The following is a 113,914-nucleotide window of genomic DNA, read 5'->3' as shown; positions in this document are numbered from 1 at the left end:
TGGCCCCGGCACGAACTTCACCTGACCCGGCTCGTACGCGTCGGCCGGCCCCAGATACGCGCCGGCCGCCTCCGCCGCGAGCCGGAAGAACCACCACCGGTCCCGCGCGTCGTACCGGACGCGGGCCGTGAACATCAGCGCGCACGCCTGCATCGACAGGAGCCACTGACCGGTCCACTGGCCCGAGATGGTGCGCTGGTGCAGCCAGCCGTCCGGCGCCCTGCGCACCTCGTCGACGGTCCGTGCGAGGCCCTGCGGGATCAGCAGGCCGGGGGTGTCCCGGCCGACGAGCAGGTCGAGGAGTTCGGCGCGGGCGTCGTCGGACATGTGCGGCAGGAAGTCGGCCACCAGGCAGAGCAGCAGATGCATGGGGTCACGGGCTAGCAGCGCCCGCTCGTCGAAGCGCGACAGGTCGATCAGGACGTAGCGGCCGATGTCCGCGTCGGGCTCCTTGGGCACCATGATGTTGCCCGGGTGCAGATCGCCGTGGGCCCGGCCGCGCATCGGATAGTCGAGGGTGCGCTCCGCGAGCGGGCAACTGCCCGTCAGATGTACGGGGTTGGGCAAGGGGGCGGCGTTCGCGCGGCCCGGTCTGATCCAGGCGGTTTCGAGGTCGAGGCCCAGTTTGTCGCGGACCCAGACGGCCAGTGGTTCCGCCGGTTCGAGGCGCTGGTCGAGGAGCTCGGAGACGAACGCGGCCGCCGTCATCTCCCCGTCCGACTTCTCGTCCGGGTTCCAGTCGGCCAGCAGGGACCGCGTGATCTGCGCCGCGACGCCGGGCAGGCGCCGCTGCCGCAGGATCGTGCTGAGCGTCATCATGGTCTCGTCGTTGCCCGCGAAGCCCTGGAACATCAGCCAGGCGTCGTCCACCGGCATCGGATCGTAGAGCTGCTCCACGAGATGGTCGCGGGCGAACGAGGGATCGCCGTTCGGCAGGGACCGCCTCGCGGCGATGAGCCGTCCCGGTTCCATCGAGGAGTCGCCGTCCGGGGAGCAGAGCTTGATGATCATCCGGCGTGTGGTGCGCCCAGGATCGCTGTCCCGGACGAACACGGAGGCCAGGGACGCGCCGCTGCCCCCGGTGTCGAGCCAGGCCGGGGCGGTCAGCGGGCGGTGGTTCTGCTGCTGCCACTGGTCGAGCAGCGCGGCAGTGCGCGCACCGAACCGGGCGAACTGGGGGGAGCGGTCCATCAATTCAGTATCACCGCAAGGACCGCGCGCGTGTTCGCCCTCGCGTGATATCTCCTGCGAGGAGGACGAGAAGGGGGAGGCGACGATGGCACGTCTCAGGGGGAGCAGGCGCCCGAGGTGGCGCCCGGCGCCGGGTGACACGGTCGACGCGGCACGGCTGCGCGAGGAGATCACCGGGCACGAGGACGGCACCGGCGGCCCGCTCAGATTCGAGGGGCTGCGCGTACGCGGCCGGCTGGACCTGTCCCGCTGCCGCGTCGACTCCGTGCTCGAACTGGTCGACTGCGTCTTCGACGAGCCACTCCGCTTCGCCGAACTCACCGTCGGTGCACTGGACTTGTCGGGGTCGAAAGCGCCTGCCCTGCACGCGAACCGGGTCACCGTCGACGGCGACCTGCGGCTGTCCGGGGCCACGCTCGGCAGCGGAACGCCCGTACCCCGGCCGCTGACCGGCCCGCCCGCGGCCGGAGACGGCCCCCGAGTGCCGCGCCGGCTGCCGGAGGACTCCACCTCGGCCGTGGTCGAACTGGCCGACGCGCGCATAGACGGCAACCTCGTCGTCGAACAGCTCACCGTCGCCGACTCGGGCCCCTGGTCCCTGCTCGCCCCCCGCCTGAACGTGTCGGGCTCGGTCCACGCGCGCGGCCTCACCGCCTCCGGCGCCCTCTATCTGAGGGACGCCCAGATCGCCTACGCCCTCAACCTCAACGGCGCGGACGTCGGCGGCCTGGACGGCACCGGACTCGCCTGCGGTCGCGGCCTGTACGCCGACTGGGGCTTCCGCAGCGCCGGGCAGGTGCTGCTGCGCGCCGCCACGATCGAGGGCGTGGTCACGTTCCACGACAGCGTCATCGACGCGCCCGCGGGCGCGCTGCTCCTGAGCCGGCTCCGGGTGCCGCGGCTCCGCCTCGATCTGCGCGAACCACCGGCGGGCGCGGTGGTCCTCCAGGACGCGGCCGTCGACGTACTCGTGGACTCGGCCGCCACCTGGCCCGCCCCGGGCCGGCTCAACCTCGAGGGCTTCACGTACAAGCGCCTCGAAACCGCCGGCCCCCCCGAAAGCGCTGACGTCCGCACCCGCATCGGCTGGCTGACCCGCGACCCGAACGCGGGTGCGGGATCCTTCGAGCAGCTGGCGATGTCGTACGAGAGCGCGGGCGACGAGCGGTCCGCGCGCATCGTGCGGCACGCCAGGGAGCGCCATGTGCGCCGCCTCGACCGGCTGTCGGGGCGCGCCTGGGGCCTGGTCCAGGACCTGCTGTTCGGATACGGCTACGCCCCGCGCCGGGCGCTCGTCTGGCTGCTCTCCCTGGCCGCCGCGGGTTCCCTGTGGTTCGCGTACCACGAGCCGCGCGCGGTCGGCGGCTCCGGGCAGCGGACCTGGGACCCGGTCCTGTACAGCGTCGACCTGCTCATCCCCGTGGCGAGCCTCGGCTACCGCGGGTCCTGGGATCCGCAGGGCGCGGGCAAGGCCGTCGCCGTCTTCCTCGTGGTCTCCGGCTGGACGCTGGCGACGGCGGTCCTCGCGGGCGCCAGACGCGTCATCGGAAGAGGGTGAGTGATCAGAAGAAGGTGAGTGATCGTCGGGGGGGAGGGGGGAGGTCTCAATGCCCGTACTGCAGGAGCTTTTTGACGGCACGTCCGAACATCATGCGGCCCGCCCTCGCGAGCAGCGGGTCGCACCATCGCGGCAGGGGGCCTACGCGGATCTCCTCGCGCCACGCGACGAGGGACCCGGCGCTGTACGGCGCCACCTCGATCTCGGCCCAGCCCGTGACGAAGGTGCCGCGCTTCTCCAGTCGGCACCGCCCGGCCGAATCGCCGTACGGGGGTGCCCAGTCGACGACCTCCATCGGGTCGTCGAAGGTGAGGCGCCCGACGCCGGTCCGCGGCACGAAGACGGTGCCCTCGCCGGTCGGGGGCGGGGTCGCGAGCCTGACGCGGGTGAGGGGGACGACGTCCCCGTGCCGCTCCCAGTCCGTCATGCGGCGCCACGCCTCGGCGGCGGAAAGCGGCGATTCACGGGTGATTCGGAAGAAGGCCACGCCCGGATCCTAGAACCGCGGGCGCCCTTCCCGGTGGCGCCCGGCGCGCGCCGGATCTCCGTGCTTCCTAACTCCTAAGACCCTACGATCTGTTGTGCCAATTTGATCATGAACTCCCCACACCGGCTGGAGCGCCACATGGCACACGTCCCCCACGTCATCGACCCCGCGGGCCGGGGCCTCCACGCGGAGGCCGACCTGCTGCGCACGCGCGGCACCGCCGCACTCGTCGAACTCCCGGGCGGCATACGGGCCTGGGCCCCGACCCAGTACACGGTCCTCAAGCAGCTCCTCGCCGACGACCGCGTGTCCAAGGACCCCAACCAGCACTGGCCCGCCTGGATGAACGGCGAGTTCCGCGAGACCTGGGTCAACTCCTGGGTGGGCGTGACCAACATGTTCACCGCCTACGGCAGCAACCACCGCCGCCTGCGCAAACTGATCTCGCCCGCGTTCACCAAGCGCCGCACCGACGGCCTGCGCCCCCGCATCGAGGAGCTGACCGCCGGCCTCCTCGACCGGATGGCCGAGTCACCCGACGGCCGCGTCGACCTGCGCGCCGCATACGCGCACCCGCTGCCCATGCAGGTCATCTGCGAGCTGTTCGGGCTGCCCGAGGACCGGCAGGCCGATGCCGCCCGCCTCATCGCCGGCATCATGGACACCACCGTCACACCCGAACAGGCCATGGCCATCTGGCAGGAGGTGCAGGAGCTCCTCGGGGGCCTGGTCGCCCTCAAGCGCGAGACGCCCGCCGACGACCTCACCAGCGTCCTGATCGCCACCCGCGACGAAGAGGACGGCTCGGGCCTGACCGAGCAGGAGCTCATCGACACGCTGCTGCTCGTCATCGGCGCCGGCCACGAGACGACCGTCAACCTCATCGGCAACGCCGTGCAGGCCCTGCTCAGCCACCCCGACCAGCTGGCCCGTGTACTCGCGGGCGAGATCCCGTGGAGCGACGTGATCGAGGAGACCCTGCGCTGGGCCCCCTCGATCGCCAACCTGCCGCTGCGGTACGCCGTCGAGGACATCGAGCTGCCCGACGGCGTCAAGATCCCCCAGGGCGACCCGATCCTCGCGACGTACGCCTCGGCCGGGCGCGACCCGCTCCGCCACGGCGACGACGCGGGATCCTTCGACGTCACGCGCGTGGACAAGGAGCACCTCGCCTTCGGGTACGGCGTTCACTTCTGCGTCGGTGCCCCGCTCGCCCGGCTCGAAGCGGCGATCGCGCTGCCCGCTCTGTTCGAGCGCTTCCCCGGCCTCGCCCTCGACGCGAGTGAGGGCGCGGCCCCGCACGTGGAGTCCTTCATCGGCTACGGCTACAGCGAGTTGAGGGTCATCGTGTAGGGCCCCGTGTGAGGCGGGGGAGGCGGGTCAGGGCCTGTAGATCTTGCCCGGCTCGGCCTCCCCCGGCGCGAAGAGCTGCGGCACGGTCACGAACACGTAGCCCTTCGCCTTGAGTTCGTTGATGACGCCGGGCACCGCGGGCACGGTGCCCTTGTAGATGTCGTGCAGCAGGATGATGCCGTCACGCTTCGTCTGGTCGACGACGCGCTTCCTGATCAGGGCCGAGTCGTTCGTCGTGTAGTCCTTGGCCGTCACGCTCCACAGGATCTGGGCGAGCCCCCCCTTCTCGGCGAGCTCGCTGACGTGGTTGTTCGTGCGTCCCTGCGGCGGCCGCATCAGCGTCGGCCGTTTCCCGGTCAGCTTCTCTATCGCGTCGTCCGGCCGCTCGAACTCCTCCCGTATCTGCGCGTCGCCGATGTCGGTGAGGATCTTGTGGTCCCAGGTGTGGCTCGCGACCTCGTGCCCCTCGCGCTCCATGCGTCTGACCAGCTCCGGGTACTTCGCGATGTGGTTCCTGCCGAGCAGGAAGAACGTCGCCGGGACGTGCTTCTCCTTCAGGATGTCGAGCAGCCGCGCGCTGTTCTCGCTCGGGCCCGCGTCGAACGTGAGCGCTACGCACTTCGCCTTGCGGCAGTCGACGGTCCCCAGCGAGGCCCCCGCGTTCTTGGCGTCCGCGTGGCTCCTGTCGGCCCTGGCCCCGCTCGGGGCGGTCGTGTCGTACGACGTGCAGCCGCTCAGGCCGAAGGTCAGGGCGCCGGCGGTGAAGAGCGCGGCGGCGGCGTGGAACGCGGCCCTGGTTTTCCTCATCTTCTGAATCGCGGTAGGCATGCGAGGACTATACGTAGTGTGTATACGCGAGATGTATAGTCGGGGTGTATAGCCGTCTGGCCTGCGGCGATGCCGTTGGACGGGTATTGATCCGCCCGGTGGTCGCGGCGGGGAGGGCCCGACCGGGGCGTGCGCGCACGATTGACAGCGCGTGCGCCGTTGCGGATGGTGTCCCTCTGGCACGACGCCTGACGGTTGGGGGACCGAGATGGGTGTGGGGGACGGGCACGCGGGGTCGGGATCCGGGTCGGATTCGGAATCGAGGTCAGGGGCGCCCGCCACGACGGGGTCGGCGTCCGGGCCGGCCGCACCCCAACCGCCAAGCCCCTCACCGCCGCAGGGGTACCCCGCCGCACCGCCTCCGCCCACCCATCCGCCGACGTTCGGACCACCACCACCGCCACCACCACCGGTGGCCCCCGCGCCCAAGGCTCCCGTCGATCCCGTGCGGGCCGTGGCCGCCGGCCTGCTCAACCTCACCGGACTCGGGGCCGGTTACTTTCTCCTGCGGCGCTGGGTCCTGGCCGCCGTCTGTCTCGCCGCCACCGCCGCGCTGCTCGTACTCGCGCTGCCCGCCGAACCTGACGGCGTACCGGCCGGACTGCTCGTCGGGTACGGGCTCCTCCTGCTCGTCGCCGCCCTGGACGGCGCGCGGCGGGCCGCAACTACCCCGCTACGCAGTCCAGTTGTGGCGATGGCTCTCGGAATCGTGCTGCTCGCCGTGCCCGCCGGAGGCGTCGTCGCGTACGACGCGGCGCGCGACGACGCCGTGGAGGAGATGCTGCTCGGCCGCCTCGACGACGCCGACGCGCTCGTCGCGAAGGCCGCCGCACGCACCTCGTTCGCCGAGGGCCGCGCCGACTACACCACCGCGCTCGCCCACTACCGCGAACTCGCCCACGACCACGCAGGATCCAAGGCCGCCGGACTCGTCCCCGACCGGCTCGACGCCTACTACAAGGCCGTCGCCAAGCCGTACACGGACAAGAAGGACTGCGAGGCGATCGAGCCGCTCACCTATCTGCGGACCGTGCCCGGCAAGCACATGGACCGCGACGTGCTCGGCTCCCTCGCCACCTGGCCCGACAAACCCCTCGCCGCCTCCCTGTACGCGTGCGGCACCGGCAGACTCGGCACCGAGACTGCCGGGTCCGACGGCGGTGAACTCGGCCAACTCCTGCGTACGTTCCCGAAGTCGGAGCAGGCGGGACAGGTGGGAGGCGCCCTGCGCGAAGCCGTCGCCGCACGCGACCGAAGTCTCGGCGGCGCCGAACCCTGCACCGCCACGGACGAACTGCGCAGCATCGGTCAGACGGCCGACGCGCTCCCGGACGATGCGGGGGCGGGCGTGGCGGCCGATGTCGACAAGGCCGTCGAGAAGGGCGTCTACGCCTGCGGGGTCGACGAGTTCAAGGACAAGAAGTTCGGCGACGCCCGCAAGACTCTGGCCGACTTCGCGGACACGTACAAGAACAGCAAGCGCCGGGCCAGGGCCGAGGACATCGCGATCGCCGCCGAGATCGCCGGGCTGCGGCCCGCCGCCGGCAACCACCTTCCGCCCGCCGGGAGTCCGGGCGGCGCCCGGATGACGCTCGTCGTCAGCAACGACGGCCCCGGCCCCGTCGAGGTCCTCTACACGGGCCCGGTCACCGGCAGCGTCAAGCTGGCCGCCTGCGGCTCCTGCACGATGTACTCGAGCGAGTCGGCGGGCAGGAACAAGGCCTGCAAGGCGAACAGGAAGTACCCGAAGGCCACGATCCGACTGCCCGCCGGGAGCTATCACTTCCTCCACAAGCACAGCGCGGACACGACAGCGGCCATCTCCGACCGCGCCGCCGGGAGCGAGATCAGGCCGGGATACTCGTACACGCAGTGCAGTTACGTCGTGCGCGGCGGTGGTCTGTGATCGGCTGACCCCTCGCCGGGCGGCGCCGCGTGCGGGACGGGGCAGCCGCGCAGGCCCGGCGTCGGGAACGTGCCGAGCTCACTGACGCGGTAGCCCGTCGGATAGCTCTTGATCTCCCAGTTCTGGCGGGCCTGGTGCGGCGCGCGGCGGGGCGGCAGCAGACGTACCGCACGGCCGCGCAGGCGGACGGCGCCCCGGACGAGCGTGCGCGTGAGAGGGCTCGGTGGCTCGTAGTCGAAGGCGCGCAGGAGCGGCTCGTCGAGCAGCGCGACCGTCGCCTTCTTCAAGACCGGTTCCAGGACGCCCGGATACCAGGACGCCATGAGGGTGAGCGTCGCGTCCGACACCCGCCGTCCGGCTTCGTCCCGGCCGAAGTGCTCGGCCTCGTACGTGTCGAGGCAGGTCTCGAACTCCTCGTAGGACTCCGGGATGCCCTGGATTCCCATGTGCCGGCCCAGCGCGCGGTAGTAGTGCGCCGAGGCGATCACCTCGTGGCGCGAGAGGCGGCGCCAGCCGTAGGTGTCGATCCAGCGTTTGGGCACGACGACGAACGTGCACAGGACGTAGCGCATGTCGTCGTTGCTGATGTCGTAGCTTCGGTGCATCTGGTTGATGCGGCGGATCGCCGTGCGCCCCTGGATGCTGTCGAAGCCGTGCTCGACGACGGTGTCGAGCAGCAGCGAGGTGTCGTCGTACCGCTTCTGCGAACGTTCCGTCAGTTCGGCTGTACGGTCGAGCAGTTGGCCGATGCTCGGTACGGCGTAGGTGCGGTAGAGCGCCAGCTCCAGTGCCCGCGTGAGGTCCCACGGGAATTCGTAGGTGGCGGTCAGCCGGTAGATCGTCAGCCAGTCCCGGTCCGGGTCGAGCCGCCGGATCTGCCGGAGCCGTTCGTAGCGCTGCATGCCATCCCCCATCTGTGGCCGGGAGATCAACCCTACGGCGCCGCCGCCGCACCGGGACCGGTTCGGCGCGGTATGAATTCCGCCGGTGAAGTGCGGGGCGGCGCACGGGAGTTCGCGTGCCGTTGAGAGGGGCCGGGTCAGGCCTCGACCGGTACGCGGCCGGCGGCCTCGGCCTCCCGGCTCAGGCCGAGCTGCTCCGCGGGCACCCGGTGCGTCTCGCGCGCGGTGAGGGCCGCGATGACCGGCGGCACGCAGAGCGCCGTGGTGAACAGGGCGACCGCGGACCAGTCGTCGCCGCCGGGACCCGCGATCTGCGCGGCGAACGTCACGGCGAACCCGGCCACCGCGAAGCCGATCTGCGTACCGATCGCCACACCGGAGAGCCGCACGCGGGTCGAGAACATCTCGCCGTAGAAGGACGGCCAGACACCGTTGGCCGCGCTGTACACGACGCCGAAGGTGAGGATGCCGAGGACGAGGACCAGCGGGTACGACCCCGTGCTGATCGCCCACAGGTAGCAGGCCATCAGCACGGCGCTGCCGACGGCGCCCACGAGGTAGACCGGCCTGCGGCCGATACGGTCCGAGAGCTTCGCCCAGAGCGGGATCGCGCCGAGGGCCGCGACGTTGGCGAGAGCGCCCACCCACAGCATCCCGGACCGGTCCATGCCCACCGAGTCGCTCGTCGCGTACGACAGGGCCCACACGGTGAAGATCGTGCTCACGGAGGCGATCAGGGATCCGGCGACTACGCGCAGGACGTCGGCCCAGTGGTCGCGCAGCAGGACGGCCAGCGGCAGCTTCACGACGCCCTCGGTCGCGGCCTGCTTGGCGAAGGCCGGGGTCTCCTCCAGAGAGCGCCGGATCGCGTACCCGGCGACGGCGACGGCGACGCTCAGCCAGAACGGGACGCGCCAGCCCCACGAGAGCAGCTGGTCCTCGGGCAGGGCCGCGACCGGGATGAAGACGAGGGTGGCGATGAGCTGGCCGGCCTGGGTGCCGCTGAGGGTGAAGCTGGTGAAGAAGCCGCGGCGGCCCGGTGGTGCGTGTTCCAGCGTCATCGAGCTCGCGCTCGCCTGCTCGCCCGCGGCGGAGATGCCCTGGAGCACTCGGCACAGCACGAGCAGCACGGGGGCGAGCGAGCCGACCTGCGCGCGGCTCGGGAGACAGCCGATGAGGAACGTCGACAGACCCATGAGGATCAGCGTGAAGACCATGATCTTCTTGCGGCCGAGCCGGTCGCCGATGTGGCCGAGGAAGAGCGCGCCGACCGGGCGGGCAGCGTAGGCGACGCCGAAGGTGGCGAGGGAGAGCAGCGTCGCGTTCGCCGGGTCGGACTCGTCGAAGAAGACCTTGGGGAAGATCAGCGCGGCGGCGCTGCCGTAGATGAAGAAGTCGTAGTACTCCAGGGCGCTGCCGGTCCAGGCCGCGAGCGCTGCCTTGCGAGGCTGGCCCTCGGGGGCCTGTGGCGGCGCGGCGGCGCCGGGGGAGGGGACGGTCACGGCGTACTCCTAGGGGGACACTTCGGCGATGAAGCGAGCGGAGGGGTGCGGGGTGGTGTCGTGGTGTCTTTCGCCGGCCCTGGGGTGGAGGCGATGCGGCTAATTAACCCACTGGGTAGTTAGTAGCGGATGGCTACGGATGTTGCGCTGGCGTTACCCGCGTGTCAAGAGGTGGGCCGCGAAAACTTCCGCACGGGGTGCCCGCCCGGCACCCGGCCTCAGTCCGCGGTGCGGTCCGCCGTCAGATAGGAGATGACCATGTCGCCGAGCATGGTCCGGTAGTGCTCGCGCCGCTCCGCCGCCACCAGGTCACGGCCGAAGAGCGCGCCGAACGTATGCCGGTTCGAGACCCGGAAGAAGCAGAACGAGCTGATCATCGCGTGCAGGTCGACGGCGTCGATCTCGGCCGTGAACAGGCCCGACGCGCGCCCGGCGTCGAGGATGCGCCGGATCACCTCGATCGCGGGCGAATTGAGCGCGCCGAGCTGCTCGGAAGCGGCGATGTGCTCCGCCTCGTGGATGTTCTCGATCGCGACCAGGCGGATGAAGTCGGGGTGCGCCTCATGGTGGTCGAAGGTGAGCTCGGCGAGCCGGCGGATGGCCGCGACCGGGTCCAGGTGGTCTACGTCGACCTCCTGCTCGGCCTGCCGGATCGCCGAGTACGCGTGCTCCAGAACCGCCGTGAACAGCTGTTCCTTGCCGCCGAAGTAGTAGTAGATCATCCGCTTCGTGGTGCGGGTGCGGGCCGCGATCTCGTCGACGCGGGCGCCCGTGTAGCCGGCGCGGGCGAACTCCTGGGTGGCGACGTCGAGGATCTCGGCCCTGGTGCGGGCGGCGTCGCGGATCCGTCCGGCGGGTCGCGTCGGCTCTTCGACTGTGGCCATGCGTTCCTCCGGGTCGGTTCGGTGCTGGTGATTGTAGAAGCAGCGCCCGGGCCGGTGGGCGGCTGCCCTTTCCAGGATGCCGCCTTCCTGGTATTACTAACGAACCAGTTCGTACATTAGGAGAAACGGTGCCTCAGGACTCCTGCCTCGTCGGCCTGATCGGTTCGGGCATCGGCCCCTCGCTGAGCCCCGCGCTCCATGAGCGGGAGGCCGACCGCCAGGGCCTGCGCTATCTCTACCGGCTGATCGACATCGACCCCCTGGGTGTCACCCCCGACCAGGTCGGCGACCTGGTCAGGGCGGCCCGGGTCGTGGGCTACGACGGCCTGAACATCACCCACCCCTGCAAGCAGCTCGTCATCCCGCACCTCGACGAGCTCGCCCCGCAGGCCGAGGCGCTCGGCGCCGTCAACACCGTCGTGTTCGAGGGCGGGCGCGCCGTCGGCCACAACACCGACGTCACCGGATTCGCGGCGTCGTTCGCCCGTGGCCTGCCCGACGCCCCGCTCGACCGCGTCGTGCAGCTCGGCGCGGGCGGCGCGGGCGCGGCCGTCGCGCACGCCGTGCTCACCCTGGGCGGCGGCCACCTCACCGTCGTGGACGCGATGCCCGAACGCGCCGCGGACCTGGCCGCGTCGCTGAACCGGCACTTCGGCGAGGGCCGCGCGTCCGCCGGGACCCCGGACCGCATCGAGGAGCCCCTCGCCCGCGCCGACGGCCTCGTCCACGCCACACCCACCGGCATGGCCGCCCACCCCGGACTTCCGCTCCCCGCCCGGCTCCTGCGCCCGTCCCTGTGGGTCGCGGAAGTCGTCTACCGGCCGCTGGAGACGGAACTGCTGGGCACCGCAAGGGAGTTGGGCTGCGCCACGCTCGACGGCGGAGGTATGGCGGTGTTCCAGGCCGCCGACGCGTTCCGGCTCTTCACGCGCCGCGAGCCGGACAGTACGCGGATGCTCGCGGACATCGCCGAACTGGCGGGCGCGGCGGCCGCACGGGGCTGACCCGAGCCCGTCACTCATAGCCACCCCCGTCCCTCTCCCAAGGAGCACCGCCGTGCGCACCTCGATCGCCACCGTCTCGCTCAGTGGATCCCTGACCGAGAAACTCACCGCCGCCGCCTCGGCCGGATTCGACGGGGTGGAGATCTTCGAGAACGATCTCCTGGCGAGTCCCCTGACCCCCGAGGAGATCAGGGCCCGCACCGCCGACCTCGGCCTGACCATCGACCTCTACCAGCCGATGCGGGACATCGAGGCCGTGCCGCCGAAGGAGTTCGAGCGGAACCTGCGCCGCGCCGAGCACAAGTTCCGGCTGATGAACCGGCTCGGCACGGACACCGTCCTGGTGTGCTCCAGCGTCTCGCCCCTCGCCGTCGACGACGACGCGCTCGCCGCCGAACACCTCCACCGGCTCGCGGAGTCGGCGCAGGAACACGGCGTCCGCGTCGCCTACGAAGCACTCGCCTGGGGCCGCCACGTCAGCACGTACGACCACGCCTGGCGCATCGTCGAGGCGGCTGGGCACCCGGCACTCGGCACCTGTCTGGACAGTTTCCACATCCTCGCCCGCGGCTGTGACCCCAAGGGCATCGAGGACATCCCCGGCGAGAAGATCTTCTTCCTCCAGCTCGCCGACGCCCCGCTGATGGCGATGGACGTGCTCCAGTGGAGTCGCCACTACCGCTGTTTCCCCGGGCAGGGCGGCCTGGACGTGACCGGACTCGTCCGGCACGTGATCAACGCCGGTTACACGGGCCCGCTCTCCCTGGAGGTGTTCAACGACGTCTTCCGGCAGGCCGACGCGGGCCCCACCGCCGTCGACGCCCGGCGCTCCCTGATGCTCCTCCAGGAGGCCGCCGGGATCGCGGCGCCGCCCGCACCGGTCCAGCCCACCGGCTTCGCCTTCGCGGAACTCACCACCCCGGACGCCGGTGCCGTGTCCTCGCTCCTCGGCGCGCTCGGCCTGGCCCGGACGGCCAGGCACCGCAGCAAGCCCGTCGAACTGTGGCAGCGCGGCGACGCCCGCATCCTCGTCACCACGGATCCGGTCCGCCACCGCGACGGGCTCGCCCTCGCCGCGCTCGGCCTGGAATCCCCCGACCCGGTGGGCGCGGCGGCCCGCGCCGAATCGCTCCTCGCCCCCGTACTGCCGCGCTACCGGGCACCGCAGGACGCCCCGCTGGACGCGGTGGCGGCGCCCGACGGCGTGGAGATCTTCTTCTGCGCGACGGACCGGGAGGGCCTGCCGAACTGGCGGGAGGACTTCCCACCCCTGACCGGCGCCGGCGCTGGGGACGGAGACGGAGACGGAGACCGGGACCCGCGGGGCGCCGTCCTGCGCATCGACCACCTCGCCCTGACCCAGCCCTGGCACCAGTTCGACGAGGCCGCGCTCTTCCACCGCACGGTCCTCGGGCTCAGGCCCCAGGAGAGCGTCGACGTCGCCGACCCCTACGGGCTGCTGCGCAGCCGCGCCGTCACGAACGACGACGGCAGGGTGCGGATCGCCCTCGGCATCGGCCCCGGCCCCGCCGACGACGCCGGCCGCGCCCAGCACATCGCCCTGGCGACGGACGACGTGGTCGCCGCCGCGCGCGCCTTCCAGGAGGCGGGCGGCCGCCCGCTGCCCGTACCGCCCAACTACTACGACGACCTGGCGGCGCGCTTCGAGTTCGCCCCGGGCGAGGCGGAGACGTACCGGGAGCTCGGCATCCTCTACGACCGCGACGAGCACGGCACCTTCCGGCACTTCTATACGGAGACGGTCGGCCGGGTCTTCTTCGAAGTGGTCCAGCGCGACGGCGGATACCGCGGATACGGAGCCCAGAACGCCCCCGTCCGCCTCGCCGCCCAGCACGCACTGCGCCCCGGACGCAGGTAAGCCCCGCGCCGTACCGCCGCGACGCCTCAGTCCAGGCAGAACTCGTTCCCCTCCGGGTCGGTCATCACGATGTAGCCCGTGCTCAGCGGGGGAGCGGGCTCATCGCGGCGTACCCGCGCGGCGCCCAGCGCGACGAGCCGGACGCACTCGGCCTCGAGCGCCGTCATCCGCTCCTCTCCCTCAAGACCGGGGGCCGCACGGACGTCGAGGTGGACACGGTTCTTGGCGGCCTTGTCCTCCGGCACCTGCTGGAAGAACAGCCTCGGGCCCCGCCCGTCCGGGTCCTCGATGGCCGACCGCGTGTTGCGCTGCTCCTCCGGTACGCCGATCCGCGCGAGGAAGTCGTCCCACGCGGCAATGGGGTCTCCCCTGCTCGAGCGAAGCCGAGAGCTTGGGGATGGGTCGGCGCCCTCGGGCACGTCGACGCCGGGCGGGCCGGGGTGGACGTAACCCAGTACGTCGCGCCAGAACGACGACAGCGCCCTCGGGTCGTGGGCGTCGAAGGTGACCTGGATGTGGCGGCTCACGGGGGCTCCGTCCGTAGCGGGTTGTGTGGGCAAGCAGGGGTCCGCAGCAGAGTGCGGCTGCGTCCCTGAAGCCACCCTGGCACCCCTCGCGGACAGATCCGGTCCGCGATCCCGGTGTGCCGACGGCAGAAGCTGCTTGGTCGTTCAACCAATGCCTGCGGTGCCGGGGCGCGGTCTTCCGTGTGGTGCACCAGTCGTTTCCGGCCCTGCTCCCGGCTTCACTAGCTGTGAGGCAGCAGCTGAGGGGTGTTGGAGACATGGATGTCAACTACCCGGGATTGAAGTCCCGGGTTTGCTGCTCGGGTTCACCGATGGCTTCGGTACTCCCGGCTGCGTCCAGCTCTCACGCCCTGTGATCTCGCCGGTCAGGCGATGAGGGTGAGGGCAGGGGCCGTTGACTCGGCCCCGCGGACCCACTGGTACCAGCCTCGGTGGCTGATGTTGTGGGACGCGTTGCGGTCGGCGTGCTCAGCGAAGCCGCACGACCGGCAGGTGAAGACGGCCTGGGTGGGCCGGTTGGCCTTCTCGACATGGTGGCAGTGCGAGCATTCCCGGCTGGTGTACGCCGGATCGATATGTACCACCGGGACTCCGGCCCGTTTCGCCTTGTAGGCAATAAAGGTGCCGAGCTGGTGGAAGGACCAGGAGTGCAACGTGGTGCGCTGGGGCTTCCTCAGCCGGACCCGCTCACGAATCCCGCCCAGGTCTTCCAGGGCGATCCCGCGACCGGTGCGTTGAGCCTCCGCCACGATGCGCTTGCTGATCTTGTGGTTGATGTCGCGGGCCCGCCGGGCTTCCTTGCCCGCGTGCTTCTTCGCCCGTCGTTTGGCGGACTTGGTGCCCTTCTTCTGCAGCTTGGAGCGCAGCGTGCGGTCGGCTTCACGGCGCCGGTTGAGGCGGCGTCCGCTGTGCCGCTTCCCAGTGGAGGTGGTGGCGATGTTCACGATCCCCAGGTCCACCCCGACAAACCCCACCGGGTGGGTGTTTGGTGCGGCCTCGGCGATCTCGCAGGTCACCAACAGGTACCACTGCCCGCGCTGGCACAGCAGGTCGGACTCGCCCTGCCGGTGCGCGGCCACCATCTCCAACTGCCCGGCCTCGCCGGTGAACGCGACGTGCTTCATCCGCCCCGATGTCGTCCAGATCGACACCGTCCGGGCATGGTGCTGCCACGACAGCATCCGGTCGTCGTAGGGCTGCGCCGCGTCCGGGCGGAAGGCGACCGGTTTGCCCGCCGTCTTCGCGTACCGCTTGGAGTCGGGCTTGCCGTAGTTCCCGTTCCGGAGGTTGGCGCGCAGCGTGGTGTAGGCGTCGCAGGTCTTCTTGATCGCGTGCTGGGCGGCCTGCGCGCCCAGACCCCACCGGGTCTTGATCTGCTGGTAGGTGTGCTGGCGCAGGGCCAGGGGTTTCATCGCCTTCGTGGTGAAGGCGACATCGGCGGCCCAGGTGGCAGCCTCATTGCAGGCGTGCAGGGTCGCCTCAAGTGCCGCCGCCTGTACGGGCGTCGGCAGGAGCTTGACCCGCACTACCAGCTTCACAGCACCGAACGTACACACCCGTACGATGAGCCACCACGCGTTCCCCTGGCCTCACCCGAATGAGCGACCCTGCCCTGCTGCGCTCTCTCCCACCTTGCGCCCCGCGGTGCGGGACCCGGATCCGCCGGGAAGTCACCAGGCCGCTCCGCGGCCCTTCTCGCCTCCGGCCCGGTACGGCGGTACTCCGCACCGCTGCCACCGGATGCGATTCCTCCCAGGCGTGAACGCCCGGTTCCTCGCAAGATCAGGCTGAACACGGTGAAGGAAGTGCGTGACGGCCGGCCCTGCGCGTGCCCGGCGTGCACGCCGTCCTCACCCACGAGGACGCTCCGAAGAACCTGTACTCCTCGGCCCGTCACGAGCACCCCACCGAGGACCCCGACGACACCCGCGTCCTCGACGACACCGTCCGCTACGTCGGCCAGCGCGTCGCCGCCGTGGTCGCCGACAGCGAACAGGCCGCCGAGGAAGGCTGCCGCCGGGTGGAAGTCGTCTACGAACAACTCCCGTACGTCACCGACCCTGAGAAGGCGATGGCCCCCGGCGCCCCCGTCATCCACGAGGGCAAGGGCCCCGAGGTGCGGATCTCCCGCGTGGAGAACAACGTCGCCGGCGAAGTGCACGGCGAGATCGGCTCCGTCGCGGACGGCTTCGCCGACGCCGACGTCGTCTACGAGGAGACCTTCCGCACGCAGCGCGTCCAGCACGCCAGCCTGGAGACCCACGGCTGCGTCGCCTACTTCGAGCCCAAGGAGGACGGCACCGGCGAACGCCTCACCGTCCGCTCCTCCACCCAGACCCCGTTCCTGACGCGCCGCGCCCTGTGCGCCCTGTACGGGCTGCCCGAGGACGAGGTGCGCGTCGTCGCCGGGCGCGTGGGCGGCGGCTTTGGCGGCAAGCAGGAGATGCTGACGGAGGACATCGTCACGCTGGCGGCGCTGAAACTGCGGCAGCCGGTGAAGCTGGAGTACACACGCGCGGAGCAGTTCTACGGAGCGACCACACGCCACCCCTTCACCATCGGCATCAAGGCCGGCGCCCGCACCGACGGCACTTTGACCGCGATCCAGATGCGCGTCGTCTCCAACACCGGCGCCTACGGCAACCACGGCCCCGCCGTCATGTTCCACAGCGTCGGCGAGTCGTTCGCCGTCTACCGCGCCCCGCACAAGAAGGTCCACGCGTTCTCCGTCTACACGAACGTCGTCCCGGCGGGCGCCTTCCGCGGTTACGGCCTCGGCCAGGTCACCTTCGCCGTCGAATCGGTCATGGACGAGCTGGCTCGCCGTCTCGGCATGGACCCGCTGGTCTTCCGGGAGAAGAACATCATCGGCCCCGGCGAGCACATGCTCAGCCCGATCGGCGAGGAGGAGGACCTCCACATCGCCTCGTACGGCCTCGACCAGTGCCTGGGGGTCGTGCGCAAGGCGATCGCCGAGGACACCAGCGCCGAGCAGGCCCCCGAGGGCTGGCTGGTCGGGCAGGGCACGGCCATGGCGATGATCGCGACCGGCCCGCCCGGCGGGCACTACGCCGACGCCCGCGTGTCCCTCCTGGCCGACGGGACGTACGACATCGCCGTCGGCACCGCGGAGTTCGGCAACGGCACCACCACCGTCCACAAGCAGATCACCGCCGGCGCCCTGAACACCACCGAAGGACCGCCTCACGGTCCGGCAGTCCGACACCGACGTCGTCCGCCACGACACCGGCGCCTTCGGCTCCGCGGGCACGGTGGTGGCCGGCAAGGCCGTCCTCCTCGCCGCCGGCTCGCTCGCCGAACGGCTGCGGACCTTCGCCGCCCGGCACACGGGGGTCGCCCGCCACCTGTGCGTACTCGGGGCCGAGGCCGTCGACTGCGCGGGCCGGGTGGTGACGCTGAAGGAGCTGTACGAGGCGGCCGAGGCGAAGGGCGCGACGGACGAGGTGGCCGCCGACGGCCACTGGGGCGGCTCGCCCCGCTCCGTCGCCTTCAACGCCCAGTGGTTCCGCCTCGCCGTCGACCCCGACACCGGGGAGATTCGCATCCTGCGCAGCGTCCACGCCGCCGACGCGGGCAAGGTCATGAACCCGATGCAGTGCCGCGGCCAGGTCGAGGGAGGCGTCGCGCAGGCGCTGGGCGCGACGCTGTTCGAGACGGTACGCGTCGACGACCGAGGCGAGGTCACGACCGCCGCGTTCCGCCGCTACCGCCTCCCGCAGTACGCCGACGTCCCGCGCACCGAAGTCCACTTCATGGAGACCACCGACGCCATCGGCCCGCTCGGCGCCAAGTCGATGAGCGAGAGCCCTTTCAACCCGGTCGCCCCCGCCTTCGCCAACGCGCTGCGCGACGCCACCGGAATCCGGTTCGCCGAGATGCCGGTCACCCGGGACCGCGTCTGGCTCGCCCTCGACCGGCACCACTCCGCTCGCGCCGGGAAGGGGTCAGAGCCAGTCCCGGCGCTTGAAAATCACGTACAAACCGACACAGACGATGCCCATCAAGCCAATCGTGAAGGGGTAGCCGAACCTCCAGCCCAGCTCCGGCATGTTCTCGAAGTTCATGCCGTAGATGGTTCCCACGAGTGTGGGAGCAAAGAGGATCGCCGCCCATGAGGAGATGCGTTTGAAGTCCTCTACCAGGTGGCCCTGACCTGCGGCAATACGGTTGATCAGGTGCCTGACCTGCGTTGATCCTTCTTTCGCGTTCTTTCAGGATCATGCTCGATTGGGTAGTCGATTCTCCCCACGCGCTCCCCAGAGCTGCTCGTACTCCCCAAATTCTCCCCAGAGATGGCCGGCGCTGGGGCCACTGGCGAGGGGGAAGCCAGCCCAACTGGGGCGCGGCCGTGGGCACGCTGAGTGGCCGCCGCAGGTAGGGCAAGGAGCCTGCTAGTAGGTTCTTCGTCTGCTGGTGGCACATGGCTTTACCTGCTTCTGACCTGTAGTAATGCGCTGAGTCACCCAATGCGAAACCGAGTTGGTCCGTACCTGGTCCGAATCTTGGTGTGCGGCGCCGGCGAGAAGCTTCCCGCTGGCGCCCATGGCGCAGGTCGTAAGAACCGTCCAGGAGCGTCCAGCTGATCGAGGGTGGTGGCGTGGGGCCAGGTCAGGGCCTCGTGATGCAAGGACAGCCGTGCTATTGGCGCGGCGTGTGTGAGAACGCGTGAGAGTTAAGGGACCGTCGGCTGGCAGAGGTTTCTGGCGCCTGGGGTGATGTGTCGCAGCAGTGCGGCGACTGCCGGGGGTGCCTCGCCGGGAGGCCTCACCACCATGATCTTCCAGTTCGGCGCGTGCCGGTCGAACCGGTACTGGGGCAGATCGGGGAAGCGGGCCGCGATCGACTTGGGCATGATGCAGATGCCCAAGTCGTTGCGGACCAGTTCGGCCGCCGCGACGATGTCGTTCACCTCGAATGTCGTGCTGCGGTCGACGCCTGCGGCACGGAAGGCCCGATCGACCGCGTAGCGGATGGCCCAGCCGGGTGTGAAGTCCACGATGGGCAAGCGGGCGACGTCGGCGAGCCGGACCTCGCCGTTCGGTGTCGTCCCGGCGATGACCCGCCGGGACGACACCACCAGCACCATCTCTTCGCGGGACAGCAGCCGGGTCGTCAGTCCTCGCTGCTGTTGGCGGTCGAGTGCCACCACGGCCAGATCCACCGTGCCCTCGCGCAGCGCCTGCCGGATGTCGGCCACCGCCGCCTGCCTCAGTTGGACGACCACACCTGGGTGCTCCGCCCGCAGCGCGGCCAGGGCGTGGTGGAGACCCGCCCAGACCCCCTGCATCGTGCCGACAGTCACCCGCCCACCTAGCTGCCCCTGTACGGCGTCGACCGCCTCCCGGGCCAGTTCGGCGGCGCGGAGCGTCGCGCGTGCGGCGGGGACGAACGCCTCGCCGGCCGGTGTCAGGGCGACGCGGTGCGTCGTGCGGTCGAACAACGGCGTGCCCAGCTCACGTTCGAGACCCCGGACTGTGCTGGACACGGCGGACTGGACCACGTGCAGCCGCCTCGCCGCCGCGGTGAACCCGCCTGCCTCCGCCACCGCGACGACGACCTCCATCTGCCGCAGATCCATCATCCGCTCCCGATCAAACAGCGCGCTCCGTCCCCTACAGAGACGACGATCTTCGATCCTTGCTGCATCGTATGCGGACCGGCGCGATCCTTCAGGCGCGGACGAGGGGGGTGTCGACCAGATGCTCGGCCAGGAACCAGGCCTGCAGTTCCCCGGTCCTGATCACCTGTGAGACCAGGAGATCGTTGGTGCCGTCGTCACCCAGCTCACCGGTCCGGGCGGCGGCATCGTGGGCCTCGACGAGGATGGTCTCGTGGGCTTCAAGGAGCCGTGACAGCATCGCCGGCACTTCCTCCACTCCGTTCGGAGGCCGCGGGATCGACGTGATCTCGGCGACGTGCCGGGGGTCGCCCACCGCGACGCCGCCCAGGGACTGGACGCGTTCGGCGATGGTGTCGACGAGTTCCAGCTGTTCCCCCGCGTGCTTGTCCAGGACCAGGTGCAGTTGGTAGAAGGTCGCGCCGCGCATCAGCCAGTGATGCTTCTTGTACAGGCCGTAGAGGATCTGAGTGTCCGCCAGGACCTTGTTCAGGCGCTGGCAGGAGTACATCCGCGCCTCGTAGGACAGGCCGATCGGGAACTGCTTGACGGTGCCGAACTCCTGGATCACCTTGCCCCTCTGGTGCAGCCACGGCTGGCTGCCGCTCACGGGCTGGGTGGTGGTGGTCATGGTGCGCCTCCTGTGGTGCCGTGCTGTGCGTACCCGGGTGACGCTAGGTGCCCCGACGCAGGGCGCATTGACCGCGAGCGCATGCGCTGGTGCCCGCCAGCGCACAGTGCGCGGTGTCCCGTGCCAGGAGTTCGCTTTCGGGCAAGCGCCCGTGCGCTGGCGGGCCCAGGCCTTCGGCCGGCCGATCTAGCGTCGGCACGGCGGCCCACATCCGTGGAGCCCGAGGCACGAGGAGCGGCAGACATGAGCGTGAATGAGCAGGCGGACGTGGTGGTCGTCGGTCTTGGTCCGGGCGGTGAGTACGTCGCGGGCACGCTGGCCGAAGCCGGCCTTGACGTGGTGGGGGTCGAGGCGGAACTCGTCGGGGGCGAGTGTCCGTACTGGGGGTGCGTGCCCAGCAAGATGATGATCCGGGCAGGGAATCTGCTCGCCGAGGCGGGCCGGGTGCCCGCTCTCGCGGGCGAAGCGGTCGTGACTCCGGACTGGGGCAGGGTCGCCGGGCGTATCCGCGGCGAGGCCACCGACGACTGGAACGACCAGGTCGCCGCCGACCGTCTCGCGGCCAAGGGCGGTCGCCTCGTCCGGGGAAAGGGCCGTCTCTCCGGACCGCGTCAAGTGACGGTCGGCGACCGAACGTTCGAAGCCCGGCGCGGTGTCGTGCTGGCCACCGGCACGCGGCCCCGGATCCCCCCGGTGCCGGGCCTTGAGGGAACGCCGTACTGGACCAACAGGGACGCCATGGCGGCCAAGGAGCTGCCGGAGTCGATGATCGTGCTCGGCGGGGGCGCCATCGGCGTCGAACTCGCCCAGGCCTTCGCCCGCTTCAAGTGCGCCGTCACGGTGATCGAGGGGCAGGGCAGGCTGCTGTCGCAGGAGGAACCGGAAGCCGGCGAGCTGGCCACGGAGGTTCTGCGGGCGGACGGAGTCACCGTACTCACCGGTGCTCGGGCACGGCAGATCAGCCACGACGGCACCGAGTTCACCGTCCGCGTCGAGGGTGACGGGGAGCCGCTTCGTGCCGAACGGCTGCTGGTCGCCACCGGGCGCCACACCGACCTGGCCGCGCTGGCGGTCGACACCGTGGGGCTGGATCCAACGGCGGGAGCCATGCACACGGACGGGCAGATGCGGGCGGGGGAGGGGCTGTGGGCGGTCGGCGACATCACGGGCCGGGGCGCCTTCACCCATGTGTCGATGTATCAGGCGCAGATCGCCGTCAGGGACATCCTCGGACAGCCCGGTCACGACGCCGACTACCGGGCGCTGCCCCGCGTCACATTCACCGATCCGGAGATCGGGGCCGTCGGGTTGACGGAGCGGCAGGCGCGTGAGCGGGGGCTGCGGGTACGCACCAGTGTGGTGCCTGTCGGCTTGTCCACGCGCGGCTGGATCCACGGGCCGGGCAACGGGGGGCTCATCAAGCTTGTCGAGGACGCGGACCGGGGCGTGTTGATCGGCGCGACGTCGGCGGGGCCTGCGGGCGGCGAGGTGCTCTACGGACTGAACGTGGCCGTCCACGCCGAGATACCCGTCGACCGGCTCCAGCACATGATCTACACGTATCCCACCTTCCACCGCACGGTCGAGGCCGCGCTCGGAGCCCTCCGCTGAGCCGCCGCCCCCCGGTCGCCCACGCGGCCCCGGCGCCCAGGCGACGGCGGACCATGCCGGGCCGCGACCCCGGAGAGCCGCGCAGGACCACCACATCGCTGGAGCTCCTCTTCGACCTGTGCTTCGTCGTCGCGGTCGCGCAGGCGTCCGGGAGTCTGCACAAGGCGTTGAGCGACGGGGAGTACGCCACCGGTGTCCTGCGCTTCGCGCTGGTCTTCTTCACCATCTGGTGGGCGTGGATGAACTTCACCTGGTTCGCTTCCGCCTACGACCCGGACGACGTCCCGTACCGGTTGACGGTGTTGGTCCAGATCACCGGGGCGCTCGTGATCGCGGCCGGCGTTCCGCGCGCGTTCGAGGAGGGTGACCTGCGGGTCATCACCGTCGGATACGTCCTGCTGCGCACGGCGTTGACCGTCCTGTGGCTGCGTGCCGCGTGGTCCAACCCCTCCCGGCGTGCGACCACCCTGCGCTTCGCAGCCGGAGTGACAGTGTGTCAGGTCGGCTGGGTCGGGCTGCTCGGTCTCCCGGCCTCGGCACGGCTGCCGGGGATTGTGGTGCTGATCGTTGCCGAGGTGTCCGTCCCGGTGTGGGCCCAGTCCGCCGGGATGACCCCATGGCATCCGCGCCACATTGCCGAGCGCTACGAACTGTTCACCCTCATCGTCCTCGGAGAGTCCATCGCGGCGGCCACCGTCGCGGTCCGGGGCGCCTTCGACCGGCACCACGGCACCGGTTCGCTGTACGCGGTGGCGGCCGGTGGCCTGTTCATGGCCTACGCCATGTGGTGGCTGTACTTCGCCAGATCCGCGCATACCCTGCTTGCCACGACGCACCAGGCCCACCGCAGGAGATTCACCTGGGCCTACGGCCACTACCTGATCTTCGCTTCGGCGACCGCCGAGGGAGCTGGCCTGGCCGCGTACGCCGATCACGTCACGCGTCGCACGGACGACTCTCCGTGGGCCGCGGGCGCGGCGGTCACCGTCCCCGCGGCCGTCTTTCTGATCACCGTCTGGGCTGTGCACCTCCGGCCCCATCAGAGAACCGTGGCCGAGCGGATTCCGTATCCCGCCACCGCGGTCGGCGTCCTGCTGGCCGCTTCCTCCCCCGCACCTGCCCTCACCGCCGGTGCACTACTGGCGGTCCTGGTCGTGGTGGTGACGATGGAACAGCGGTGAGGAAGCCCGTGGTGAGATCTCACCCTGTGCGGGGACCGAAGGGCCGCGCGGCGGCACTCACCGTGTGATGAGTGCCGCCGCGCGGCCGCCCTGTCGCCCGCCGCCTTGTCAGCTCGTCGCGCGTACCGCGTCGCGGATCAGTTCGGCGACCTCCTGGGGCCGGGACACGGCCACGGCATGCGAGGCGCCCTCGATCTCGACGATCGTTGCCCCGGCCCGCTTGGCTCCGAAGCGCTCGACCTCGGGGTTGATCGCCTGGTCCGCGCCGGCCACGAGCGCCCAGGAAGGCTTGGTCTTCCACGCGGCGGCCGAGGCCGTCTCCGTGAAGGCCGAGGCGGCCAGCGGACGCTGCGCCACCGCAAGGACCTTGGTGACGGCGGCCGGGACGTCGGCGGCGAAAATGTCCGGGAACGCCTCGGCCTTGATGGTGACTTCGACGGCAGGCTCCGATCCGTTCGCGGGGTACGTCGCCTCCTTCAGGTTGCTGGCGAGCGGCGAGAGGGGGAATCGGCCCTGCAACTCGCCCAGGCTCTCGCCCTCTTCGGTGACATAGGCCGCTACGTAGACCAGCCCGACGACGTTCTCCGCGGCGCCTGCCACCGAGATGACCGCACCGCCGTAGGAGTGGCCGACGAGCACCACAGGACCGTCGATCTCAGCGGCCACGGACGCGATGTAGGCGGCGTCGGACGCCAGGCCGCGCAGCGGGTTCGACGGTGCGACCACGGGGATGCCGTGGTTCTGCAGTTCCGCGATGACCCCGGTCCAACTGGCGGCGTCCGCGAAGGCTCCGTGCACGAGAACAGCGGTGGGGGTGGGGTTCGTGGTCATGTCAGGTTGTTCTCCCTGTTGTCGGGGGTCTTCAGAGGTCGGCGTGGAGCGGTGTCAGGCGGTGTTCAGTGCGGTGCGCAGGGTGTCGGCCGCCAGCGTGATGGCGGCTTGGGCCGCGTGGGTTTCGCGCAGGGCGTTGAGCATGACGAAGTCGTGGATGATGCCCTGGAAGCGGACGGCGGTGACGGGGACGCCGGCTTCGCGGAGCTTGGCGGCGTAGGCCTCGCCCTCGTCGCGCAGGACATCGGCCTCGCCGGTGATGACGAGGGCGGGGGGCAGGCTGGTGAGCTGTTCGATGGTGGCGCGCAGCGGGGAGGCGGTGATCTGGGCGCGTTCGGACTCGTCGGTCGTGTACTGGTCCCAGAACCACTGCATACCGTCGCGGCGCAGGAAGTAGCCCTCCGCGAACTGGTGGTAGGAGCCGGTGTCGAAGCTCGCGTCGGTCACCGGGTAGAACAGCACCTGCTGCACGAGCGGGACGTCGCCGCGTTCCTTGGCCATCAGGGTCAGGGCGGCACTCATGTTGCCGCCGACGGAGTCGCCGGCGACGGCAAGGCGCGAGCCGTCCAGGTTCTTGGACGCGCCCTGCTGGACGACCCACTTCGCGACCGTGTAGTTCTGCTCGATGGCGACCGGGTAGCGGGCCTCGGGGGAGAGGTCGTACTCGGGGAAGACCACGGCGGCGTTCGCGCCGACGGCGAGTTCGCGTACGAGGCGGTCGTGGGTGTGGGCGTTGCCGAACACCCAGCCCGCGCCGTGGATGTAGAGGATCACCGGCAGGGTCCCTGCCACGCCGGCGGGGCGCACGATGCGTGCGCGGACGCTGCCCGTCGGACCGCCCGAGACGGTGATCCATTCCTCGTCGATCTGCGGCTTGTCGATCTCGCCGGACTGCACCTCGTCGACGGCCTTCCGGCCCTCGGCGGGCGGCAGGTCGAACAGATAGGGCGGATTGGCGGTCGCTTCGGCGAATGCAGCTGCGGCCGGCTCCAGCACCGGCTGTACCGGCTCTACGACGTCGGACATGTGAGTCTCCTCAGTTTCATGTGATGTGCCGGTCCCTCCGGCGGGGTCGTCGATCACCACGCTAAAACCCTGTAGGCGGCGGGGATTGACCGTCAGTGCACCAGAGTTGATCCCACAGCGTATGGAAATGGGAAGCAGTGCGCTGTCGGAACGAATGCTGTGCACTTCCGGGCCATACGGATGCGTCGGCTCGAAATAGCCTGATGCCGAAGCAGTTGCGGACTGCTGGAGTTTGGACCGTGTATCGCACAGAAGGCCCGCCCGGAATTCAGTTCGGTTGCGCGTAGACGCATTGATTCATGCCGCAGGAGGTTGTCGAAAGGTGTCCACGATGCCGGTCGGTGGGCTGGTTCCCAGCGCCACCGACGACGCAGCGGACGTCATTGTCCGTAACGCGAAGATCCACACCGGAGACCCGGGTCGCCCGCAGGCCGAGGCGATCGCCATACGGGACGGCGTCATCACGGTCGTCGGCGACGACAAGGACGTGGCCGGCCATGTCGGACCGGCCACGAAGGTGGTCGACGCTCTCGGCCGCCGGATGATCCCCGGCCTCAACGACTCCCACCTGCACGTCATCCGGGGTGGGCTCAACTACGTCCTTGAGCTGCGCTGGGACGGTGTCCGCACGCTGCGCCAGGGCCTGGCGATGCTGCGTGAACAGGCGGGCCGCACGCCGAAGGGCCAGTGGGTCCGGGTGGTGGGGGGATGGTCGGCCGAGCAGTTCGCCGAGCGGCGGCTGCCGACCGTCGCCGAGTTGAATGCCGCCGCGCCGGACACGCCGGTGTTCGTTCTGCACCTGTACCAGTCGGCGGTGCTCAACCGGGCCGCGCTCAAGGCTGCCGGATACACCCGGAGCACCCCCGATCCGAAGGGCGGTCAGATCGTACGGGGCCGGGACGGTGAGCCCACCGGCATGCTCCTGGCCGCCCCGAGCGCCCTGATCCTCTACTCGACTCTGGCCAAGGCCCCGGTGCTTGAGGGTGAGGACAAGAAGACCTCCACCCGCCATTTCCTGCGGGAACTGAACAGGTTCGGGCTCACGTCGGCGATCGACGCAGCCGGGGGGTTCCAGAATTTCCCCGACAACTACAGCACGGTCGTCGAACTGGCCAAGGCCGGTCAACTGTCGCTACGCATCGCCTATCACCTTTTCCCTCAGACAGCCGGTCAGGAAATAGATGACCTCGCCCGCTGGATCGAAATGGCCCGCCCCGAGGACGGGGACGAATGGCTCCGCCTCAACGGTGCGGGAGAGAACCTCACTTGGGCGGCTGCAGATTTTGAGAACTTTGCCCAGCCGCGCCCGGAACTCGCTCTCGGCTACGAGAAGGAATTTGAGAAGGCCGTACGTCTGCTGATGGAGAACGGCTGGGGATTCCGGCTGCACGCCACCTACGACGACACCATCCGACGCGATCTCGCGACCTTCGAGAAGCTGGCCGCGGAAGGACTCTTCCCGGCCGGAAACCGGTGGCTGTTCGACCATGCGGAGACAGTCTCCGCGGACAGCCTCGACCGCATCGCCGCCCTCGACGGCGCCATGTCCGTGCAGAACCGACTGTCCTTCCAGGGCGAGGCGTTCGTACGCCGCTACGGCCCCGGCGCGGCAGCGGACGCCCCTCCGATCCGGGCCATGCTGGAGCGCGGTCTGACCGTCGGAGCCGGCACTGATGCCACCCGGGTCTCGACCTACAACCCGTGGGTCGCCCTGCACTGGCTGATCACCGGCCGCACCGTCGGCGACCTGGTCATGCGCCCGCCGCACAATCGCGTCGACCGGCAGACAGCACTGTCGATGTTCACCGAAGCAGGGGCGCGGCTGACTGGTGAAGAGGGCGTCAAGGGCGTCCTGCGCCCGGGCTGCCTCGGTGACCTCACGGTCCTGTCCGAGGACTACTTCGCCGTGCCCGAGGCGGACATCTTGCACATCGAGTCCCTGCTGACGGTCGTAGGCGGCCGGATCGTCTACGCCGCCGCCGAGTACGAGGGCCTCGACGAGGAACTGCCGCCGATCAGTCCCGAGTGGAGCCCGGTAGCGCACTTCGGTGGATACCAGCCCACGCCCGGCATCGGCTCATCGGGCGCCCGCCAGGCCGAGTTGCTCGGCCAGGCCGTCGCGGAGTCGGAGCAGCACCGGCAGTGGCGTGCCCGACGAGGTCTCGCCCCGGCCACCGAGAGCACGGTCTTCGACCCCTGCTTCTCGCTCTGATCTCCCGGGAGAGGGCCCGGTCACCAACCGCCCCTCCTGGGACACCCCCCCACCTCTCGCCGTCGTACGGACGGCTTCGCTCAGCGGCGGACGCCTGTCCGCGCTCACATCACTCATGGAAAGGCCCTCTCGTGGTCAACATCTCCGAAGTCACCGCCGCCCCCAGTCCCGACCTGCTGACCCCCGACAACTGCGCCGTGCTGTTCGTGGACCACCAGCCGCAGATGTTCTTCGGTACCGGCAGCGGCGACCGCACCGCCATCATCAACTCGACCTTGGGCCTGGCCAAGGCGGCCAAGACGTTCGACGTCCCGGTGGTCCTGAGCACCGTGGCCGCCGAGTCCTTCTCGGGCCCGATCATGCCCCAGCTGGCAGCCGTCTTCCCTGACCGGAAGATCATCGACCGCACCACGATGAACGCCTGGGAGGACATCGACTTCGTCGAGGCCGTCAAGGCGACGGGACGCAAGAAGCTCGTCATCGCCGGGCTGTGGACCGAGGTCTGCGTCGTACTGCCCGCGCTGTCCGCCATCTCCCAGGGCTATGAGGTCTACGTCGTCACGGACGCGTCCGGCGGCGTCAGCCCGCAGGCGCACGAGCACGCCATCCAGCGCATGGTCCAGGGCGGCGCGATTCCGGTGACCTGGGTGCAGGTGCTTCTCGAGCTCCAGCGCGACTGGGCGCGGACGGAGACGTACGTCCCCGTCACGGAGGTGGTGAAGGAGCACGGCGGGGCCTACGGCCTCGGCCTGGTCTACGCGCAGGCCGTCATCGGCGCCCACGCGGCCGGCTGACCCTTCACCTGAGCATCGACGAAACGTCAGGAACAGGCAGGAACGAATGGACACCGGACTGTTGGTCCTCCGACTCGTGGCGGGGCTCCTCATCGCCGGGCACGGAGTGCAGAAAGTCAGTTTCCGCCTCGGCGGCAACGGCTTGGCGGGCGGAACCGAGGAGTTCCGTCACGACGGCTTCCGCGGCGGCAGGCTCACCGCGCTCGCGGCGGGCGGCAGCCAGATCGGTGCCGGCCTGTTCCTGGCGGCCGGTCTGCTCACTCCCGGGGCGGCGATGGCCGCCATGGGAGTGATGACGGTCGCCGGCACCGTCAAATGGCACAACGGGCTCTGGGTCCAGGACGACGGCTACGAGTACCCCTTGGTCCTCGTCGTGTCCTTTGTGGCCCTGGCCCTCACCGGACCCGGCCGCTGGTCGGTCGACCACGCCCTCGGGCTGACCCCCTGGCCCCTGTGGGTCTCGGTCGTGGTCATCGTGGTCGGCCCGGTGAGCGGACTGCTCACCCGTGCGGTGCTGCATCGTCCCTCGGTCAAGGAAGGATCAACTCGGTATGCGCAAGCTGCTGACTGACGCGGCCCGCACGCTGGCTCCGCCCAAGGGGGACAGGCACGGTCCGTTGCCGCCGCTCATGCTGACGCTGACGGTGGTGACCGGCCTGGTCGACGCCGTCAGCTATCTGGGGCTCGGGCACGTCTTCGTCGCTAACATGACCGGCAACGTGGTGTTCCTCGGGTTCGCCCTGACAGGTGCCGACGGCCTGTCCGTGCTCGCCTCCGTCGTGTCGATGGCCGCGTTCCTCGTCGGCGCGCTGGCGGGAGGCCGGTTCGGCACCCGGTTCGCGGAGCACCGCGGGCGGCTGCTGACCTTCGCCACGGTGCTTCAAGCCTTGCTTGTCGCCGGGGCGGTCATCACGGCCGCGGTCTCGCACGGCAGCGTGACCACCGAGGTCCGTTACGCCCTGATCGTGCTCCTAGGCCTCGCCATGGGGCTGCAGAACGCGGTCGCCAGACGCCTCGGGGTCCCGGACCTGACCACGACCGTGTTGACCCTGACCCTGACGGGACTGGCCGCGGACTCCACCACGGCGGGCGGGTCCGCACCCCGGCCCGGCCGCAGGGTCCTGTCCGTCCTGGCCATATTCCTCGGAGCCGTCGCGGGCGCCGTGTTTCTGGCACACAACGGGCTCGTCCTGGTCCTGGTCCTGACGTTGGTATTGGTCGTGGTGACGTCCGCGGCTGCCCACCGCTTCTCGGCCACCGACGCCCCCTGGGTCAAGCCGCAGGCGTGAACTCGGCGCCGGCCCCGCAGGAGGGGCCGGCGCCCTCCGTGCCCCCTACCGGTAGGGACCGACGTGAACATCGCACTGTCAACGAAAGCCCTCCCGGAGGCCGGTTCGGCCTGGGCGCCGCTCGCGGCCCGTGTCTTCCGGGCGCTGTGGATCGCACAACTGGTCTCCAACATCGGCAGTTGGATGCAGACCGTGGGCGCCCAGTGGCTGCTGATCGGCCATGACGCCGCCCTGGTGACGCTCGTGCAGACCGCGTCCAGTCTCCCCGTCGTGCTGTTGGCTCTGCCTTCAGGCGTGCTGGCCGACCGTTTCGACCGTCGCGCGGTGCTGCTGACCGCTCAGTTCGCCATGCTCGCCGCCTCCACCACGCTGTCGGTCCTTGCGTTCGCGGACGCGCTCACTCCGGCTCTGCTGCTCGGTCTCACCTTCCTGCTGGGATGCGGCACCGCTCTGATGGGCCCGGCCTGGCAGGCCATCCAGCCGGAACTCGTGGAACGCCGCCAGTTGGGACAGGCGGCGGCGCTCGGCGCCGTGAACATGAACCTGGCTCGCGCCCTTGGCCCAGCACTCGGGGGAGCGGTGGTCGCGGCAGCGGGCGCGGGCTGGGTCTTCGCCTTCAACGCGGCCTCCTACCTGGGCACCGCGGCCGTTCTGGCGCTGTGGAGACGGCCCGAGGCGGAACCGCCGACCGTCCAGGGCGAGAAGCTCCTGACGGCTCTGCACGCCGGCCGCCGGTACGTGCGGAACGCGCCCGGCGTCCGCCGAGTCCTGCTGCGCACCGTGCTGTTCATTCCCGGCGCCGCCGCGCTGTGGTCGCTGCTTCCGCTGGTCGCGAGCCGCTCCCTCGGTCTGGGATCGGGCGGGTACGGGGTGCTGCTCGGCGCTGTCGGAGCCGGTGCCGTGGGCGGGGCGTTCGCGCTGCCGGCGCTCCGCCGCGCTCTGGGCGTCAACGGAACTCTGGCCGCGGGGGCCCTCGTTTTCGCCGGAGTCCTGGCGGCATTGGCCGCGATCCGGGTCCCCTGGCTCGCCACGGTCGTGCTGCTGCCCGCCGGTCTGGCCTGGATCGGCGTGTTGTCCACCCTCAACGCGGCCGTCCAGGCGCGGCTTCCCGGCTGGGTCAGGGCCCGGGGACTCGCCGTCTATCTCCTGGTCTTCCAGGGCGGGCAGGCGCTGGCGGCACCCCTGTGGGGTGCGCTGGCCGACAGTTTGGGGCTGACTGTTTCCCTGTTGGCCGGCAGCGCGCTGTTGCTGGTCGGCGCGGCGATTGGCCGTCGTCGGCCGCTGCACGGCACGGACGGTATCGATCCGTCCCCGTCCGATCACTGGCCCGTTCCGCCCCTCGTGTTCGAGCCCGGCCCGGCCGACGGCCCCGTGCTGGTCTCTGTCGTGTACCGGATAGCGGCCGAGAACAGGGCTGCCTTCATCGTCTCCATGGGCCAGGTGGCCCGTTCACGCCGACGCACAGGGGCCCTCACCTGGGGCCTCTACCAGGACGGCGGCGATCCGGGACGGTTCGTCGAGAACTACCTGGTCGCGTCCTGGTCCGAGCATCTCGCCCAGCACCACAGTCGGCTGACGGCCACCGACCGCCGTCAAGAGGAGAGGGCCCGCGGACTGCTCGTCGAGGGCACCGCGCCGGAGGTGACCCACGCCTTCGACGCTGCCGCGGGACCCACCGTGCCCGAAACGGGCGACGCGATGACAGCCCCGGGGCGTCGATGTCCACCGGGGGAACGGCCAGGAACGGGTGCGTCCGAGTCGTCCCACGCCGAAGCCTGCCACTCGCTGGGCGACATGCCGTAGGCAGCCCTGAAGACCCGGCTGAAGTGTGACGCGCTGGCGAAACCCCAACGGTGCGCCACGGCGGCCACTGCGAGCCTGCGATCCGGTGCGCGACTGAGTTCGTATCGGCAGGCCTCGAGCCGACGCAGTCGTATCAACTGACTCACCGTCGTGCCCTCGCTCTGGAAGAGCTTGTGCAGATAGCGGACGGAGATGTGGTGAGCGAGCGCGATCGACTCCGGTGACAGATCCGGATCAGTCAGATGCAGCTCGATGAAGGTCCGGATGCGTGAAAGCGTCTGCGCACCGACGCCTGAAGAGTTGGCCTGCTCCCCCTCGACGAACCCTGTGACGAGTGCGGCGAGGAGATCCACAGCGTTGCGGGCGATCCGGTAGCCGATGTGCGTCTGGTGGAACGCCGTCTCGGAGGCGAGCGCGGACAGGAAACTCGACACCAGTGCCCCCATACCCTCTTCGCAGCGCAGGGGCACGCCCATGACCCGGCGCAGGTCGGACTCGGCGACCTCGAGGCGGCGTCGCGGCACACGGAAGACCGTCATCCGGAACTGGTCGCCGAAGCGCGGGGAGTCACGCAGACCCGCATCGCAGAAGACCATGTCGCCCGGCTTGAGGAAGACCTCGCTTCCGTCGTGCCGGACCGCGACCGAACCGTGGACATGCAGGGCGATGTACAGGGCCTTCTCATCGCCGACGCCCGAAAGCCAGGGCAGGACGGGGGCCGGCTCCTCGTCGGAACGCAGGACAAAGGTCCGCAGCGAGCCGAGACCGTCCGTGCCGGTCACTTCTCGTCGATGCCCGTGGGGTCCGGTACTCCGGCGGCCGTTTCCGCCGCGGGGCTCGGAGCTTCGTGGCGGCGTCCTATATGTCGTGCGTGCCATTTGGGCAGAACTCGTGGACAGCAGCACCTCCCCGCGTCGCCTTGCGGTGAAGTCTCGGCCGGGGCCGCCGTTCTCCGGGAAAGAACCAAAGATTGCTGACATGCCTGCAAGCGTGGCTTTTGCACGGGGGCAGACGCATCAGTCGGCCGACTGGTCCGCGTACTTTTGAGCGGCGGGCTGACTGCCACCCAGTTCAGCACCCAGCGCAGGAAGCACCGCGCTGCCGTACCAATGCGTCCGCGTCGAGGCCGAGTTCGCAGGCATGCCGGATCACTGCTGGGGGATCCCACGCACGGGGTGTTTACTCATGATGGAGACGCGGTTGAACGCGTTGATGGCGATCGCCACCCAGATCACCGCGGAGATCTCGTCGTCGGTGAGGGCTTGGCGGGCTGCGTCGTAGGCGCTCTCCTGTGCGACAGCGTTCGCGGGCACGGTGGTCGCCTCCGCCAGGGCGAGTGCCGCACGTTCCTGTGTCGTGAACAGTTCAGTGTCGCGCCAGGCCGCCAGTACGCCCAGGCGCTGGGTGGTCTCGCCCGCACGCAGCGCGGCTCGCGTGTGCACGTTGAGGCAGTAGGCGCAGTTGTTGATCTGTGACACGCGGAGGTTGATCAGCTCCACGATCGTGCGGTCCAGCCCTGCGTCGGAGGCGACCGCGCGGACCGCATCGGAGGTCTCGACCAGAGCGTGGTAGGCGCTCGGACTCTGCTTGTCCACGAAGATCCGCCTGCCCACGGGGCCTGCCACAGTGCCACTCAACCTGGACTCCTTCACGGGACGCTCGGGCCCGCTCGTCTTGTCGTGTGCTTGATGGGGCGTCGGCTTACCATCACACATGATCATTGAACATGAAATCATCCCTGGGAGGGGCGTGCGATGAGCGACGTCGAGAGAGACCCCGCAGAACTTCGTTGCGGGGTCTCGGACCATGGTCAGCATGCGTCGAAGGTCGACGTCCTCTCCGCTCGGGACGTCCCGTTGGGCGGTCCGAGGGCGATGGCGGTACGGCGCACGCTGCCGCAGCGCGCCCGGACTCTGATCGGGGCCTGGTGCTTCGTCGACCACTACGGCCCTGACGACGTCACCGACACGGGAGGCATGGACGTCGCGCCCCATCCGCACATCGGCCTGCAGACGGTGAGCTGGCTCTTCAGCGGGGAGATCGAGCACCGGGACAGCATGGGCAGCCACGCTCTCGTGAGGCCCGGCGAGCTGAACCTCATGACGGGTGGGTACGGCATCAGTCACTCGGAAGTCTCCACCGCTCGCACCACGATCCTGCACGGCGTCCAGCTATGGGTGGCGCTTCCCGAAGAACACCGGCACACCGGCCGTGACTTCCAGCACTACGTTCCGGGCCCGGTCCGGGTGGACGGGGCCGAAGTCAGAGTGTTCCTGGGGACGCTGGCAGGTGACACCTCTCCGGTGCGGACCTTCACGCCCCTGCTCGGTGCCGAACTCATCCTTGAGCCGCGCTCGACGACCACACTCGCCATCGACGCCGGCTTCGAGCACGGCCTGCTCGTCGACCACGGGGATGTACGCGTCGCCGGAACAATCCTGCACCCGGCGGAGTTGGGCTACCTCGGTTCGGGAAACGACACGCTGACGCTGGCGAACGAGACGGACACCGCTGCGAGGGTGGTCCTGCTCGGCGGGACGCCGTTCGAGGAACAGATCGTCATGTGGTGGAATTTTATTGCCCGGAGCCATGGAGAGATCGCCGAGGCCAGGGAAGCGTGGCAGAACGCATCCGACCGCTTTGGCCAGGTAGATGGTTACGACGGCGACCGTCTTCCCGCTCCCACCCTTCCCAACGCCACCATCGCACCGCGCATGAACCCGACGCGCCACTGAAGGACAGACGATGACGCAGCCCACCGCCGCTCCGACTGTCCAGCGAGTGGAACCCAAACACCGTTACGAAATCCTGGTCGACGGCAGGACCGCCGGCCTCACCGCTTACCGCGACCGCGATGAACAGCGCGTCTTTTACCACACCGAAATCGACAACGCCCTCGCTGGACAGCGTCTGGCCTCGATACTCGTACAGCAGGCGTTGAGCGACGTACGCACCTCGGGCAAGCGCATCGTGCCGGTCTGCCCCTACGTGGCGAAGTTCCTCACAAAGCATGACGAGTTCGCCGACATCACCGACCCGGTAACCCCCGAGCTCCTGAAGTGGCTGGACACCGTGCTGCAGCACTGACGCCCCGGGCCGGTCACGGACGACGTCGGGGACGTGGAGCCAACCTCCGTCGGGTCGGCGTCCGGCGTGCCACCTTGCTTGCTGGATTCACTGACGCCGCAGCAGGTACTTGTGCTGGCCGGACAGCACAAGTTCGCCGCGTTGGTTGTGGATGGTGGCCGCGGCGACTACGACACCGTTGTCGCCCTGCGGCTCAAGCCCGGTGATGGTGAGCGCCGGGTAGAGGGTGTCTCCAGAGTGCACTTCGGCCAGGAAGGCGCAGGACAGTTCGAGGAAGCTGATGAATGCCTCGCCGATGAAGTGGGGGAACAGGGTGGCGCCCGGCGCGGTGAAGGCGAGCACCTGCAGGCCGTGCACCACCGGTGCCGAGTGGCCGTGCCTGCGTGCCCATTCGGCGTCGTAATGCACCGGGTGGTTGTCCGCGGAGACTGTCTGGAAAGCCGCGGCGTGGGCGTCTGTCAGGGTGCGGCTGGGGGCTCGGAAGACTTCGCCGACGCGTAGGTCCTCGAAGGTTCTGGCCGGGACGACCAGGAATGCGCCGGTTTCGAACGCGGGCGATACGGCGACCGTCGCCTGCTGCGTGTCCTGCTGGTCTTTCAACTCTGACCTCTCGATGGGTGTTGGATGTGGGCGCGTCATGCGGCACCTGGTAACGGGGCTGCGGATGCTGGTCGCCGCTACCGCCAAGCCGATGGCGGTAGCGGCGGCTCCCGGGGCCTTCTGGCGTGGCATGCGGGTTCTCGCTGCGGATGGCCGCCCTGGTGGAGGTGGGCAGCCATGCCGTGCTGACGCAAGATGTCAACCACCGGCTCGACGGGCCGACCACCGTGGCCCGCCCCGGCTCATTGGGCGGGGTAGATCCGGGCGGCCAGGAGGTTGGGGTCGTTGTTGGTGAAGTAGGCGCCGCTGGCGATGTAGGCCGTGTTGCCGCGTACGGCGAGCGAGGTCGGGTTCTCAAGACCGTCGGCGCCGGTCAGCATGACGGTGTGACTGCCGCTCGGCCTGACCAGGGCCACCTCGTTGTCCGCGTTGATCGCGGCCAGGAGGGTGTCGCCGCGGCCGGTGAACGCGAAGTCGTCAATGTCGGTCAGGCCGGTGGCCCGGGTCTCGACCGGCCCGGCGGTGCCGTACTGGGTGACCGGGATGCGCAGCACGGTGCCCTTGTCCAGGTTGGACGCCCAGACCGCCCCGTTGTGGATTTTGATGCCGTTGGCTCCGAGGAATCCCTCGGCGGCCAGTTCGGGGGCGGTGGCCCACCGGGTGGGCGTGCCCCCGGTGACGGGCACCCGCCAGATTGTGCCGAGGACCGAGTCGGCCACGTACAGCCGGCGTTCGTGCCGGTCGAGAGTGAGGCCGTTGGGAAGGCCGTCGCCCGGGAGCGCGGCGATGCGCTGCGGGGCGCCGCCGGGGCGCAGGCGCCACAGGCCGGTCAGGTCGCTGCTGCCGGTGGCGTACAGGAAGTACAGGGTCCCGTCGTGGGCACGGACGATTCCGCCGAGGAAGGGCGAGGAGAGGGCAGGGGTCTCGGCGCCGGCCGGAGGCTTGGGCAGGGTGGCGAGGACGTGCACCCGGCCGTCACGGTCGATGCGGGCCACTTGACGGCTGTAGGCGAAGGTGACGACGGCGCTGTCGCCGGGCTCCAGGGTGATGTTCTCCGGTCGCTGTCCGTCGGCGATGTCCAGGTGTGCAACGAAGCGCACGTCCGGCTTCGGGGCGGCCGTGGCCGCCGTCGTGGGACCGGCGGCGGTCATGGCGAGGGCAGCCGCGACGACCGAGGCCAGGAGACCGGTGCGTGTCCCTGTGAGGAATCTGGGCATGCGGGATCTCTTCTCTTTCTCTCTGATTGCAGGGGGGCGGGTCAGCCGACGAACCGCTGTCGCAGTTCGCCGATGCCCTGGACGGAGCTGACGAGTTCGTCGCCGGCGGCCAGCCAGCGCTGAGGTGTGCGGCCGAGGCCGACACCCGCCGGAGTGCCGGTGAAGATCACGTCTCCCGGCAGCAGCGGGAGCACCTCGGACAGCCTGGCTATGAGGGCGGGCACGGAGAAGATGAGCTGCCGAGTACGGCCACGCTGCATCTCCTCACCGTTGACGGCGCAGGTCAGCTCCAGGTCGTCAGGGTCCTCGAACTCGTCCGGGGTCACCAGCCAGGGGCCCGTCGGGGCGAAGCCCGGGTAGGACTTGCCGAGGCTGAACTGAGGGGCCGGGCCGTCCATCTGCAGGACGCGCTCGGAGATGTCCTGGCCGGCCGTCAGACCCGCGACGTAGCTCCAGGCATCGGTTTCGGACACCTGGTGCGCCTCCCTGCCGACCACCGCCACCAGTTCCACCTCCCAGTCGGTGTGGCCGCCCCGCGGCAACGTCACCTCGCTCACCGGGCCGGTGAGAGCGGTCGCGTACTTGGTGAAGACCGGCGGCATGCCCTCGGGCGTGCTGAATCCGGCCTCGACGATGTGCTCCCGGTAGTTGAGGCCGATGGCGAAGAGCTGGCGGGGGGCCGGCGCGGGCGCACCGAGGTCCGCCGGGTCGAAGGGGACCCCGCCGCCGAGGTCGGCCCTGGCGGCCCAGGCGTGGAACTCGTCCCAGCGGGAGTAGACGGCCTGTGGGTCGGAGGAGAACAGCCCGCCACTGGCTGTGTGGACGTCGGCCGCCCGGCCGCGGGTGATCACGACCAGTCGGCCGGCGAGATTGGCGATGCGCAAGGGGGCTCCCTAGGGGCTGGAAGGTCGAGCTATGGGTTGGAAGGCCGAGTGGCGCGTTCGAGTGCGAGCAGCACAGATTGGTAGGGGCGGCCCGTGGCGTGCTCCATGCCGATCTCGCAGGTGCGGTTGGCCGACAGGTAGGCATCGAACGTGCCGGACGAGACCTCGGCGACCTCGTGTGCCGTCGCCGCCTCGGTCAGTTCCTTGTGGAGCAGTCCCCGGTCGCCGGCGAAGCCGCAGCACTCCGCGTAGACAGGCACCTGGACGTCCCGCGCGATGAACTCGGCGACGGCCTGAAGCTGGTCGACGTCCTTGAGGTGTCGCATGGAGCAGGTGGGGTGGAGCACCGCGCTGTCCATCGGGTCGGTGACCTCGAGGTGCGGCAGCAGTTCCGTGGCGGCCCAGACGACGGAGTCCACCACGGTGAGGGCGCGATGCTTGCGCAGGTTCTCGGCCGTCAGATACGGCGTGACTTCCTGCCCGATGCCGAGGGTGCAGGACGACGCGTCGACGATGAGCGGCAGGCGCCCTCCGTCGGTCCACTCCCAGGCTCGCTCGACGATGCGGTTCGCCATGACGGTGTTGCCGTTGTCGTAGCCCTTGGAGTGCCAGATCGTCGCGCAGCACGAACCGGCCATGTCCGACGGTATCCAGACCGGCCGCCCGGCCCGGCGGGAGACCTCGACGATCGCTTCGGGCAGGGAAGGCCCGTCCACACCGTCGGGTCCCGCGAAGATCCGGTTGACGCAGGCCACGTAGTAGACGGCAACGGCGGTCCCGCGGTCCGTTCCGGGCAGCCGCGAACGTGCGGGGGACGGTACGGCGGAAATCCATTCGGGCACCAGGTCGGGCGAGACCACCTTTCGTAGGGCGGAGGTGACGCCCCCCAGGACCCGGTCGCCGACATGGTCCGCGATTCCGAGGGCGGTCCGGACCGACGACTCCACGAGGGAGAACCGCTCCGCGACCCGTGCCGCGTTCCGCTCCTCCCGCTCGGAGTGCCGCTGATGGCGGAATGCCTTCATCATGGCGCCGGTGTCGATACCGACCGGGCAGGCCGTCTTGCAGGTCGAATCGCCGGCGCAGGTGTCGACCGCGTCGTACCCGTAGGACTCCAGGAGGCTCCCCAAGGCGGCGGAGCCGTCGGGCTGGCGCATCATCTCGCGCCGCAACACGATCCGCTGACGCGGTGTGGTGGTGAGGTCGCGGCTGGGGCAGACGGGCTCGCAGAAACCGCACTCGATGCACGGATCGGCGACCGCCTCGATGGTGGGGATGGTCTTGAGCCCCTGCAGATGAGCTTGGGGATCACGGTTGAGGACCACCCCGGGGGCGAGTACCCCCGAGGGGTCGAGGGTCTGCTTGACCCGCCACATCAACTCGGTTGCGCGGGCGCCCCATTCGGCTTCGAGGAACGGCGTCATGTTGCGACCGGTGGCGTGCTCAGCCTTGAGCGAGCCGTCGAAGCGGCGCACCACCATGGTGCAGAACTCGTCCATGAAGTCGGCGTAGCGCTCGACCTCTTTCGGACGGGCGGCGTCGAAGGCGAGCAGGAAGTGCAGGTTGCCGTGCGCCGCGTGGCCGGCGACCGCGGCGTCGAAACCGTGCCGGCGCTGCAGCTCGGCCAGGGCCTCGCACGCCTCGGCCAGGCGGGCGGGCGGTACCGCGAAGTCCTCGGTGATGAGCGTGGATCCGGCCGGCCGTGCCTTGCCGACCGCCGTCATGAACGCCTCGCGGGCGTGCCAGTACGTGCGGATGGTGGCCGAGTCCTCGACGAAGCGGTTGGTGACGGACGCCACCGGGGCCACCAGCGCCAGTTTCGCCAGGACAGCGGCGGCGGCCTGCCTGTGGGCCTGGTGGGCTGCCTCGTCCGGGGCGCGAAACTCCACCAGCAGGGCCGCGGTATCCCGGGGAATCTCGGCCCAGTCGGCGGGGACTCCGTCGACGCTCGCACAGGCGCGGAGAGTGTTGCCGTCCATCACCTCCACCGCGCGGGCTCCGGCTTCGTTGAACAGCGGTACCGCCGCCGCGGCGGCGGTGAGGTCGGGGAAGAACAACAGTGCCGTGTGGGTGAGCCGGTCCAGGGAGACTGTCTTGAACACCGTCTCGGCGATGAAACCGAGGGTGCCCTGGGAGCCGACCATCAGCCCGCGCAGGATCTCCACGGGGGTGTAGCCGTCCAGGAAGGCATCGAGGCGGTAGCCGTTGGTGTTCTTCAACGCGTACTTCGCGCGGATCCGGGCGACCAGCTCACTGTCACCCTCGATCTCGCTCTTCAGAGCCAGCAGCCCCGCGCACAGCTCGGGTTCAGCCTCGCGAAGGCGCGCGTCGGCGTCCGGAGCCGCGGTGTCGACGATCGTGCCGGACGGGAGGACCAGGGTGAGGGACGAGAGCAGGCGGTAGGAGTTGCGGGTGACGCCGGCGGTCATGCCCGATGCGTTGTTGGCGACCACCCCGCCGATGGTGCAGGCGCTGGAACTCGCCGGGTCGGGGCCCATCAGCCGACCGTGCCGGGACAGCGTGATGTTGGCGCGCCCCACGGTCGTACCGGGCCCGATCCGCGCCTCGTTCCCGCCGTCGAGCACCTCGACGCCGGTCCAGTGGCGGCGCACGTCGACCAGGATGTCCTTGCCCTGGGCCTGACCGTTCAGCGAGGTCCCAGCCGCCCGGAAGACGATCTCGCGTTGCTGCTCGTGGGCGTAGCGCAGCACCGCGGCCACGTCCTCGATGTTCTCGGCGATCACGACCACTTGGGGCACGAAGCGGTAGGGGCTGGCGTCCGAGGCGTACTTCACTAGGTCCGACAGCGTGTGCAGCACCTTTCGGGTCCCCAGCAGGCGGACCAGGTCCTCCCGCAGGGCATCGGGAGTGCCCGATGCCCGTTCGTCGGGCACCCGATCGGTGGCTGGTTGCCGGGTCTGCCGTGGGCGCAGCTTTCCCGGTTCCGGATCGAGCAGTGCCATACGGCTCTCCGTTCCCTTGCGAGGTGTTCGGTCGGCGGCGCGGCCGGTCAGTGGTCGGAGCGGATGGAACGGACCGCCCGCAGGATCAGGCCGGTGACAGGGCCGGGGTCGCTCACGGCGGCTGCGTGCGGGGCACGGACGGCGACCGTGTGGGCGCGGGCGCGCTCGGCCATCCAGCGCTCGGCGGCCGGCGGGATGTTGCGGTCCTCGGTGGCCACGAGGTACCAGCTGGGGATCCTCTTCCACGCGGCCGCGGTGGCCTGCTCCTGGAGAGCTGCCAGGGTGATCGGTCGCTGTCCCGCGGCCATGACCTGGGCGGTCGGCCGGGGGACACCGGCCGCGAACTGCTGGCGGAACAGGTCCTTCTTGATGACCAGTTCTTCTCCCTGTCCGCCGTCGGGCAACGGGTAGTACTGGGTGGCGGTGGCCTGTCCCAGGGTGCTGCCGGGGAACTTGTCGGTGAGCTGGAGCGCGCTCTCGCCGATGTCGGGAACGAAGGCGGCTATGTAGACCAGTGCCTTGACCTGCGGGGCGTCGGCCGCGGCCTGGCTGATGACCGCTCCGCCGTAGGAGTGCCCCACCAGCACGATCGGTCCGGTGACGCTGTCCAGAACGCTGCGAATGTAGGCGGAGTCGCTTGCAAGTCCGCGCAGTGGCAGGGCCGGTGCCAGTACGCGGTGGCCCTGTCGCTGCAGGCGTTCGACGACCGCGCTCCAGCTGGAGGCGTCGGCGAACGCGCCGTGGATCAGGACGATGGTGGGTGCGGCGGGGCGCCCGTGCCGTTCGGCAGGACGGTCGGCCGTCGCAGATTGCGCGGCCTGCGAGATACCGGCGGTCCCCAGGGCGGCCGCGCCGGCCAGGAGGGACACGGTGACGGTGCGGCGTGAGATCGGTGGGTTCATCGTTCGCTCTCTGCGGAGGGGGAAGGCGGCCGTCGTGTGACGACCGGACGGACGGGCGCGTGCGGGTGCGCGTGGGGTCAGTCGGAGATGGCCCGTACGGCTTCCTCGATCAGGCCGACGACGCGCTCGGGGTGGGCGAGCATCACCAGGTGGGAGGAGTCGACCTCGATGGTGGTCATGCCGGCCCGCTGGTAGCCGTAGCGCTCCACGTCGGGGTTGATGGTGTGGTCGGAGGAGGCGACCAGGCCCCAGGACGGCTTGGTCTTCCAGGCCGCGGCCGGGGCCGCGTCGGCGAAGGCCTGCGCGGCCAGCGGGCGCTGGGACACGGCGAGGACGGCGGCGAGCTCCGGGTCGACGTCGGCGGCGAAGATGGCCGGGAACTTGTCGGTCCGGACCGACACGTCGGTGCCGGGCGTGGCCGAGCCCTCGATCGGGAAGGGGGTGTAGACGAGTGCGGCGGCAAGGTCGCTGTCCGGGAAGCGGCCCTGCAGTTCGCCGAGGCTCTCGCCCTTCTCCAAGGCGTAACCGGCCAGGTAGACCAGTGCCTTGACGTTGTCCTCGGCGCCGGCGACGGTGATGACCGCGCCACCGTAGGAGTGGCCCACCAGGACGACCGGACCGGGTATCTGCCGGACGATGGAGGCGACGTAGGCGGCGTCCCCTATCAGACTGCGGTTGGGCACGGCCGGAGCGACCACGTCCAGGCCGCGGGCGATCAGCCGGGGGATGACCTCGGCGTAGCTGGAGGCGTCGGCGAACGCGCCGTGCACGAGGACGACGGTCGGCTTGTCGGAACTGGGCATGGGGAAACTCCCTCATCAATGGGGTGGTTGGGTGTCGCGCGGCTGTCGGCCGGGCGGGGCTGCGGTGGTGGCCCCTGCGCCGTGAGATGTCGCGGGCCGGTCGCGCCGATACGTGAGCAACTCTAGGGACGGCCGGGCGGGGTGCTTGTCTGTCCGCGCCCTGGCTGTGGCCTGTGCGGGTCCACGTTCCGCTGTCGCTGTTCGGAGACGGAGCCTCGGTCAGCCGTTCCAGTCCCCGAGGAAGTCGAGGAGTTCCCGGTTGACGACGTCGGGGCGTTCCTCCTGGCAGAGGTGTCCGCACTGGGCGATGGGCACGCCGCGGACATCGCGGGCGATCCCCTTCCACACGTCCAGGACGTCGTATGCCTGTCCGACGGCGCTGAAGTCCTCGCCCCACATGGTCAGTACAGGACAGCCGATGAGCTGGTCGGCGTCCTCCCGGTCCTGGGCGACGTCCTGGGGCGCCGCACGGTAGTCCATACAGGATCCCCGTACCGCACCCGGTTGTTGGTAGGCGCGTACATAGACGGCGATCTCCTCCGGAGTGAGCATGTCGGGGTTGTACGACCAACTCCGGTAGAAGTGCGTGAGCCAGGTCTCCTCACGGCCGGCGATCAGCGCCTCGGGAAGGTCGGGCACGCCGAGAAAGGTGAAGAACCAGTACCCTTGCCGGGCGAGGTTCACGTCGTAGGTATCGGCGATGACCCGGGTGGGGATGTTGTCCATGGCCACGAACCTGTCGATCCGGCCGGGGTGGTCCTTGGCGAACCGGGTGCCGACGCGTGCCCCGCGGTCGTGGCCGACGAGGGCGATCCGCTCGTGCCCGAGATGGTCCATCAGCGCGACAAGGTCGTTGGCCATGGTCCGCTTGTCATAGCCGGATGCGGGCTTTTCCGTGTCTCCGTAGCCGCGAAGGTCCGGCGCGATCACGGTGAACCGCTCGGCCAGTACGGGTATTTGCTTGCGCCAGCCGTACCAGGTCTCGGGGAAGCCGTGCAGCAGGTAGACCGGCGGGCCCTGTCCCGCGGTCACCCAGTGCTGCTTGATCCCGTTGAGTACGGCGGTGTGATGCGTCATGCCTGTCAGGTCTTCCATGAGTGTCCACTCGGGTCGGGGGATGGGTGTGCCGGGCAGGGTCCGGCCTCTTATGGACGCGGCACATTTCGGAGGTTCGTCCGGGCGAGCTGAACCATGCGCCCGACACCTCCGGTGAGGACGGTGCGGCTCGCCGACAGGGCGAAGCCGGTGAGCTGCTCGGAGGTGATCTTCGGCGGGATCGCGAGTGCGTTGGGATCGGTCACCACATCGACCAGCGCAGGCCCGTCGTGAGCGAAGGCCGCACGCAGGGCGTCACGCACCTCGGTGGGCTTCTCGACCCGGATACCCCGCGCACCGGCGGCCGTGGCGATGGCCGCGAAGTCTGTGTGCGGGTACCCCGTGCCGTAGGGCGGCAGCCCGTCCACCATCATCTCCAGGTCGACCATGCCCAACGAGGAGTTGTTGAAGACGACCACCTTCACAGGCAGCCCGTACTGCACCAGCGTCAGGAAGTCGCCCATGAGCATGGAGAAGCCTCCGTCGCCCGAGAGCGACACCACCTGACGCGTCCGGTCGAGGAACTGCGCACCGATGGCCTGCGGCAGGGCGTTGGCCATCGAACCGTGCACAAAGGAGCCCAGGATGCGGCGGCGGCCGTTCGGCGTCAGGTAGCGGGCGGCCCACACGCAGCACATCCCGGTGTCCACGGTGAACACCGCGTCGTCGGCGGCCTCTTCGTCGAGTATCGCCGCCACGTACTCGGGGTGTATGGGGGTGTGCTTGTCGACGTTGTGGGTGTAGGCGCCGACGGCGCCCTCCAAAGCGTGGACGTGCCGGTCCAGCATCCGGTCGAGGAACCGGCGGGACGGCTTCTCCTGCACGGCCGGGATCAGGCACCGGAGCGTCTCACGGACATCTCCCCAGACGGCGAAGTCCAACTGGGTTCGACGGCCGAGACGTTCGGGCTGAATGTCGATCTGGACCGTTCTGACGTGCCGGGGCAGGAAGTTCGTGTACGGAAAGTCGGTGCCGAGGAGTATCAGCAGGTCGCATTCGTGCATGGCCTCGTACGCGGCGCCGTATCCCAGCAGTCCGGACATGCCGACGTCGTACGGGTTGTCGTACTGGATGTGTTCCTTGCCTCGGAGCGCGTGGCCGACTGGGGCCTTGACCTTCTCGGCGAATGCCATCACCTCGGCGTGAGCACCGGCGACACCCCGGCCGCAGAACACCGTCACCGTCTCGGCGGCGTCCACCAGCTCCGTCAGCCGGGCCAGTTCCTCATCGGCCGGACGGACTGAGGGCCGGTCCAGCGGCATCGCGAGTTCGGCCCCGCCAGCCGGAGAGTGCTCAGCGGCGATGTCTCCTGGCAGCGATACGACGGACACTCCGCGCCGGCCGACCGCATGCTGTATCGCCGTCTGCACCACACGCGGCATCTGCCGGGGCGAGGAGATGAGCTCCGAGTAGTGACTGCACTCCTCGAACAGCCGGTCAGGATGCGTCTCCTGGAAGTACCCGGTCCCGATCTCGCCGCTGGGGATCTGCGCGGCCAGCGCGAGGACGGGAGCCATCGACCGGTGGGCATCGAACAGGCCGTTGATCAAGTGCAGGTTTCCTGGCCCACAGGATCCCGCGCACGCCGCGAGCCTGCCGGTGAGCTGCGCTTCGGCGCCGGCGGCGAAGGCCGAGACCTCCTCGTGCCGGACCTGGACCCACTCCAGGGCGTCGTGCCGTCTGACCGCGTCGACGACGGGGTTCAGGCTGTCGCCCACCACCCCGTACATGCGGCGCACTCCGGCGCGGGCCAGCAGGTCGACGTACTGCTCGGCAACGGTCTGCTTGGACATGGGTGCTCCTCGGATGGTGTCGCTCACGGGGCGGTGGCCACGCTAATGAGGCGCCGAGCAGACCAGTTGTCCCTCCGCGCACGGTGCGGGGCCCGGCAGTGCACCAGTTCATTTATGGGCAATGTTCCGTGCGTTCCTCGACAACCTGTGTCGGCCACCGGAATTTAGGGTCGGGCACAGAAAACCGCTTCTGCAATCGTTCTTTGGGGCAACCATGGTTCAGCGTCTCAGCACGGTCACGTGCGCAGTGACGGCGCATGTCAGCGTCCCGAAGGGCATGTCAGGGCCGTTGCCCGCGGAGCTGCACTACGACATGGCGGACCCCTACGCCATCCGCCTTTCCATCGGTGCGCCGATGGAGAGACCCGTCGACTGGGTATTCGCTCGCAAGCTGGTGACCGAGGGGCTGCATCGGCCGGCCGGTTCCGGTGACGTGCTGGTCATTCCCCGGCACCGCTGCCACCCGCATTCCCTACGTGTCGTCTTGAGAAATCCCGCCGGTGCGGCATTGGTCGAAATGGCGGTTTCGGAGGTGGCCGCATTCCTTCGGCGGACCTTCGCCCTGGTGCCCGAGGGGGCGGAAAGCCTCCACATGGACCTCGACCGCGCCATCAGCGAGCTCACGTATTCACCCGAGAGGAATTCCGAGTGACCGAGAAGAGCGAGCCGAATTCCACACAGTTCGGCATCTTCGCCATCGGTGATGTCACCCCTGACCCCACCACGGGACGTACGCCGACCGAGCACGAGCGCATCAAGGCCATGGTGGCCATGGCGCTGAAGGCCGAGGAGGTCGGGCTCGACGTCTTCGCGACCGGCGAGCACCACAACCGGCCGTTCGTACCGTCGTCGCCGACCACGATGCTCGGCTATGTCGCGGCGCGGACGGAGCGGTTGATCCTCTCCACCTCCACCACCCTGATCACCACGAACGACCCGGTGAAGATCGCCGAGGACTTCGCGATGCTCCAGCACCTGGCCGACGGACGGGTGGATCTGATGATGGGGCGCGGCAACACGGGCCCGGTGTATCCGTGGTTCGGCAAGGACATACGGGAGGGCATCAACCTGGCCGTCGAGAACTACGCGCTCTTGCGCAGGCTCTGGGACGAGGACGTGGTGACCTGGGAGGGCAAGTTCCGTACGCCCCTCCAGTCGTTCACGTCCACGCCGCGCCCGCTGGACAGCGTCGCGCCCTTCGTCTGGCACGGCTCCATCCGCTCCCCGGAGATCGCCGAGCAGGCCGCGTACTACGGAGACGGCTTCTTCCACAACAACATCTTCTGGCCCGCCGAGCACACGAAGAGGATGGTTGAGCTCTATCGCCAGCGGTACGCCCATTACGGGCACGGCACGCCGGAGCAGGCCATCGTGGGTCTTGGCGGTCAGGTGTTCATGCGTAAGAACTCCCAGGACGCGGTGCGGGAGTTCAGGCCGTACTTCGACAACGCGCCGGTCTACGGCCACGGCCCGTCGCTGGAGGAGTTCACCGAGCAGACGCCGTTGACGGTGGGCTCGCCGCAGCAGGTGATCGAGAAGACGCTGTCGTTCCGCGAGTACGCCGGCGACTACCAGCGCCAGCTGTTCCTGATGGACCACGCGGGTCTGCCGCTGAAGACCGTCCTCGAGCAGCTCGACATCCTCGGCGAGGAGGTCGTGCCGGTGTTGCGCAAGGAGTTCGCCAAGGACCGGCCGGCCGATGTGCCGGACGCGCCGACCCACGCGTCCCTGTTGGCCACCTCGAAGGAAGAAGTCCGCGCATGAAGCTCGTCGTCGTCTCGGCAGGGCTGAGCGTTCCGTCCGCCACCCGGCTGCTCGGCGACCGGCTGGCCGACCGGGTCGCCGGGCGGACCTCGGCGGACGTGACCGTGGTCGAACTGCGCGACCTCGCCGTCGAGATCGCCCACAACTTCACCAACGGGTTCCCGGGGCGGTCGCTGGGCGCCGCGTTCGACGCGGTGGCGGCGGCCGACGGCCTGATCGTCGTCACCCCGGTGTTCTCCGCGTCGTACAGCGGGCTGTTCAAGTCGTTCTTCGACGCACTGAGCGTCCACGACGAGGGCGCCCTGGCAGGGAAGCCGGTGTTGATCGCCGCGACCGGCGGCACCGCCCGGCACTCCCTCGTCCTGGACCACGCGCTGCGCCCGCTCTTCGCGTACCTGAGGACCGTCGTCGTTCCGACCGGGGTGTACACCGCCTCCGAGGACTGGGGCGCCGAAGGGCTCGACGGTCGGATCGAACGGGCCGCGGGTGAACTGGCGGCACTGATGACCGGATGGGCCACGGCCAGGACGCCGGCCGGCGAGAGCCCCGCCGTCGTGCCCTTCGAGGAGCGGCTCGCCGCCCTGAAGCCGGAAAGAACCCTCACTCCACTGACCCCGACACACCCCTGAGAGGCACACCATGACACGCCCCGCAGACGCTCCGATCGTTCAGCGAGTGGCCGACAAGCACCGTTACGAGATCCTGGTGGACGGCAAGGTCGCCGGCTTCACCGCCTACCGCGACAGCGCCGACCAGCGCGTCTTCTACCACACCGAAATCGATGACTCCTACGCCGGTCTTGGCCTGGCCTCACGGCTCGTGCAGCAGGCGCTGACGGACGTCCGCGCCTCGGGGCAGCGCATCGTGCCTGTCTGCCCCTACGTCGCAAAGTTCCTCACAAAGCATGACGAGTTCGACGACATCACCGACCCCGTGACCCCCGAGATCCGGCAGTGGCTGGCTAGCTCTCGCCATCTCTGAGCGAGATGACTGACATCCCGGATCATCACCTTCGGTGAGGAAGGGAAAGCGGCATGCCCATGGTTGTGGCTGCTTGACGAAAGAAGGTGCACATGTCCACAAGGCCCAACCTCCGGACTTCGCCCCGGTCCACGGGGGCCTCGCAAGGCGTGCCGGGCTGGCTGGTCGCGCTCCTGGCCGTCGCGTCCGGGACGACGGTCGCCAACCTCTACTACGCCCAGCCTCTGCTGTCCTCGCTGAGCGGTGTCTTCCACATCAGCACGGCCACCGCCGGGGTACTGATCACACTGACGCAGGTCGGCTACGTCGTCGGCATGATCTTCCTGGTTCCGCTCGGTGACCGCCTGGAGAAGCGCAATCTGGTCACCGTCCTCCTGATGATCACGGCCCTCGCCCTCGTGGCAGCCGGCCTCGCCACGAACTTCCCCATGCTGCTGATCGCGTCGCTGATCAGCGGTGCCACCTCCGTCGTGGCTCAGATCCTGGTGCCCTTCGCGGCCGACCTGGCTCCGGACCATGCCAGGGGCCGCATCGTCGGACGGGTCATGAGCGGACTGCTCACCGGGATTCTGCTCTCCCGAACCCTGAGCAGCCTGGTCTCCGACATCGCAGGCTGGCGCGTCGTCTTTCTCGGCTCCGCTGCTCTGATGGTCGTGCTCACGGTGGCCCTGCGTGCGGCCCTGCCACAGCGCTCACCCACCACATCCATCCCGTACCACCACGTGCTGCGCTCCACAGTCCAGCTGGTGCGCACGCATCCCGTCCTGCTGCGTCGAGGGCTGTACCAAGCGGCGATGTTCGGCGCGTTCAGCGCGTTCTGGACCAATGTCTCGTTTGTTCTGACCGGTCCCCGCTTCCACTACTCAGCGGTCGGAGTCGGCGTCTTCGCCCTCGTGGGCGCGGCCGGAGCAGCTGTCGCTCCGTTGGCCGGGCACTGGGCCGACCGAGGGCTCGTACGTCCCATGACCGGGGCCGCGTTCCTTGTGACCGCGCTGGCTTTCGCTGTCGCGGGTCTGGGCGGGCACAGCATCGTCCTGATCGCCCTGGCCGCGATCCTGATCGACATGGGTGTGCAGACGACACTCATCCTGGGGCAGCACACCGTTTACCAGCTCGACCCGACCGCCCGCGCCCGCCTCAACAGCGCCTTCATCGCCATGTTCTTCGTCGGCGGTGCGATCGGCTCCCAGCTCGGAGCGATCGTCTACCACGCTGCCGGCTGGGCCGGCCTGACCGGCTTGGGCGCCGCTCTGCCCCTGGCCGCTCTTGCCTACTGGGCCGTTGAACGCCGACCGCGGCCGACTCCGGCAGAGAAGACCACGCCGGACTCGTCCGCCTGACGCAGACCAGCAGGGCTCGGCGTCGAGGGCCGCCGCCGTCCCGGTTCGAGGTCAGGGGCCGAGGACGTCCCGCAATTGGGCGCGTCCCGTGATGCCGAGCTTCGGGAAGATCTTGTGCAGGTGGAAGCCGATGGTGCGAGGGGACAGATAGAGCCGGGCGCCGATGTCCCGGTTCGTCAGTCCCTCCGCGGCCAGTTGGGCTATCTGCAGCTCCTGCGGAGTCAGGCCGGCCACGGCCTCCGGGACGGCAGAGGTCGTCACGGCCACGCCGGCCGCGCGGAGTTCGGCGGTGGCGCGTTCGATCCACGGGCGGGCATCGAGCCGTTCGAAGACCTCCAGGGCGCCGGTGAGCAGGGGGCGTGCCTCCGCGACCCGTCGGCGACGGCGCAGCCACTCGGCGAAGTCCAGCTGCGTGAGGGCGCGTTCGAAGGGCCAGTGCGCGCCCGCGGGGTCGGCGAGCGCCGCAAGGAAGTGCGGCTCTGCGTCGTCGGGCCGGCCCAGCAGGGCCGTGGCACGGTGCACGATCGCCTCCAGGCGGCTGGAGCGGGGCGTGCCCAGGTGGTCCTCGACGGCTCGGAGCACGGTGCGCGCGTCGTCCGCCCGGCCGGCGCGTACGGCGGCCGCGGCGAGGTCGGCGAGGTAGTAGGGCGAAGCGTGGTGGTGCACGGGGAGGGGAGGGAAATCCTGTGTGAACACGCGGCGGAGGTGCTCGTACGCCGCCCCGTGGTCGCCTTCCGCGAGCGCTGCCATGCCGAGCGCCTGGCAATGGCGGACGTACAGGCTGCGGGACTTGCTCAGATCGACGCCGCGGACGGCAGCGGCAGCGCGTTCCCGCGCGCCGGCGTGGTCGCCGCGGACGGCGCGCAAGGTGGCCTGGAGGATCGGTGCCCCCACGGCGACGTTCTCCGCCCCCGCTTCCGCCGCCAGGCCGTAGGCGTCCTCGGCCGCGGACCCGGCCGCCGTCCACGCTCCGCTGTCGAACAGGGCGAGGGCGAGAGCCTGGGTGACCGTGCAGTTGGTGCCGGCCGTGGAAGTCGGGCGGAAGTGGTCCATGGCCCGGCCGAGAAGACGTACGGACAAGTCGGTCTCGTCCAGGATCCAGGCGGTGGCGCCGAGCATCACGAGGTCGCCGAGCGGGGTGGGGTCCGAGCCCCCACCGTCCCGCAGACCGTCCACCACGTCGTGCAGGCGCTTCACTGCCGTCTCCCGCTCGGTGAAGGGGCGGGCGACCGCCTCTGCCCACAACCTGTCGCTCCGCTCCGGCTGAAGGGGGATCAGGTCCCCGATGCGCTGGAGTTCGGCGCGGTAGACGGGGTCACCGGAGTTGTAGGCCGGGGTCGCCGCCGTTCCCAGCGCGTCCAGCGCCAGGGCGGGAGCCGCGATGGCCATGGATTCGGCCACGGGCAGCAGGAATCCGAGCGCGTCCGTATGACGGAGGGTGACGGACAGCGACCAGCCGCCGCACAGTGAGGCCTCGGCGAGCAGCTTGGGATCGTGCGTCAGGGGGCCCACACGGGCCGCGATCTCCCCGACCCACTGGGGATACCCGGCGTACATGGCCGAGACGGCGGCGGCGAGCAGTCGTCCGGCACGACGCTCCGCGTCCGGGGTGAGTTCGGCCGCTCGTTCCAGCGCGGTGGCCGCGGCCGCGTATCCACCGCGCCGCCGGGAGCGCTCGGCACTCTGCGCCAGGGCGTCGGCGACCTCCTCGTCCGGGCCGAACGCGGCAGCGGCGAGGTGCCAGGCCCGACGGTCGGGTTCGTGCGCGAGCGCGGCGGCGAGTGTCAGATGGGCCTCACGGCGGTCGGCGAAGGAGGCGGCCTGGTGGATCGCGAAGCGGATCAGCGGATGGCGCAGCCGGACGTCGCCGTTCTCGACCCGTACGAGTCCTGCTTCCTCGGCGGGCCGCCAGACCTCGGGATCCTCCAGGCGCGGGACGGCGTGCAGGACATCGGAGAGCCGGTCGGTACCGGCGGCTGCCGCCAGGAGCAGAGCGTGCCGGGTCTCCGGCGGAAGGGCGGGCAGGTCGGCTGCGAACAGTCGCTCGAGCCGGGTGGTGAGGGGGAGGGCGTCGATCGCACCGGGCCTCTGGAGGCCCGGTCCCTTGGCGAACGCCCGAGCGAGTTCGATGAGGGCGAGCGGGTTCCCGGCGGCCTGTTCGATGATCTCGGCCCGGGCCTTCCCCCGCGGCGGATGCGGTTGGTCGTCCAGGAGAAGGCCGGCCTCGGCCCCGTCGAGGGGGCGGGTCGCCAGATGGGGGAAGTCACGGTCGAAGCGCGCCGGCACGGACTCGTCCCGCGCCGCGAGCAGCAGGGCGATCCGTTCGCCCTCCAGACGCCTGGCGACGAACGCCAGCACGTCCAGGGAGCAGAGGTCCAGCCATTGGGCATCGTCGACGACGATGAGCAGGGGCCGTTCCGTCGCCGCCTCCGAAAGGAGCGTGAGTACGCCGGATCTCATCACGAACGGCTCCGGGATCTGCTCTCCGTCGCCGTCGGCCGTGCCGAACGCGTGCCGGAGGGCGTCGCGCTGACGCGTCGGCAGCCGGTCGATGTCGCGGAGCACGGGGCCAAGGAGTTGGTGCACTCCCGCGAAGTCGAGGCCCTGCTCGCCCTCGCAGCCACGTACGCGGAGCACTCGCCTGCCTCGTGCCGCGGCCACGTCAGCGGCGTGGTCGAGCAGGGTGCTCTTGCCGGCGCCCGGCTGACCGGTCAGCACGAGCACCTTCGAGCCGGAGCCGTCCGCGGCGTCGACGAGTCTGCCGATCCACTCCAGTTCGCGGGCTCTGCCCCGGATGCCCCGCGTGCGTGCCTCTATGGCGCCGACGTCCATGCTCTCCCCAGTCCCGCCCCTACAGCCGCCCCGGACCGCCCAGTGGAGCGGGGTCGACCGTGAAATACCTGTTCACAGCGTTGATGCCATTTTGCCAGGCTCTTCCCGCATGACTGGTCACATGACAGAAGCGGCCTGTTCGCCTTCCTGCCAGCATCCACGAAGGGGCGGGACCCAGCCGCCTCGCACGGGAAGTTCGGAGTGCGATGACGGTGTTCGAAGCGAGACGCGTTGCGGTGCCGATCGGCCGTGAGGAGGAGATCGGCCGGATCCTGCGGTGCCTCGACGTGCGTTCCGGTCCGCAGGGTCTGCTCGCGCTCGGGGAGACCGGCACCGGCAGGTCCCTGTTGCTGCGGTTCGCCGAGGAGACGGCCGTGGCGCGCGGGTCCCGGGTCCTGTCGGCACGAGGCTGGGGCGGGGAGGAACCGGCGCCCTTCGCCTCGCTGCACCGGCTGCTTCTGCCGGTCCTTGACGTGCCGGACCTGTTTCCGAAGGACCGGTGGCCGGTGCCGCGTACCGCATTCGAGCCGGGCGCGGGAGCCGGGCCGCAGGAGCGACGTGCGCTGTGTGCCGTTACGTTGGCACTCCTGACCCGCATCGCCCGGACGAACCCACTGCTTGTGGCGGTGGACGATGCTCAGGACTGGGACGACGCCTCCTTGGATGTCCTGTTCTCCGTACGGCGGCAGCTCACGGACCAGGCGGTGACCATGCTGTTCACCGCACACGGCGAAGGTCCCCTGTCCCGAGTCCCGGCGGATCTTCCCGTCCTGCGGCTCGGGCCGTTGCCGCCCGGGGCAGCAGCCCGCCTGCTGGACGCGCAGCCCGACGCGCCCCGGGGGCGGCTCCGCCTTGACCTGCTACGGCAGGCGGAGGGCAATCCGCTGGCGATCGTCGACCTGCATCGGGCATCACGCGTTGGTGCCGGGTCGGCCCCGGCTTTACCGGTGTTCGCGTCGCGCCTGGATGGTCTCCCGGAGGACACGCAGCGCGCGTTGCTCTACGCCTCGGTCGCGCTGCGGGAGGAGGACCTCCGCATCGTGATGGCCGCCCTGGGCACCGACGACCTCACCGTGTGGACCCCGGCGGAGGAGGCCGGCCTGATCGGCATCGCCGACGGCCGCCTTGCGTTCGGTCACCCGCTGGTGCGTGCGGCGGCTTTCCACCAGCAGCCCGCGAAGCTGCGGCAGCGGGCCCACCAGGACCTCGCGGCGGCGGTGGGCCAGAGCCCGGCGTACCGGGCCTGGCATCTGGCCGCCGCCGCGATCGGCCCCGACGAGGAGGTCGCCTCGGCCCTGGAGCGGGCGACCGCCGTGTACACCGCGAGCGCGGGAGACCACTTCGCCTCGGCGAAGGCACTGGAGCAGGCGGCACGGCTCAGCGGGAGCGACGTGGACCGGGCCCGCCGACTCGCCGCGGCCATGGCGGCGGCGAGCACCCTCGGGGATCCGGAGTGGGTCCGCGACCTGTACGCGGAGTTCTCCCGGGTCGGCGGCGACCGGGACCTGCGATGCAAGGCGGTCTGTGCCATGGCCGCCGCGCTGTCGCTGCTCTCGTTCCAGCGGGAAGCTTTCGGGCTCCTGCTGGACATGTGGCGCGACTCTCCCCCGCGTACCGCCGCCACCTCTTTCGCGTTCACGGCGCTCGCGGCGGCGATCACCCAGCAGTCCGGTCTGCCGGAGCATCGCGAGGAGCTGCCGCGCCTGCTCGACCACGCACGTCGGCTGGCCCGGGCGACACCCGGGTCGGGGGACGACCGTGCCGAGCACCCCGGGCGCGTCACATCCACCGGAAGCACCGAGCCGGTGGGCTCGTGCGAGTTCCCCGGGTTCACCGGGCCCGGAGTCCTGGCGGCCCTGGATGCCTACGTGTCGGTCGGTCTCGATGCCGAGACCCTCGGCGGCAGCACGGCCCGCAGGGTGCCCGTCCCGCCGTCCGGACCGCTCGACGGGCCGACTCCACTAACCCGGCTGCTGACCCACGCCTCGGTGGCGTACTACACCGACGAGGCGGAGCAGTGCGCGGAGATGTACCGGCAGGCGAGCACGCTGCGCGATCCCCAGGGGACGTGGGGGTCGCGGGTGTGGACGCTTCCGAACCACGTGGACGCCCTCATCGCCATGGGCCGATGGCCGGAGGCTCAGGCTCTGATCGACGAAGGGCGCTCCGAGGCGGTCGTCCACCGGTTGCCCCGAGTCGACATGGACCTCGAGGCACTGGAGGTGACTCTGCGCGCACTGCGCGGCGACAGCCTGCCGGACATCCCTTTCACCAGCCCGCACTGGCGCTCCGTCAGCCTTGGCGAGAACCGCGCCACTCGGGCCAGAATGCTGCGCGCCAGCGGCCTCCACGCGCTGGCCCTGGGGGACGCCGAGCGTGCGTTCCGCCACTTCAGATCCCTGTTCGGCGAAGACGGATCGCCCATGATCCCCTACCTGTCTCCGCGCTCCGTCGGCGAGCTGGCCGCCGCCGCACAGCGCGTCGGCCGTAAGGAGGAGGCGGCGCGCGTGCTCGGCGCGGTGCGGGCGGCCCTGGGCGAGCGGCCGACGACCCGCATGACGCTCCTGATGCACCACGCGGCGGCGCTTGTCGACGAGGCAGCGGACCCCGAGCACCATTTTCGGCTGGCCCTGGTCAACCCCGAGGGCGACACCTGGCCGATGGAACGGGCACGGGCCCGTCTGCACTACGCGATCTGGCTGCGCAGACGCCGCAGGCCCCTGGAGGCCCGCGCGCAGCTGACCGCGGTCCTCGAGGTGGCGGCCCGGCTCGACGCCCGGGCGCTCGCGGACGCGGCCCGCGGAGAGTTGCGCGCGACGGGTGTCGCCGACGCCTCCGCGTCCACCACGGCCTCGGTCGAGGGGCTTGCCGAGCTGACGGCCCAGCAGCATCAGATAGTGCGACTCGCCGCGGGCGGCCTGTCGAACCGCGAGATCGGAGAGCGGTTGTTTCTTTCGCCGCGTACGGTGGGCTCGCATCTCTACAACGTGTATCCCAAGCTCGGCATCAGCAGCCGCCATCAACTTCGGGACCTCCTGCAGGACAGCTGAGGCGCGAACGACCACCACCCAGGGCCCGAGCGAGAGGCGGAACGAATGCGGCCGGAGCCTGGCCGGGAGGGGCGCGCCGAGCAGCCGCGACCCGTGGTTCTCGATCCTCTGGTGCAGCGGCTCGTCGATGCCTCGGCGACACCGCCCTTCCTCCATGAGCTCCAGCCGGAGACCGCGCGCCAGGCGTTGCAAGAGGCCCAGGGCGATCGGATCGACGACTTCGACGTGGATGCCACCTTCCATGCGGCGCCCGTGGGGCCCACCGGTCTGGTGGGCTTCTGGGTCTTTCGGCCGGCCGGTGTCAGCCGGCCCCCCACCATGCTCTACGTCCATGGGGGCCGCTGGATGCTGGGCGACGCTCAGACGCACGCGTGGCTCGTCAGCGAGCTGGTGCGCGAAGCCGGTGTCGCGGCCGTCGTTCCCGAGTACAGCCGCACGCCCGAGAGCCGCTATCCGGTCGCCCTCGAAGAGTGCTACGCCCTGCTGACCTGGACGGTCGAACAGGCCGATTCGCTCGGACTCGACACCGAACGGCTCGCGGTCGCCGGCGACTGCGCCGGGGCCACCCTTGCCGCGGCGCTCACGCTGCTTGCTCGGTCGCGCGGGGGTCCGCAGCTCCGCGCCCAGCTGCTGTACTACCCACTGACCGACGCCCGTTGCGACAGCCCGTCGCAACGGCTGTTCGCCACGGGATATCAGCTCACCCGGGATGCCGTGCGGTCCTACTGGCGGGAGTACGCGGTCGATCCTCGGCAGCGGGACGAGCCGACTGCGGCGCCGCTGCGTGCGAGTACGGCCGAACTGGCGGGGCTGCCGCCGGCGCTGGTCGTGACCGCGGAGGCCGATGTCGCCCGCGACGAAGCGGAGGAGTACGCGGACCGGCTGCGCCAGGCTGGTGTCGCCGCGACCGCGGCGCGATTCCAGGGCACGGTCCACGACTTCGTGTCCTTGACCGCCCTGCGCAACAGCCCGCCAACGCTTGCGGCGGTACGGCTCGGCGGCAGATTCCTGCGCGCTCGCCTGAGGTGAGGGCGGCGGGGGATGCCGACTGCATGACCTTGTTGCCGTCCTGCTCCTGGAAGGTCCGGCATTCGGATCGCCTCCGCGCTCGTCGCCAATGCTGTACGCCACGAGCAGCGCGCACGCCTGATTCATCGCCATGTGGACTGCCGAGGGCAATCTTGGAATGGACAAGCCACACCTTGCATGGTGGTGGGAGGGGGGCTCGCCCGACCGGTTCCCGATGACGCACCACCTGGAGAGTGTCGCGATCCTTGCACCGGTCGAGAGGGGGATCGAGGCGGCGCACCCATGTCACTCTCCGTGATGTGCCACAGGGGCGGTCGGCTTGGCAGACCCTGGCGAACAGGGAGGCCAGGCAGGCTCGTTATGTTGGGCGGAAGGCAGGGAGTGGCATTCGATTCTCCCCGGATTCTCCCCAGCGCGGATAAGCACTCAAAAGGCCAGGTCAGAGGCATGGTTCTGACGGGACGAGGAGATCACCCGCATCACTTCTCCCCAGGGACTCCCCAGCGCCCCATAGGGACGTTGCTGTGGGACGTGCAGGCGCAAAACTGAGCGAGCAGGGCCGGTCGACCCCTAGAGCCAGTCCCGGCGCTTGAAAATAACGTACAAGCTGGTACATACCACGCCCATCAAGCCGATCGCGAACGGGTATCCGCCCGTCCAGTGCAGCTCAGGCATCTGGTCGAAGTTCATGCCGTAGATGGTTCCAACGAGTGTGGGTGCAAAGAGAATTGCGGCCCAGGCGGAAATCTTCTTGATCTCCTCGTTCTGCTCGAAGCCCGCTTCGGCCAGTGCCCGCATCTCCGCGTTCTGCTGCTGGGTCACCTGCGTCGCGTTCACCGTCAGGATGTCCGCGAGGGCCTGGCGGAAGCCGTCGACCCGTTCGCTGGTGTGCGTGACGTGGTCGGCAACGTCCCGCAGGTAGCGCTGGAGTTCCTCGTCCGTGCCGTACTTGGCGAAGCCCGCCATCAGGCCGTGCAGCATGCCGACCAGGGGGCGGGTCGCGCGCTGGAACTCGACCATCTCGCGCGAGAGTTCGTAGATGCGCCGGGACACCTCGGGCGCACCGGTGAACACCTCCGTCTCGATCTCGTCGATGTCCGTCTGGACGCCGGCGACGACCGGGGCATAGCCGTCCACGACCGCGTCGAGGATCGCGTAGAGCACCGCCTCGGGGCCGAGTTTGAGCAGCTCGGGGGAGTCCTCCATGCGGCGGCGCACGCCGGACAGGTCGGGTGCCGCGCCGTGGCGGACCGTGATGACGAAGTCCGCTCCGACGAACACGTGCAGCTCCCCGAACTCGACCTCCTCCGGCGCGTCCAGGTAGCGGGCGGCGCGCAGGACGACGAACAGCGTGTCCCCGTACCGCTCCAGCTTCGGCCGCTGATGTGCCTCCAGCGCGTCCTCGACCGCGAGCGGGTGCAGGTCGAACTCGTCTGCCAGGGAAAGGAGTTCGGACTCGGTCGGGCGGGCCAGGCCGATCCATGCCATGCCGTGCGGCTGCTCGCGCAGTTCGCGGAAGGTCTCGGCGAGCGTCGCGGGCGACGACACCCGCACTCCGTCCCGGTACAGCGCCGCCTGCACCACGCTGGCCGTCTCCGACGCCGGGTTGGTGGGTGTGGCGGGCGGGGGCGGAGTGGTGTCGGGCTCGGGCGGGTTCACCGGCGGCTGTCCGGCGGTGCGGCGCCACATGTACTTCTTCGGTTCCGCTCCGGGGCGGGCCCGCCGCTCTGCCATGTCTCCGCCTTGCGTGTCGAAACGGCTGTCACTTCGGCCACTGTGCAGGATATATGGCCCAAATGCGGCCGGCGCGGGGTGATCGTCGGGGGAGGTCTGGCCTCAAGCCACCGGCCCGCCGACCAGGCTTCGGGACCGTACGGCAACGAATAGCGGCAGCCGAAGCGCTGGGCCGGCCGTCGGGGATCAGTCCGTGCGGCCCGTCGCCGCGACCGTCACGCCCAGGCCGATCATCGCGAAGCCTCCCGTGCCGCCGATCAGTGACAGGCGCCGGTCGGACCGGGCGAACCACGTACGCGCGGCGGACGCCGTCAGGCCCCACAGCGTGTCCGTGACCAGGCCGATCGAGATCGGTATCAGCCCCAACAGGAGCATCTGCGCGGGCACTTGACCGGCCGAGTGGTCCACGAACTGCGGCAGGACCGCCGCGAAGAAGACGATGCCCTTGGGGTTGGTGACCCCGACGAGCGCGCCGTCCGCCACCGTTCGCAGATCGCTGCGCGGCGGGCCCTGCGGCCCCCGGATGTCCTCGGCCCGCATCTCTTTGCGGTGCCGGAAAGCCTGCACGCCGAGGAAGACCAGATACGCGGCTCCCGCCAGCTTCACCGCCATGAACACTGCTGCCGAGCGCTCCACCAGGGAACCGATCCCGAGCGCCACGGCCATCACGAGCACGTACGAGCCGATGACATTGCCGAGCGCCGTCGCGACCGCCGTCCGCCGGCCGTGCGCGAGCGCCCGCCCGATCACGAAGAGCACGCTCGGCCCAGGGATCACGATCACGAGGAGCGACATCGCCGCGAAGGCGAGATACCGGTCGGTTGACACCATGTTCCCCAGCATGTCCCGCACCCCCCTTTCCCGTCCATGGAGCCGGTTCATGGAGCCGGTTCATGGAGCCCGTCCATGGAGCCCGTCCATGGAGCACTTGAGGACAGTGCTTCCGACCCCCGAGGGCATTGCCCTCAAGGAGCGGCTAAGGCAGCAGCCCCGCCCTCCGTGCCGCCACCACCGCCTCCAGGCGCGTGTGCGCGCCCAGTTTCCGCATCGCCGACCGCAGATAGCCCTTGACGGTCTCGGGCCGCAGGCCGAGCCGCTCGGCCGTGGCCGCGTTCGTCGCGCCGGTGGCCACGCACGCGAGGACGTCCACCTCGCGTGGCGTGAGGCCCACGTCCCGTACCCGTGGCGGAGCCGTCGCCGAGGCGAGCCGCCCGCACACCGCGAGGAGTTCCTCGCGCAGTGCCTGATCCACGACGCGAGGCGCGAGCGCCCGCAGCGCGCCGTGCGCCTCCCGCACCTCCTCCCACGCCGCCGAACCGACCGCCGCGCCGGCCCCCGAACCGGCCGCCGGACCACCCGCACCAGCAACCGCACCAGCAACCGCCCCGGCCACCCCACGAGCCACCCCACCAGCCACCGAGCCGGCGGCCCCCGCGCCCGCCACAGCCGCCAGCAGTGCCCGCGCCTCGTCCCGTACCACCAGCGCCTGTTCCACGTCGCGCGCAGCCGCGACCGCCTCGCCCAGCGTGCGGTCGCCCAGCGGCTGGGCGGTGCGCAGGGCCCCGTAGAGCACGCCCCGGACCCGGCGGCGTACGACGACGGGGACCGCGAGGACCGAGAGCAGGCCCTCGGCCGCGACCGCCGCGTCGTACTCGTGGCTGATGTGCCGCGAGACCGGGTAGTCCGTGACGGCGCACGGCCGGGACAGGGCGAGTGCCTTGCCGCCCAGGCCGTTGCCCGTCGCGATGGCGAGGCCGCGGAGGGCGCCCGTCACCGCGCCGCTCAGCTCACCGATGCGCACCGAGCCGGTGCCGCCCGTCATGGGGCCGCCCGTCATGAGTCCGCCGAACGCGACGGGCAGTCCCGTGCCCCGCCGCAGCCGCACCAGAGCGGCACGCATCTCCAACGCGTCTGCCCCGTCTGCGCTCACTCGCCGTGTCCCTCCAGAGAGCGGGTCGTACACCACCCCCGTCCGGGGGTGGTGAGATCTGCGTCACGGATTACACGATGGCATGCACGGTCCGCAATGAGGAGGACACATGACGACGGCGACCAGCGGTACGGATCCGAGCCCGACCGAGCAGTTCCGCACGGCGAGGGACTTCCTGCTGCGGAACGCGGACGACTACACCACCGCTTACGAGGGCTTTGCCTGGCCGCGCCCCGAGCGGTTCAACTGGGCCCTCGACTGGTTCGACGCCGTCGCCGACGGCAACGGGAAGACGGCCCTGCACATCGTCGAGGAGGACGGCCGCGAGGGCCGCTTCACCTTCGACGAGCTGCGCCGCCGCTCGAACCGCGTCGCGAACTGGCTGCGCGGCCAGGGCGTTCGCGCGGGCGACCGGGTCCTCCTGATGCTCGGCAACCAGGTGGAGCTGTGGGAGATCATGCTCGCCGCGATGAAGCTGCGGGCCGTCGTCATCCCCGCGACGCCGCTGCTCGGCCCCGCCGACCTGCGCGACCGCGTCGACCGCGGCCGGGCCCGGCACGTCATCGTGCGGCCCGAGGACGTCGAGAAGTTCACCGAGGTCCCCGGCGACTTCACCCGAACCGTGGTCGGCGCGAGCGGCGCGGGCGCCACGAACGGCTGGCTCTCGTACGAGGACGCCGACGACGCCTCCGAGACGTTCGAGCCCGACGGCGTCACCCTCGCGAAGGACCCGCTCCTCCTGTACTTCACCTCCGGCACCACCGCCCGGCCCAAGCTCGTGGAGCACACCCATGTGTCGTATCCCGTAGGGCACTTGGCGACCATGTTCTGGATCGGTCTGCGTCCCGGCGACGTCCATCTGAACATCTCGTCGCCCGGCTGGGCCAAGCACGCCTGGTCGAACTTCTTCGCGCCGTGGAACGCGGAGGCGACCGTCTTCCTCTACAACTACACGCGCTTCGACGCGGGCCGGCTCATGGAGGTCATGGAGCGCGCGGGCGTCACGTCCTTCTGCGCGCCGCCCACCGTGTGGCGCATGCTCATCCAGGCCGACCTGACGCAGCTCGCGACGCCGCCGCGCGCGGTCGTCGCCGCGGGGGAGCCGCTGAACCCCGAGGTCATCGAGCAGGTGCGGCGCGCCTGGGGCATCACCATCCGGGACGGGTTCGGGCAGACGGAGACGGCCGTGCAGGTCTCCAACAGCCCCGGTCAGGAACTGAAGACCGGCTCGATGGGGCGCCCCAGCCCCGGCTACAAGGTGGAGCTGCTGGACCCGGTCACCGGCGAACCCGGCGCGCAGGAGGGCGAGATCAGCCTCGACCTGTCCGAGCGCCCCGTCGGCCTCATGGTCGGCTATCACGGAGACCCCGAGCGCACGGCCGAGTCGATGGCGGGCGGCTACTACCGCACCGGTGACATCGGCTCGCGTGACGCCGACGGCTATCTCACGTACGTCGGCCGCTCGGACGACGTGTTCAAGGCCTCCGACTACAAGATCAGCCCGTTCGAGCTGGAGAGCGCGCTCCTGGAGCATGAGGCGGTCGCCGAGGCGGCGGTCGTGCCTGCCCCCGACGAGCTGCGGCTCGCCGTCCCCAAGGCGTACGTCGTCCTCGCCGAGGGGTACGAACCCGGGCCCGACACGGCGAAGCTGCTGTTCGAGCACTCGCGGGACGTCCTCGCGCCGTACAAGCGCGTCCGGCGCCTGGAGTTCGCCGAGCTGCCCAAGACGGTCTCCGGCAAGATCCGGCGGATCGAGCTGCGCGAGCGCACGGCGCAGGGTTCCACGGCCGAGTACCGCGAGGAGGACTTCCGATGACGAGCGAACCCCTCACGACGCCCCAGCCCCCGCCCCTCTCGTACGCGCACGGGACGGACCCGGCGCCGCTCCTCGGCGACACGATCGGCCGCAACCTCGACCGGGCCGTGGCCGCCCACCCCGACCGTGACGCACTGGTCGACGTACCGTCCGGGCGGCGCTGGACCTACGCCCAATTCGGCACAGACGTCGACGAGTTGGCGCGCGGGCTGCTCGCCAGAGGTGTGCTCAAGGGTGACCGGGTCGGGATCTGGGCGGTCAACTGCCCCGAGTGGGTCCTCGTGCAGTACGCGACCGCGCGCATCGGTGCGGTCATGGTGAACATCAACCCTGCCTACCGCGCCCACGAGTTGGAGTTCGTGCTCAAGCAGGCGGGCGTCTCCATCCTCGTCGCCTCGGCCGAACACAAGGGCAGCGACTACCGGGCCCTCGTCCGGCAGGTGCGCGAGCGGTGCCCCGAGCTGCGCGAGACGGTCTTCATCGGCGACCACGGATGGGACGCCCTCACGGCGGGCGCGGCAGCGGTGACGACGGAGCAACTCGACGCCAGACAAGCCGAGTTGAGCTGTGACGACCCGGTCAACATCCAGTACACCTCGGGCACGACCGGCTTCCCGAAGGGTGCCACGCTCTCCCACCACAACATCCTGAACAACGGCTTCTGGGTGGGCGAGACGGTCGGCTACACCGAGCAGGACCGGGTCTGTCTGCCCGTGCCCTTCTACCACTGCTTCGGCATGGTGATGGGAAACCTCGGCGCCACGTCGCACGGCGCCTGCATCGTCATCCCCGCCCCGTCCTTCGACCCCGTCGCCACGCTCCATGCGGTCGAGCGCGAGCGGTGCACGTCGCTGTACGGCGTCCCGACCATGTTCATCGCCGAGCTGAACCTCGCCGACTTCGCGACGTACGACCTGTCGTCGCTGCGGACCGGCATCATGGCGGGCTCGCCGTGCCCCGTCGAGGTCATGAAGCGGGTCGTCGCCGAGATGCACATGGCGGAGGTCTCCATCTGCTACGGCATGACCGAGACGTCGCCCGTCTCCACGCAGACGCGCCGCGACGACGACCTGGAGCGCCGCACCGGCACGGTGGGCCGCGTCCTTCCGCACATCGAGGTCAAGGTCGTCGACCCGGTCAGCGGCGTGACGCTGCCGCGCGGCGAGCCGGGGGAGCTGTGCACGCGCGGCTACAGCGTGATGCTCGGCTACTGGGACGAGCCGGAGAAGACGGCCGAGGTCATCGACCCGGGACGGTGGATGCACACGGGTGACCTGGCGGTCCTGCGAGAGGACGGCTACGTCCAGATCGTCGGCCGCATCAAGGACGTGATCATCAGGGGCGGCGAGAACGTCTACCCGCGCGAGATCGAGGAGTTCCTCTACGTCCACCCGAAGATCGCGGACGTCCAGGTCGTGGGCGTGCCCGACGAGCGGTACGGGGAGGAGGTCCTGGCCTGCGTCATCCTCCGCGACCCCGAGGACACGCTCACCCTGGAGGAACTGCGCGCGTACTGCCACGACCAGCTGGCCCACTACAAGACGCCGACCCGGCTGCGCATCCTGGATGCGTTCCCGATGACGGTGAGCGGCAAGGTCCGCAAGATCGAGCTGCGGGAGGGGTACGGGGGCGACGCCGGCTGAGGCGTACGACTTTTTCTGCGGGGCCTCATCCGGGCGCGATCAGCCCGGGTGGGGCCCGCCCCGTACCTCCGACCGAACCCGGCAGGGCCTACGCCCCGGCAGCTATCAGTTCGTCCGCCGGATTGTTGACCGGCTGCGGCACGCCCGCCAGGTCGAGGACGAAGAGCGGGACATCGAGTTCGTCGGCGCGGGTGCGCGCGTCCTCGTCGTAGCCCGCGAGTGAGAAGTAGACGCAGACCGCCGACTCCGTCATGCCGGTCAGCCACAGGCATTCCACGTCCCGCAGGGTTGCGGGCCGCACCGACGGCTCGACCTGGGCGACGACGCCGCGGGCCGCGAGGCCGATGCCGGACGAGGGGCGCTGGTCGGCGCGGCGGATGTCCCGGTAGCCGAGCCAGCGCAGATAGAGGGCGACGGCGGTCACGGCGTCGCGCGCGGTGCGGATGGCCACCGGCTGGAACGCGGGGCGCGGGACGGGAGCCGTGGGCGGCAGCGGAATATGGGCGGGCCCTGGCAGCGTCGTACCGGCCGGATCCGGGCCGTCCGCCGTGGGCGGATGCGCGGGCCCCGGCCAGGTCGCGCCGCCCGCCGCGTCGGAGTCCGGCGACGCGTCATGGCTCGGCGCCGGATCGCCCTCGACCGGGATCCGCAGCACCGTGCCGCACGCGCAGCCGAGCTCCGGGCGGGGCCACCGGTCCCGGCGCCCGCAGGCCCCGCACCGCACGGTCACCCAGTCGTCGAGCCAGGTGCGGTGCGTGACCGGCTCCGCGGGCGCCCCGCGCCGCAGCGGCGCCACGACGGGCGCGCCGCACGAGCACGGATAGACCGGTGGCGCATACACCTGTTCACGCCGGCAGGCGGGGCACCGCACCGGCACGTTCTGAGCCATGACCCACTCCCGGCATCCGCCCGGGGCTCCGCACCCGGGCTCACGCGATGGCTTCCCGCCCTCGGGGCCCATCGTCCTCCAAACTCCCCGGCCGCGGCAGGCAGTCGGGCGAGATCCCTCCGGATCCCGTCGACGAGAGGCCGTCCCTTGACGGTCGGGGGGCCGCCGCCTACATTGCTTCCATATAGCAGAACCTAGTTTCCGCAATGTGGAAATTAGAAGCTGAAGACAGTATGAAGACGACACGGACTCACAGCTCGCCGCGGGGGCGCGACGGGAGCGTTGATCCGACACCGAAGCAGGAGAACTCAATGGCTCGTATGACCGCTGCCAGCGCGGCAGTTGAGATCCTCAAGCGCGAAGGCGTCACGAACGCGTTCGGCGTGCCGGGTGCCGCCATCAACCCCTTCTACAAGTCCCTCAAGGAGGTCGGCGGCATCAGCCACACGCTGGCCCGCCACGTCGAGGGCGCCTCGCACATGGCCGAGGGATACACCCGTACGAACCCTGGCAACATCGGGGTCTGCATCGGTACGTCGGGCCCGGCCGGCACCGACATGATCACCGGCCTCTACTCGGCCACCGGTGACTCCATCCCGATTCTGTGCATCACGGGCCAGGCGCCCAGCCACCTCCTGCACAAGGAGGACTTCCAGGCCGTCGACATCGCCTCGATCGCCAAGCCCGTCACCAAGATGGCCGTCACGGTCCTCGAAGCGGCCCAGGTGCCCGGCGTCTTCCAGCAGGCGTTCCACCTGATGCGCTCCGGCCGGCCAGGGCCGGTCCTCATCGACCTGCCGATCGACGTCCAGCAGACCGAGATCGACTTCGACCCGGAGACGTACGAGCCGCTGCCCGTCTACAAGCCGGCCGCGACCCGCGCCCAGATCGAGAAGGCGATCTCCTTCCTCCTGGAGTCCGAGCGCCCGCTGATCGTCGCCGGCGGCGGCATCATCAACGCGGACGCCTCCGACCTCCTGGTCGAGTTCGCCGAGATCACCAACACGCCGGTCGTCCCGACCCTCATGGGCTGGGGCACCATCCCGGACGACCACGACCTGAACGCGGGCATGGTCGGCCAGCAGACCGGCCACCGCTACGGCAACGCCACGTTCCTGGAGTCGGACTTCGTCCTCGGCATCGGCAACCGCTGGGCCAACCGTCACACCGGCTACAAGCTGGACGTGTACCGCGAGGGCCGCAAGTTCGTCCACGTCGACATCGAGCCGACCCAGATCGGCAAGATCTTCGCCCCGGACTACGGGATCGCCTCCGACGCCAAGGCCGCGCTCGAGCTGTTCGTCGAGGTCGCACGCGAGCTCAAGGCCGCGGGCAAGCTCCCCGACCGTTCCGCGTGGGTCGCCTCCCACCTGGAGCGCAAGGGCACGCTGCACCGCCGCACGCACTTCGACAACGTGCCGATGAAGCCCCAGCGCGTCTACGAGGAGATGAACAAGGCGTTCGGGCCCGACACCCGCTACGTCACCACCATCGGCCTCTCCCAGATCGCCGGCGCGCAGATGCTGCACGTCTACAAGCCGCGCCACTGGATCAACTGCGGCCAGGCCGGCCCGCTCGGCTGGACCATCCCGGCCGCGCTCGGTGTGGCCACCGCCGACCCGGACACCCAGGTCGTCGCGCTCTCCGGCGACTACGACTTCCAGTTCATGATCGAGGAGCTGGCGGTCGGTGCGCAGCACCGCATCCCGTACGTCCACGTCCTGGTCAACAACGCCTACCTGGGCCTGATCCGCCAGGCGCAGATCGGTCTCGACATCAACTTCCAGGTCAACCTGGAGTTCGAGAACCAGAACAGCCCCGAGCTCGGCGTCTACGGCGTCGACCATGTCAAGGTCGCCGAGGGCCTCGGCTGCAAGGCGATCCGCGTCACCGAGCCCGACCAGCTCCTGCCGGCCTTCGAGGAGGCCAAGAAGCTCGCCGCGCAGTACCGCGTGCCGGTCGTCGTCGAGGCGATCCTGGAGCGCATCACGAACATCTCGATGAGCCCCACGGCCGACATCAGCGCCGTCAAGGAGTTCGAGGAGCTCGCGACCGAGCCCGGCCACGCGCCGACCGCGATCCGGCCGCTGACGGCCTGATCAGGCGCCTGCCGGTCCGACAAGGGGCGGTCCACCCGATGGGGGGTGGGCCGCCCTTCCGGCATGGCATCGCGCGATACGTATGACACCGCGCGATACGTATGACACCGCGCCGACACCCGGCCGCTGCCCCGTGTTGATCGGCGGGCCGCCCCGGAAGGCGACGATCCGGTCATGGAACGACGTAGATTCGCCGCGGGCATCGCGGCAGCGGCCGCCGCCCCCGCCCTGCTCGGCGCGGCTCCCGCCTCCTCGCACGGCGACGACCGGCTGAGGAAGGCCATGCGGGCCGCGCTCGGCGACGAACTCGACGACCGGGCCACCGCCCGCGCCGTCGAGCCCCACATCCACGACATCGGCTTCGACTGGCACCCGCCGGCCGCGCCCCTGGACCGGATCGACTTCCTCGTCGCGTACGGCTTCGGCAACCGGCCGCCGGCCGGGGGCGGCGACCCCACGAAGGTCATGTACGAGCCGGGCCCGGTCAACGAGGAGCTGGCGGACACCGTCGCCCGCGTGCGCGCCCGCCGGGACGTGCCGGTGTACGCGCAGTGGGAGATCGCGCGCTTCCTGAAGTCCAAGTACGGCATGACCCGGGTGACGTCGATCGAGCCGGTCGTCGCGCCGGACGGCACCATCACGTACCTGAGCACGGACGGGGTCGCCGCCCAGGTCGTGGAGGCCCGCAAGAAGCTGCCTGAGGGCATCGGCACGGCGGGCGTCATCGGCTTCCGCGACCACGTCAAGCGCTGCGTGCAGACCACGAACGACCGCGGCATGAAGGCGTACGCCCCCGCCGGCTTCGAGATGCCGGGCACGTACGACCCCGAGTCGGGCCAGGCCTGGACGCGGCGGCGCGACCTCTATCTGGTGCACGACATGACGGCGCAGTGGACGGTGCTGCGCGAGAAGCTGATCGCGCGGGCGGAGAGCGGCAACTCCTGAGCGCCGTCGGCTGAGCGAAGCGGGGACAACGCAAGAACGCCGAGTACGGGACCGTCCGTACTCGGCGTTCTGTGCTTCCCCCGAAGCGAGCCTCCCTCATAGGGAGATTTCCCTGAGGGGAGCTGTCCCCGAAGGGAGTTGGTGCCGCCCGAAGGCACGCGACTGGCGAAACATGCATGCGTGCCGCCGGGCGGATTCTGTGGTGTGGCCGGTACCGCGGCGGCCTGAGATGAACCCCGGCGGCTCCCTCCCCTCAGGTCGAGAAGGGGCCGCCAGGATCTTGACCACCGCACTGGCTCGCAGAGCCGCCGCGGACCGTGCCTGTCCGCCTGGGGCGGACCGCCCGCGCCGCCGTGTGACCACCCCTCATCCGGGTCTGCACAGTGGCGCGGGCTTCGCGTCCAGGGCCTGACCTCCCGTCAGACCCCGGACGCAGCTCGGGTATTAGTCCTCGCGCAGGGCGCGGACCGCTTCCTCCACGCGCTTGCCGTACTCGGCGTCGGCGGCGTGGAAGTGAGCCAGGTTCTTCTCGATCACGTCGTCGCGCGAGACCTGCGAGAGGCCGCCGGCGATGTTGGCGATCAGACGGGACTTCTCGTCCTCCGACATCAGCCGGAACAGCTCGCCCGCCTGGAAGAAGTCGTCGTCCTTGGTGTGGGCGGGCGCCTCGTGCGTGCCGGTGTAGCCGGCGACGGCGAGCGGGGCCGACAGCGGGCGGCCGGTCTCGGCGGGCCCGTCGTACGAGTTGGGCTCGTAGTTCTTGCGGTCGCGGCCGTACGCGTTCGACGCCATCAGGCCGTCGCGGCCGTAGTTGTCGGCGTTGGCCGCCTTCGGCGCGTTCACCGCGAGCTGCGTGTGGTTGACGCCCAGGCGGTAACGGTGCGCGTCCGCGTAGGCGAACAGGCGGCCCTGGAGCATCTTGTCCGGGGAGGGACCGATGCCGGGCACGAAGTTGTTCGGGGAGAACGCGGCCTGCTCGACCTCGGCGAAGACGTTGTCCGGGTTGCGGTCGAGGACCAGGCGGCCCACGCGCTGCAGCGGGTAGTCCTTGTGCGGCCACACCTTCGTGAGGTCGAAGGGGTTGAAGCGGTAGTCGTCCGCCTCGGCGACCGGCATGAGCTGCACGTACAGGGTCCAGGACGGGTTGACGCCGCGCTCGATGGCCTGGAGCAGGTCCGTCTGGTGCGAGTTGGCGTCCTTGCCCGCGATCTCGGCGCCCTGCTCGGAGGAGAGGGAGCGGATGCCCTGGTTCGTCTTGAAGTGGTACTTGACGAAGAAGGCCTCACCCTCGGCGTTCGTCCACTGGTAGGTGTGCGAGCCGTAGCCGTTCATGTGGCGGTACGAGGCCGGGATGCCGCGGTCGCCCATCAGCCAGGTGATCTGGTGCGTGGCCTCGGGGGCGTGCGCCCAGAAGTCCCAGACGTTGTCCGCCTCCTGCTTGCCCGTGAAGGGGTCGCGCTTCTGGGAGTGGATGAAGTCGGGGAACTTGATCGGGTCCTTGATGAAGAACACCGGGGTGTTGTTGCCGACGAGGTCGTAGTTGCCCTCTTCGGTGTAGAACTTCAGCGCGAAGCCGCGCGGGTCGCGGACCGCGTCCGCGCCGCCGAGGTTGTCCGCGACCGTGGAGAAGCGGATGAACGTCTCGGTGCGCTTGCCGACCGTGCTGAGGAAGTCGGCGTGGGTGAAGCCGGTGACGTCGTCCGTCACCTCGAAGTAGCCGTACGCGCCGGAACCGCGCGCGTGGACGACACGCTCCGGGATGCGCTCGCGGTTGAAGCGAGCGAGCTTCTCGAGGAGGTGCTGGTCCTGGAGGAGAAGCGGGCCACCGACGCCGGCGGTGGCGGAATTCTGGTTGTCGGCGACAGGAGCGCCGGACTCGGTCGTGAGCACACGCTTCGACATGGTGGCGAGGGTGACCTTCCGTACGGAACTGCTGGGACTGCTGACGGTGAACCGGAGCGTAAGAGGCTCTGAACAGCTACGTCAACAGTTTGTTGAAGTTATGGTCAACAGTTTGTTGAAGTGAAATGCATGATTCCGGGCCGTGGCGACGCCTGGGCGCGACAGGACAGGTGTCAGCGCCGCCACGGCCCGGAAGTCCGGGGGGTCAGACCTGCTGACCGGAGAGGCGCTCGACGCCGCGCAGCAGCGCGGAGTGGTCGAGGCCGCCGTCGCCCTGGGCGCGCAGGGAGGCGACGAGCTGGGCGACCACACCGCCGACGGGCAGGGCGGCGCCCACGTTGCGGGCGGCGTCGGTGACGATGCCCATGTCCTTGTGGTGCAGGTCGATCCGGAAGCCGGGCTTGAAGTCCCGGTTCAGGAAGTTGTCCTTCTTGCGCGTCAGGACGGTCGAGCCGGCCAGGCCGCCGTTGAGGACGTCGAGCGCGGCCGTCAGGTCCACGCCGGACTTCTCCAGGAAGACCACGGCCTCGGCGCACGCCTGGATGTTCACGGCGACGATCAGCTGGTTGGCGGCCTTCACGGTCTGGCCCGAGCCGTGCGGACCGCACAGCACGATGGTCTTGCCGAGGGCGTCGAGGAGCGGCTTGGCCTCGTCGAAGTCGGCCTGCTCACCGCCGACCATGATCGACAGAACGGCCTCGATCGCGCCGGCCTCGCCACCGGAGACCGGGGCGTCGATGACGCGGATGCCCTTGTCCTTGGCGGCCTTCGCGAGGTCCACCGAGGTCTGCGGCGTGATCGACGACATGTCGACGATCAGCGCGCCGGACTTCGCGTTCTCGAGGATGCCGTTCTCGCCGTACGCGATGGCCTCGACCTGCGGAGAGGCGGGCACCATCGTGACGATGACGTCGGCGTCCTTGACGGCCTCGGCGATCGAGCCGGCCGCGGTGCCGCCGGCGGCCGCGAGCCGCTCCAGCTTGTCCTTCTCGAGGGTGAAGCCGGTCACCGAGTAACCAGCCTTGATCAGGTTCTCGGACATGGGGGAGCCCATGATGCCGAGTCCGATCCACGCGATCTTGGGGAGGTTGCTCATGAGGGTGCCTCTCTAACTGCGGTCGTACGTAGGTGAGTTGGCGCGCGTCGGGGCGCTCAGCGCGCGGCGCGGGCCGCGGCGGGCAGCCAGTCGAAGGCCTCGGCGCTCGGCTTGTCGCCGGGCTTGTACTCCAGGCCGACATAGCCCTCGTAGCCCGTCTTCGCCAGCTGGTCGAGCAGTTCCTCGAGCGGCAGCGAACCGGTGCCGGGGGCGCCGCGGCCCGGGTTGTCGGCGATCTGCACGTGGCCGGTCTTCGCGGTGTACTGCTCGATCACCGCGGGCAGGTCCTCGCCGTTCATGGACAGGTGGTACAGGTCCATGAGGAACTTGGCGTTGCCGAGGCCCGTGGCGGCGTTCACCTTGTCCACGATCTCGATCGCCTTGGGGGCGCTCACGATCGGGCACAGCGGCGACTCGGGCTTGTTCAGCGCCTCGATCAGGAGGATCGCGCCGACGCGGTCGGCGGCGCGGGCCGCGAGCACCAGGTTCTCCAGGGCGAGCTCGTCCTGGACCGCCGGGTCCACGCCGTCGACGCGGTTGCCGTACAGCGCGTTGAGCGCCTTGCAGCCGAGGGAGAGGGCGAAGTCCGCCGCGATGTCGATGTTCGCGCGGAACTTGTCGCTCTCCTCGCCGGGGATGGACAGGGCGCCGCGGTCGGGGCCCGGCAGCTGTCCGGCGTAGAAGTTGAGCCCGGTGAGCTGTACGCCCGCGTCCTCGATCGCCTTCTTGAGGGCGTCGAGCTCGGACTGCTCGGGGGTGGGGGCGTCGACCCAGGGCCACCACAGCTCGACCGCGGTGAAGCCCGCCGCGGCGGCGGCCGCGGGGCGCTCCAGGAGCGGGAGTTCCGTGAAGAGGATCGACAGGTTGACGTTGAAGCGCTGGTCTGCGAATCCCATGGGGGTCGGCGCTCCCTTCCGTATCGAGATCCGTACGGCACTCGGTGTCGAGTTCCGTATAGCGGAAGTTCGTTTCTGCTTGATGGAAGACTGCCGGGGATGCTTCGCTCTTGTCAAGAGGGGCTGCCGGAAAAACAGCTCGCGGCAGTAGGTTGACCCCGTGCGATTGAGAGTGGAGTTCACGACCGAGCCCTTCGACCTCGACGAGGCGCCGCCCCACGCGGTCGTCGCCCGCGACGTCATCCAGAAGGCCGAACTGGACGCGGTGGATGTCGGACCCTTCGGCAACACCGCCGAAGGGGAGGCGGACGCCGTGCTCGGCGCGGTGGACGCGCTGCTGCGCCAGGCCCTGGCGGCCGGCGCCACCCGTGTCTCGCTCCAGGTCAATGTGATGGGGGAGGGCGATAAGTGACCGCTACAGGAGACGTCCCCTTCGTCAGCGCGGTGAAGCCGCTGGTGGACGCCATGGGGGGCGAGATGCTGCCGCCGCAGGAGGCGGGCAAGGACGATGTCGTCCTGCACTGGGAGGGCCGCGAGGTCATCGCCGTACGGCTGCCCCAGCTGGCCGACTCTCTGGATCACATCCTGGTGGCCATGGAGCGCGGACAGGGCATGCCCCTGTCGGCCCTCGACCGCAAGGCCAAGCAGGAGGTCGTGCGGATACTGGAGGCACGAGGTGCCTTCTCCGTGCGGCACGGAGTGGAGACAGTGGCCGGGGCGCTCGGGGTGTCCAGGTTCACCGTCTACAACTACCTGAACAGGGAAAACGCGGCCAAGGGGGAGTAGGTCGCCCTCTAGCACGCCAAGGTGTCGAACCAGCCGCCGTCCGGATACCGGGCGGCGGTTTTTGTAACTCCAAGTTTTCAACAAAGTGTTGACGTGGTGTTTCGGAGGGCGTTAGCTATCCGCAGCCCGTCCAGCACAAGGCCACGGAGGCTTCCCGTGACTTCACGTCCGATGCCGGGGCTTTCCCGGTTCAACACGCTTCAGGAGAACGCGGCCGCCGCCGTGCTCCACGAGGTGTGTGCCAGCTCGGCGTGGGGGAGCAAGCTCCTCGCCCAGCGCCCCTTCACCACCACGGAGGAACTCTTCGCCGCGAGCGACGCCGCAATGGCCGAGCTCGGCGCCGAGGATCTCGCCGAGGCGATGGCGGGGCACCCCCCGATCGGCCGCCCGAAGCCGGGTGACCCGACCTCGTCCCGCGAGCAGCGGGGCATGGCCGGCGCCTCCGAGGAGCTCAAGGCCGAGATGCTCGAACTGAACCTGGCCTACCAGGACCGGTTCGGTCATGTCTTCCTGATCTGCGCCACCGGGGCGACCGGCGAGCAGATGCGCGACGCGATGAAGGCCAGGATCGGGAACGACACCGGGACGGAGCGCGAGATCGTGCGCACCGAACTGGGGAAGATCAACCGTATCCGCCTGACCCGCCTCGCCGAAGAAGACGTAGAAGTGGAAGAGGACAAGGACTGATGAGCACCGCGACCACCGCGTCGGTGTCGACGCACATTCTCGACACCAGCATCGGACGCCCCGCCGAGGGCGTCGCCATCTCGCTCGCCGCCCGCTCGGGCAGCGACGCCGAGTGGGTGGCGCTCGGCGGCTCCGCGACCGACGCGGACGGGCGCTGCAAGGACCTGCCGGCGCTGCCGGAGGGCACCACCCACGTACGGCTCGACTTCGCCGTCGAGACGTACTTCACGCATCAAATCAACACAGTGAAGCAAGCCGAGGCGCAGCAGGACGCCCCCCGCGTAAGGGACAGCGGTGCGTTCTTCCCGGAGGTGGCGATCACGTTCGCCGTCAAGCCGGGCGAGCACTATCACGTACCGCTGCTGCTCAACCCGTTCGGCTACTCCGTTTACCGAGGGAGCTAGCAGACATGCCCACGATTCTCGGCCAGAACCAGTACGGCAAAGCAGAGAACCGCGTCGTCAAGATCACGCGGGACGGCGACACCCACCACATCAAGGACCTGAACGTCTCCGTCGCCCTCTCCGGCGACCTCGACGACGTCCACTACAACGGCTCGAACGCCAACTGCCTTCCGACGGACACGACGAAGAACACCTGCTTCGCGTTCGCCAAGGAATACGGCATCGAGTCGGCCGAGCAGTACGGCATCCACCTCGCCCGGCACTTCGTGGACAGCCAGCCGTCGATCCACCGCGCGCGCATCCGCATCGAGGAGTACTCCTGGGAGCGCATCGCCGGCTCCGACGGCAACTCCAAGTTCATCGGCGCCGACGAGGTCAAGCACTCCTTCGTCCGTAAGGGCCAGGAGACCCGCCTCGCGCAGATCACATACGACGGCGAGGAGTTCGAAGTCCTGTCCGGGCTCAAGGACCTGACCGTGATGAACTCCACGAACTCCGAGTTCTGGGGCTACATCAAGGACAAGTACACGACGCTCCAGGAGGACTACGACCGCATCCTCGCCACGTCCCTGTCGACGTGGTGGCGGCACAACTGGACCTCCGACGAGCAGCGCATGCCGCAGTGGGAGAAGTCCTACGAGCAGTCCAAGAAGCACATCCTCCAGGCGTTCGTGGAGACGTACTCGCTCTCGCTCCAGCAGACGCTGTACCAAATGGGTTCGCGGGTCATCAACAACCGCAGCGAGATCGACGAGATCCGCTTCTCCGCGCCCAACAAGCACCACTTCCGGCAGGATCTCTCCGCCTTCGGTCTGGAGAACGATGCCAAGGACGGCGCCGTGTACTACGCGGCCGACCGCCCCTACGGCCTGATCGAGGCCACCATCCTGCGCGACGGCTGCGAGCCGCACATCCCGGTCGACATGACCAACCTCTGACGCGGGGCGCGCACTCCCCGCCCGCCCTGACGGGCAGGGAGTGCGCCACACCGGAGGGAACAGCTAGCTATGGCAACGCCTGCAAAGGGGCCGGCAGAAGGCCCTTGTTCCACCTCACCGGCCGGACCTGAGGTCCACCCGGTGGACGAAAAGCTCCACCCCTCGCGGCTCGTCCCCGCGGCACTCCAGCACATCGCCGCGATGTACGCGGGCGTGGTCACGCCCCCGCTCATCATCGGTCAGGCCGTCCACCTCGACACGGCGGGCCAGACCCGGCTCATCGCCGCAAGCCTGCTCATCGCGGGCGTGGCCACCCTCCTGCAGACCCTCGGCGTCAAGGGACTCGTCGGCAACCGGCTGCCCTTCGTCAACGCCGCCTCCTCGGCCGGCATCGCGCCGATGCTCGCCATCGCCGAGACGAACGCCCGGGGCGACCAACTCCCCGCCATCTACGGTGCGGTGATGGTCGCCGGCGTCTTCTGTCTCGCGATCGGCCCGTTCTTCGGCAGGCTCCTGCGCTTCTTCCCGCCGCTCGTCACGGGCGTCGTCATCACCCTCATCGGGGTGACCCTGATGCCGGTCCCGGTCGCCTGGGCGCAGGGCGGCGACAGGACCGCCGCCGACTTCGGCGACATGAAGTACCTGGGACTCGCCGCCTTCACGCTCGTCGTCATCCTGATGATCCAGCGCTTCGGGCGCGGCTTCGTCAAGCAAGTCGCCCTGCTTCTGGGCCTGTTGATCGGCACGATGGCCGCGGTCCCGTTCGGCATGGCGGACTTCGGCGCCCTCAGGTCGGCCCCGGTCGCCGCGCTGCCCACGCCGTTCGCGTTCGGCACGCCCGAGTTCCAGCCCGCCGCGATCATCTCGCTCTGCCTGGTGATGCTCGTCCTGATGACGGAGTCCAGCGCCGGAATGCTCGCCATCGGCGAGATCTGCGAGCGCGAGACCAGCGGCAGGACCATCACCCGCGGCCTGCGCACCGACGGCCTCGCCACGCTCCTCGGCCCCGTCTTCGGCGGCTTCCCCACCTCGGCCTTCGCCCAGAACGTCGGCGTCGTCTCGCTGACGAAGGTGCGCAGCCGCTACGTGGTCGCCGCCGCGGGAGGCGCGCTCCTGGTCCTCGGCGCCTTCCCGGTGCTCGGCGCGGTGGTGTCCACGGTGCCGATGCCGGTCCTCGGCGGCGCGGGCATCGTCCTCTTCGGCTCCATCGCCGTCAGCGGCATCCGCACGCTGTCGGAGGCCGGCCTCGACGACAGCTCGAACATCATCCTGGTCGCCGTCTCGCTCGGCGCGGGCATCATCCCGCTCGCCGCGCCCACCTTCTACGCCGAATTCCCGGCCTGGGCGCAGACCGTGCTCGGCTCCGGCATCAGCGCGGGCGCCCTGGTGGCCGTATCGCTGAACCTGTTCTTCCACCATCTCGGCACCCGCGGCCGCGCCACCGCCGCCGCGGCACTCAAATCCTCCTAGGGTCCTGCCGTGCCCACTCGCCACTCACCCATGAAGGAAGCACCATGGCACCTTCGGCAGCCCCTTCCCGCATCGTCATCGAGAACGCGGCCATCGCGACCGTCGACGCCAACGACACCGAGTACGCCTCGGGTTATGTGGTCGTCGCCGACAACAAGATCGAGTCCATCGGCGCAGGTCAGGCCCCCGCGGGCCTGGAGAACGTCGTGCGCCGCGTCGACGGCACCGGCCACCTCGTCACGCCCGGCCTGATCAACACGCACCACCACTTCTACCAGTGGATCACCCGTGGCCTGGCCACGGACCACAACCTGTTCAACTGGCTGGTCGCGCTGTACCCGACGTGGGCACGCATCGACGAGCAGATGGCCCGCGTCGCCGCGCAGGGATCCCTCGCGATGATGGCCCGCGGCGGTGTGACCACCGCGATGGACCACCACTACGTGTACCCGAAGGGCTCCGGCGACCTGTCCGGCGCCATCATCGGCGCCGCCTCCGACATGGGTGTCCGCTTCACGCTCGCCCGCGGCTCCATGGACCGCTCCGAGAAGGACGGCGGCCTGCCGCCGGACTTCGCGGTCGAGACCCTCGAGGGCGCCCTCGCGGCCACCGAGGAGACCGTCAACAAGCACCACGACGCCTCCTTCGGCGCGATGACCCAGGTGGCCGTCGCCCCCTGCTCGCCGTTCTCCGTGTCCACCGAACTCATGAAGCAGGGCGCCGAGTTGGCGCGCCGGCTCGGGGTACGGCTGCACACCCACGGCAGCGAGACGGTCGAGGAGGAGAAGTTCTGCCACGAGCTCTTCGGCATGGGCCCGACCGACTACTTCGAGTCGACGGGCTGGCTCGGTGAGGACGTGTGGATGGCGCACTGCGTCCACATGAACGACTCGGACATCGCCGCCTTCGCCCGCACGGGCACGGGTGTCGCGCACTGCCCGTCGTCCAACGCCCGTCTGGCGGCCGGCATCGCCCGCGTCCCGGACATGCTCAAGGCCGGCGTCCCGGTCGGCCTCGGCGTCGACGGCACCGCGTCCAACGAGTCGGGCGAGCTGCACACCGAGCTGCGCAACGCGCTCCTCATCAACCGTCTCGGCGCCCACCGCGAGGCCGCCCTGAACGCCCGTCAGGCGCTCAGGCTCGGCACCGCCGGCGGTGCCCGGGTCCTGGGCCGCGCCGCCGAGATCGGCTCCCTGGAGGCGGGCAAGCTCGCCGACCTGGTCCTGTGGAAGATCGACGGCATCGGGCACTCCTCGATCGCCGACCCGGTCACGGCCATCGTCTTCGGCGCGGCGGCCCCGGTCACCCTCTCCCTCGTCAACGGAAAGCCGGTCGTCGAGGACGGACGCCTGCTGCACGCCGACGAGGACGCCATCGCCCGCGATGCGCGTCAGGAGGCACAGCGCCTCGCGCGGATCACCGCCGAGGCCTAGGAGGTGGCCGCCGGATCTCCGCGGCGTCGCGGAGATCCGGCGGCCACCTCCAACCCTAGAACTCCGGTCGGGGGGGACGGCCCCCGACCGGACTTGAGCTGCCGAGCGGGCTGCTCAAGTGCCGCCCCGGATCGTGACCCAACACTTCACGATCCCGGGGCGGTCAGCACTACCTGGGCGCAGTACCCACAACCGAATACCGGCAAGTCCTTGCACGACGCACCACCTCCCAGAAGCGAGTGCCGCCCGGGCACTGGAAAACAACCGGAGGAGCCGCAGTGGCCATCAAGCCCAGGTTCACCAAGCAAGGCACCACCCCCGACGAGATATCCGAGGGGCACACCGAACATCCGGCGGGCAAGCACCCGGTGGACGAGAAGCTGCCGCCGCTGAAGATGGCGACGACCGGCCTCCAGCACGTCGCCGCCATGTACGCGGGCGTCGTCGCGCCGCCCCTCATCGTGGGCGCCGCCGTGGGCCTGTCGCCCAAGGAACTCACCTTCCTGACCGGCGCCTGCCTCTTCACCGCGGGGCTCGCCACCTTCCTCCAGACCCTCGGCTTCTGGAAGATCGGCGCCCGTCTGCCGTTCGTCAACGGCGTCACCTTCGCCGGCGTCGCGCCCATGATCGCCGTCGTCAACTCGACCGACGACAAGAAGGACGCGCTGCCCGTCATCTTCGGGGCCGTGATCGTCGCCGGCGTTCTCGGTTTCATCGCCGCCCCCTTCTTCAGCAAGCTCGTGCGCTTCTTCCCGCCGGTCGTGACCGGCACGGTCATCACCCTCATCGGCGTCTCGCTGATGCCGGTAGCGTTCGGCTGGGCCCAGGGCCCCAACCCCGCGGCGAAGGACTACGGTTCGACGACCTATCTCACGCTGGCGGGCATCACCCTGGTCATCGTCCTGCTGCTGCGCCGGTTCACCACGGGCTTCGTGAAGCAGATCGCCGTACTCCTCGGCCTGGTCATCGGCACCCTCGTCGCGATCCCCTTCGGCGTCACGGACTTCAGCCCGATCGGCGACGCGGACGTCATCGGCTTCCCGACGCCGTTCCACTTCGGCGCCCCGCAGTTCGCCGCCGCGGCGATCGTCTCCCTGTGCGTCGTGATGGTCGTCTCGATGACCGAGTCCACGGCCGACATGCTGGCGCTCGGCGAGATCGTGGAGCGTCCCGCGGACGAGAAGACCATCGCGGCCGGTCTGCGGGCGGACACGCTCGGCTCGGCGCTCAGCCCGTTCTTCAACGGCTTCATGTGCAGCGCGTTCGCGCAGAACATCGGCCTCGTCGCGATGACGAAGATCCGCAGCCGGTACGTCGTCGCCACGGGCGGCGGCTTCCTCGTCCTGATGGGCCTGTGCCCGATGGCCGCCTCGCTGATCGCGGTCGTGCCCCGGCCCGTCCTCGGCGGCGCGGGCGTCGTGCTCTTCGGCTCGGTCGCGGCGAGCGGCATCCAGACCCTCGTCAAGGCGAACCTGGAGCGGGACAACAACGTTCTGATCGTGGCCGTTTCGCTGGCCGTCGGGCTCATCCCGATCGCGGCGCCGGAGTTCTACCACGCGTTCCCGGAGACCGCGAAGATCATCCTGGATTCGGGTATCTCCACGGGCTGTGTGGCCGCGGTGATCCTCAACCTGCTGTTCAACCACATCGGCCGCAGCGAGGACGCGGACGACGTGACGGCCCCGATGGAACCGGGCGGTGAGATCGCTCAGACGCGTACGGCCGCCGGGTCCTCCACCTCGGCAGGGTCTTCCGCAGCAGAGGTGCACTGACGTAACGTGCGTGACGCCGCCGACCGTATGGCGGAAGTTACTTTCCAGTTAACCTGGATTACCGGTCCCGCGTGAGCCGCAGCGCGACGGGACCGGCCCCGGCGTCACAGCACGGAAGAAGCGCCACCCATTGAATGACACCCCTGACGTGCAGGCCGTGCAGGCCGTGCAGGCCGTGCAGGACGAGCGCGAAGTACCCGGCGAGCGCCAAGATTCCGGCGTCTTCGACGCGCACGCCAAGTCCGAAGTGTCCGACGCGGCCGCCGTGTCCGACGTGCATCCGGTGGACGAGATCCTGCCGCCCGGCCGGATGCTGGTCGCGAGCTCCCAGCATGTCGCCTCCATGTACGCGGGCGCGGTCTCCGTGCCGATCGTCATCGCGGTCGCCTCGAAGATGTCGGCGGGGGACACCGCCGTACTCATGGCCGGCAGCCTCCTGATGGCGGGCCTCGCGACGCTCCTCCAGACGCTCGGCATCGGTAACTTCATCGGCTCGCGCCTCCCGTTCGTCAACGGGGTCTCGTTCGCCGGCGTGGGCGTCATGCTGACGATCCTCGCCACCGAGGGCGGCGTACAGGCCGGCATGCCGGTCGTCTTCGGCGCGATCCTGGTGTCCAGCCTCTTCGGCTTCCTGGTCTCCACGTACTTCTCGCGCCTGGTGAAGTTCTTCCCGCCGGTCGTCACCGGCTCGGTGATCACCCTCATCGGCGTCTCGCTGTTCCCCGTCGCCTACGGCTGGATCGTCGACCCGACCGCCCACTCCCACCACAACGACCCGAAGAACATCGCCCTGACGGCGGCGACCGTCCTGGTCATGCTGCTCCTGCAGAAGTTCACGACCGGCTTCCTCAAGCAGATCGCCATGCTCATCGCGCTGGTCTTCGGCACGCTCCTCGCGATCCCGATGGGTCTCGCCGACTTCTCGGCCCTCAAGGAGGCGGACGCCTTCGGCCTCCCGAGCCTGCTGCACTGGGGCGCGCCGTCCTTCTCCCTCGCGCCGATCCTCTCCATGTGCGTCGTGATGCTGGTGATCCTCACCGAGTCGACCGCCGACATGATCGCGCTCGGCAAGATCGTGGACCGGCCGGTCGACGAGAAGACGATCGCCCGCGGCCTGCGCGCCGACGCACTCGGCTCGGCCGTCAGCCCCTTCTTCAACGGGTTCCACAACTCGGCGTTCGCGCAGAACATCGGCCTGGTCGTGATCTCCGGCGTCCGCAGCCGCTTCGTCGTCGCCCTGTCCGGCGCGATCCTCATCCTCATCGGCCTCAGCCCCGCCGCCGGCGCGCTGATCGCGGTGGTCCCGATGCCGGTCCTCGCCGCCGTCTCCCTCTTCCTGTTCGGCTCGATCGCCCTCTCGGGCATCCAGATGCTGCTCCGCGCCGACCTCCACCGCGGCGACAACACTCTGATCGCCGTCGTCACCATCGGCGTCGGCCTCATCCCGGCGGTGAACGGCTCCTTCTACGCATCCTTCCCCGACTGAGCGCAGATCGTCCTCGGCTCGGGCATCTCGACGGGCTGCATCCTGGCGGTCAGCCTGAACCTGCTCTTCAACCACCTGGGTAGGAAGGCGAGTTCGGCCACGGCGCCCGAACCGGCCCTGCCGCACTGACCGCTACTTCGCCTCCTTCGCCGACTTTCCGCCGGGCTCGCGCAGCGTCCGTACGAGCAGCCAGCCGAGCGCCGGCAGAACGGCCAGCGGCGCGAGCGCGGTCCGCAGCGAGGTGGCGTCCGCGAGGGCGCCGATCGCCGGGCTCGCGAGGCCGCCGACGCTGACCGCAAGACCCAGCGTGACGCCGCTCGCGGTGCCCACGCGCCTCGGCAGATAGTCCTGGCCGAGCGTGATGTGCAGCGAGAACGGCACGTACAGACCGGCCGACGTCAGCGCCACGCACACGTAGAGCGCGGGACCGGGGACGAAGACGACCCCGGCCACGGCGAGGACCGTCAGGGCGTACGACCAGCGGAGCACCGGCACGCGGCCGAAGCGGGTCGCGAGCCTGCCGCCCGCCACGGTGCCCACCGCGCCGCCGATGTAGAGCACGAACAGCGCGGCCGTGCCCGCCACCTCGCCCCCGCCCGCCCGCTGGCGCGCGTACAGGGAGATGAACGCACTCAGGCCGACGAAGACGATGGAGCGGCACATGATGGCGCCCGTCAGCTTGAGGAACGACGGCCAGTCGTCCCTGCCGTCCGCTCCGTGTGCCGGTCCGTTCGCCGCCGGGGCGGCGTTCCGGCCCGAGCGCAGGGCGGCCACGCACAGTGCCGCTCCGGCCAGGCCCGGGACGACGAGGAGCGGCGAGGCGTGAAGCCCGCCGGTCGCGACGACAGCGGCGACCAGCAGCGGCGCGGTGGCGAATCCGAGATTGCCGCCCAGCGAGAACCAGCCCATCGCCGTGTGGCTGCCACGGCTCGCGACGCGGGCCACGCGCGCCGCCTCCGGATGGTAGGCGGCGACCCCGATCCCGGACACCGCGACCACCGCCAGCGTGAGGGTGTACGAGTCCCCGACGCCGGCCAGCGCCACACCGGACCCGCCCACCACGCAGCTCACCGGCAGCAGCCACGGCATCGCCCACCGGTCCGTGAGTGCCCCGAACAGGGGCTGCACCACCGACGACAGCAGGGACGCGGCCAGGACGATTCCGGAAGCGGCCGCATAGGTGTAGGCCCGCTCGGCGACGAAGAACGGCACGAGGGCGGCAACCGCCCCCTGGTAGAGGTCCACGCAGGCGTGACCCATGGAGAGCAACGTGATGGGTCCGCGCCGGGAGGCCGGTGGTCCGGGCGCGGCTGTCGGTGAGGCCGTGGGTGCGGGGGAGATGGAGGTCCGGTTCTCTGACACCCGTCCATCGTCCGTACGGGCCGCGGTGGCGCGCTTCCGATAAAGTGCCAAGGTATGCCGGATATCCGCCACACCCCGCAGGCGCCCACCCGCACGCAGACCCTGGCGGCGGGCGAGCGGATCGACGCGCACCGCCACGACGACCACCAGATCATCTACGCGGGCTCCGGAGTCCTCGCCGTCACCACCGACGCCGGCACCTGGTTCGCGCCCGGCACCCGCGCCATCTGGGTACCTGCCGGCTGCGTCCACGCCCACCGCGCCCATGGCCACCTGGATCTCCACCTGCTCGGCCTGCCCGCAGACGTCAACCCGCTCGGCCTGGACGCGCCCACCGTCCTGACCGTCAGCCCGCTGCTGCGCGAACTGATCCTCGCCTCCACCCGCGGCCTCCACGACGCCAGTCCCGCGTGCAGTCCCGAGGGCATGCGTCTGCGCGCCGTCCTCCTCGACCAGCTACGGGCGTCCCCGCAGCAGCCGCTCCAACTCCCCACCCCCACCGACCCGCGGCTGAAAGTGGTCTGCGACCTGCTGTACGAGGACCCGGCCGACGCCCGCCCCCTGGCCGCGCTCGGGAGGGCGTCCGGAGCCGGTGAACGCACGCTGAGCCGCCTCTTCCGCCGCGAACTGGGCATGACCTTCCCCCAGTGGCGCACCCAGCTCCGCCTCTACCACGCGCTGCGGATGCTGGAGGAGGGAGAGCCGGTCACCGCGGTCGCGCACCGCTGCGGCTGGTCCTCCACCAGCGCCTTCATCGACGTGTTCCGCCGCGCGTTCGGCTCCACTCCGGGCGAACACAGCCGCAGTTAGGGCCTCTGGCTGTCCGGCCTTCGGCTGTCCGGGCTCGGTGCCTGCGGGGTCAACTCCCGCACAGGGCTGCGGTCCTGACCGAGCCGCCCTTGTTCTCGTCGTCCGTGCCGAGGACCGCGTCGCCCGACCCGGGCACGCACTCCAGCGCCTCGACCTTGAATCCCGTGAACTGCCCCAGCGCCGCAGGCGACTTGGAGACCGTCAGCCGCACGGCCCCCGACTCCGAGATCCGCACCCGCCCCGCCGCGCTCACCGCCGAGTCGAACGGCCCGTCGTCCCCCGCGTCCGACGCCGAGCTGACGAGCATCCGCCCGTCACCGGTCACCGAGATGTCGGACACGTGCCGGACGTCACCCGTCGGATACGGCGCCCGGAACGACGCCTGCTGGAGCGCCCCGAACTCGGCGTCCCCGTACTTGTTGTAGGAGAACGGTGCGGCGAAGACCGTCGCGGGCCGCTCGGCCCCGTCGCCCCGGTCCGCCCACACCGCCGCCAGCTTCGCTCCCTTCGAGGCCAGCGCGAAGCTCTCGAAGTCGTTGCCCTCGCGGATCCCGGGGAGCGGCGAGAGGTCGAGCACCTTCACCGTGCTGCCGGTCAGCTCGAGGTGGTAGACCAGCCCCCGGCTGGCCAGGGCCACATATTCGCCGGGCGCTCCCGGCACCGCTTCGACGGCCTCCAGGTCGATCGGCTCCGCACCGTCCCAGGTGACAGGGGTGACGTCTGCTGAGGCGGATTCGCCCTCGGTGTACGTGAGTTGGCGATCCGGTTGTCGCCCGGCTTCTTGTTGTCGCGCACGATGAGCGCCTGGACCGTTCCGTCGGAGTGCCCGGTGAGGGCGAGCCCGCTCACGCCGGATTTCACATCGTCGCCGACCGGCTCCCAGGGGCCCACGGCCCCCGCCTGACCTGCCGTCACCAGGGCAAGGGTCGCGGTGGCGGCGGCGAGCACTGACTTCTGGCGGAGCTGCATGGGCGGGCCTCTCGCTTCGGGGTGCACTTGGGGGCAACGCTTCGGGTGACGCGCGTAGATGTGCGGCTGCCCGGGACCGTAGCGATCATGGTGAGCCGGGGCAAGGGGCGGGTGGGCCGTTCGGAGTACAGGAAGGCGGCGCGCCCGGTATGTGCAGGTGCCGAACGCGCCGCTTCACCAAGGGAGTTGTCGGTCGATGCCGGCTGGTGGATGTCAGCCGATGTGGAAGCTGTCTCCGTACACCTTCCAGTCCAGCGGCGGGTCCAGGTTCAGGTTGCCGTTCTTCAGGAAGACGCGCTGCGCGGTGTCGACGCGGCTCGTGTCGCTGTGGGCCTCCTCCTGCTTCATGGCCCACACCCGCGCGTCGAGGAACGCGTTCAGGTACGCGACCTCGTCGCCGCCCTGCGCCGGCGGCTTCGCCTGGGCGAGAGCGCGCTTGCGGATGTTGCGGAAGCTGGTCGCGTCGTCGCCGTCGCCGTGCATCACGATGGCGTCGTAGTACGCGAACTGCCCGAGTGTGCCGATGCCGTCCGCCTTGCCCTGCGCGACAGCCGGGTTGAAGTACACGCGGTCGCGCTCGTCATTCTGGGCCTGCTGGAACGCGGAGTCCTCGGCGGCCTTCTCCCAGTCGCGCCGGTAGTCGGGGTCGAGGCCGTCGTGCGAGTCGGTGCCGTCCACCTCGCGCAGGGCGGGCAGGTACTTCGCCAGGACGTTGCCGGGCTTGCGCTGGGTGTAGAGCTCCACGAGGTCGAGCATGTCGCCGGTGCCGGAACAGAAGCCGATGATCCCGGCGGTGTAGCCGCGGCCGTCGCCGATGTCCTCGATGTAGCCGTACTGGGCCTTCCAGTCGAGCGAGGAGTTCTCCGCGCTCGACACCAGCTTCATGGCGATCTCCTTCTTCGCCGGGTCGTCGAGCCCGCCTGCGGAGACGGGTGTGGCCGTCGCGAGCTGGGTCGTGAGGAGCGGGGCCGCGACGACCGAGGTGCCGATCAGGGCGAGCAGGGTGCGACGCGACGTGCGTATGTGGGGGGTGTGCACGGGACCTCCATGGGGGAGCTCGTTCTTCCGCGAACTGTTAGGAAGGTTTCCTACCAGAGATTGCGGGTGACGTATACCCGTCAAGCGGAGGGGAGTTGGAGGTCCCGGGTGGGGGGCGCCGCGCTCGTGCAGGTGTTCCTGCACGTGGACGGCGGTTCTGTATGTGGCGGGGGAGGGGGTGAGGCGCCGGTGAGGTCAGTGGCCCGGGCCGCAGGGGCGCGTGGCCGGGAGGCGTCCAGAGACGAACGCCGTCGGCGGTACGCCGAACAGCGCGTGGAACTCCGCCGTCATGTGCGACTGGTCGTAGTAACCGGTGGCGTGCGCGAGCCCCGCCCACCGCGGGTTCCCCTCGGTGCCCGCCCCGGCGAGCACCTGGCGCACCCGGTCGATCCGCGCGAAATGCTTGGGGGACAGGCCGACGCCGTCCGCGAAGAGATTGCGCAACTGGCGCTCGCTCACGGCGAGTTGCCGGGCCACCTCCGTGACCGTCCCCGGCCGGTCGCGCCCCGGGGCCGTCGACAGCGCCTCGACCGCCGCCCGCACCAGGCCGTCGCGGGCACGCTCACCCCGGTCGCGGGGCGTGAGACCGTCCGGCAGCAGCTCCGCCATGCGCGCGAGCACGGCGTCCGGGTCCGGAGCGGGCCCGAGGGCGGCGAGTCCGCGCGCGAGCCGCCGGCCCGCCTCGCCCGGCAGCGACTCCAACGGCTCGGCGCGGCCCACGAGTTCGCGTACGGACACCCCGAGCAGCGGGCGCGCGGCGCCGGGCCGGAACCGCAGCTGCAGACACGTCGGGAGCTGTTTTTCCTCGTAGTACGACGCCTTGGTGCGCGGCCCGATGGCGACCACGTCGGTCCCGCCGTCCGGGAGCACACGGAACACGAGCCGCGTCGCCGCGTCCGGAACGTGGGTGATCGCCCCGGTGTCCCCCTGACCGAAGTCCGGGGAGTCGACGGAGTTGATCGAGTCGATCTCGGTGATCCAGGGCCGCAGCGCCTCGGGCGGCGCGACAGGGGTGCCGTAGCGCCCGGGGGTGCTGTGGCGCCCGGGGGTGCCGGTGTGGTCCGGCGTCCCCGCCTGTTCAGCCGTCCTGTCCCGCAGCATGGTCACCCCTCCACGTTAACCGGGGGGAGTGCCGTCCGGGGGCCGCCGGCTGTGCCGGAATTTCCTAGCTGCGGCGGCCCGTTGACCGGCAGCGTTGAAGCCATGATCCTCATCACCGGTGCCACCGGCACCATCGGCAGTGAAGTGACCCGTCTCCTCGCCGCGCGCGGCGTCCCGCACCGCGCCCTGACCCGTGATCCGGCCCGCGCCGCCTTCGGACCCGCCACCGAGGTCGTCCGCGGGGACCTCGACGACCCGGGGACGCTCGACGCGGCGGTGGCCGGCGCCACGGCCGTCTTCATGGTGACCCTGCCCGGCTCGGGCTCCGGACCCGGCGTCCAGGACAAGGCCCTGCTGGACGCGGCCGTGGCGGCGGGCGTGCGCAGGGTCGTGAAGCTCTCGGCGATCGGCACGGGTGAGCCGGGCGCCGGAGGCTTCGGCATGTGGCACGTCCCGGGTGAAGAGGCGCTCCGGGCGGGCGACTTGGAGTGGACCGTGCTGCGTCCCACGACGTTCGCGTCGAACTTCCTGTGGTCGGCGCCGGAGATCCGAGCGGGGCGGCCCGTCCCCAACCAGTTCGGGGACGGCGCCCAGGGCGTGATCGACCCGCGCGACATCGCCGAAGCGGCCGTGGAGACCCTCCTCGCCGACGGGCACAACGGCCACGTCTACACCCTCACCGGGCCCGAACTCCTCACCGTGCCCGACCAGGCGGCCGCCGTCGCCGCGGCGGCCGGCCGGCCCGTCGAGACCGTCGAACTGCCCCTGGAGTCTGCCCGCGAGTACGTGCTCGCCGCGGGCATCGCCGAGGAGTCCGTGGACAGCGTCCTCGAGGCGTTCGCCTACGTCCGCGCCGGACACAACGCGATCGTCACGGACGACGTCGAACGCATCCTCGGGCGCCCGCCCCGCACCTTCGCCATGTGGGCCGAGGAGCACAAGGGAGCGTTCGTGTAAGGCTGTTGGGCGGGAGGTTCTGCCCGGGAAGTGCGTGGTCCTTCCGGAATCAGAGACCGAAGGCGCGTGGATCCGACGCGAGCGCCCGGAAGTACTCGCGCGGATCCGCCACGAGCCTGCGCTCCTTGAGGTCGATCAGGCCTCCCACCCCGGTCAGTTCCGCCGCGAGCGTGCCGTCGGTCTTGCGCACCGACTGCTCGATCCGGAACGTCTTGCCCTCCGTCCACACGAACGCGCAGCTCACGTCCACCTCGTCGCCCGCGCGCAGCTCGCGGCGGTAGCGGATGGTCGTCTCCAGGGTGACCGGGCCGACCCCCTTCGCCAGCAGGTCGGCCTGCCGGATCCCGCCGTGCTGGAGCAGCACCCATCGCGCGTGCTCCGCGTACTGCAGATACACGCTCTGATTGAGGTGTCCCTGCGAGTCGGTCTCGTACCCACGCACTTGAATGCGCACGGTGAACGGCTCGGCCACGATTTTCCCTTCGCCGGCTACTGGGTCTGCTGCTTCGGCTGGTGCTCGATTGTCATGATCTTCTCGGTGACGCCAGCAAGTACCGGCCCCCGGTGCGGGGTTCCGCGTGCTCGCTGACCTGCCACCCCGCCCGCTCCAACGCGGCGGCGCAGCCCGCGATTCCGTCCGGCCCACGCCCCCTCACGGCCACGGCCTCCGGCTGTGGTGTGCCGCCGACCCTATAGCCGTCCCCGGTCGTACCCTCCGCCGGTGGGCAACCCGCCGCCTCCAGGGCGAGGGCGGCGGCCTGCACCAGATGCCCGCGCTCCCAGGCACACGGCCGGTCGGTGGCGCCGTCCGGATTGGTCATGCGGCGCATCTCCACGAGCCCCTGCCAGGCGCTGCGCACCTCGCGCGCCCGCGCCGGACCGCGAGGAACCGGCGCCTCTCCGCCCACCCGCGCCGCGAACGGGCCGCCGCCGGAAGCCACCGGCGGCGGGGGCTGCTCGGCGCGCTCCGGTTCGTCCCCCGCCTCCCGTATCCGGTGCCCGGCCGGTGTCAGGAAGTGGTCGTGCGGCGGGCGTGGATGCCGGAACGCGAGCTTCATCAGGACGAGGCGTGCGAGCTGGGCGTCGCCGCCCTTCAGCCGCCCGGTGACCGGGTCGGCCTCCTCGACGATGCGCCGCTGCGCGGCGGACAGCGGCCTGGTCATGGCGCCACCCCCTGATTCCGTCCCTCGGCCGGTACGTGCTCCCTACGCTCCGATGGTGCAGCACGGGTCTGACAACGGCCGGGTCCGATGGCGTATCAGGGCCGCAGATTCCACCCGGCGACGACCGGACGGCCGTGCTCCGTGCTCAGCCTGCTGACCGTGCCCGTCGCCAGCAGGAAGTGCCCGCCGTCCGCCGGGGTCAGGCCGAGCCTGCGCGCGGTGAGGACCCGCGAAAAGTGGCCGTGGCCGACGAGGACGACGCTGCCCTCGTTCTCTGCGAGAGCGGCGTCCACCTTCGCGAGCATGCGGTCGGCCCGCACCCCCACTTCTTCGGGGCTCTCGCCGGGGTGCTCCGGAGGTCCGGGCGCGACCCCGTCCGTGAAGAGGAACCAGTTGGGCCGGGTGCGCTGGATCTCGAGAGTCGTGACGCCCTCGTAGGCGCCGTAGTCCCACTCGCACAGGTCGGCGTCGACCCGTACGTTCCCGAGACCAAGGAGCTTCGCGGTCTCGTGCGCACGTACCATCGGGCTCGAGAAGACGGCACCGACGTGATAGCTGCCGACGAGCGGGGCGAGCCTGCGGGCCTGCTCGCGGCCGTTCTCCGTCAGCGGGATGTCGGTCCAGCTCGTGTGCTGCCCGGACAGGGCCCACTCGGTCTCGCCGTGCCGGACCAGCAGCAGGTCACCCATGCGACTGTCCTGTTCTCTCCGAGGCTGCCGTCGGTCGGGCCCGGCGATCTTGCACGGGCCGTCGTTCGAACCGTACACGCGGTGCGGGAGGGACGCCCGGCCTTGATTGTCAGACCCCGCCCGTAAGGTCGTAGACGTCGCCGGTCCCGCCGGACGAGGGCGACGCGCGCCGCACCGACCAGGGCGAACGCATGCCGTACCGATCAGGGAAAGGAGCCCGGCCATGACGGAGCAGACCGACCACAGGGGCGTCACCGTCTCCGCAGCCGCCGTGTTCCTCCCCGCGCCCCTGCCGCGCGAGAGCACGGTCGCGTTCTGGCACCCGGACGGCACGGACCTGCCCGGCGCCACCCCGCTCACCGTCGTCCGGCCGCACGGCGCGGGCGCCCGCACCCGGACCGTGTCCGCCGTCCGGCTGCCCGTCACCGACGCCCTGCCCCTGCTCGTGCGGGCCCGGCAAACCCCCGGCGCCCACCCCGCCGCGGCCTGCTGGGGTGCCGCCGCCCTGCACGCCCTGCACCTCGTGGGCCGCGGCCGCCTCCTGCCCGGCCTCACCGCCTCCGATCACGACGCGTGGCGCGCGGGCCCGCTCGACGCGGACGACATCGCACAGCTGCGCGCCATCGCCGCCGCCATGCCGTACGAGGCCCATGCCGCGCCGGTGGAGGGCTCCAAGCCGCTGCGGCTGCCCGAGCCCGAAGCTCTCGTGCGCGCGTTCCTCGACGCGGTCGCCGACTCCCTGCCGCGCAGCCCCGCCGCCCCCTTCGCGGCCGGGGCGCCCTTCGCCGCCTTCGCGCCGCAGCACCTGCCCCGCGCGCGTGCCTGGGCGGTCGAGGCCGCCGCCGGCATGGACGCGGGCGTGCGGGTCTCCCTGCGCCTCGACCTGTCGAACTTCACCCTCTTCGACACGGACGACGCCCCCGACCCCGCCGACACATCTGCCGGTGAGGACGGCCCGGGAAGCGCCGGTACCGAGGAGCGGCGGCGGGCCGGGGCCGCGCTCGTCCAGGTGCACAGCCTCGCCGACCCCACCCAGGTCGTCGACGCGGCGCGGCTCTGGGCCGGCGACGGCGAGGCGCACTTCGGGCCGCGCGCCAGGATCGACGCCGTCCTCGCCCTGCGCCGCGCCGCCCGCGTCTGGCCCCCGCTCGGCCGCGTCCTGGAGCGCGACGTGCCCGACGTCCTGGCGCTCTCCGAGGGCGAGCTCCTCGACCTCCTCGGCCCGGCCGCGGCCCGCCTCGCGGACGCGGGCGTCGAGGTCCACTGGCCCAGGGACCTGGCCCGCGCCCTCACCGCCACCGCCGTCGTGCGCGCCGCCGCGCCCGGCTCCGCCACCGACGGCACCCCGTTCTTCGACGGGGAGGAACTCCTCAAGTTCAACTGGCAGTTGGCGCTCGACGGCGACCCGCTCACCGAGCGTGAGATGGACGAACTCGCCGAGTCCCACCGGCCCGTCGTCCGGCTGCGCGACCAGTGGGTCGTCGTCGACCCCGACCTCGTACGCAAGGCCCGCAAACGCGAACTGGGGCTGCTGCAGCCCGTCGACGCCCTCGCCGTGGCCCTCACCGGCGAGGCCGAGATCGACGGCGAGCGCGTCGAGGCCGTCCCCACCGGAGTCCTCGCCCATCTGCGCGACCGCCTCGTCGAAGGCCCCTCCGCCGCCACCCAGCCCGAGGGCCTGCACGCCACGCTCCGCGATTACCAGCTGCGCGGCCTCGCCTGGCTCGACCTCATGACCTCGCTCGGCCTCGGCGGCTGCCTCGCCGACGACATGGGTCTCGGCAAGACGGTCACCCTCATCGCGCTCCACCTGCGCAGGAACAAGGCGGCGCCCACGCTGGTCGTCTGCCCGGCGTCCCTCCTCGGGAACTGGCAGCGCGAGATCACCCGCTTCGCCCCCGGCGTTCCCGTCCGCCGCTTCCACGGCACCGACCGCACCCTCGACGGCCTCGACGGCGGCTTCCTCCTCACCACGTACGGCACCCTGCGCACCCGCGCCGCCGATCTGGCCGGGCACACCTGGGGCATGGTCGTCGCCGACGAGGCGCAGCACATCAAGAACCCCTTCTCCGCCACCGCCAAGGCGCTGCGCACGATCCCGTCGCCCGCCCGCGTCGCCCTCACCGGCACGCCCGTGGAGAACAACCTCTCCGAGCTGTGGGCCCTGCTCGACTGGACGACGCCCGGGCTGCTCGGCCCGCTCAAGTCCTTCCGCGCACGGCACGCGCGCGCCGTGGAGACCGGTGAGGACGCCGAGGCCGTCGAGCGCCTGGCCCGCCTCGTGCGGCCGTTCCTGCTCCGCCGCAAGAAGTCCGACCCCGGCATCGTCCCCGAGCTGCCGCCCAAGACCGAGTCGGACCACCCGGCCCCCCTCACCCGCGAACAGGCATCGCTCTACGAGGCCGTGGTCCGCGAGGCGATGGCGTCCATCGAGGAGGCCGAAGGCATCGCACGCCGCGGCCTGATCATGAAACTCCTGACGTCGCTCAAGCAGATCTGCAACCACCCGGCGCAGTTCCTCAAGGAGGCGGACGGCCCGCGCGCCCGTCTCACCGGCCGCTCGGGCAAGCTCGCCCTGCTCGACGAACTCCTCGACACGATCCTCGCGGAGGACGGCTCCGTCCTCGTCTTCACGCAGTACGTGTCCATGGCCCGCCTCCTCGCGACCCACCTCGCCGCCCGCGCGATCCCCTCCCAACTCCTGCACGGCGGAACCCCCGTGGCCGAACGCGAGCGCATGGTCGACCGCTTCCAGTCCGGCGAGGTCCCCGTCTTCCTGCTCTCCCTGAAGGCCGCCGGCACCGGCCTGAACCTCACGCGTGCGGGCCACGTCGTCCACTTCGACCGCTGGTGGAACCCGGCCGTCGAGGAGCAGGCCACCGACCGCGCCTACCGCATCGGCCAGACCCAGCCCGTCCAGGTCCACCGGCTCATCACCGAGGGCACCGTCGAGGACCGCATCGCCGAGATGCTCGCCGCCAAGAAGGCCCTCGCGGACGCCGTGCTCGGCTCCGGCGAAGCCGCCCTGACCGAGCTGACCGACCGGGAGCTCGCCGACCTCGTCTCCCTCAGGAGGACGGCATGACCCCCCACACGCCGGGCCGCGCCGGCGCGCACGCCCAGGCCCGCGCCCGCGTCGACGACCGCCGCCGCACCTTCCCGCCCCTGCCGCCCCGCACCCGCACGGCCGACGACTTCGCGCTGACCTGGTGGGGGAACGCGTGGGTGGACGCCCTCGTGGACACGGCGCTCGACACGGCCCGCCTCACCCGCGGCCGCGCCTACGCCGACCGGGGACACGTCGACGCCATCACCGCGACCCCCGGCCGCGTCATGGCCTACGTCCACGGCTCACGCCCCCGGCCGTACCGCACGGAGATCCGTCTGCGCACCCTCCACGACGACGACTGGGAGCGCATCCTCGACACGGCGGCCGCCCGCCCCGACCACATGGCCGCGCTCCTCGACAAGGACGTGCCGCACGCGCTGGCCGCCGTCGCCGACCTCCTGCCCGCCGCCGGCGACCTGATCCCCGACTGCTCCTGCCCGGACGACGGTCACCCCTGCAAGCACGCGGCCGCGCTCTGCTACCAGACGGCACGACTGCTCGACGAGGACCCCTTCGTCCTCTTCCTGCTGCGCGGCCGCGGCGAACAGGAGCTCCTCGCCGACCTGACCCGGCGCAACGCGGCGCATGCTGCGGGCGAGCGCTCCGCCACGGCCCCCGCACTGCCCTCGGTCGAGGCCCGCGAGGCCCTCGCCCCCCGCACCCTGCCGCTCCTGCCCCCGCCGTTCCCGGCCCCCGCGCACCCGGGCCGCCCGCCCGTCTACCCGCACGCGTCCGGCGCCCCCGACCCGCTCGCCCTCGACCTCCTCGCCACGGAGGCCGCGGCCCGCGCCCACACGTTCCTCACCCGGGGCATCGACCCGATCGCCGGACTCACCCCCTGGCAGGACGCGGTCCGGCTCGCCGCCGCCCACCCCGGCTCCGGCCTCGCGGCGTCCACGCGCGCGCTGTACAAGTCTCTCGCCCAGGGCACCGGACGCACGGCCACCGACCTGGCCCGCGCCGTCGCCGCCTGGCGCCAGGGCGGACTCGCGGGCCTGGACGTCCTCGAAGGGGAGTGGGACCCGCCGGCCGGTCCCTTCGACCGCGCCCGCCCGGCCCTCATCGCCGCGGACTTCCCCCACTTCCGCCCCCACCGCAACAGGCTCTCGACCGACAACCTCCAGCTCCGCCTCGGCCGCGAAGGCCTCTGGTACGGCTACGAGTCGGACCCCGGCCGTGAGGACTGGTGGCCGAGAGGCACCCCCGACACGGACCCGGTCGGCGCCCTCACGGCACTGCTCGGCCGCTGACGGGCCCGTCCGGCGACGGCCGAGCACGTCGCCTCACAACGCCTCGGCCCATCGAGTCAGAGTCGTGAAGTCACTCTCGCGCAGCCCGTGGCGCGGATGGATGCGCAGAAGCAGGGCCGGGGCGTCGTGGTGCGCCCTCACATGGCGGGAGTCCAGGTCCGTGATCATGTCGTCGACCCAGGCGAAGGGCCGCCCGGCCGCCCAGTCGAGCAGCGGGCGCGTCTTCCAGTAGAGGCCGTCGGGATCCCGGGCGAACAGCTCGGGCCACTCGATCACGGGCAGCGCGGCGGGCAGTCCGATCGCCGGGCCGATCATCTCGTTCGCCTCGTGCATCCACGTGGTCGCCCAGGCCAGTTCGAAGGGCAGCCCGACCAGGCGCCGGCCGTGCGACGGGTTGAGCATGACCCGTAACCCGCGACGGTGGCGGCGGGAGCCGGGGGTCTGGCGCGCGAGCCAGTTCGCCGGGTGGAAGCGGTGAGCGGCGTATCCGCGCAGGCGGGGCAGGCGGGCGGCGTACGGGTTGAGGGGCCCGTCGACGTCGAGGAGGAGCAGCGGCCTGTCTGTCATGCAGAGGTGTTGCCCACCGAGGACGGTGATCGCTCATGGCGGCGTCGGACACAGGGTCAGCGCACGCTCGGGGCCGCCGACTCGATGAACCTCGTCAGGGCGTCCTTGCACCGCCGCGACCGCCGGTCCCGGTCCTCCTCGTCCGCCGACTCGTGCAGACAGTTCGCCAACTCGAAGGCAGACTCCGCCAGTTGACGCGTGTCCGCCTGGTCGCACACCAACTGGAGCCGCGCCAGCGCCTGCCGCGCGCTGATCCGCGCCTCGTACGACGCGAAGCGGGCTTCCTCCGCCTGCGAGGAACCCGGCACCTCCTGCGCCCGGAACCACCGGTCGTTCTGACTGCGCCGGTAGTCGAACAAGGCCCCGGCGAACGCGCTGTAGCTGGAGATCCGCTCCTGACGCAGCTGCTCGGCACGGGCGAGCCCGGCGACCCGCTCCGTGGACCGCGCCTGGAAGAAGTGGGTGACGACGGAACCGAGCAGGGTGCCGAGCACGGCTATCAGCGCCGCATCCATGGAGTTGCTCCTCGAGGGGTCTGGACGATCATTCGGTCGCCTTTGTATCAAGCGCCACGCGAAGCTTGATGTCGCCCTCGATGTGGAGTTCGGGGATCCGGGGCGGGGCCTTGAAGGCCGCCATGCCGGGTTCGTCGGCCAGGTTCTTCATGACGGACTCCCACAGCCCGGAAGCCTGCCAGCGAGTCCAGTAGGTGCGCAACGACCTTGAGTCGAACGCCTCATAGAGATCCGCCCAGTTGGAGCCGGTGCGGGCCTTGTGGAACAGGGCCTGCAGGATCTGGCGCGGATCCAGGGCCCAGTGCGTACCCATCAGGTGTTGCACCTTCGCCCAGGCTGCATCCGTGAGTTCTGGAACCAGGCGCTTGTTCTCCCAGAACCAGGAAACGAGGGCGCACGGACGGCCAGGTGCCCTTGGCGGTGGCACTCGCAGGACAGTCGCCTTGACGGACAACACCTTGAGATAGCGGAGCTGCTGGCCAGGCGGAACGTTCTCTCTCTGAGCGCGTGTCATCTCCGCCAGGGCGCGGATGTCCTGATCATGCTGTGTAGTCGCTTCGGCTTCGTGCTTCCAGGCGATCGTCTCGGCCAACATGCGCTCGGCTGCCGCCAGCTCGCCATTAAGGGGGGCCAGGGTGCGATCGATGGCCTGTTCCGCCGCCTTGCCTGCCAAGCCCCGCTTTGCGGCCTGCCGGGCTGCCGCAGCGGTCGCCACAGCACAGGCTGCCTCGCTGTCCTCGATCTGCTGATGGAACTCCTCGATACGCCTGCCGTAGTTGACCTGCTCTCTCGCATGCTTCTCCAATTGGTGAGCAGCCAGCTGCTTGAGCTGTTCGGTATCCCCGACCATGTCGCAGACCCGAGCCCAGACCTCGTTCTCCACAAGCTTGGCGTCGAGCACGGGGCAGGAGCAGCGCTTCGCGCCCGCGTACTCGGGAGTCTTGCCGGCGCACCGGTACTGGCGCTTCTTGCCCCCGCCGCCGAAGTACTGCCTTCCGCACTGGCTTGTCAGGCGCCCGGACAGCGGATACGGCCGCGCCCCCGCGACAGGACCCCTCTGCTGGAGAAACTGACGCAGTTCCTTGACCTCCTGGGGCGTGAAGACGGGTGGCAGTTCAATAACGACGGTCTCGCCGAAGGGGGAGCGGCCATCCGCTCCGACTGTCACGCCGTGGCGTGTTCCGGTCTTGCGGTTCTTCGGATTCCTCCAGACCTGGAGCCCTTCGAGAAAGTCGTTGTTTGTGAGCTTGTTGCGGAGGTTGTCCTTCGACCAGGGTTTCCCGTCGCGGCCGAAGGATCCTTCGGCATTGAGTCGAAGAGCTGCCTTGCTCCAATCGCCCTGACACTCGATGACAAGGGATCGCGCCCGGCGCAGAACCACAGCCTCATGAAGGACCGAACAGGCGGCGGGGCAGTCGCACAGGTCGAGGACGAGTTTGCTCTCCCTCTTCCGGCCCTTGTTCTCGATGCGGTACCCATAGCGGGGGCGGCCTCCGGCGTAGCCTCCGTCGCTGGCCTTCTCCTGGACTCCGCCCTGGGTTCGGTCACGGATCAGTTTCAGCTCGTCGTGGGCGACGTCCGCGGCCTTACGCATCCGGGACTCGCCTTCCTCGGTGCTGTTGTCGTATTCGCCATTGACGATGGCAACGAAGATCCCGAGGTCTTGCAGTTCCCACACCCACGGCCAAAAGGCCCTGTTCCTGCGCCCGATGGCCCGCTCTTCATCCACGACCACAACATCGAAAGCGCGTGGGTTTCGCCGGGCGTCCGTCATCAGGCGGGGCAGCTCATCCCGCTTGGCTGCCTCCAAGGTGCCGCTCACGCCCGCATCGGTGTACGTGTCGACAAGGGCCCAGCCCTTCTTCTCGATGTGCTTGGCGATTCCTTTCTTGGCATAGGCGATGCCGTAGCCCTTCTTCTGCTCCTCGGTGGAGATCCGCAGATAGGCGACGGCGCGTAACTGTCCGGGGCGTACAGGCGGCTGAACCACGGTGATGGCGCCCGTGAGAGTCTGTGTCATGTCAGTCCCTTCGAGACTGGCCGGGCAGCGCTGTGCGCTGTCCGGGCCCCGGGGGTGTTCGCAGCGCCTCCGGGGCCATCTTGTTTGAGGCATCGTAAGATGCCTGGGCGCCAGATATGGGCGAGTTTGGCTTCATTCCCTCTTGCTGAGTGGGCTGGCGCATGCCGCCTGAAAAAGCAGCTCAAGCAGTTCGTCCAGACCGCAGGGGCCGGCTACGCCCTCGGACCCGCTCCATGTCCGGGACCCAGCGAGACTCCCCGCCCCGCGAAGAACGTCTCGAACGTCGCCAACGGCAGTTCCGCGCAACGGGTTTCGGGGCTGATGCCCGACGGGTTGTGGAAGTGGAAGCGGTCATCGTCGCGCGCCGTGAGCAGGACCAGGTGCCCGCCGCGGCCGGGCGCGGGACGCTCCGGGCGGCGGATCCCGTAGTGGACCGAGGCCATGACCGTACGGCCCTGATCGAGCAGCCCGGCGATCTCGTCGACCGTCAGTGTGCGGTGGACGGTCGCGTCCAGGCCGAGTTCCTCGCGGGCGTACTCGGCGAACGGGGCGTATATCAGACCGTGGATGTCGCCCTCCGCATCCACGGTGTACGCGCCGTACTTGAGCGCGCCGTCGCGCAGGTCGAACAGCGTGGGCGCGTCCTGGCCCAGTGTCATGCGCAGACAGGTCAGGCCGCACAGATGGCCGCACCAGAGCGCGTAGTCCTCCACCGTGGCCGCGCCCGAGGTCTCCCAGGCGGGGTCGTCGGCCCGGTCGTGGCCGCCCTCCACGATCGCCTCGACGAGACCGGGTGAGGCGAACTGCGTCAGGCTCGGCAGGGCACAGGTGGTGCAGGACGTCACTGACGGTATCCGCTCAGGAAGCGCCCGATCCGGCTGATCGCGGCGTCGAGGTCGTCAGCGTACGGGAGGGTGAGGATGCGGAAGTGGTCCGGGCGCGGCCAGTTGAAGCCGGTGCCCTGGACGACCTGGATCTTCTCGCGCAGGAGCAGGTCGAGGACGAACTTCTCGTCGTCGACGATGGGGTGGACCTTGGGGTCGATGCGCGGGAACGCGTACAGCGCGCCCTTGGGCTTCACGCAGGAGACGCCCGGGATCTCGTTGAGCTTCTCCCAGGCCTTGTCGCGCTGTTCGAGGAGGCGGCCGCCCGGCGCGGTCAGTTCGCGGATGGACTGGCGGCCGCCGAGCGCGGCCTGGATCGCGTACTGGGCGGGGGCGTTGGCGCACAGCCGCATGGAGGCGAGCATCGTCAGGCCCTCCAGATAGTTGCGGGCGTGCTGCTGCGGTCCCGTGACGACCAGCCAGCCGGAGCGGAAGCCCGCGACGCGGTAGGTCTTGGAGAGCCCGCAGAAGGTGAGGACGACCAGGTCGGGGGCGAGGGCGGCGGCGCTGTGGTGGACCGCGTCGTCGTACAGGATCTGGTCGTAGATCTCGTCGGCGAGCACCATCAGGCCGTGCCGGCGGGCGAGGTCGAGGATGCCCTCGATGATCTCCTTGGGGTAGACGGCGCCCGTGGGGTTGTTGGGGTTGATGATGACGACGGCCTTGGTGCGGTCGGTGATCTTCGCGGCCATGTCGTCGAGGTCGGGGTACCAGTCGGCCGACTCGTCGCAGACGTAGTGCACGGCCTTGCCGCCGGAGAGCGTCGTGACGGCCGTCCACAGCGGGAAGTCCGGGGCGGGTATGAGGACTTCGTCGCCGTCCTCCAGGAGCGCCTGTACGGCCATGGAGACCAGCTCGGACACGCCGTTGCCGAGGAAGACGTCGTCGACGCCGACCTCGAGGCCGAGCGCCTGGTAGCGCTGTGCGACGGCGCGGCGGGCGGACAGGACGCCCCGTGAGTCGGTGTAGCCGTGGGCCTGGGGGAGCATCCGGATCATGTCCTGGACGATCTCCTCGGGCGCCTCGAAGCCGAAGAGCGCGGGGTTGCCGGTGTTGAGGCGCAGGACGCTGTGGCCCGCCTCCTCAAGGGCGTTGGCGTGCTCGATCACCGGGCCGCGGATCTCGTAGCAGACCTCGCTGAGCTTGCTCGACTGCCGGAACTCCATGTGGTGCCCTCCCGGACTGCCCGTGACGTGTGTGACTTGGTTTTACCAAGTGACCGCTTGGAAAGTCCAACAAGTTGCATAGACTGCGAGCCATGCCACGCCGAAGCTACGACCAGTACTGCGCCGCCGCCCGCGCCCTCGACGCCGTCGGTGACCGCTGGACGCTCCTGATCGTCCGTGAGCTCCTCGCGGGGCCGCGCCGCTACACCGATCTGCATGCCGACCTGCCCGGCGTCAGCACGGACGTACTCGCCTCGCGCCTGAAGGACATGGAGCGCGAGGGTGTGGCGGAGCGCCGCAGGCTGCCCGCGCCGGTCTCGGCATACGTCTATGAACTGACCCCGCGCGGGCGGCAGTTGCTGCCGGTGCTCCAGGCGCTGGGGGAGTGGGGCGCACCCGCCCTGGACGAGCGCAGGCCCACGGACGCGGTGCGCGCGCACTGGTTCGCCCTGCCGCTCCTGAGCCATCTGGAGCGGCTCGGCGGCGAGGGCGTGGTGGAAGTACGCCTCGACGAGGGGGAGTTCCATGTGCGGGTCGGCGGCTCGGGCGCGGACGGGCCTGTCTACGGCGAGGGGCCCGTGTCCGGTGAACCCGACGCGCGGCTCGTCCTCGGCACGGAGACCTGCGTCGCCGTGGTGCGGGGCGAGCTGACGCTGGAGGAGGCGGCGCGCACGGGCCATGTCGCCGTGTCCGGGGACGGCGCCCTGGCAAAGGCGCTGCGGGAGGCGTGACGCAGTAGCCAACGCGCCCATGGCGCCCGGCACTTGATGGGCGCGGGCGCCATGGGCGGGGGTGTCACATGCCCGGCGGTACCCGGGACGGGCGGCCCGTGCCGCGCGTCAGGGCGTAGCCGCCGATACCGGCGAGCGCCGCCAGGATGCCGCCCGCCGCCGTCCAGACCCAGCGGTCGGACCACCAGCCGGAGGACCAGCCGTCCTCGGGCTCACCCGTCGCGAGGGCCTGGCCTGTCGACGAGCCGTTCTCCTCATCAGAGGCGTCGTCGGAGGCGGCAGCGGCCTCCTCCGTCGTCGAGCCCGGCACGAGCGGGGCCGCGAGCGAGCCGTCCACCGCCGAGGAGCCGCCGACCTCCTTGGAGGTCACCTCCACCTCGGCCGAGACGGGCAGCCCCTGGTCCGAGGGCGTCAGCGTGGCCGCCGTGAGCCGGATGTAGTACGTGCCGGGCAGCGGGTCGTTCGCCCACTGCTCCGACCAGGCCCGCACCGTACGCAGCGTGCAGGACAGGCCGACCGAGGTCGCGTCCGGCGCCGCCGCCCTCGACTGCGTCCCGTACATGCAGGACTGACGGCGCCTCAGCCCGTCGTACACGTCGATCCGCCACGTCGCGCCCGAGGGTCGCGCGGCCGAGTCCGGCAGCTTCACCGTCGCCCTGACCGTGGGCCGCTGCCCGGCGTCCGCCGGGAACGACCAGTACAGGTAGTCGCCCGTGGAGGCGCCCGCGGTGGCCCGCCGGCCCTGCTCCACCTCCTGCGCGGTACGGAACGACGTGCCCGCCTCGGTGGGGGCCTTGTCGTCACCGGAGGTACCGGAGTCGCCGGAGCCGGCGAACGCCGTACCGGCCCCGAGCAGTGCGGTCAGCGCGCTCGCGCCGAGGAGTCCCGCCGTCGCCAACAGCTTGGTCGTACGCATCAGTTGGTCCTCCAGACCGCGACCCGCCAGCGCGAGATCCAGCCCCACAGCACACCCGCGGCGAAGCCGGTGAGCACCAGGGCGCCGAGCAGCCACCAGCCGCGGCCGAGGCCGAACGCGGCCACGTCGGACGCCGCGCTCGGCGCGTCCACGACGTCGACGGTCAGCTCGACCGGGAGGCCCGGCGTCGTCTTGACCGACGCGGGGGCCGAGTAGGAGTTCGACACCTGGAGGCACACGGTCTCGGCCGCCGCCTCGTCGTCCTGCTCGGGCTTCGGGTAGCGCAGACCCGTGGAGATCACGTCCGTACGCCCGTCGCCCGCCTCCGAGCCCCGGACGATCTCACGGCCGTGCTCGGTCACCGCGCGCAGCAGCACGCCGTAGTCCTTGTTGACGGCGCGGTCCGCGGCGACGCTCACCGAGGCGCGCAGCTCCTGTCCGGGAGCGACGGCCACGCGGTAGAAGCGGTGCTCGCCGAACGTCTCGCGGTCCGTGTACAGACCGGGCTTGATCTCCGGCGCGCCGGTGCACTCCTTGGCGCCCTCGACGGCCACGGGGTTGACCACGGGGTCGGCCGCCCTGTCCACCAACTGGCCGACGCGGTCGGTGAGTTCGTCGGTGTGCCGCACGGAGGTGTACGTGCCGCCGGTGGCCTCGGCGATGCAGCTGAGCTGGTCACGCGTCTTGGCGTCCGGGACCAGGCCGAGGGTGTCGATGGTGAGGTTGATGCCCTTGGCGGCGATGTCGCGCGCGACCTCGCACGGGTCGAGCGGCTGGCAGGTGTCCTCGCCGTCGCTGATGAGGACGATGCGGCGCGATCCGTCGCCGCCGTTCAGGTCGTCGGCCGCCTTCAGGAGCGCGGGGCCGATCGGCGTCCAGCCCGTCGGCGAGAGGGTGGCGACGGCGGTCTTCGCCTCGGTGCGGTCGAGCGGCCCGACCGGGTAGAGCTGCGCGGTGTCCTTGCAGCCCACCTTCCGGTCCTCGCCGCGGTAGTTGGCGCCGAGCGTGCGGATGCCGAGCTCGACCTCCTTCGGCGTCGCGTCGAGCACCTCGTTGAACGCCTGCTTCGCGGCGGCCATCCGGGACCCGCCGTCGATGTCGCGCGCCCGCATGGAACCGCTCACGTCGAGCACGAGCTCGACCTTGGGGGCGGCTGTGGGCTGTCCGTCAGGGTTGTCCGCCGCGGAGGCGCCGACGGGCGTCAGCCCCATGGTCAGGGCGGCGAACAGGACACAGGTTCCCGCCGCCAGCCGTTTTCTTATGATCATCGCCGGATCTTATGGATCAACGTACGCACACAACAAAACGAGTGCTCAGCGGGGCTGCGGGCCGGTGCCGGAATCCAGCTGTTTCCCGCCGAACACCCCGGTTCCGTCCGCCTGTGCCCACCATGCCTCGAGCCCGGCCTGGTCCAACTCCCGCCAGTCCGGGGTCTCCTGCACGAGCGCCCGGCCCAGGCTCCGCCCGAGCCCGACCAGCGCACCGCCGGCCGCGGTGCGGGAGCCGTCGTACGCGGCGAGCGCCTCGTCGAAGTCCGACGCGGAGCGGAACGCGGATTCGAGGGCGGCGCCGTCCTGGAGGGCCTTCACCGCGCCCGCCCCGGTGTGCGGGCGCGCGACCGTCGCCGCGTCCCCGGCCAGCATGAACCGGCCCGTCGCGTACCGCGGGGCCGTGAAGTCGTACATGGGCTGCAGCGCGAGCTCGTCCGGGGCGGTGAGGCGGACCAGGTCGCCCCAGTACGGCGGCAGCAACTCCTTCGCCACGTAGGCGAGATGGGAGCGCAGCGCGTCGGTGAGGGTGCCGGGCGGCAGGCTCGTCGGCAGGTCGACGCGCAGCGCCGCGTCGACGCCCGGCGGCGGCGCCGTGTAGAGAACCCAGTTCACGCGGTGGCCGCCGGCCGGGCCGCCGTCCGGGATCCGGTAGACGATGAGGTGCCCGCCGGGGAACACGACGTACGCGCAGTCCTCCTCGGCCCACAGCCCGGGCTCGGCGAGGCGCTGTGCGGGGAACGCGCCCCGCCACGCCAGATATCCCGCGTACCGCGGCTGTACGTCGGGGAACGCGCAGGCCCTGACCGCCGAGCGGTAGCCGTCCGCGCCGATGACGAGGCCGAACTCCTCGGCGCCGCCTGCCGCGCAGTGCACGCGGGCCCCGCCCGCCGTCGCCTCGACCCGCGCCACCGCCGCACCCGTGCGGAACTCGACGCCCGCCGGCACCGCCCGGCGCAGCTCGTGCCAGAGCGGCCCCCAGTTGTACGTACGGAACGGGAACGGCATGGTGGCGATCTCGCGGCCGAGCACTGTGTCCCCCGCGGATCCGCCGTCCCCGGCGCGCACGTACCAGCGGCGGCGCACCAGGCCCACCCACGGCATGCCCGCGTCCATGTACCCGGCCGACTCCAGCTCGGCGTACCGCGCGTCGTGCACCGCGAGCCCCACGCCGCATTCCGCGAGGGAGCCCGCGGCCCGTTCGTACACGACGATCTCGTCCGCGCCCCCGCGATGGGCCGCGAGAGCCGCCGCGCATCCCGCGATGCTCCCGCCCACGACCGCGACCCGGCCACCGTTCACCATGCGTACCCGTCCCCGTCCTCGGTCCCGCGCAAGGGAGATAGCGCAAGGAGATCTCCGCAGCCGGGACGACGGTACCGGCAGTCGCCGGGCGCCGCGCGGACCCGGAGCACAGGAGGGTGCGATCCCGGCCACCCCTCGGCCGTGTGCGCCGCCGGTTAGGCTGGCCGGTGTGCTGCGAGAAGTGACGGCTGTCCGGTACCTGACCCCTCTGCGGACCGGCGGCTCCGTGCCGGGGGTCGTCGAGGCCGACGACCTGGGGACCTACGTCGTGAAGTTCACCGGCTCCGCGCAGGGCCGCAAGGCACTCGTCGCGGAGGTCGTCGTCGGTGAGCTCGCGCGCCGCCTCGGCCTGCGCTTCCCCGAGCTGGTCCTCACGCACTTCGACCCCGAGGTGGCCGCCCACGAGCCGCACCAGGAGGTCCAGGACCTGCTGCGCGCGAGCGACGGGCTCAACCTCGGAATGGACTTCCTGCCGGGCGCGAAGGACTTCACGCCCGAGGTCGCCGCCGCCTTCACGGTCGACCCGCTGGAGGCCGGGAAGATCGTGTGGCTCGACGCCCTCACGGTCAACGTGGACCGCACGATCCACAGTTCGAACCTGATGATCTGGCCCACCTTCGGCATCCAGGAGCCGAAGCTGTGGCTGATCGACCACGGCGCGGCCCTGATCTTCCACCACCGCTGGGACGCGTCCGCGCCGGACAAGGCGTACGACTTCCGCCATCACGCCCTCGGCGCCTACGGGCCCGACACGGCGGCCGCCGACGCGGAGCTGGCCCCCCTCGTCACCGAGGAGATGCTCCGCGAGATCACCGCCCTCGTCCCCGACGCGTGGCTGACCGACGAGCCGGGCTTCACCTCGCCGGACGAGGTCCGCGAGGCATACGTCTCCTACCTCGCGGCCCGCGCCCGTACCTCCGCCGCCTGGCTGCCCACGGACTTCCCGTCGCGCGACCAGCTGGCGGCCGCCGACGCGCGCCGCGCCGCCGACACGGAGAAGGGCCGCCCCGACTGGCTCAAGCGGGTCCCCGACCTGCACGGCAAGCCTCCGGCGGAGCAGGACTGGTCAGTGCACCTCGGGTAGTGCGGTTCGGAACCTGCGGGCCGTCCGTGGCTGGTCGCGCCCACGCGGCGAAGCCGCACGATGTCACAGCCCCGCGCCCCTTACGGGGCGTCCACGACGACGCCCCCGGCGCTGTGCGGTGCCGGGGGCGTCGTCATGTCCGGGTCGGCTCAGCGCAGCTGCTCGTACGCGGGCAGCGTCAGGAAGTCCGCGTAGTCCGCGTCCAGGGAGACCTGGAGGAGGAGGTCGTGGGCCTGCTGCCACTTGCCGGCCGCGAAGGCCTCCTCGCCGATCTCGGCCTTGATGTTCGCGAGCTCCTGGGCCGCGACCTCGCGGGCCAGGTCGGCCGTGACGGTCGTGCCGGAGTGCTCGCCGCCCTCGAAGACGACACCGGCGTTGATCCACTGCCAGATCTGCGAGCGGGAGATCTCGGCGGTGGCCGCGTCCTCCATCAGGTTGAAGATGGCGACGGCGCCGAGGCCGCGCAGCCACGCCTCGATGTAGCGGATGCCGACCTGGACGGCGTTGACCAGGCCGTCGTAGGTGGGCCTGGCGTCGAGGGAGTCGATCGCGATCAGGTCGCCGGGCGCGACGGACACGTCCTCGCGCAGGCGCTCCTTCTGGTTCGGCTTGTCGCCGAGGACCGCGTCGAAGGACGCCATCGCGATCGGGACCAGGTCGGGGTGGGCGACCCACGAGCCGTCGAAGCCGTCGCCGGCCTCGCGGTCCTTGTCGTTCTTGACCTTCTCGAACGCGACCTTGTTGACCTCGGCGTCGCGCCGCGACGGGATGAACGCCGCCATGCCGCCGATCGCGTGCGCGCCCCGCTTGTGGCAGGTGCGGACGAGGAGTTCGGTGTAAGCGCGCATGAACGGGGCCGTCATCGTGACCAGGTTGCGGTCCGGCAGGACGAACTTGGCGCCGCCGTCACGGAAGTTCTTGACGATGGAGAACAGGTAGTCCCAGCGGCCCGCGTTCAGGCCGGCGGCGTGGTCGCGGAGCTCGTAGAGGATCTCGTCCATCTCGTACGCGGCCGTGATCGTCTCGATCAGGACGGTCGCGCGGACGGTGCCCTGTGGGATCCCGACGTAGTCCTGCGCGAAGACGAAGATCTCGTTCCAGAGGCGGGCCTCCAGGTGCGACTCCGTCTTCGGGAGGTAGAAGTACGGGCCCTTGCCGAGCTCGATCAGGCGCTTGGCGTTGTGGAAGAAGTACAGGCCGAAGTCGACGAGCGCGCCGGGAACGGGGCGGCCGGCCTCGTCCTTCAGGTGGCGCTCGTCCAGGTGCCAGCCGCGCGGGCGCATCACGACGGTCGCGAGCTCGTCGTTGCCCTTGAGGGCGTACGACTTGCCGGTGCGCTCGTCAGTGAAGTCGATGTTGCGCGTGTAGGCGTCGACCAGGTTGACCTGGCCCAGGACGACGTTCTCCCAGGTGGGGGCCGAGGCGTCCTCGAAGTCCGCGAGCCAGACCTTGGCGCCCGAGTTGAGGGCGTTGATGGTCATCTTGCGGTCGGTGGGACCGGTGATCTCGACGCGGCGGTCGTTCAGCGCGGCCGGGGCGGGCGCGACGCGCCAGGTGGTGTCCTCGCGGATGTGAGCGGTCTCCGGGAGGAAGTCGAGCGTGGAGGTGCGGGCGATCTCGGCGCGACGCTCCGCGCGGCGGGTGAGGAGCTCGTCACGCCGGGGCGTGAACAGCCGGTGCAGCTCGGCCACGAAGGCGAGGGCCGCGTCCGTGAGCACCTCTTCCTGCCTGGGCAGGGGCTCTGCGTCGACGATGGCCAGCGGGGACGGCGCTGGTGCGGACATGAGCTGTCACTTCCTTCAGCGAACGGGCGCGGGCGGCACCGAGTGCCGTGGGCGCCGGAATACGACTACGGACCCCGCGCGGGGGGACCGGCCCTTCTGAGCAGTGGATATTAGTTTCCTCATTGTGGAAGTTCAAGGGTTTGTTGATGTCGAGATTCTCTGGGTCGACATAACGTGGCGCTCGGTGCCAGGCTCCTCACGCCCCGTTCATGTCCCTCACTCAAGGTGCTTCAGGTCGGCCTCGGTGTCGATGTCGTAGTCATCGGCCACATCGCCGCACTCCACGAGCGTGAGCTCCGACGCGTGCTCCTTGAGGTACGCGCGCGCCCCGCGGTCCCCGGCCGCGCTCGCCACGATTCCCGGCCAGTGGTCCGCCCCGAACAGGACCGGATGCCCGCGTTCCCCGTCGTACGCGGCCGCCGCGAGCGACCCCGCCGACCGGTACGCGGCCCGGACCCGAGCCACCGCAGGCGCCCCGATGCCCGGTTGGTCCACAAGGAGTACGAGCGCGGCCGACGCCCCCGTCCCGGCGAGCGAGCCGAGGCCCGCCCGCAGCGACGACCCCATGCCCTCCTCCCACGCCGGGTTCTCCACGAGCACGCACCCCGTGAGGTCCGCCCGCGCCCGTACGTCGCCGGCGGCCGCGCCGAGCACGACGTGGACGCGCTCGCAGCCGCCCGCGCGCAGCACCGCCACCGCGTGCTCCACCAGGGGGCGCCCGCGGTGCGTCAGGAGCGCCTTCGGCCGCCCGCCGAGCCTGCGTCCGCCGCCCGCCGCGAGCAGCAGTCCCGTCACCGGAGCGTCATCCGTTGCGTGTGTCATGAAGCCTGGATACCTCACCGGGTGCCCCGCGCGCCGACCGCCGGGACACTCGTGAGGCCGGAATTCGGTCGGCACGGTGGCGGGCGCGGCAGAAAGTGGCGTTTACTGGCCGGCGACCCCGATGCGGCGCGTCCGGCCAACGCCCCGCCGGGGCCGCAGAAGGCGTACGGCGTGCGGAACGCGCACGTCTGCGGTCGCACAAAGGCGTGCGAGGGGGAGGGCTGTGTTGCGGAGCGTGGGGCAGAAGCTGGTGGCGGTCAGCGAAGAGGATCCGCGGGTGACGGAGTTACGCACCGCGGTGTCCAGGCTGCGTCGTGAACTGGCCGCCCATCCGGCCGAGTTCCCCGACCGGGCGGTCGCCGAGGACGAACTGGCCGCCCTGGACGCGATGGCCGCCGGGGGTCTCCCCGAGATCCCGCGCCTGCGCCGCTCCCTGCTGCTCATCGCGGGCGCGATCGGCTCGGTCAGCGCCCTGGCGAAGGGCCTCGGGGACGTGCGGAACGCGGTGGAGCTGTTCGGCGGTCCGCCACTGCGCTGACCCCGTACGCGAGTTGACGGCCTCTCAGCCCGGCCCTCGTGCGTGAGTTGAAGGCCCTCGGTCCGGAGTTACGCCACCCAGTGGGGCCGGCCCGGCTCGTCACCGGTCGTGCCGAGGCCGTCCGCGAGCGTCTGCGCCAGGCGGCGCACCGCCTCCCTGGCGACCTCGGGCGGCTGGGTGTACGGGAAGCGCAGCCGGTGCTCGTGCGTGCCCGGGTCCGCGCCGAAGCGGGAGCCGCCCTCGATGCGTACCCCGTGCCGCAGTGCGGCCCGGGCGAGAGCGGAGGCGATCGGGCGGCCCAGGTCGATCCAGAGCGACAGGCCGCCGGGCGGCAACTGCCAGCGCCACTCCGGCAGTTCACGCGCCAGGTCCTCGGCGAGCGCGTCCCGCTGGGCCCGCATCCGCGGCAGGCGCTCGCTCAGGACCTCGTCCATCCGGTCGAGCAGCCGCAGCGCGACGAGCTGGTCGAGCACGGAACCCGACATGTCGAACGGCACCCGTGCCGTGGCCAGTTCCGTGATGAGCCGCGACCCGGCCCGCACCCAGCCGATGCGCAGCCCGCCCCAGTGCGACTTGCTCAACGAGCCCACGGTGACGACCTGTTCGCCCGCGCCGTGTGCCGCGAGCGAGGCGAACGGCGCGGGCGCCGGCACGTCCAGCGCGATGTCGGCGACCGTCTCGTCCACGACCAGCCAGGTCCCGGTCGCCCGCGCCGCCTCGAGGAGCCGCACCCGCTGCTCGCGCGGCATCAGCCGCCCGGTCGGGTTGTGGAAGTCCGGGATCAGATAGGCGAGCCGCGGCGCGGTCTGGCGCAGCGCCGACTCGAAAAGGTCCGTGTCCCAGCCGCCGTCCGTGACCGGCACCGGCGTGGCCCGCATCCCGCCCCTGTTCAGCGCGTCCAGGGCGTTCGGGTACGACGGGTTCTCGACCAGGACGCGGTCGCCCGCCCTGGCGAGGAGCCCCAGGGTGAGCGACACCGCCTGCTGGGCGCCCGAGGTGATGAGGATCTGCTCGGGGAGCGTCGGCAGGCCGCGCCGCGTGAACCGCTCGGCGACCGCGGCCCGCAGCTCGGGAAGCCCGTACGGGTGGTAGCCGGGCGTCGACGCGTGCCGGGGCAGCAGTGTGCTCGCGGCGGCGAGCGCGTCGGCGAGTTCCGCCTCGGGCGCGCCGGGCGCCGCGACGGCGAGGTCGATCACGTCGTCGCCCGCGGGGAAGACGGCCACGCTGGCGGGCCGCTGCCCCTCGGGCAGCTCGGTCCAGGTACCCGCGCCGCGCCTGCTGCGCGCGTAGCCGCCCTCGCGCAGCAGGTCGTAGGCGGCGGTGACCGTGGCGCGGCTGACACCGAGTGCCGTGGCCAGCTCGCGCTCGGCGGGCAGCCGGGTGTGCAGCGGGATACGACCGTCGAGCAGCAGGGTGCGCACGCCCTGGGCGAGGGCGCGGTAGCCGGGCCTCTCCCCGGCGGTCACCGCCAGGAGGGCGGCGAGGCGGCGGCTGCCCAGGGATCTGTTCATGCTGTCCGTGCCAGGGGTGTTCAAGGCGTGGACCACTCGATTGCCTGCCATGCCAACTCTCCGTTATTGGCCCTGCTGTCCAGGCCAATCAGCGTACAGACTCGACAGAGGTCAGGGGCTTTGGCCTGGGGAGCGGCTGAGGAGGCATGCCATGGACGGGTACGGGGCGGGCTGTGTCACGGACCGTTTCGAACGGGAGGTGCAGCGCCGCGCGGAAGCGCGCACCGTGCGGCCGGCGGGCGACTGGGTCCGCGCGCTCGTGAACGGGAAGCGGCGCAAGGGGAGGAAGCCGTGACCGGGGTTGCGGCCCGGCGCCCCGAGTCGGTGGCCGGGCAGGTCGTCGTCGGGGTGAGCGACTCGCTCGGCGGGCTCGCGGCGCTGCGCGCGGCCGCCGAGCAGGCGCGCCGCTCGGGCCGGGTCCTCGTCGCTGTCCTCGCCTGGGAGCCGCCCGAGGGCGAGGGCCTGTACGCCCGCCGCCCCGACCGGCAGTGGGCCCGGCACTGGCACGGCGAGGCCCGCGCCCGCCTCGACCGCGCCTTCGCCGAGGCGCTCGGCGGGCCGCCCCGGGACGTGGACCTGGTACGCCGTGTGGTCAGGGCCAAGCCGGGCCGGGCCCTGCGCGACGCGGTGGCGGGCCCGGACGACCTGCTCGTCATCGGTGTCCATCCACGCCGCATGCGGCGCGGGCGGATCCACCGCTACGTCGTCGCACACGCCGGCTGCCCGGTCCTGACCGTGCCCGCGCCGCCGCTGGCACGGCACGAGCTGCGCGCGCTGCGCCGGGCGAGCGCACACGACTTCGCGGCGGCGGGTCCGGCCGGGTGAACGGGGGCCCCAGCGCCGCATGAGCCCGCATGCGGTGGCTGCCGCTGCGTGCGGGGCGGATCTTCGGTTCGGTCGTGGCGCGCGCCGGCTGCCCGGTGCTGACCGTGCCCGCGCCGCCGCCTGCGCGGCACGGGCTGCGGCGGGTGACCGCAGGTGACGTCGCGGCGGCGGGTCCGGCAGGCTGGACGGCGGGTCAGCGGCGCATCAGGCCGCGTGCGGTGGCCGCGGCGACCGCCGCCGTGCGTGAATCGACGCCCAACTTGGTGTAGATGTGCACCAGATGGGACTTCACCGTCGCCTGGCTGAGGAACAGTTCCTTGCTGATCCGCTGGTTCGACAGGCCGTCCCTGACGAGCTGGAGGACCTCCAGCTCGCGGCGGCTGAGCGCCTCGGCCGGGGCCCGCATGCGGTCCATCAGGCGGTGCGCGATCGCGGGCGCCAGGGCGGACTGGCCGGAGGCGGCCGTGCGGACCGCTGCCGCGAGCTCCTCCGGCGGCGCGTCCTTCAGCAGATATCCGGACGCGCCCGCCTCCACCGCGGCCAGGATGTCCGCGTCCGTGTCGTAGGTGGTCAGGACGAGGACGCGCGGCGCACCGGGCCTCGCCGCGATGGCCGCGGTCGCCTCCGAGCCGTGCATCCCGGCGCCGAACTGGAGGTCCATGAGGACGACGTCGACCCCGCCGGCCGCGGCGAGCTCCACGGCCCGCTCCGCCGTGGCGGCCTCCGCGGCGATCTCGAAGTCGGGTTCGGCGTCGAGGACCGCGCGGAGCCCGGCGCGTACGACGGGGTGGTCGTCGGCGAGCAGGAGCCGGATGGTCATGCCGCCCCTGTCACCGGAAGAGGGAGCGGGAGCGTGATCGCGACCGCCGTGCCCTGACCCGGCGCCGACTCCACCGTGAACGTGCCCCCGAGGGACTCGGCACGTGAGCGCATCGCGGGCAGGCCGAACCCGCCGTCACCGGCCGGGGCCGACACGGGGTCGAAGCCGCGGCCGTCGTCCACGATGTCGAGGGCCACGGCCGTGTCCATGAAGCTGAGGGTGATCTCGGCGCGGTGCGCCCCCGCGTGCCGCACGGTGTTCGCGAGCGCCGACTGCGCGATCCGCAGCAGCGCGACCTCGTACGGCGTCGGCAGCCCGGCCGGCGTGCCGCTCTCCGTGAAGCGGACGGTGAGCCCGGGAGCCGTCGTGCACAGCCGCTCCAGGGCCCCGGCGAGTGACCCGTTCTCCAGGTCCGGCGGGGACAGGGCCCGTACGAAACGGCGGGCCTCCGCCAGGTTGTCCTGGGCGGCCGCGCGCGCCTGCTCGATGTGCGGGGCGGCCGGGGACTGCGGCGGCAGCGCGCGCTGGGCCGCGCGCAGCAGGAGCTGGATCGAGGACAGGCCCTGCGCGAGGGTGTCGTGGATCTCGCGGGCCAGGCGCTCCCGCTCGGCGAGGGTGCCCGCCGTGCGCTCCGCGGCGGCGAGTTCGGCGCGCGTCGCGATCAGCTCCTCGATCAGGCGCCGCCTGCGCTCGCTCTCGCGGTACAGCGTCTGGTAGCCGATGACCGTCGCCACGGCCACGGCCGCGCCGAGGAGGGGCCCTATGAAGGCCCCCGGGTTGAGCGGCTGCCCATGGAGTACGTACGAGGCGATGGCGGCGCCCGCGGTGAGCGTCACGGCGGGCACGCCCCAGCGGGCGGGCAGCAGATGCAGCTGGAGGAAGTACAGCGGGAACGCCAGCCACAGGCCGTCGGGGGAGAGGACGAGGAGCACCAGCCACACCGCGCACAGCGCTCCGAGCCACAGCGCGGCCCCGGCCCGCGTGCCCCGTACGGCCGGGATCAGCGGGCCCGCGCCGTACACGACGGCCATCACGACCGCGGCGGCCACCACGGCGCCCGCCCCCGTGGAGTCCCCGGCCGACGCCCGGCCGGCGACCAGCACGAGCAGCCCGGCCATCAGCAGATGCAGGCACAGGCGCAGGACGCGCAGAACGGGGGTCAGAGAACGTGGATCCATACCGTCACCAGCGTAGGCAGAAGATCCCGGCCCGCGGTCAACCGAAAGTTTGAAAGGTGGCTCCTTCCTTCGATTCGGGTGAAGCGTGCTGTGGCGCGATGCCCGGGAAGGGGGCCCGGCCGCAGGCTGGGAACCATGTTCGTCGCATGGAGAGATCTACGGTTCGCCAAGGGCCGGTTCGCGCTGATGGGAAGCGTGGTCGTGCTGATCACGCTGCTCGTCGGCCTGCTGTCCGGCCTGACCGCGGGCCTGGCCCGGGACAACACCTCGGCGCTGACCGGGCTGTCCGCCGACCACCTGGCCTTCGCCCGGCCCCCGGACGGCCGGGCGGTGTCGTTCACCGGGTCGACGGTCGGGGCCGAGCAGTGGCGCGCACTCGCCGCGCGCCCGGGGGTCGACAGCGCCCAGCCGCTCGGTATCAGCACCGTCAACGCCGCAGCGGGCCGGCACACGGCGGCCGTGTCCGCGTTCGGCGTGCGGCCCCGCTCGGGTCTCGCGCCCGACACGACGGCTCCGGGCACGGCCGTCCTGTCCCAGCAGGCGGCGGACGATCTGGGCGCGCGGCCCGGTGACCGTATCGCCCTGTCGGGTACGTCCCTCACGGTGAGCGCAGTCGCGGGCGACGCCTCGTACAGCCACACGCCTGTCGTCTGGATCGACCTCGGCGACTGGCAGAGCGTGGCGCCGGGCGGGCAGCGCTCCGGGGAGCAGGCGACCGTGATCGCCCTGCGCACCGGGGACGGCGCCGACCTCGGCGCCGCGGACCGTGCGGCGGGCACCGAGACGCGGACCGTCGACGGGGCGCTGGAGGCCATAGGGTCCTACCAGGCCGAGAACGGCTCGCTCCAGCTGATGCGGGGCTTCCTCTTCGTCATCTCGGCGATGGTCATCGGCGCGTTCTTCACCGTGTGGACGATCCAGCGCAGCGGTGACATCGCGGTCCTCAAGGCCCTCGGCTCCTCGACGCCCTATCTGCTCAAGGACGCGCTCGGGCAGGCCGTGGTCATGCTCGTCGGCGGTACGGCCCTCGGCACGGCGCTCGCGGCCCTCATCGGCGCGTTCGTGCCCGACAGCGTGCCGTTCGTCATGGAGCCGCTCACCACGCTCGGCCCGGCCGCCGTCATGACCGTCCTCGGCGCGGCCGGCGCCGCCCTGTCCATCCGGCGCATCACCGCCGTCGACCCCCTCACCGCACTCGGGAGCGCCCGATGAGCCTCGACCTCGACGAGATCACCCTGACCTACCCGGACGGCGACGGCCGCATCACGGCACTCGACAACGTCACGCTGCATGTCCCGGCCGGCACGGTCACCGCGGTCGTCGGCCCGTCCGGCTCGGGCAAGTCCAGCCTCCTCGCGGTCGCGGCGACGCTGGTCACGCCCGACAGCGGCACCGTGACGGTGGGCGGCACGCCGACGGACTCGATCGGCCCCGCCGAACGCGCCGAGCTGCGCCGCCGCTCCCTCGGCATCGTCTTCCAGCAGCCCAACCTGCTGCCGTCCCTGACCGCCCTCGAACAGCTCCAGGTCATGGGCCACCTGGACGGCCGCAAACCGCGCGAAGTACGGGAGCGGGCAGGGGAGTTGCTGGCCGCGGTCGGGCTCACGGACCAGGCGCGCCGCAGGCCTCACCAGCTGTCCGGCGGTCAGCGCCAGCGCGTCAACATCGCCCGCGCCCTGATGAACGAGCCGTCGGTCCTGCTCGTGGACGAGCCGACGAGCGCCCTCGACCACGAGCGCGGGGCGGCCGTACTGGATCTGCTCGCCCGTCTCACGAGGGAGCGCGGCACCGCGACGGTCCTGGTCACGCACGACCGGGCGCATCTCGCGGTGGCGGACGAGGTGTGCGAAATGGTGGACGGGCGGCTCACGAAGGCCGGCCCGTCCCGTGACGCTGCGGGCGGTGCCCGCTACACGCCGACCCCGGAGCTCGACAGCGCCACCGACAGCTCCTCGGCGACCTGCTGAAGCACCGGCACGATCTTCTCGGTCGCCGCGTCGGTGACGCGTCCCGCCGGGCCCGAGATCGAGATCGCGGCGGCCGTGGGGGAGTTGGGCACGGAGACGGCGAGGCAGCGCACACCGATCTCCTGCTCGTTGTCGTCGACCGCGTACCCGGCGGTGCGCACCTCGGCGAGCGCGTCGAGGAAGCCTTCGGGCGTCGTGATCGTCTTCTCCGTGGCGGCCGGCATGCCGGTCCGCGCGAGCAGCGCGCGGACCTCGTCGGCCGGGGTGTGGGCGAGGAGGGCCTTGCCCACGCCTGTCGAGTGCGGCAGGACGCGCCGGCCCACCTCGGTGAACATCCGCATCGAGTGCTTGGACGGCACCTGCGCGACGTACACGATCTCGTCCCCGTCGAGCAGCGCCATGTTCGCCGTCTCGCCGGTCACCTCGACGAGGCGGGCGAGATAGGGGCGGGCCCAGGTGCCGAGCAGGCGGGAGGCGGACTCGCCGAGGCGGATCAGGCGGGGGCCGAGCGAGTAGCGCCTGTTGGTCTGCTGGCGCACGTAGCCGCAGGCGACCAGGGTGCGCATCAGGCGGTGGATCGTCGGCAGGGGAAGGCCACTGCTCGCGGAGAGCTCGCTGAGACCCACCTCGCCCCCGGCGTCGGCCATCCGCTCCAGGAGGTCGAAGGCGCGCTCGAGGGACTGGACTCCGCCGGTCGGGGCGGAAGGGCCAGAGGACTTGGTGCTGGCGCTTGACGTCGGCACGGGCGCGTTCCTTTCGGGGCGGAAGGGCAAGGCTGCAGCCTACCCGGCGGTCACTGCGGGGGGTGTGGCACGGCCCGGGTTGTTCCGGCCGGTCAGGGCGCCTTTGTCCGGGTGTCGCCGGGCCATACCCGTGCTCTCTTGACGGTGTCGTCGTAGATAGCTACGTTCTGGCTTACGGAATTCTAATTCCACTTTGTGGAAACGTCCAGGACGGTGTCGTCCCGTACGAGGCGGGTCTTGACGGACCCTGGACGGGAGTGAAAACTCCTTCAACAGAACGTTGAATTTACTGAGAGGGGCTCGGGTGTCCGACGTCGAACTGGTGCTGCGCTCGACCCGCGTCATCACCCCCGAAGGCACGCGGCCCGCGTCGGTCGCCGTCGTCGGGGGAAAGATCGCCGCCGTCCTTCCGCACGACGCGGACGTGCCGGCCGGCGCCCGGCTCGAGGACTTCGGTGACGATGTCCTCATGCCCGGCCTCGTGGACACCCATGTCCACGTGAACGACCCGGGGCGCACGGAGTGGGAGGGCTTCTGGACGGCCACCCGCGCCGCGGCGGCCGGCGGCATCACCACGATCGTCGACATGCCGCTCAACTCGCTGCCGCCGACGACGACCGCGGCCAACCTCCGCACCAAGCAGGACGTCGCCGCCGCCAAGGCGCACATCGACGTCGGCTTCTGGGGCGGCGCGCTGCCCGACAACGTCAAGGACCTGCGCCCGCTGCACGACGCCGGCGTCTTCGGCTTCAAGTGCTTCCTCTCGCCGTCCGGCGTGGACGAGTTCCCGCACCTGAACGGTGACCAGCTCACCGCCTCCATGGCTGAGATCGCCGGCTTCGGCGGCCTGCTCATCGTGCACGCCGAGGACCCGCACGAGCTGGACGTCGCCCCGCACAACAGCGGTCCCAAGTACGGCGACTACCTCGCGACCCGGCCGCGGATCTCCGAGGACGTCGCGATCAAGGGGCTCATCGACACCGCCAAGCGGATCGGCGCCCGCGTCCACATCCTGCACCTGTCCTCCTCCGACGCGCTGCCGCTGATCGCCGAGGCCAAGGCCGAGGGCGTCAAGCTCACCGTCGAGACGTGCCCGCACTACCTCACGCTCACCGCCGAGGAAGTCCCGGACGGCGCGAGCGAGTTCAAGTGCTGCCCGCCCATCCGCGAGGCCGCCAACCAGGACCTGCTGTGGCAGGCGCTCGCCGACGGCACCATCGACTGCGTCGTCACCGACCACTCGCCGTCGACCGCCGACCTGAAGACCGACGACTTCGCCACCGCGTGGGGCGGCATCTCCGGCCTCCAGCTGAGCCTCTCCGCCATCTGGACCGAGGCCCGGGGGCGCGGCCACTCCCTCGACGACGTGGTGCGCTGGATGTCCTCGCGCACCTCGGAGCTGGTCGGCCTCGACGACCGCAAGGGCGCCATCGCCGCCGGCCGCGACGCCGACTTCGCGGTCCTCGCCCCCGAGGAGACGTTCACCGTCGACCCGGCCGAGCTGCAGCACCGCAACCGC

96 protein-coding genes and 3 pseudogenes (2 of these 99 running past the window's edge) are annotated in these 113,914 nt (G+C 70.7%); 47 read left to right on the top strand and 52 right to left on the bottom strand.

Going from position 1 to position 113,914, the window contains the following annotated elements; translation table 11 throughout:
- Positions 1-1,191, bottom strand: partial view of a hypothetical protein gene (locus tag OHA58_RS06720; protein ID WP_405477356.1) — the 5' portion only. The gene continues 666 nt to the left of window position 1, outside the view; 1,191 of the gene's 1,857 nt are visible here — the first part of the coding sequence; the start codon lies at positions 1,189-1,191; its stop codon lies off the left edge, out of view.
- A gap of 85 nt (positions 1,192-1,276) precedes the next feature.
- On the opposite strand from OHA58_RS06720, the gene OHA58_RS06715 reads away from it, so the two are divergent.
- Positions 1,277-2,749 carry a hypothetical protein gene (locus OHA58_RS06715; protein WP_405477353.1) on the top strand — a complete coding sequence of 491 codons (1,473 nt, stop codon included), beginning with the start codon at positions 1,277-1,279 and terminating at the stop codon, positions 2,747-2,749.
- Between the two features lie 46 nt (positions 2,750-2,795).
- Here the strand turns inward: OHA58_RS06715 and OHA58_RS06710 are convergent, their stop codons facing one another.
- Positions 2,796-3,236 carry an SRPBCC family protein gene (locus OHA58_RS06710; protein WP_405477351.1) on the bottom strand — a complete coding sequence of 147 codons (441 nt, stop codon included), beginning with the start codon at positions 3,234-3,236 and terminating at the stop codon, positions 2,796-2,798.
- 138 nt (positions 3,237-3,374) lie between these two features.
- Here OHA58_RS06710 and OHA58_RS06705 point away from each other — a divergent pair, with 138 nt between their 5' ends.
- Complete coding sequence (locus OHA58_RS06705) at positions 3,375-4,589, top strand: cytochrome P450 (RefSeq protein ID WP_405477349.1); 1,215 nt, start codon at positions 3,375-3,377, stop codon at positions 4,587-4,589.
- A gap of 27 nt (positions 4,590-4,616) precedes the next feature.
- Here the strand turns inward: OHA58_RS06705 and OHA58_RS06700 are convergent, their stop codons facing one another.
- The gene (locus OHA58_RS06700) at positions 4,617-5,417 is read right to left on the bottom strand and encodes a polysaccharide deacetylase family protein (RefSeq protein WP_405477347.1); all 801 of its coding nucleotides are present in this window, start codon (positions 5,415-5,417) and stop codon (positions 4,617-4,619) included.
- 454 nt (positions 5,418-5,871) lie between these two features.
- Here OHA58_RS06700 and OHA58_RS06695 point away from each other — a divergent pair, with 454 nt between their 5' ends.
- Positions 5,872-7,323: a hypothetical protein gene (locus tag OHA58_RS06695; protein ID WP_405477345.1), complete on the top strand. Its 1,452-nt coding sequence runs from the start codon at positions 5,872-5,874 to the stop codon at positions 7,321-7,323.
- Here the strand turns inward: OHA58_RS06695 and OHA58_RS06690 are convergent.
- The 3 genes from OHA58_RS06690 to OHA58_RS06680 all read right to left on the bottom strand — a co-directional run bounded on the left by OHA58_RS06690 (position 7,296) and on the right by OHA58_RS06680 (position 10,611).
- A complete protein-coding gene (locus OHA58_RS06690) occupies positions 7,296-8,225 on the bottom strand; it encodes an oxygenase MpaB family protein (protein WP_405477343.1) in 930 nt (309 codons plus the stop codon). The two genes, OHA58_RS06695 and OHA58_RS06690, sit on opposite strands and share 28 nt — an antisense overlap.
- A gap of 137 nt (positions 8,226-8,362) precedes the next feature.
- Complete coding sequence (locus OHA58_RS06685; protein ID WP_405477341.1) at positions 8,363-9,727, bottom strand: MFS transporter; 1,365 nt, start codon at positions 9,725-9,727, stop codon at positions 8,363-8,365.
- 218 nt (positions 9,728-9,945) lie between these two features.
- Positions 9,946-10,611, bottom strand: coding sequence for a TetR family transcriptional regulator (locus OHA58_RS06680; protein ID WP_405477340.1), 666 nt, complete (start codon positions 10,609-10,611; stop codon positions 9,946-9,948).
- Between the two features lie 128 nt (positions 10,612-10,739).
- On the opposite strand from OHA58_RS06680, the gene OHA58_RS06675 reads away from it, so the two are divergent.
- Together OHA58_RS06675 and OHA58_RS06670 are read left to right on the top strand one after the other, a co-directional pair.
- Positions 10,740-11,615, top strand: coding sequence for a shikimate dehydrogenase (locus tag OHA58_RS06675; protein WP_405477338.1), 876 nt, complete (start codon positions 10,740-10,742; stop codon positions 11,613-11,615).
- A 52-nt stretch (positions 11,616-11,667) separates the two neighbouring features.
- On the top strand, positions 11,668-13,494 hold the full coding sequence (locus tag OHA58_RS06670; protein WP_405477336.1) for a bifunctional sugar phosphate isomerase/epimerase/4-hydroxyphenylpyruvate dioxygenase family protein: 1,827 nt from the start codon (positions 11,668-11,670) through the stop codon (positions 13,492-13,494).
- A 26-nt stretch (positions 13,495-13,520) separates the two neighbouring features.
- Here the strand turns inward: OHA58_RS06670 and OHA58_RS06665 are convergent, their stop codons facing one another.
- Positions 13,521-14,021: a VOC family protein gene (locus OHA58_RS06665; RefSeq protein ID WP_405477334.1), complete on the bottom strand. Its 501-nt coding sequence runs from the start codon at positions 14,019-14,021 to the stop codon at positions 13,521-13,523.
- A gap of 365 nt (positions 14,022-14,386) precedes the next feature.
- Entirely contained in the window at positions 14,387-15,559 is a 1,173-nt protein-coding gene (locus tag OHA58_RS06660; RefSeq protein WP_405477332.1) for an RNA-guided endonuclease InsQ/TnpB family protein, read from the bottom strand.
- A 281-nt stretch (positions 15,560-15,840) separates the two neighbouring features.
- Between OHA58_RS06660 and OHA58_RS06655 the strand changes: the two are divergent.
- Positions 15,841-17,959, top strand: a pseudogene (locus OHA58_RS06655) (xanthine dehydrogenase family protein molybdopterin-binding subunit); the annotation flags it as partial.
- 27 nt (positions 17,960-17,986) lie between these two features.
- Here OHA58_RS06655 and OHA58_RS06650 read toward each other — a convergent pair.
- The 3 genes and pseudogenes from OHA58_RS06650 to OHA58_RS06640 all read right to left on the bottom strand — a co-directional run.
- Positions 17,987-18,178, bottom strand: a pseudogene (locus tag OHA58_RS06650) (CorA family divalent cation transporter); the annotation flags it as partial.
- 536 nt (positions 18,179-18,714) lie between these two features.
- Positions 18,715-19,620 carry a LysR family transcriptional regulator gene (locus OHA58_RS06645; RefSeq protein ID WP_405477331.1) on the bottom strand — a complete coding sequence of 302 codons (906 nt, stop codon included), beginning with the start codon at positions 19,618-19,620 and terminating at the stop codon, positions 18,715-18,717.
- 91 nt (positions 19,621-19,711) lie between these two features.
- A complete protein-coding gene (locus OHA58_RS06640; RefSeq protein WP_405477329.1) occupies positions 19,712-20,290 on the bottom strand; it encodes a Dps family protein in 579 nt (192 codons plus the stop codon).
- Between the two features lie 243 nt (positions 20,291-20,533).
- Here OHA58_RS06640 and OHA58_RS06635 point away from each other — a divergent pair, with 243 nt between their 5' ends.
- Positions 20,534-21,901 carry a dihydrolipoyl dehydrogenase family protein gene (locus tag OHA58_RS06635; protein ID WP_405477327.1) on the top strand — a complete coding sequence of 456 codons (1,368 nt, stop codon included), beginning with the start codon at positions 20,534-20,536 and terminating at the stop codon, positions 21,899-21,901.
- 53 nt (positions 21,902-21,954) lie between these two features.
- Positions 21,955-23,082, top strand: a complete 1,128-nt coding sequence (locus tag OHA58_RS06630; protein ID WP_405477325.1) for a low temperature requirement protein A — start codon at positions 21,955-21,957, stop codon at positions 23,080-23,082.
- A 108-nt stretch (positions 23,083-23,190) separates the two neighbouring features.
- On the opposite strand, the gene OHA58_RS06625 is transcribed toward OHA58_RS06630, so the two are convergent.
- Positions 23,191-23,913, bottom strand: coding sequence for an alpha/beta fold hydrolase (locus OHA58_RS06625; protein WP_405477323.1), 723 nt, complete (start codon positions 23,911-23,913; stop codon positions 23,191-23,193).
- A gap of 54 nt (positions 23,914-23,967) precedes the next feature.
- Positions 23,968-24,939, bottom strand: coding sequence for an alpha/beta hydrolase (locus OHA58_RS06620; RefSeq protein ID WP_405477321.1), 972 nt, complete (start codon positions 24,937-24,939; stop codon positions 23,968-23,970).
- A 331-nt stretch (positions 24,940-25,270) separates the two neighbouring features.
- Between OHA58_RS06620 and OHA58_RS06615 the strand changes: the two genes are divergently transcribed.
- The 5 genes from OHA58_RS06615 (at position 25,271) to OHA58_RS06595 (ending at position 31,037) form a co-directional block, all read left to right on the top strand.
- Positions 25,271-27,151, top strand: a complete 1,881-nt coding sequence (locus tag OHA58_RS06615) for an amidohydrolase (RefSeq protein WP_405484820.1) — start codon at positions 25,271-25,273, stop codon at positions 27,149-27,151.
- A gap of 131 nt (positions 27,152-27,282) precedes the next feature.
- The gene (locus tag OHA58_RS06610; RefSeq protein ID WP_405477319.1) at positions 27,283-27,945 is read left to right on the top strand and encodes a hydrolase; all 663 of its coding nucleotides are present in this window, start codon (positions 27,283-27,285) and stop codon (positions 27,943-27,945) included.
- A 46-nt stretch (positions 27,946-27,991) separates the two neighbouring features.
- Entirely contained in the window at positions 27,992-28,516 is a 525-nt protein-coding gene (locus OHA58_RS06605; protein ID WP_405477317.1) for a DoxX family protein, read from the top strand.
- Complete coding sequence (locus OHA58_RS06600; protein ID WP_405477315.1) at positions 28,497-29,234, top strand: YoaK family protein; 738 nt, start codon at positions 28,497-28,499, stop codon at positions 29,232-29,234. Before OHA58_RS06605 ends, OHA58_RS06600 begins: the two co-directional genes overlap by 20 nt.
- Positions 29,235-29,297: 63 nt before the next feature.
- Complete coding sequence (locus OHA58_RS06595) at positions 29,298-31,037, top strand: MFS transporter (protein WP_405477313.1); 1,740 nt, start codon at positions 29,298-29,300, stop codon at positions 31,035-31,037.
- Between the two features lie 20 nt (positions 31,038-31,057).
- On the opposite strand, the pseudogene OHA58_RS06590 reads toward OHA58_RS06595, so the two are convergent.
- Together OHA58_RS06590 and OHA58_RS06585 are read right to left on the bottom strand one after the other, a co-directional pair.
- Positions 31,058-31,915: pseudogene (locus OHA58_RS06590) on the bottom strand (helix-turn-helix domain-containing protein); the annotation flags it as partial.
- A gap of 270 nt (positions 31,916-32,185) precedes the next feature.
- Complete coding sequence (locus tag OHA58_RS06585; RefSeq protein ID WP_405477311.1) at positions 32,186-32,674, bottom strand: carboxymuconolactone decarboxylase family protein; 489 nt, start codon at positions 32,672-32,674, stop codon at positions 32,186-32,188.
- A 117-nt stretch (positions 32,675-32,791) separates the two neighbouring features.
- Here OHA58_RS06585 and OHA58_RS06580 point away from each other — a divergent pair, with 117 nt between their 5' ends.
- Positions 32,792-33,772 (top strand): pirin family protein, encoded by a 981-nt coding sequence (locus OHA58_RS06580; protein ID WP_405477309.1) that lies wholly within the window; start codon positions 32,792-32,794, stop codon positions 33,770-33,772.
- Positions 33,773-33,782: 10 nt separating this feature from the next.
- Entirely contained in the window at positions 33,783-34,124 is a 342-nt protein-coding gene (locus OHA58_RS06575; RefSeq protein WP_405477307.1) for a GNAT family N-acetyltransferase, read from the top strand.
- 87 nt (positions 34,125-34,211) lie between these two features.
- On the opposite strand, the gene OHA58_RS06570 is transcribed toward OHA58_RS06575, so the two are convergent.
- From OHA58_RS06570 to OHA58_RS06535, 8 genes are all read right to left on the bottom strand, one after another.
- Positions 34,212-34,856 carry a MaoC family dehydratase gene (locus OHA58_RS06570; RefSeq protein WP_405477305.1) on the bottom strand — a complete coding sequence of 215 codons (645 nt, stop codon included), beginning with the start codon at positions 34,854-34,856 and terminating at the stop codon, positions 34,212-34,214.
- Positions 34,857-34,966: 110 nt separating this feature from the next.
- Positions 34,967-35,941, bottom strand: coding sequence for an SMP-30/gluconolactonase/LRE family protein (locus tag OHA58_RS06565; RefSeq protein ID WP_405477304.1), 975 nt, complete (start codon positions 35,939-35,941; stop codon positions 34,967-34,969).
- 41 nt (positions 35,942-35,982) lie between these two features.
- Positions 35,983-36,825 (bottom strand): fumarylacetoacetate hydrolase family protein, encoded by an 843-nt coding sequence (locus OHA58_RS06560; RefSeq protein WP_405477302.1) that lies wholly within the window; start codon positions 36,823-36,825, stop codon positions 35,983-35,985.
- Between the two features lie 29 nt (positions 36,826-36,854).
- Entirely contained in the window at positions 36,855-39,788 is a 2,934-nt protein-coding gene (locus tag OHA58_RS06555) for an FAD-binding and (Fe-S)-binding domain-containing protein (protein WP_405477300.1), read from the bottom strand.
- Positions 39,789-39,835: 47 nt separating this feature from the next.
- On the bottom strand, positions 39,836-40,690 hold the full coding sequence (locus OHA58_RS06550) for an alpha/beta fold hydrolase (protein ID WP_405477298.1): 855 nt from the start codon (positions 40,688-40,690) through the stop codon (positions 39,836-39,838).
- Positions 40,691-40,767: 77 nt separating this feature from the next.
- Positions 40,768-41,493: an alpha/beta fold hydrolase gene (locus OHA58_RS06545; protein ID WP_405477296.1), complete on the bottom strand. Its 726-nt coding sequence runs from the start codon at positions 41,491-41,493 to the stop codon at positions 40,768-40,770.
- A gap of 219 nt (positions 41,494-41,712) precedes the next feature.
- Complete coding sequence (locus OHA58_RS06540; protein ID WP_405477294.1) at positions 41,713-42,570, bottom strand: alpha/beta fold hydrolase; 858 nt, start codon at positions 42,568-42,570, stop codon at positions 41,713-41,715.
- 68 nt (positions 42,571-42,638) lie between these two features.
- On the bottom strand, positions 42,639-44,381 hold the full coding sequence (locus OHA58_RS06535; protein ID WP_405477292.1) for a pyruvate dehydrogenase: 1,743 nt from the start codon (positions 44,379-44,381) through the stop codon (positions 42,639-42,641).
- A 247-nt stretch (positions 44,382-44,628) separates the two neighbouring features.
- Between OHA58_RS06535 and OHA58_RS06530 the strand changes: the two genes are divergently transcribed.
- The 5 genes from OHA58_RS06530 (at position 44,629) to OHA58_RS06510 (ending at position 48,466) form a co-directional block, all read left to right on the top strand.
- Positions 44,629-45,033 carry an SsgA family sporulation/cell division regulator gene (locus OHA58_RS06530; protein WP_405477290.1) on the top strand — a complete coding sequence of 135 codons (405 nt, stop codon included), beginning with the start codon at positions 44,629-44,631 and terminating at the stop codon, positions 45,031-45,033.
- Positions 45,030-46,145, top strand: coding sequence for an LLM class flavin-dependent oxidoreductase (locus tag OHA58_RS06525; protein ID WP_405477288.1), 1,116 nt, complete (start codon positions 45,030-45,032; stop codon positions 46,143-46,145). Before OHA58_RS06530 ends, OHA58_RS06525 begins: the two co-directional genes overlap by 4 nt.
- Positions 46,142-46,774, top strand: coding sequence for a CE1759 family FMN reductase (locus OHA58_RS06520; RefSeq protein ID WP_405477286.1), 633 nt, complete (start codon positions 46,142-46,144; stop codon positions 46,772-46,774). Before OHA58_RS06525 ends, OHA58_RS06520 begins: the two co-directional genes overlap by 4 nt.
- Positions 46,775-46,784: 10 nt before the next feature.
- Positions 46,785-47,126: a GNAT family N-acetyltransferase gene (locus OHA58_RS06515; RefSeq protein WP_405477284.1), complete on the top strand. Its 342-nt coding sequence runs from the start codon at positions 46,785-46,787 to the stop codon at positions 47,124-47,126.
- Positions 47,127-47,218: 92 nt separating this feature from the next.
- A complete protein-coding gene (locus tag OHA58_RS06510; RefSeq protein WP_405477282.1) occupies positions 47,219-48,466 on the top strand; it encodes an MFS transporter in 1,248 nt (415 codons plus the stop codon).
- Positions 48,467-48,517: 51 nt separating this feature from the next.
- On the opposite strand, the gene OHA58_RS06505 is transcribed toward OHA58_RS06510, so the two are convergent.
- Positions 48,518-51,298: an AAA family ATPase gene (locus OHA58_RS06505; protein ID WP_405477280.1), complete on the bottom strand. Its 2,781-nt coding sequence runs from the start codon at positions 51,296-51,298 to the stop codon at positions 48,518-48,520.
- Between the two features lie 206 nt (positions 51,299-51,504).
- Between OHA58_RS06505 and OHA58_RS06500 the strand changes: the two genes are divergently transcribed.
- Both OHA58_RS06500 and OHA58_RS06495 read left to right on the top strand, forming a co-directional pair.
- Positions 51,505-54,348 carry an AAA family ATPase gene (locus OHA58_RS06500; RefSeq protein ID WP_405477279.1) on the top strand — a complete coding sequence of 948 codons (2,844 nt, stop codon included), beginning with the start codon at positions 51,505-51,507 and terminating at the stop codon, positions 54,346-54,348.
- A 93-nt stretch (positions 54,349-54,441) separates the two neighbouring features.
- On the top strand, positions 54,442-55,377 hold the full coding sequence (locus OHA58_RS06495) for an alpha/beta hydrolase (protein ID WP_405477277.1): 936 nt from the start codon (positions 54,442-54,444) through the stop codon (positions 55,375-55,377).
- A gap of 570 nt (positions 55,378-55,947) precedes the next feature.
- On the opposite strand, the gene OHA58_RS06490 is transcribed toward OHA58_RS06495, so the two are convergent.
- The 3 genes from OHA58_RS06490 to OHA58_RS06480 form a co-directional block, all read right to left on the bottom strand.
- The gene (locus tag OHA58_RS06490; RefSeq protein ID WP_405477275.1) at positions 55,948-57,111 is read right to left on the bottom strand and encodes a magnesium and cobalt transport protein CorA; all 1,164 of its coding nucleotides are present in this window, start codon (positions 57,109-57,111) and stop codon (positions 55,948-55,950) included.
- A 186-nt stretch (positions 57,112-57,297) separates the two neighbouring features.
- Positions 57,298-57,942: a LysE family translocator gene (locus tag OHA58_RS06485; protein ID WP_405477273.1), complete on the bottom strand. Its 645-nt coding sequence runs from the start codon at positions 57,940-57,942 to the stop codon at positions 57,298-57,300.
- Between the two features lie 145 nt (positions 57,943-58,087).
- Positions 58,088-59,041 carry a response regulator transcription factor gene (locus tag OHA58_RS06480; protein WP_405477271.1) on the bottom strand — a complete coding sequence of 318 codons (954 nt, stop codon included), beginning with the start codon at positions 59,039-59,041 and terminating at the stop codon, positions 58,088-58,090.
- Between the two features lie 109 nt (positions 59,042-59,150).
- Between OHA58_RS06480 and OHA58_RS06475 the strand changes: the two genes are divergently transcribed.
- Positions 59,151-60,857: an AMP-binding protein gene (locus OHA58_RS06475; RefSeq protein WP_405477269.1), complete on the top strand. Its 1,707-nt coding sequence runs from the start codon at positions 59,151-59,153 to the stop codon at positions 60,855-60,857.
- Positions 60,854-62,500 (top strand): AMP-binding protein, encoded by a 1,647-nt coding sequence (locus OHA58_RS06470; RefSeq protein WP_405477268.1) that lies wholly within the window; start codon positions 60,854-60,856, stop codon positions 62,498-62,500. The genes OHA58_RS06475 and OHA58_RS06470 overlap by 4 nt, the downstream gene beginning before the upstream one ends.
- Positions 62,501-62,588: 88 nt before the next feature.
- Here the strand turns inward: OHA58_RS06470 and OHA58_RS06465 are convergent, their stop codons facing one another.
- A complete protein-coding gene (locus tag OHA58_RS06465; RefSeq protein WP_405477266.1) occupies positions 62,589-63,389 on the bottom strand; it encodes a hypothetical protein in 801 nt (266 codons plus the stop codon).
- 311 nt (positions 63,390-63,700) lie between these two features.
- On the opposite strand from OHA58_RS06465, the gene gcl reads away from it, so the two are divergent.
- Together gcl and OHA58_RS06455 are read left to right on the top strand one after the other, a co-directional pair.
- Positions 63,701-65,488 carry a glyoxylate carboligase gene (gene gcl / locus OHA58_RS06460; protein WP_266743658.1) on the top strand — a complete coding sequence of 596 codons (1,788 nt, stop codon included), beginning with the start codon at positions 63,701-63,703 and terminating at the stop codon, positions 65,486-65,488.
- Between the two features lie 174 nt (positions 65,489-65,662).
- Positions 65,663-66,433: a hypothetical protein gene (locus OHA58_RS06455; protein WP_405477264.1), complete on the top strand. Its 771-nt coding sequence runs from the start codon at positions 65,663-65,665 to the stop codon at positions 66,431-66,433.
- Between the two features lie 444 nt (positions 66,434-66,877).
- Here OHA58_RS06455 and OHA58_RS06450 read toward each other — a convergent pair whose 3' ends face one another.
- From OHA58_RS06450 to OHA58_RS06440, 3 genes are all read right to left on the bottom strand, one after another.
- Positions 66,878-68,335, bottom strand: a complete 1,458-nt coding sequence (locus OHA58_RS06450) for a catalase (RefSeq protein ID WP_405477262.1) — start codon at positions 68,333-68,335, stop codon at positions 66,878-66,880.
- A gap of 205 nt (positions 68,336-68,540) precedes the next feature.
- Complete coding sequence (locus OHA58_RS06445; protein WP_405477260.1) at positions 68,541-69,431, bottom strand: 2-hydroxy-3-oxopropionate reductase; 891 nt, start codon at positions 69,429-69,431, stop codon at positions 68,541-68,543.
- Between the two features lie 56 nt (positions 69,432-69,487).
- On the bottom strand, positions 69,488-70,327 hold the full coding sequence (locus tag OHA58_RS06440; RefSeq protein ID WP_405477259.1) for a TIM barrel protein: 840 nt from the start codon (positions 70,325-70,327) through the stop codon (positions 69,488-69,490).
- A 160-nt stretch (positions 70,328-70,487) separates the two neighbouring features.
- Here OHA58_RS06440 and OHA58_RS06435 point away from each other — a divergent pair, with 160 nt between their 5' ends.
- From OHA58_RS06435 to OHA58_RS06395, 9 genes are all read left to right on the top strand, one after another.
- Entirely contained in the window at positions 70,488-70,739 is a 252-nt protein-coding gene (locus OHA58_RS06435) for a hypothetical protein (protein WP_100591422.1), read from the top strand.
- A complete protein-coding gene (locus tag OHA58_RS06430; protein WP_266675213.1) occupies positions 70,736-71,113 on the top strand; it encodes a helix-turn-helix domain-containing protein in 378 nt (125 codons plus the stop codon). Before OHA58_RS06435 ends, OHA58_RS06430 begins: the two co-directional genes overlap by 4 nt.
- Before the next feature lie 156 nt (positions 71,114-71,269).
- A complete protein-coding gene (uraD, locus tag OHA58_RS06425) occupies positions 71,270-71,800 on the top strand; it encodes a 2-oxo-4-hydroxy-4-carboxy-5-ureidoimidazoline decarboxylase (protein WP_405477256.1) in 531 nt (176 codons plus the stop codon).
- A complete protein-coding gene (gene uraH / locus OHA58_RS06420; protein ID WP_366118354.1) occupies positions 71,800-72,204 on the top strand; it encodes a hydroxyisourate hydrolase in 405 nt (134 codons plus the stop codon). Before uraD ends, uraH begins: the two co-directional genes overlap by 1 nt.
- Positions 72,205-72,209: 5 nt before the next feature.
- Positions 72,210-73,142, top strand: coding sequence for a factor-independent urate hydroxylase (pucL, locus tag OHA58_RS06415; protein WP_405477254.1), 933 nt, complete (start codon positions 72,210-72,212; stop codon positions 73,140-73,142).
- A gap of 69 nt (positions 73,143-73,211) precedes the next feature.
- Positions 73,212-74,612 carry a nucleobase:cation symporter-2 family protein gene (locus OHA58_RS06410; protein ID WP_405477252.1) on the top strand — a complete coding sequence of 467 codons (1,401 nt, stop codon included), beginning with the start codon at positions 73,212-73,214 and terminating at the stop codon, positions 74,610-74,612.
- A gap of 44 nt (positions 74,613-74,656) precedes the next feature.
- Entirely contained in the window at positions 74,657-76,045 is a 1,389-nt protein-coding gene (locus OHA58_RS06405) for an 8-oxoguanine deaminase (protein WP_405477250.1), read from the top strand.
- Between the two features lie 395 nt (positions 76,046-76,440).
- Positions 76,441-77,817 (top strand): nucleobase:cation symporter-2 family protein, encoded by a 1,377-nt coding sequence (locus OHA58_RS06400; protein WP_405484818.1) that lies wholly within the window; start codon positions 76,441-76,443, stop codon positions 77,815-77,817.
- A 130-nt stretch (positions 77,818-77,947) separates the two neighbouring features.
- A complete protein-coding gene (locus OHA58_RS06395; RefSeq protein WP_405477248.1) occupies positions 77,948-79,303 on the top strand; it encodes a nucleobase:cation symporter-2 family protein in 1,356 nt (451 codons plus the stop codon).
- A gap of 132 nt (positions 79,304-79,435) precedes the next feature.
- Here OHA58_RS06395 and OHA58_RS06390 read toward each other — a convergent pair whose 3' ends face one another.
- Positions 79,436-80,563, bottom strand: coding sequence for an MFS transporter (locus tag OHA58_RS06390; RefSeq protein ID WP_405477247.1), 1,128 nt, complete (start codon positions 80,561-80,563; stop codon positions 79,436-79,438).
- A 156-nt stretch (positions 80,564-80,719) separates the two neighbouring features.
- Between OHA58_RS06390 and OHA58_RS06385 the strand changes: the two genes are divergently transcribed.
- Positions 80,720-81,475, top strand: a complete 756-nt coding sequence (locus tag OHA58_RS06385) for an AraC family transcriptional regulator (RefSeq protein ID WP_405477245.1) — start codon at positions 80,720-80,722, stop codon at positions 81,473-81,475.
- A gap of 49 nt (positions 81,476-81,524) precedes the next feature.
- On the opposite strand, the gene OHA58_RS06380 is transcribed toward OHA58_RS06385, so the two are convergent.
- The 3 genes from OHA58_RS06380 to OHA58_RS06370 form a co-directional block, all read right to left on the bottom strand.
- Positions 81,525-82,136, bottom strand: a complete 612-nt coding sequence (locus OHA58_RS06380; protein ID WP_405477244.1) for a hypothetical protein — start codon at positions 82,134-82,136, stop codon at positions 81,525-81,527.
- Between the two features lie 521 nt (positions 82,137-82,657).
- Positions 82,658-83,482: a chitosanase gene (locus OHA58_RS06375; RefSeq protein ID WP_405477242.1), complete on the bottom strand. Its 825-nt coding sequence runs from the start codon at positions 83,480-83,482 to the stop codon at positions 82,658-82,660.
- A gap of 195 nt (positions 83,483-83,677) precedes the next feature.
- Positions 83,678-84,583 (bottom strand): helix-turn-helix domain-containing protein, encoded by a 906-nt coding sequence (locus OHA58_RS06370; RefSeq protein WP_405484816.1) that lies wholly within the window; start codon positions 84,581-84,583, stop codon positions 83,678-83,680.
- Positions 84,584-84,685: 102 nt separating this feature from the next.
- On the opposite strand from OHA58_RS06370, the gene OHA58_RS06365 reads away from it, so the two are divergent.
- A complete protein-coding gene (locus tag OHA58_RS06365) occupies positions 84,686-85,540 on the top strand; it encodes an NAD(P)H-binding protein (protein ID WP_405477241.1) in 855 nt (284 codons plus the stop codon).
- A 49-nt stretch (positions 85,541-85,589) separates the two neighbouring features.
- On the opposite strand, the gene OHA58_RS06360 is transcribed toward OHA58_RS06365, so the two are convergent.
- The 3 genes from OHA58_RS06360 to OHA58_RS06350 all read right to left on the bottom strand — a co-directional run bounded on the left by OHA58_RS06360 (position 85,590) and on the right by OHA58_RS06350 (position 87,392).
- Complete coding sequence (locus OHA58_RS06360) at positions 85,590-86,012, bottom strand: acyl-CoA thioesterase (RefSeq protein WP_405477239.1); 423 nt, start codon at positions 86,010-86,012, stop codon at positions 85,590-85,592.
- Between the two features lie 52 nt (positions 86,013-86,064).
- The gene (locus tag OHA58_RS06355) at positions 86,065-86,703 is read right to left on the bottom strand and encodes a hypothetical protein (protein WP_405477238.1); all 639 of its coding nucleotides are present in this window, start codon (positions 86,701-86,703) and stop codon (positions 86,065-86,067) included.
- 95 nt (positions 86,704-86,798) lie between these two features.
- Positions 86,799-87,392, bottom strand: coding sequence for a histidine phosphatase family protein (locus OHA58_RS06350; protein ID WP_405477236.1), 594 nt, complete (start codon positions 87,390-87,392; stop codon positions 86,799-86,801).
- Positions 87,393-87,615: 223 nt separating this feature from the next.
- Here OHA58_RS06350 and OHA58_RS06345 point away from each other — a divergent pair, with 223 nt between their 5' ends.
- Together OHA58_RS06345 and OHA58_RS06340 are read left to right on the top strand one after the other, a co-directional pair.
- On the top strand, positions 87,616-90,477 hold the full coding sequence (locus tag OHA58_RS06345; protein WP_405477234.1) for a DEAD/DEAH box helicase: 2,862 nt from the start codon (positions 87,616-87,618) through the stop codon (positions 90,475-90,477).
- Positions 90,474-91,751 carry an SWIM zinc finger family protein gene (locus OHA58_RS06340; RefSeq protein WP_405477232.1) on the top strand — a complete coding sequence of 426 codons (1,278 nt, stop codon included), beginning with the start codon at positions 90,474-90,476 and terminating at the stop codon, positions 91,749-91,751. Before OHA58_RS06345 ends, OHA58_RS06340 begins: the two co-directional genes overlap by 4 nt.
- 33 nt (positions 91,752-91,784) lie before the next feature.
- Here OHA58_RS06340 and OHA58_RS06335 read toward each other — a convergent pair whose 3' ends face one another.
- The 5 genes from OHA58_RS06335 to OHA58_RS06315 all read right to left on the bottom strand — a co-directional run bounded on the left by OHA58_RS06335 (position 91,785) and on the right by OHA58_RS06315 (position 96,903).
- Positions 91,785-92,318, bottom strand: coding sequence for a hypothetical protein (locus tag OHA58_RS06335; RefSeq protein WP_405477230.1), 534 nt, complete (start codon positions 92,316-92,318; stop codon positions 91,785-91,787).
- A gap of 56 nt (positions 92,319-92,374) precedes the next feature.
- On the bottom strand, positions 92,375-92,833 hold the full coding sequence (locus tag OHA58_RS06330) for a hypothetical protein (RefSeq protein WP_405477228.1): 459 nt from the start codon (positions 92,831-92,833) through the stop codon (positions 92,375-92,377).
- A 28-nt stretch (positions 92,834-92,861) separates the two neighbouring features.
- Positions 92,862-94,853: a recombinase family protein gene (locus tag OHA58_RS06325; protein WP_405477226.1), complete on the bottom strand. Its 1,992-nt coding sequence runs from the start codon at positions 94,851-94,853 to the stop codon at positions 92,862-92,864.
- Positions 94,854-95,065: 212 nt separating this feature from the next.
- Complete coding sequence (locus OHA58_RS06320) at positions 95,066-95,698, bottom strand: C39 family peptidase (RefSeq protein WP_405477224.1); 633 nt, start codon at positions 95,696-95,698, stop codon at positions 95,066-95,068.
- Positions 95,695-96,903 (bottom strand): pyridoxal phosphate-dependent aminotransferase, encoded by a 1,209-nt coding sequence (locus OHA58_RS06315; RefSeq protein ID WP_116508259.1) that lies wholly within the window; start codon positions 96,901-96,903, stop codon positions 95,695-95,697. Before OHA58_RS06315 ends, OHA58_RS06320 begins: the two co-directional genes overlap by 4 nt.
- A gap of 92 nt (positions 96,904-96,995) precedes the next feature.
- Here OHA58_RS06315 and OHA58_RS06310 point away from each other — a divergent pair, with 92 nt between their 5' ends.
- Positions 96,996-97,634 (top strand): winged helix-turn-helix transcriptional regulator, encoded by a 639-nt coding sequence (locus tag OHA58_RS06310; protein ID WP_405477222.1) that lies wholly within the window; start codon positions 96,996-96,998, stop codon positions 97,632-97,634.
- Positions 97,635-97,698: 64 nt separating this feature from the next.
- On the opposite strand, the gene OHA58_RS06305 is transcribed toward OHA58_RS06310, so the two are convergent.
- Genes OHA58_RS06305 through OHA58_RS06295 form a run of 3 tightly spaced genes read right to left on the bottom strand, consistent with a single transcriptional unit; the run spans position 97,699 to position 101,120 of the window.
- Positions 97,699-98,550: a hypothetical protein gene (locus OHA58_RS06305; protein ID WP_405477220.1), complete on the bottom strand. Its 852-nt coding sequence runs from the start codon at positions 98,548-98,550 to the stop codon at positions 97,699-97,701.
- Complete coding sequence (locus OHA58_RS06300; protein ID WP_405477219.1) at positions 98,550-99,818, bottom strand: VWA domain-containing protein; 1,269 nt, start codon at positions 99,816-99,818, stop codon at positions 98,550-98,552. Before OHA58_RS06300 ends, OHA58_RS06305 begins: the two co-directional genes overlap by 1 nt.
- A gap of 45 nt (positions 99,819-99,863) precedes the next feature.
- On the bottom strand, positions 99,864-101,120 hold the full coding sequence (locus tag OHA58_RS06295; RefSeq protein ID WP_405484814.1) for an FAD-dependent monooxygenase: 1,257 nt from the start codon (positions 101,118-101,120) through the stop codon (positions 99,864-99,866).
- A gap of 172 nt (positions 101,121-101,292) precedes the next feature.
- Here OHA58_RS06295 and OHA58_RS06290 point away from each other — a divergent pair, with 172 nt between their 5' ends.
- Positions 101,293-102,207 (top strand): HipA family kinase, encoded by a 915-nt coding sequence (locus tag OHA58_RS06290; RefSeq protein ID WP_405477217.1) that lies wholly within the window; start codon positions 101,293-101,295, stop codon positions 102,205-102,207.
- A gap of 149 nt (positions 102,208-102,356) precedes the next feature.
- Here OHA58_RS06290 and aceB read toward each other — a convergent pair whose 3' ends face one another.
- Together aceB and OHA58_RS06280 are read right to left on the bottom strand one after the other, a co-directional pair.
- Positions 102,357-103,991, bottom strand: coding sequence for a malate synthase A (gene aceB, locus OHA58_RS06285; RefSeq protein WP_405477216.1), 1,635 nt, complete (start codon positions 103,989-103,991; stop codon positions 102,357-102,359).
- Between the two features lie 216 nt (positions 103,992-104,207).
- Positions 104,208-104,813, bottom strand: a complete 606-nt coding sequence (locus OHA58_RS06280) for an NTP transferase domain-containing protein (protein ID WP_405477214.1) — start codon at positions 104,811-104,813, stop codon at positions 104,208-104,210.
- A 223-nt stretch (positions 104,814-105,036) separates the two neighbouring features.
- Between OHA58_RS06280 and OHA58_RS06275 the strand changes: the two genes are divergently transcribed.
- Positions 105,037-105,351, top strand: coding sequence for a DUF5955 family protein (locus tag OHA58_RS06275; RefSeq protein ID WP_227298110.1), 315 nt, complete (start codon positions 105,037-105,039; stop codon positions 105,349-105,351).
- Positions 105,352-105,419: 68 nt separating this feature from the next.
- Here the strand turns inward: OHA58_RS06275 and OHA58_RS06270 are convergent, their stop codons facing one another.
- A complete protein-coding gene (locus OHA58_RS06270) occupies positions 105,420-106,913 on the bottom strand; it encodes a PLP-dependent aminotransferase family protein (protein WP_405477212.1) in 1,494 nt (497 codons plus the stop codon).
- Positions 106,914-107,013: 100 nt separating this feature from the next.
- Between OHA58_RS06270 and OHA58_RS06265 the strand changes: the two genes are divergently transcribed.
- Both OHA58_RS06265 and OHA58_RS06260 read left to right on the top strand, forming a co-directional pair.
- Positions 107,014-107,157: a hypothetical protein gene (locus OHA58_RS06265; protein ID WP_405477210.1), complete on the top strand. Its 144-nt coding sequence runs from the start codon at positions 107,014-107,016 to the stop codon at positions 107,155-107,157.
- A complete protein-coding gene (locus OHA58_RS06260; RefSeq protein WP_405477208.1) occupies positions 107,154-107,687 on the top strand; it encodes a universal stress protein in 534 nt (177 codons plus the stop codon). The genes OHA58_RS06265 and OHA58_RS06260 overlap by 4 nt, the downstream gene beginning before the upstream one ends.
- Before the next feature lie 193 nt (positions 107,688-107,880).
- On the opposite strand, the gene OHA58_RS06255 is transcribed toward OHA58_RS06260, so the two are convergent.
- A complete protein-coding gene (locus OHA58_RS06255) occupies positions 107,881-108,507 on the bottom strand; it encodes a response regulator (RefSeq protein WP_405477206.1) in 627 nt (208 codons plus the stop codon).
- Positions 108,504-109,685: a sensor histidine kinase gene (locus tag OHA58_RS06250; protein ID WP_405477205.1), complete on the bottom strand. Its 1,182-nt coding sequence runs from the start codon at positions 109,683-109,685 to the stop codon at positions 108,504-108,506. The genes OHA58_RS06255 and OHA58_RS06250 overlap by 4 nt, the downstream gene beginning before the upstream one ends.
- 135 nt (positions 109,686-109,820) lie before the next feature.
- Between OHA58_RS06250 and OHA58_RS06245 the strand changes: the two genes are divergently transcribed.
- Positions 109,821-110,897, top strand: coding sequence for an ABC transporter permease (locus tag OHA58_RS06245; protein ID WP_405477203.1), 1,077 nt, complete (start codon positions 109,821-109,823; stop codon positions 110,895-110,897).
- Positions 110,894-111,652 carry an ABC transporter ATP-binding protein gene (locus tag OHA58_RS06240; RefSeq protein WP_405477201.1) on the top strand — a complete coding sequence of 253 codons (759 nt, stop codon included), beginning with the start codon at positions 110,894-110,896 and terminating at the stop codon, positions 111,650-111,652. Before OHA58_RS06245 ends, OHA58_RS06240 begins: the two co-directional genes overlap by 4 nt.
- On the opposite strand, the gene OHA58_RS06235 is transcribed toward OHA58_RS06240, so the two are convergent.
- Entirely contained in the window at positions 111,595-112,395 is an 801-nt protein-coding gene (locus tag OHA58_RS06235) for an IclR family transcriptional regulator (RefSeq protein ID WP_389523554.1), read from the bottom strand. The genes OHA58_RS06240 and OHA58_RS06235 overlap by 58 nt on opposite strands.
- A 304-nt stretch (positions 112,396-112,699) precedes the next feature.
- Here OHA58_RS06235 and allB point away from each other — a divergent pair, with 304 nt between their 5' ends.
- Positions 112,700-113,914, top strand: partial view of an allantoinase AllB gene (allB, locus tag OHA58_RS06230; RefSeq protein ID WP_405477199.1) — the 5' portion only. Its footprint extends 126 nt past the window's final position; only the first 1,215 of its 1,341 coding nucleotides appear in the window; the start codon lies at positions 112,700-112,702; the stop codon falls past the right edge of the window.

The sequence above is a fragment of the Streptomyces sp. NBC_00009 genome (genome assembly GCF_045040855.1).
Classification (GTDB): domain Bacteria; phylum Actinomycetota; class Actinomycetes; order Streptomycetales; family Streptomycetaceae; genus Streptomyces; species Streptomyces aureus.
The sequence above is the reverse complement of the archived record's forward strand: the minus strand, read 5'-3'. Positions and strand labels throughout refer to the sequence as shown.

Excerpts from the sequence above, each read along its gene's own strand:
- OHA58_RS06280 (WP_405477214.1), bottom strand. The coding sequence starts at position 104,813 with ATGACACACGCAACGGATGACGCTCCGGTGACGGGACTGCTGCTCGCG.
- OHA58_RS06635 (WP_405477327.1), top strand. The coding sequence starts at position 20,534 with ATGAGCGTGAATGAGCAGGCGGACGTGGTGGTCGTCGGTCTTGGTCCG.
- OHA58_RS06535 (WP_405477292.1), bottom strand. The coding sequence starts at position 44,381 with ATGTCCAAGCAGACCGTTGCCGAGCAGTACGTCGACCTGCTGGCCCGC.
- OHA58_RS06600 (WP_405477315.1), top strand. The coding sequence starts at position 28,497 with ATGCGCAAGCTGCTGACTGACGCGGCCCGCACGCTGGCTCCGCCCAAG.
- OHA58_RS06410 (WP_405477252.1), top strand. The coding sequence starts at position 73,212 with ATGGCAACGCCTGCAAAGGGGCCGGCAGAAGGCCCTTGTTCCACCTCA.
- pucL (WP_405477254.1), top strand. The coding sequence starts at position 72,210 with ATGCCCACGATTCTCGGCCAGAACCAGTACGGCAAAGCAGAGAACCGC.
- OHA58_RS06680 (WP_405477340.1), bottom strand. The coding sequence starts at position 10,611 with ATGGCCACAGTCGAAGAGCCGACGCGACCCGCCGGACGGATCCGCGAC.
- OHA58_RS06255 (WP_405477206.1), bottom strand. The coding sequence starts at position 108,507 with ATGACCATCCGGCTCCTGCTCGCCGACGACCACCCCGTCGTACGCGCC.
- OHA58_RS06310 (WP_405477222.1), top strand. The coding sequence starts at position 96,996 with ATGCCACGCCGAAGCTACGACCAGTACTGCGCCGCCGCCCGCGCCCTC.
- gcl (WP_266743658.1), top strand. The coding sequence starts at position 63,701 with ATGGCTCGTATGACCGCTGCCAGCGCGGCAGTTGAGATCCTCAAGCGC.
- uraH (WP_366118354.1), top strand. The coding sequence starts at position 71,800 with ATGAGCACCGCGACCACCGCGTCGGTGTCGACGCACATTCTCGACACC.
- OHA58_RS06445 (WP_405477260.1), bottom strand. The coding sequence starts at position 69,431 with ATGAGCAACCTCCCCAAGATCGCGTGGATCGGACTCGGCATCATGGGC.
- OHA58_RS06500 (WP_405477279.1), top strand. The coding sequence starts at position 51,505 with ATGACGGTGTTCGAAGCGAGACGCGTTGCGGTGCCGATCGGCCGTGAG.
- OHA58_RS06340 (WP_405477232.1), top strand. The coding sequence starts at position 90,474 with ATGACCCCCCACACGCCGGGCCGCGCCGGCGCGCACGCCCAGGCCCGC.
- OHA58_RS06350 (WP_405477236.1), bottom strand. The coding sequence starts at position 87,392 with ATGGGTGACCTGCTGCTGGTCCGGCACGGCGAGACCGAGTGGGCCCTG.
- OHA58_RS06640 (WP_405477329.1), bottom strand. The coding sequence starts at position 20,290 with ATGACCACCACCACCCAGCCCGTGAGCGGCAGCCAGCCGTGGCTGCAC.
- OHA58_RS06305 (WP_405477220.1), bottom strand. The coding sequence starts at position 98,550 with ATGCGTACGACCAAGCTGTTGGCGACGGCGGGACTCCTCGGCGCGAGC.
- OHA58_RS06335 (WP_405477230.1), bottom strand. The coding sequence starts at position 92,318 with ATGACAGACAGGCCGCTGCTCCTCCTCGACGTCGACGGGCCCCTCAAC.
- OHA58_RS06400 (WP_405484818.1), top strand. The coding sequence starts at position 76,441 with ATGGCGACGACCGGCCTCCAGCACGTCGCCGCCATGTACGCGGGCGTC.
- OHA58_RS06625 (WP_405477323.1), bottom strand. The coding sequence starts at position 23,913 with ATGACCACGAACCCCACCCCCACCGCTGTTCTCGTGCACGGAGCCTTC.
- OHA58_RS06630 (WP_405477325.1), top strand. The coding sequence starts at position 21,955 with ATGCCGGGCCGCGACCCCGGAGAGCCGCGCAGGACCACCACATCGCTG.
- OHA58_RS06615 (WP_405484820.1), top strand. The coding sequence starts at position 25,271 with ATGCCGGTCGGTGGGCTGGTTCCCAGCGCCACCGACGACGCAGCGGAC.
- OHA58_RS06550 (WP_405477298.1), bottom strand. The coding sequence starts at position 40,690 with ATGAACCCACCGATCTCACGCCGCACCGTCACCGTGTCCCTCCTGGCC.
- OHA58_RS06265 (WP_405477210.1), top strand. The coding sequence starts at position 107,014 with ATGGACGGGTACGGGGCGGGCTGTGTCACGGACCGTTTCGAACGGGAG.
- OHA58_RS06645 (WP_405477331.1), bottom strand. The coding sequence starts at position 19,620 with ATGGATCTGCGGCAGATGGAGGTCGTCGTCGCGGTGGCGGAGGCAGGC.
- OHA58_RS06245 (WP_405477203.1), top strand. The coding sequence starts at position 109,821 with ATGTTCGTCGCATGGAGAGATCTACGGTTCGCCAAGGGCCGGTTCGCG.
- OHA58_RS06315 (WP_116508259.1), bottom strand. The coding sequence starts at position 96,903 with ATGGAGTTCCGGCAGTCGAGCAAGCTCAGCGAGGTCTGCTACGAGATC.
- OHA58_RS06580 (WP_405477309.1), top strand. The coding sequence starts at position 32,792 with ATGAGCGACGTCGAGAGAGACCCCGCAGAACTTCGTTGCGGGGTCTCG.
- OHA58_RS06705 (WP_405477349.1), top strand. The coding sequence starts at position 3,375 with ATGGCACACGTCCCCCACGTCATCGACCCCGCGGGCCGGGGCCTCCAC.
- OHA58_RS06715 (WP_405477353.1), top strand. The coding sequence starts at position 1,277 with ATGGCACGTCTCAGGGGGAGCAGGCGCCCGAGGTGGCGCCCGGCGCCG.
- OHA58_RS06545 (WP_405477296.1), bottom strand. The coding sequence starts at position 41,493 with ATGCCCAGTTCCGACAAGCCGACCGTCGTCCTCGTGCACGGCGCGTTC.
- OHA58_RS06485 (WP_405477273.1), bottom strand. The coding sequence starts at position 57,942 with ATGGTGTCAACCGACCGGTATCTCGCCTTCGCGGCGATGTCGCTCCTC.
- OHA58_RS06510 (WP_405477282.1), top strand. The coding sequence starts at position 47,219 with ATGTCCACAAGGCCCAACCTCCGGACTTCGCCCCGGTCCACGGGGGCC.
- OHA58_RS06520 (WP_405477286.1), top strand. The coding sequence starts at position 46,142 with ATGAAGCTCGTCGTCGTCTCGGCAGGGCTGAGCGTTCCGTCCGCCACC.
- OHA58_RS06455 (WP_405477264.1), top strand. The coding sequence starts at position 65,663 with ATGGAACGACGTAGATTCGCCGCGGGCATCGCGGCAGCGGCCGCCGCC.
- OHA58_RS06465 (WP_405477266.1), bottom strand. The coding sequence starts at position 63,389 with ATGGCTCAGAACGTGCCGGTGCGGTGCCCCGCCTGCCGGCGTGAACAG.
- OHA58_RS06700 (WP_405477347.1), bottom strand. The coding sequence starts at position 5,417 with ATGCCTACCGCGATTCAGAAGATGAGGAAAACCAGGGCCGCGTTCCAC.
- OHA58_RS06565 (WP_405477304.1), bottom strand. The coding sequence starts at position 35,941 with ATGCCCAGATTCCTCACAGGGACACGCACCGGTCTCCTGGCCTCGGTC.
- OHA58_RS06440 (WP_405477259.1), bottom strand. The coding sequence starts at position 70,327 with ATGGGATTCGCAGACCAGCGCTTCAACGTCAACCTGTCGATCCTCTTC.
- OHA58_RS06240 (WP_405477201.1), top strand. The coding sequence starts at position 110,894 with ATGAGCCTCGACCTCGACGAGATCACCCTGACCTACCCGGACGGCGAC.
- OHA58_RS06540 (WP_405477294.1), bottom strand. The coding sequence starts at position 42,570 with ATGACGCATCACACCGCCGTACTCAACGGGATCAAGCAGCACTGGGTG.
- OHA58_RS06370 (WP_405484816.1), bottom strand. The coding sequence starts at position 84,583 with ATGCTGCGGGACAGGACGGCTGAACAGGCGGGGACGCCGGACCACACC.
- aceB (WP_405477216.1), bottom strand. The coding sequence starts at position 103,991 with ATGTCCGCACCAGCGCCGTCCCCGCTGGCCATCGTCGACGCAGAGCCC.
- OHA58_RS06620 (WP_405477321.1), bottom strand. The coding sequence starts at position 24,939 with ATGTCCGACGTCGTAGAGCCGGTACAGCCGGTGCTGGAGCCGGCCGCA.
- OHA58_RS06270 (WP_405477212.1), bottom strand. The coding sequence starts at position 106,913 with ATGGCAGGCAATCGAGTGGTCCACGCCTTGAACACCCCTGGCACGGAC.
- OHA58_RS06475 (WP_405477269.1), top strand. The coding sequence starts at position 59,151 with ATGACGACGGCGACCAGCGGTACGGATCCGAGCCCGACCGAGCAGTTC.
- OHA58_RS06345 (WP_405477234.1), top strand. The coding sequence starts at position 87,616 with ATGACGGAGCAGACCGACCACAGGGGCGTCACCGTCTCCGCAGCCGCC.
- OHA58_RS06390 (WP_405477247.1), bottom strand. The coding sequence starts at position 80,563 with ATGGGTCACGCCTGCGTGGACCTCTACCAGGGGGCGGTTGCCGCCCTC.
- OHA58_RS06250 (WP_405477205.1), bottom strand. The coding sequence starts at position 109,685 with ATGGATCCACGTTCTCTGACCCCCGTTCTGCGCGTCCTGCGCCTGTGC.
- OHA58_RS06470 (WP_405477268.1), top strand. The coding sequence starts at position 60,854 with ATGACGAGCGAACCCCTCACGACGCCCCAGCCCCCGCCCCTCTCGTAC.
- OHA58_RS06300 (WP_405477219.1), bottom strand. The coding sequence starts at position 99,818 with ATGATCATAAGAAAACGGCTGGCGGCGGGAACCTGTGTCCTGTTCGCC.
- OHA58_RS06575 (WP_405477307.1), top strand. The coding sequence starts at position 33,783 with ATGACGCAGCCCACCGCCGCTCCGACTGTCCAGCGAGTGGAACCCAAA.
- OHA58_RS06555 (WP_405477300.1), bottom strand. The coding sequence starts at position 39,788 with ATGGCACTGCTCGATCCGGAACCGGGAAAGCTGCGCCCACGGCAGACC.
- OHA58_RS06325 (WP_405477226.1), bottom strand. The coding sequence starts at position 94,853 with ATGACACAGACTCTCACGGGCGCCATCACCGTGGTTCAGCCGCCTGTA.
- OHA58_RS06330 (WP_405477228.1), bottom strand. The coding sequence starts at position 92,833 with ATGGATGCGGCGCTGATAGCCGTGCTCGGCACCCTGCTCGGTTCCGTC.
- OHA58_RS06515 (WP_405477284.1), top strand. The coding sequence starts at position 46,785 with ATGACACGCCCCGCAGACGCTCCGATCGTTCAGCGAGTGGCCGACAAG.
- OHA58_RS06690 (WP_405477343.1), bottom strand. The coding sequence starts at position 8,225 with ATGCAGCGCTACGAACGGCTCCGGCAGATCCGGCGGCTCGACCCGGAC.
- OHA58_RS06505 (WP_405477280.1), bottom strand. The coding sequence starts at position 51,298 with ATGGACGTCGGCGCCATAGAGGCACGCACGCGGGGCATCCGGGGCAGA.
- OHA58_RS06365 (WP_405477241.1), top strand. The coding sequence starts at position 84,686 with ATGATCCTCATCACCGGTGCCACCGGCACCATCGGCAGTGAAGTGACC.
- OHA58_RS06490 (WP_405477275.1), bottom strand. The coding sequence starts at position 57,111 with ATGGCAGAGCGGCGGGCCCGCCCCGGAGCGGAACCGAAGAAGTACATG.
- OHA58_RS06385 (WP_405477245.1), top strand. The coding sequence starts at position 80,720 with ATGCCGGATATCCGCCACACCCCGCAGGCGCCCACCCGCACGCAGACC.
- OHA58_RS06570 (WP_405477305.1), bottom strand. The coding sequence starts at position 34,856 with ATGCCACGCCAGAAGGCCCCGGGAGCCGCCGCTACCGCCATCGGCTTG.
- OHA58_RS06355 (WP_405477238.1), bottom strand. The coding sequence starts at position 86,703 with ATGACCAGGCCGCTGTCCGCCGCGCAGCGGCGCATCGTCGAGGAGGCC.
- OHA58_RS06605 (WP_405477317.1), top strand. The coding sequence starts at position 27,992 with ATGGACACCGGACTGTTGGTCCTCCGACTCGTGGCGGGGCTCCTCATC.
- OHA58_RS06405 (WP_405477250.1), top strand. The coding sequence starts at position 74,657 with ATGGCACCTTCGGCAGCCCCTTCCCGCATCGTCATCGAGAACGCGGCC.
- OHA58_RS06450 (WP_405477262.1), bottom strand. The coding sequence starts at position 68,335 with ATGTCGAAGCGTGTGCTCACGACCGAGTCCGGCGCTCCTGTCGCCGAC.